General features: G+C 53.5%; 86 protein-coding genes and 1 pseudogene (1 of these 87 running past the window's edge). 37 read left to right on the forward strand and 50 right to left on the reverse strand.

What is annotated here, in order from left to right:
* Positions 1–67 carry the beginning of a phosphoglycerate dehydrogenase gene (gene serA / locus ACPUC8_RS13330; RefSeq protein WP_039331868.1) on the reverse strand. 1172 nt of this gene lie to the left of the window's left edge, so the window shows 67 of its 1239 coding nt (coding positions 1–67); the start codon lies at positions 65–67; its stop codon lies beyond the left edge, outside the window.
* Between the two features lie 279 nt (positions 68–346).
* Positions 347–1006, reverse strand: a complete 660-nt coding sequence (gene rpiA / locus ACPUC8_RS13335; RefSeq protein ID WP_039331870.1) for a ribose-5-phosphate isomerase RpiA — start codon at positions 1004–1006, stop codon at positions 347–349.
* A gap of 180 nt (positions 1007–1186) precedes the next feature.
* Between rpiA and ACPUC8_RS13340 the strand changes: the two genes are divergently transcribed.
* Positions 1187–2092, forward strand: a complete 906-nt coding sequence (locus ACPUC8_RS13340; RefSeq protein WP_039331873.1) for a LysR family transcriptional regulator ArgP — start codon at positions 1187–1189, stop codon at positions 2090–2092.
* Positions 2093–2171: 79 nt separating this feature from the next.
* Here ACPUC8_RS13340 and ACPUC8_RS13345 read toward each other — a convergent pair whose 3' ends face one another.
* A complete protein-coding gene (locus tag ACPUC8_RS13345) occupies positions 2172–2900 on the reverse strand; it encodes an oxidative stress defense protein (protein WP_039331875.1) in 729 nt (242 codons plus the stop codon).
* A 218-nt stretch (positions 2901–3118) separates the two neighbouring features.
* Between ACPUC8_RS13345 and ACPUC8_RS13350 the strand changes: the two genes are divergently transcribed.
* The gene (locus ACPUC8_RS13350; protein WP_494926484.1) at positions 3119–4417 is read left to right on the forward strand and encodes an MFS transporter; all 1299 of its coding nucleotides are present in this window, start codon (positions 3119–3121) and stop codon (positions 4415–4417) included.
* On the opposite strand, the gene ACPUC8_RS13355 is transcribed toward ACPUC8_RS13350, so the two are convergent.
* Entirely contained in the window at positions 4404–5102 is a 699-nt protein-coding gene (locus tag ACPUC8_RS13355) for an IclR family transcriptional regulator (protein ID WP_494926485.1), read from the reverse strand. The genes ACPUC8_RS13350 and ACPUC8_RS13355 overlap by 14 nt on opposite strands.
* 59 nt (positions 5103–5161) lie before the next feature.
* Between ACPUC8_RS13355 and ACPUC8_RS13360 the strand changes: the two genes are divergently transcribed.
* Complete coding sequence (locus ACPUC8_RS13360) at positions 5162–7438, forward strand: FAD-dependent oxidoreductase (RefSeq protein WP_494926530.1); 2277 nt, start codon at positions 5162–5164, stop codon at positions 7436–7438.
* Here ACPUC8_RS13360 and argO read toward each other — a convergent pair.
* From argO to tkt, 6 genes are all read right to left on the reverse strand, one after another.
* The gene (argO, locus tag ACPUC8_RS13365; RefSeq protein ID WP_058969147.1) at positions 7417–8040 is read right to left on the reverse strand and encodes an arginine exporter ArgO; all 624 of its coding nucleotides are present in this window, start codon (positions 8038–8040) and stop codon (positions 7417–7419) included. The genes ACPUC8_RS13360 and argO overlap by 22 nt on opposite strands.
* A gap of 194 nt (positions 8041–8234) precedes the next feature.
* Positions 8235–9107 carry a small-conductance mechanosensitive channel MscS gene (mscS, locus tag ACPUC8_RS13370; RefSeq protein WP_494926486.1) on the reverse strand — a complete coding sequence of 291 codons (873 nt, stop codon included), beginning with the start codon at positions 9105–9107 and terminating at the stop codon, positions 8235–8237.
* Between the two features lie 188 nt (positions 9108–9295).
* Positions 9296–10375, reverse strand: a complete 1080-nt coding sequence (gene fbaA, locus ACPUC8_RS13375; protein WP_034823221.1) for a class II fructose-bisphosphate aldolase — start codon at positions 10373–10375, stop codon at positions 9296–9298.
* Between the two features lie 101 nt (positions 10376–10476).
* Complete coding sequence (pgk, locus tag ACPUC8_RS13380; RefSeq protein ID WP_039331886.1) at positions 10477–11640, reverse strand: phosphoglycerate kinase; 1164 nt, start codon at positions 11638–11640, stop codon at positions 10477–10479.
* A 51-nt stretch (positions 11641–11691) separates the two neighbouring features.
* The gene (gene epd / locus ACPUC8_RS13385; protein ID WP_039331888.1) at positions 11692–12711 is read right to left on the reverse strand and encodes an erythrose-4-phosphate dehydrogenase; all 1020 of its coding nucleotides are present in this window, start codon (positions 12709–12711) and stop codon (positions 11692–11694) included.
* 351 nt (positions 12712–13062) lie between these two features.
* A complete protein-coding gene (gene tkt, locus ACPUC8_RS13390; protein WP_494926487.1) occupies positions 13063–15054 on the reverse strand; it encodes a transketolase in 1992 nt (663 codons plus the stop codon).
* Between the two features lie 273 nt (positions 15055–15327).
* On the opposite strand from tkt, the gene loiP reads away from it, so the two are divergent.
* Complete coding sequence (gene loiP / locus ACPUC8_RS13395; protein WP_039331892.1) at positions 15328–16083, forward strand: metalloprotease LoiP; 756 nt, start codon at positions 15328–15330, stop codon at positions 16081–16083.
* 45 nt (positions 16084–16128) lie between these two features.
* Here the strand turns inward: loiP and ACPUC8_RS13400 are convergent, their stop codons facing one another.
* Positions 16129–16545: a YidB family protein gene (locus ACPUC8_RS13400; protein ID WP_494926488.1), complete on the reverse strand. Its 417-nt coding sequence runs from the start codon at positions 16543–16545 to the stop codon at positions 16129–16131.
* Positions 16546–17489: 944 nt separating this feature from the next.
* Positions 17490–18410, reverse strand: a complete 921-nt coding sequence (speB, locus tag ACPUC8_RS13405; protein ID WP_034823229.1) for an agmatinase — start codon at positions 18408–18410, stop codon at positions 17490–17492.
* 880 nt (positions 18411–19290) lie between these two features.
* On the opposite strand from speB, the gene ACPUC8_RS13410 reads away from it, so the two are divergent.
* From ACPUC8_RS13410 to ACPUC8_RS13430, 5 genes are read left to right on the forward strand one after another with little or no spacing between them, the layout of a single operon-like run.
* Positions 19291–20067, forward strand: coding sequence for an ABC transporter permease (locus tag ACPUC8_RS13410; protein WP_494926489.1), 777 nt, complete (start codon positions 19291–19293; stop codon positions 20065–20067).
* A complete protein-coding gene (locus ACPUC8_RS13415) occupies positions 20064–20729 on the forward strand; it encodes an ABC transporter ATP-binding protein (RefSeq protein ID WP_494926490.1) in 666 nt (221 codons plus the stop codon). Before ACPUC8_RS13410 ends, ACPUC8_RS13415 begins: the two co-directional genes overlap by 4 nt.
* Positions 20730–20772: 43 nt before the next feature.
* Positions 20773–21711 (forward strand): glycosyltransferase, encoded by a 939-nt coding sequence (locus ACPUC8_RS13420; protein WP_494926491.1) that lies wholly within the window; start codon positions 20773–20775, stop codon positions 21709–21711.
* A gap of 1 nt (position 21712) precedes the next feature.
* Positions 21713–23353, forward strand: coding sequence for a capsular polysaccharide export protein, LipB/KpsS family (locus tag ACPUC8_RS13425; RefSeq protein WP_494926492.1), 1641 nt, complete (start codon positions 21713–21715; stop codon positions 23351–23353).
* A gap of 13 nt (positions 23354–23366) precedes the next feature.
* Positions 23367–24494 (forward strand): glycosyltransferase family 61 protein, encoded by a 1128-nt coding sequence (locus ACPUC8_RS13430; protein WP_494926493.1) that lies wholly within the window; start codon positions 23367–23369, stop codon positions 24492–24494.
* A gap of 61 nt (positions 24495–24555) precedes the next feature.
* On the opposite strand, the gene ACPUC8_RS13435 is transcribed toward ACPUC8_RS13430, so the two are convergent.
* The 13 genes from ACPUC8_RS13435 to speA form a co-directional block, all read right to left on the reverse strand.
* Positions 24556–25806: a capsule polysaccharide biogenesis protein gene (locus tag ACPUC8_RS13435; RefSeq protein ID WP_494926494.1), complete on the reverse strand. Its 1251-nt coding sequence runs from the start codon at positions 25804–25806 to the stop codon at positions 24556–24558.
* 45 nt (positions 25807–25851) lie between these two features.
* Entirely contained in the window at positions 25852–27879 is a 2028-nt protein-coding gene (locus ACPUC8_RS13440) for a capsule polysaccharide biogenesis protein (RefSeq protein ID WP_494926495.1), read from the reverse strand.
* A complete protein-coding gene (gene kdsB, locus ACPUC8_RS13445) occupies positions 27876–28616 on the reverse strand; it encodes a 3-deoxy-manno-octulosonate cytidylyltransferase (protein WP_494926496.1) in 741 nt (246 codons plus the stop codon). Before kdsB ends, ACPUC8_RS13440 begins: the two co-directional genes overlap by 4 nt.
* Before the next feature lie 9 nt (positions 28617–28625).
* Complete coding sequence (locus ACPUC8_RS13450) at positions 28626–30302, reverse strand: polysaccharide biosynthesis/export family protein (RefSeq protein ID WP_494926497.1); 1677 nt, start codon at positions 30300–30302, stop codon at positions 28626–28628.
* A gap of 11 nt (positions 30303–30313) precedes the next feature.
* Positions 30314–31462 carry a capsule biosynthesis protein gene (locus ACPUC8_RS13455; protein ID WP_494926498.1) on the reverse strand — a complete coding sequence of 383 codons (1149 nt, stop codon included), beginning with the start codon at positions 31460–31462 and terminating at the stop codon, positions 30314–30316.
* 91 nt (positions 31463–31553) lie between these two features.
* Positions 31554–32537 carry a KpsF/GutQ family sugar-phosphate isomerase gene (locus tag ACPUC8_RS13460; RefSeq protein ID WP_494926499.1) on the reverse strand — a complete coding sequence of 328 codons (984 nt, stop codon included), beginning with the start codon at positions 32535–32537 and terminating at the stop codon, positions 31554–31556.
* A 729-nt stretch (positions 32538–33266) separates the two neighbouring features.
* Positions 33267–34490, reverse strand: coding sequence for an HlyD family type I secretion periplasmic adaptor subunit (locus tag ACPUC8_RS13465; protein WP_494926531.1), 1224 nt, complete (start codon positions 34488–34490; stop codon positions 33267–33269).
* Positions 34490–36673, reverse strand: coding sequence for a type I secretion system permease/ATPase (locus ACPUC8_RS13470; RefSeq protein WP_494926500.1), 2184 nt, complete (start codon positions 36671–36673; stop codon positions 34490–34492). Before ACPUC8_RS13470 ends, ACPUC8_RS13465 begins: the two co-directional genes overlap by 1 nt.
* The gene (locus tag ACPUC8_RS13475; protein WP_494926501.1) at positions 36670–38124 is read right to left on the reverse strand and encodes a TolC family outer membrane protein; all 1455 of its coding nucleotides are present in this window, start codon (positions 38122–38124) and stop codon (positions 36670–36672) included. Before ACPUC8_RS13475 ends, ACPUC8_RS13470 begins: the two co-directional genes overlap by 4 nt.
* Positions 38125–38204: 80 nt before the next feature.
* Entirely contained in the window at positions 38205–56102 is a 17898-nt protein-coding gene (locus tag ACPUC8_RS13480) for an Ig-like domain-containing protein (protein WP_494926502.1), read from the reverse strand.
* A 91-nt stretch (positions 56103–56193) separates the two neighbouring features.
* Positions 56194–56373 (reverse strand): hypothetical protein, encoded by a 180-nt coding sequence (locus ACPUC8_RS13485; protein WP_494926503.1) that lies wholly within the window; start codon positions 56371–56373, stop codon positions 56194–56196.
* Positions 56374–56412: 39 nt separating this feature from the next.
* Entirely contained in the window at positions 56413–57108 is a 696-nt protein-coding gene (locus ACPUC8_RS13490; RefSeq protein WP_494926504.1) for an EAL domain-containing protein, read from the reverse strand.
* A gap of 716 nt (positions 57109–57824) precedes the next feature.
* Entirely contained in the window at positions 57825–59804 is a 1980-nt protein-coding gene (gene speA, locus ACPUC8_RS13495; protein ID WP_072214935.1) for a biosynthetic arginine decarboxylase, read from the reverse strand.
* Positions 59805–60433: 629 nt separating this feature from the next.
* Here speA and metK point away from each other — a divergent pair.
* From metK to ruvX, 8 genes are all read left to right on the forward strand, one after another.
* Complete coding sequence (gene metK, locus ACPUC8_RS13500; protein ID WP_039337079.1) at positions 60434–61585, forward strand: methionine adenosyltransferase; 1152 nt, start codon at positions 60434–60436, stop codon at positions 61583–61585.
* Positions 61586–61971: 386 nt separating this feature from the next.
* Positions 61972–63366: a sugar porter family MFS transporter gene (locus ACPUC8_RS13505; protein WP_039337080.1), complete on the forward strand. Its 1395-nt coding sequence runs from the start codon at positions 61972–61974 to the stop codon at positions 63364–63366.
* Positions 63367–63467: 101 nt separating this feature from the next.
* The gene (locus ACPUC8_RS13510; protein ID WP_058969097.1) at positions 63468–63980 is read left to right on the forward strand and encodes a SprT family zinc-dependent metalloprotease; all 513 of its coding nucleotides are present in this window, start codon (positions 63468–63470) and stop codon (positions 63978–63980) included.
* 77 nt (positions 63981–64057) lie between these two features.
* Positions 64058–64765 carry a deoxyribonuclease I gene (gene endA, locus ACPUC8_RS13515; protein ID WP_494926505.1) on the forward strand — a complete coding sequence of 236 codons (708 nt, stop codon included), beginning with the start codon at positions 64058–64060 and terminating at the stop codon, positions 64763–64765.
* A 75-nt stretch (positions 64766–64840) separates the two neighbouring features.
* On the forward strand, positions 64841–65572 hold the full coding sequence (gene rsmE / locus ACPUC8_RS13520; RefSeq protein WP_039327297.1) for a 16S rRNA (uracil(1498)-N(3))-methyltransferase: 732 nt from the start codon (positions 64841–64843) through the stop codon (positions 65570–65572).
* A gap of 162 nt (positions 65573–65734) precedes the next feature.
* On the forward strand, positions 65735–66679 hold the full coding sequence (gene gshB, locus ACPUC8_RS13525; protein WP_494926506.1) for a glutathione synthase: 945 nt from the start codon (positions 65735–65737) through the stop codon (positions 66677–66679).
* 82 nt (positions 66680–66761) lie between these two features.
* Positions 66762–67325, forward strand: coding sequence for a YqgE/AlgH family protein (locus ACPUC8_RS13530; protein ID WP_058969092.1), 564 nt, complete (start codon positions 66762–66764; stop codon positions 67323–67325).
* On the forward strand, positions 67325–67741 hold the full coding sequence (gene ruvX, locus ACPUC8_RS13535) for a Holliday junction resolvase RuvX (protein WP_494926507.1): 417 nt from the start codon (positions 67325–67327) through the stop codon (positions 67739–67741). Before ACPUC8_RS13530 ends, ruvX begins: the two co-directional genes overlap by 1 nt.
* 161 nt (positions 67742–67902) lie before the next feature.
* On the opposite strand, the gene ACPUC8_RS13540 is transcribed toward ruvX, so the two are convergent.
* Positions 67903–68895 (reverse strand): type IV pilus twitching motility protein PilT, encoded by a 993-nt coding sequence (locus tag ACPUC8_RS13540; protein WP_494926508.1) that lies wholly within the window; start codon positions 68893–68895, stop codon positions 67903–67905.
* Between the two features lie 16 nt (positions 68896–68911).
* On the opposite strand from ACPUC8_RS13540, the gene ACPUC8_RS13545 reads away from it, so the two are divergent.
* From ACPUC8_RS13545 to hemW, 4 genes are read left to right on the forward strand one after another with little or no spacing between them, the layout of a single operon-like run.
* Positions 68912–69619, forward strand: coding sequence for a YggS family pyridoxal phosphate-dependent enzyme (locus tag ACPUC8_RS13545; protein ID WP_039327282.1), 708 nt, complete (start codon positions 68912–68914; stop codon positions 69617–69619).
* Between the two features lie 12 nt (positions 69620–69631).
* Positions 69632–70186, forward strand: coding sequence for a YggT family protein (locus ACPUC8_RS13550; RefSeq protein ID WP_039327279.1), 555 nt, complete (start codon positions 69632–69634; stop codon positions 70184–70186).
* 20 nt (positions 70187–70206) lie between these two features.
* The gene (locus ACPUC8_RS13555; protein WP_494926509.1) at positions 70207–70800 is read left to right on the forward strand and encodes an XTP/dITP diphosphatase; all 594 of its coding nucleotides are present in this window, start codon (positions 70207–70209) and stop codon (positions 70798–70800) included.
* Complete coding sequence (hemW, locus tag ACPUC8_RS13560; RefSeq protein ID WP_494926510.1) at positions 70793–71935, forward strand: radical SAM family heme chaperone HemW; 1143 nt, start codon at positions 70793–70795, stop codon at positions 71933–71935. The genes ACPUC8_RS13555 and hemW overlap by 8 nt, the downstream gene beginning before the upstream one ends.
* A 37-nt stretch (positions 71936–71972) precedes the next feature.
* Here hemW and ACPUC8_RS13565 read toward each other — a convergent pair whose 3' ends face one another.
* The gene (locus tag ACPUC8_RS13565; protein ID WP_494926511.1) at positions 71973–72707 is read right to left on the reverse strand and encodes a GntR family transcriptional regulator; all 735 of its coding nucleotides are present in this window, start codon (positions 72705–72707) and stop codon (positions 71973–71975) included.
* Positions 72708–73121: 414 nt separating this feature from the next.
* Here ACPUC8_RS13565 and ACPUC8_RS13570 point away from each other — a divergent pair, with 414 nt between their 5' ends.
* From ACPUC8_RS13570 to ulaA, 3 genes are read left to right on the forward strand one after another with little or no spacing between them, the layout of a single operon-like run.
* Complete coding sequence (locus ACPUC8_RS13570) at positions 73122–73574, forward strand: PTS sugar transporter subunit IIA (protein ID WP_494926512.1); 453 nt, start codon at positions 73122–73124, stop codon at positions 73572–73574.
* Positions 73575–73605: 31 nt separating this feature from the next.
* Positions 73606–73875 carry a PTS sugar transporter subunit IIB gene (locus ACPUC8_RS13575; protein WP_039327264.1) on the forward strand — a complete coding sequence of 90 codons (270 nt, stop codon included), beginning with the start codon at positions 73606–73608 and terminating at the stop codon, positions 73873–73875.
* Between the two features lie 45 nt (positions 73876–73920).
* The gene (ulaA, locus tag ACPUC8_RS13580) at positions 73921–75297 is read left to right on the forward strand and encodes a PTS ascorbate transporter subunit IIC (RefSeq protein ID WP_283227189.1); all 1377 of its coding nucleotides are present in this window, start codon (positions 73921–73923) and stop codon (positions 75295–75297) included.
* A gap of 43 nt (positions 75298–75340) precedes the next feature.
* Here the strand turns inward: ulaA and ACPUC8_RS13585 are convergent, their stop codons facing one another.
* The 3 genes from ACPUC8_RS13585 to trmB all read right to left on the reverse strand — a co-directional run bounded on the left by ACPUC8_RS13585 (position 75341) and on the right by trmB (position 77300).
* Entirely contained in the window at positions 75341–76060 is a 720-nt protein-coding gene (locus ACPUC8_RS13585) for a YggN family protein (protein WP_494926513.1), read from the reverse strand.
* Between the two features lie 194 nt (positions 76061–76254).
* Positions 76255–76581, reverse strand: coding sequence for a YggL family protein (locus ACPUC8_RS13590; RefSeq protein ID WP_494926514.1), 327 nt, complete (start codon positions 76579–76581; stop codon positions 76255–76257).
* Positions 76581–77300: a tRNA (guanosine(46)-N7)-methyltransferase TrmB gene (gene trmB, locus ACPUC8_RS13595; protein ID WP_039327249.1), complete on the reverse strand. Its 720-nt coding sequence runs from the start codon at positions 77298–77300 to the stop codon at positions 76581–76583. Before trmB ends, ACPUC8_RS13590 begins: the two co-directional genes overlap by 1 nt.
* A gap of 154 nt (positions 77301–77454) precedes the next feature.
* Between trmB and mutY the strand changes: the two genes are divergently transcribed.
* From mutY to mltC, 3 genes are read left to right on the forward strand one after another with little or no spacing between them, the layout of a single operon-like run.
* Positions 77455–78540, forward strand: coding sequence for an A/G-specific adenine glycosylase (gene mutY / locus ACPUC8_RS13600; protein ID WP_494926515.1), 1086 nt, complete (start codon positions 77455–77457; stop codon positions 78538–78540).
* Entirely contained in the window at positions 78540–78812 is a 273-nt protein-coding gene (locus tag ACPUC8_RS13605) for an oxidative damage protection protein (RefSeq protein ID WP_034823278.1), read from the forward strand. The genes mutY and ACPUC8_RS13605 overlap by 1 nt, the downstream gene beginning before the upstream one ends.
* 54 nt (positions 78813–78866) lie before the next feature.
* Positions 78867–79946, forward strand: a complete 1080-nt coding sequence (gene mltC / locus ACPUC8_RS13610; RefSeq protein ID WP_039327242.1) for a membrane-bound lytic murein transglycosylase MltC — start codon at positions 78867–78869, stop codon at positions 79944–79946.
* A 121-nt stretch (positions 79947–80067) separates the two neighbouring features.
* On the opposite strand, the gene ACPUC8_RS13615 is transcribed toward mltC, so the two are convergent.
* Positions 80068–82215 carry an ornithine decarboxylase gene (locus tag ACPUC8_RS13615; protein WP_494926516.1) on the reverse strand — a complete coding sequence of 716 codons (2148 nt, stop codon included), beginning with the start codon at positions 82213–82215 and terminating at the stop codon, positions 80068–80070.
* 196 nt (positions 82216–82411) lie between these two features.
* On the opposite strand from ACPUC8_RS13615, the gene ACPUC8_RS13620 reads away from it, so the two are divergent.
* Both ACPUC8_RS13620 and acuI read left to right on the forward strand, forming a co-directional pair.
* A complete protein-coding gene (locus ACPUC8_RS13620) occupies positions 82412–82570 on the forward strand; it encodes a hypothetical protein (protein ID WP_167347651.1) in 159 nt (52 codons plus the stop codon).
* 173 nt (positions 82571–82743) lie between these two features.
* Positions 82744–83727: an acrylyl-CoA reductase (NADPH) gene (acuI, locus tag ACPUC8_RS13625; protein WP_494926517.1), complete on the forward strand. Its 984-nt coding sequence runs from the start codon at positions 82744–82746 to the stop codon at positions 83725–83727.
* Between the two features lie 568 nt (positions 83728–84295).
* On the opposite strand, the gene ACPUC8_RS13630 is transcribed toward acuI, so the two are convergent.
* The 5 genes from ACPUC8_RS13630 to ACPUC8_RS13650 are packed head-to-tail and all read right to left on the reverse strand — an operon-like array spanning position 84296 to position 90325.
* A complete protein-coding gene (locus tag ACPUC8_RS13630; protein WP_494926518.1) occupies positions 84296–85075 on the reverse strand; it encodes a heme ABC transporter ATP-binding protein in 780 nt (259 codons plus the stop codon).
* Positions 85068–86069, reverse strand: a complete 1002-nt coding sequence (locus ACPUC8_RS13635) for a FecCD family ABC transporter permease (RefSeq protein ID WP_039327226.1) — start codon at positions 86067–86069, stop codon at positions 85068–85070. The genes ACPUC8_RS13630 and ACPUC8_RS13635 overlap by 8 nt, the downstream gene beginning before the upstream one ends.
* The gene (locus ACPUC8_RS13640) at positions 86062–86886 is read right to left on the reverse strand and encodes a heme/hemin ABC transporter substrate-binding protein (protein ID WP_494926519.1); all 825 of its coding nucleotides are present in this window, start codon (positions 86884–86886) and stop codon (positions 86062–86064) included. Before ACPUC8_RS13640 ends, ACPUC8_RS13635 begins: the two co-directional genes overlap by 8 nt.
* The gene (locus ACPUC8_RS13645; protein ID WP_494926520.1) at positions 86883–87905 is read right to left on the reverse strand and encodes a hemin-degrading factor; all 1023 of its coding nucleotides are present in this window, start codon (positions 87903–87905) and stop codon (positions 86883–86885) included. The genes ACPUC8_RS13640 and ACPUC8_RS13645 overlap by 4 nt, the downstream gene beginning before the upstream one ends.
* 50 nt (positions 87906–87955) lie before the next feature.
* The gene (locus ACPUC8_RS13650) at positions 87956–90325 is read right to left on the reverse strand and encodes a TonB-dependent hemoglobin/transferrin/lactoferrin family receptor (protein WP_058969068.1); all 2370 of its coding nucleotides are present in this window, start codon (positions 90323–90325) and stop codon (positions 87956–87958) included.
* A gap of 230 nt (positions 90326–90555) precedes the next feature.
* On the opposite strand from ACPUC8_RS13650, the gene ACPUC8_RS13655 reads away from it, so the two are divergent.
* Positions 90556–90846, forward strand: coding sequence for an Rdx family protein (locus ACPUC8_RS13655; protein ID WP_058969066.1), 291 nt, complete (start codon positions 90556–90558; stop codon positions 90844–90846).
* 79 nt (positions 90847–90925) lie between these two features.
* On the opposite strand, the gene ACPUC8_RS13660 is transcribed toward ACPUC8_RS13655, so the two are convergent.
* The 10 genes and pseudogenes from ACPUC8_RS13660 to ACPUC8_RS13705 all read right to left on the reverse strand — a co-directional run bounded on the left by ACPUC8_RS13660 (position 90926) and on the right by ACPUC8_RS13705 (position 98961).
* Positions 90926–91804 carry a LysR family transcriptional regulator gene (locus ACPUC8_RS13660; RefSeq protein ID WP_494926521.1) on the reverse strand — a complete coding sequence of 293 codons (879 nt, stop codon included), beginning with the start codon at positions 91802–91804 and terminating at the stop codon, positions 90926–90928.
* Positions 91805–91874: 70 nt separating this feature from the next.
* Positions 91875–92597, reverse strand: a pseudogene (locus ACPUC8_RS13665) (DUF554 domain-containing protein).
* Between the two features lie 10 nt (positions 92598–92607).
* Positions 92608–93186 (reverse strand): UbiX family flavin prenyltransferase, encoded by a 579-nt coding sequence (locus tag ACPUC8_RS13670; RefSeq protein WP_494926522.1) that lies wholly within the window; start codon positions 93184–93186, stop codon positions 92608–92610.
* 11 nt (positions 93187–93197) lie between these two features.
* Positions 93198–94679, reverse strand: coding sequence for a UbiD family decarboxylase (locus ACPUC8_RS13675; protein ID WP_058969058.1), 1482 nt, complete (start codon positions 94677–94679; stop codon positions 93198–93200).
* Between the two features lie 207 nt (positions 94680–94886).
* The gene (locus ACPUC8_RS13680; protein ID WP_494926523.1) at positions 94887–95426 is read right to left on the reverse strand and encodes a PadR family transcriptional regulator; all 540 of its coding nucleotides are present in this window, start codon (positions 95424–95426) and stop codon (positions 94887–94889) included.
* A gap of 90 nt (positions 95427–95516) precedes the next feature.
* Complete coding sequence (locus ACPUC8_RS13685) at positions 95517–96299, reverse strand: siderophore-interacting protein (protein WP_494926524.1); 783 nt, start codon at positions 96297–96299, stop codon at positions 95517–95519.
* A 17-nt stretch (positions 96300–96316) separates the two neighbouring features.
* On the reverse strand, positions 96317–97042 hold the full coding sequence (locus ACPUC8_RS13690) for an SDR family NAD(P)-dependent oxidoreductase (protein ID WP_494926525.1): 726 nt from the start codon (positions 97040–97042) through the stop codon (positions 96317–96319).
* A 10-nt stretch (positions 97043–97052) separates the two neighbouring features.
* The gene (locus ACPUC8_RS13695) at positions 97053–97496 is read right to left on the reverse strand and encodes a GlcG/HbpS family heme-binding protein (protein WP_494926526.1); all 444 of its coding nucleotides are present in this window, start codon (positions 97494–97496) and stop codon (positions 97053–97055) included.
* Positions 97497–97701: 205 nt separating this feature from the next.
* Positions 97702–97887, reverse strand: coding sequence for a hypothetical protein (locus tag ACPUC8_RS13700; RefSeq protein WP_283227206.1), 186 nt, complete (start codon positions 97885–97887; stop codon positions 97702–97704).
* A gap of 207 nt (positions 97888–98094) precedes the next feature.
* Positions 98095–98961 (reverse strand): helix-turn-helix domain-containing protein, encoded by an 867-nt coding sequence (locus tag ACPUC8_RS13705; protein ID WP_039327187.1) that lies wholly within the window; start codon positions 98959–98961, stop codon positions 98095–98097.
* 395 nt (positions 98962–99356) lie between these two features.
* Here ACPUC8_RS13705 and yghX point away from each other — a divergent pair, with 395 nt between their 5' ends.
* On the forward strand, positions 99357–100247 hold the full coding sequence (yghX, locus tag ACPUC8_RS13710; RefSeq protein WP_494926527.1) for a YghX family hydrolase: 891 nt from the start codon (positions 99357–99359) through the stop codon (positions 100245–100247).
* Between the two features lie 337 nt (positions 100248–100584).
* Here the strand turns inward: yghX and ACPUC8_RS13715 are convergent, their stop codons facing one another.
* Entirely contained in the window at positions 100585–100953 is a 369-nt protein-coding gene (locus tag ACPUC8_RS13715; protein WP_039327183.1) for a winged helix-turn-helix transcriptional regulator, read from the reverse strand.
* 101 nt (positions 100954–101054) lie between these two features.
* Here ACPUC8_RS13715 and ACPUC8_RS13720 point away from each other — a divergent pair, with 101 nt between their 5' ends.
* A complete protein-coding gene (locus ACPUC8_RS13720; protein ID WP_494926528.1) occupies positions 101055–101909 on the forward strand; it encodes an SDR family oxidoreductase in 855 nt (284 codons plus the stop codon).
* A 444-nt stretch (positions 101910–102353) separates the two neighbouring features.
* Entirely contained in the window at positions 102354–104012 is a 1659-nt protein-coding gene (gene treF, locus ACPUC8_RS13725; protein WP_494926532.1) for an alpha,alpha-trehalase TreF, read from the forward strand.
* 67 nt (positions 104013–104079) lie between these two features.
* On the opposite strand, the gene ACPUC8_RS13730 is transcribed toward treF, so the two are convergent.
* Positions 104080–104901: an alpha/beta fold hydrolase gene (locus tag ACPUC8_RS13730; protein WP_039327176.1), complete on the reverse strand. Its 822-nt coding sequence runs from the start codon at positions 104899–104901 to the stop codon at positions 104080–104082.
* 216 nt (positions 104902–105117) lie between these two features.
* Here ACPUC8_RS13730 and ACPUC8_RS13735 point away from each other — a divergent pair, with 216 nt between their 5' ends.
* Positions 105118–106707 (forward strand): MFS transporter, encoded by a 1590-nt coding sequence (locus ACPUC8_RS13735; RefSeq protein ID WP_494926529.1) that lies wholly within the window; start codon positions 105118–105120, stop codon positions 106705–106707.
* Positions 106708–106797: 90 nt separating this feature from the next.
* Here the strand turns inward: ACPUC8_RS13735 and ACPUC8_RS13740 are convergent, their stop codons facing one another.
* Entirely contained in the window at positions 106798–107706 is a 909-nt protein-coding gene (locus ACPUC8_RS13740) for a LysR family transcriptional regulator (protein WP_039327171.1), read from the reverse strand.
* A gap of 129 nt (positions 107707–107835) precedes the next feature.
* On the opposite strand from ACPUC8_RS13740, the gene ACPUC8_RS13745 reads away from it, so the two are divergent.
* Together ACPUC8_RS13745 and ACPUC8_RS13750 are read left to right on the forward strand one after the other, a co-directional pair.
* Positions 107836–108396 (forward strand): antibiotic biosynthesis monooxygenase, encoded by a 561-nt coding sequence (locus ACPUC8_RS13745; protein WP_039327170.1) that lies wholly within the window; start codon positions 107836–107838, stop codon positions 108394–108396.
* 19 nt (positions 108397–108415) lie between these two features.
* The gene (locus tag ACPUC8_RS13750) at positions 108416–110284 is read left to right on the forward strand and encodes an amidohydrolase (protein ID WP_418903647.1); all 1869 of its coding nucleotides are present in this window, start codon (positions 108416–108418) and stop codon (positions 110282–110284) included.
* Between the two features lie 21 nt (positions 110285–110305).
* On the opposite strand, the gene ACPUC8_RS13755 is transcribed toward ACPUC8_RS13750, so the two are convergent.
* Positions 110306–111253, reverse strand: a complete 948-nt coding sequence (locus ACPUC8_RS13755; RefSeq protein WP_039327165.1) for a sensor domain-containing diguanylate cyclase — start codon at positions 111251–111253, stop codon at positions 110306–110308.
* Between the two features lie 326 nt (positions 111254–111579).
* Between ACPUC8_RS13755 and uxuA the strand changes: the two genes are divergently transcribed.
* Positions 111580–112644: a mannonate dehydratase gene (uxuA, locus tag ACPUC8_RS13760; protein ID WP_039327161.1), complete on the forward strand. Its 1065-nt coding sequence runs from the start codon at positions 111580–111582 to the stop codon at positions 112642–112644.
* The last annotated feature ends 106 nt before the right edge of the window (positions 112645–112750 follow it).

Consider the following 112750-nt stretch of genomic DNA (forward strand, 5'->3'; position numbering starts at 1 on the left):
CACTCTGGTGAACGCCTTCCACCAGCAGGAACTTAATCTTGTCTTTTTCCAGTGATACCTTTGCCATTTCCCGACCCTATTCTGAATTCAATGAGGACTACCATAAGCTAGCCTTCTGCCAAAATATCAAAAATTTCGTGCGCAGCAATACAAACGATTGCCTCACCACCAGCATGCGCCCACGCTCAGGCAGCACAATGCCGTACAAAATCGTGACATGCGTGTTCCGCGAAGTACGAACCCGCGATTGATGAATCTTTTGTGACATAAGTCACCAAATTTCACCCTGGCGAGAAAAGATGTTTTGCGAATGGAAATAACCGGCGCGAGCTGCGCGCCGGACAGATCAATTAGTGATGGTTTTCACGCCATCTGCGGTGCCGATCAGTGCAACATCGGCCCCACGCGCGGCAAACAGGCCAACCGTCACTACGCCAGGCAGCGCATTGATGGTTTTTTCCAATGCAATCGGGTCAAGAATACGCAGATTATGCACGTCGAGAATAATGTTGCCGTTATCAGTGACCACGTTTTGGCGATACTCTGGCAAGCCACCCAGCTTCACCAGTTCACGTGCCACAAACGAACGCGCCATCGGGATCACTTCCACCGGTAACGGGAAATGACCCAGCACATCGACTTCTTTGGAGGCATCTGCGATGCAGACGAATTTCTTCGCCACCGCCGCCACGATTTTCTCGCGGGTCAGCGCGGCACCGCCGCCTTTGATCATCTGCATTTGTGGATTGATTTCATCCGCACCATCGACATAAACCGACAGCTCATCCACCTCATTGAGGTCAAAGATATGGATGCCCAATGCTTTGAGTTTTTCGGTCGAGGCTTCCGAGCTGGAAACCGCGCCTTCAATTTGATCCTTCATGGTGCCGAGCGCATCAATGAAATGCGCCGCAGTAGAACCGGTGCCAACGCCCACAATTGTGCCTGGCTCAACGTACTGCAACGCTGCCCAACCTACTGCTTTTTTCAGTTCATCCTGGGTCATGATATGTTTAAAACCTGTGCGACATCGAAGTGCGCGTAGTATAAAACAAGGCGTCGTAAAATTGCGCGGCTGTTGATGCATCGATTTAATCCTTTGGAAGCCAGCCCGCAAAAAACCACCGCAGCACAATATTACCGTTTTGTGGCATAGTACTTTCCATCCTGAACGAGAGAGAAAAAAATGAAACGCCCGGATTATCGAACGCTTCAGGCGCTGGATGCTGTGATTCGCGAGCGCGGCTTTGAGCGCGCCGCCCAAAAACTCTGCATCACGCAGTCCGCGGTGTCTCAGCGCATTAAACAGTTAGAGAATTTATTTGGTCAGCCGCTGCTGGTGCGCACCGTGCCGCCGCGTCCGACAGAACAAGGGCAGAAACTGCTGGCGTTATTGCATCAGGTTGAGCTGCTGGAAGAGGAGTGGCTAGGTGATGATAACAGCGGCGGTACGCCATTGTTGCTGTCACTGGCGGTCAACGCCGACAGTCTGGCCACCTGGCTGCTGCCCGCGCTGAAAGATGTGCTGGCGGATTCGCCGGTGCGCCTGAACTTGCAGGTAGAAGACGAAACCCGCACTCAGGAACGTCTGCGTCGCGGTGAAGTGGTGGGTGCAGTGAGTATCCAGCCACAGCCGCTGCCAAGCTGCCTGGTGGATCAGTTAGGTGCGCTGGATTATCTGTTCTGTGCTTCGCCCGACTTCGCCGCACGTTACTTCCCCAATGGTGTGACGCGTTCTGCTTTGCTGAAAGCCCCAGCGGTGGCGTTTGACCACCTTGATGATATGCATCAGGCGTTTTTACAGCAGAACTTTGACCTGTCGCCCGGCAGCGTGCCGTGCCACATTGTTAACTCGTCAGAAGCCTTTGTGCAGTTGGCGCGTCAGGGTTCGGTGTGCTGTATGATTCCGCACCTGCAGATTGAACGCGAACTGGCACAAGGGGATTTGGTGGATTTGACGCCAGGTCTGTATCAGCGCCGTATGCTTTACTGGCACCGCTTCGCGCCGGAGAGCCGATTGATGCGCAGCGTGACCGACGCATTGATCGCGCATGGTCATCGCGTGTTGCGTCAGGATGATGTGACGGCGTAAAAAAGGTCGCCATAAATGGCGACCTTACACCGATCGTGCGTGGTTTCGTAGGGTGCGCATTGATGCGCACCGGGTCACATCAAGGCGTATTCGGCTTGATCTCGAACACCACATCAACCTGGTCATCGAAGTGAATGCTCTGCTGTTCGTAGGTTTGCTGCGCGGTGGTATCCGCTGGTGCCGCAGCGGCTTTATACATGCGCGCCATTGGCATCGGCTGATAGTTGGCCACGTGGTAGCGGATACTGTACACCGAACCTAACTTGGCGTTAAAGCCTTCGGCTAAAGCATTGGCTTGCTGCGTTGCATTGGCAATTGCTGCTTTACGTGCCTGCTCTTTGTAGTTATCCGCATTCGCCACGCCCAACTCGACGGAACGGATTTCGTTCAGGCCGGACTTCAACGCACCATCCAGCAACTCATTCAGTTTATCCAACTGACGCAGTGTCACCTGCACCTGACGTACCGCGCGATAGCCTTTCAGTACCGACTTACCCTCTTTGGTGTAGTCATACTCCGGTTGCGTGCTCAGGTTTGCCGCATCAATATCTTTCTTCTCGATACCGTTCTTTTGCAGGAAATCGAAATATTGCGCCACGCGGTCATCCGCTTGCTTTTTCGCATCGGCCGCGTCTTTCGACGAAACATTCACCACGATTGAGAGCGTCGCGATATCTGGACGGGCGTCTACGCTGGCCTGTCCTGAAGTCACAACATGTGGGCCATTCGGGACTTCACCCGCCTGTACCATGGCGGACAGAGCGCCCGTGCTCATTAAGGCGGCCAGCGCCAGTGCTTTCAGTTTCACGAAAGTCCTCCTTGAGGGTTCAATTTGCAGGTCGCCACTATGGCTAAACCTAAAACACATTACTATGCGTGATGGTCTGAGTTTGAAATCACCAAAAAGTTCGGATTAAGGGATGTTTTAACGTATCCGCGATCGCAAAACGATGCTGACAGATTCGATCAAAACATGCCTTGATGTTTCTATTAAAGAAACAATTCTAGCCTCTGGGGGAGTTGTAAATGACAGAACAGCCACTTAGCCAAACCGCTGTGGGCGTCCGCGCAGGGCGCACACGTTTCCTGATGCTCGGCCTGGTGTTTATCAACATCATCATCAACTACATGGATCGCACCAATCTTTCGGTGGCAGCCACGCAAATGGCTGGCGAACTGCGTTTCACGCCGATGGAGATGGGATTGATCTTCTCCGCATTTGGCTGGATCTACGCCGCGCTGCAAATTCCCGGCGGCTTTCTGATCGACCGACTCGGTGCCCGTCTGGTGTATGGCGTGGGGCTGTTTGCCTGGTCGTTGATCACCGCTTTACACGCGTTGGCCAGCAGTTTTGGTGCGCTGTTTGGCCTGCGGCTGGGTGTCGGTGCCTTTGAAGCCCCGGTCATGCCCGCCAACAACCGCGTGATCTCCAGCTGGTTCCCCGAGCAGGAACGTGCCAGCGCCATCGGTATTTATTCGTCGGCTCAGTTTGTCGGCCTCGCCTGTATGACCCCGCTGCTGTTTCATGTGCAGGATGCATGGGGCTGGCGTGGCCTGTTTTTGATCACCGGCATCGCCGGGATGATCTGGGCACTGGTGTGGTATCTGCTGTATCGCGAACCGCATGAACACAAAGGCGTGTCTGAGGCCGAACTGAAATATCTAACCAGCAACGGTGCCCTGCTGAAAAACCATCAACAGCCCAAGGCCCGCTGGCGCGACCTGGCGCAGATGTTCCGCAGCCGCAAACTGGTGGGGATCTACATCGGCCAGTTCACCATCTCCGCCACCTTTTGGTTCTTCCTGACCTGGTTCCCCACTTACCTGGTGGAATATCGCCATATGGGCTTTATCAAAAGCGGCTATGTCGCCTCGGTGCCCTACTTCGCGGCATTCTGTGGCGTGTTGCTGGCGGGATTTGCCTCCGACCGCATGATCCGACGCGGCGTGTCAGCCAGCGTGGCGCGCAAACTGCCGGTGATCCTCGGCCTGTTCCTGACGCTGTTTATCCTCGGCGCGAATTACACTGACGACGCCACGCTGACCATCCTGTTTATGTCGCTGGCATTCTTTGGCAACGGGCTGGCGACCATTACCTGGGTGTTTGTCACCGCGCTGGCGCCACGTCATTTGATTGGCCTCGCCGGTGGCGTATTCAACTTTACCGGCGCGCTCTCCGCGATTGTGGTGCCCATCGCGATTGGTGCGTTAATCGATGGCGACAACTTCGCCCCAGCACTCGGCTTTATTGCTGTGCTGGCAGCGATTGGCATCTGCAGTTATCTGTTTATCGTTGGGAAAATTGAGCATGTCAGCGCGCGCTGAGCAAGACTTTCGCCAGCGCCTGCAACTGCTTCAAGCGCTGCTGCAGGTGAGCGTCATCGGCCTGCCAGATTTTGGCAAAGGCGATGGCGGCACGGTTGTTGTTGATCGGTTGCGCCATACTCACTTCCCCGTCATCGCGATGCCAGATCAAATAACTCTCTTCACGTTTGCGCGCCAGCAGTGGCGCAATCTGCGCCCACTGTTCGTCGCTAAAACGCGGGCGCAGTGCCTCATCACTCTCGGCGGCCAGCAGCGACACACCAATCACCGACTGCCAGGCGGGCAGCATACGGAACCCAGCCAGTGCCTGGCTGGCATTGGTGCGCTCTCCCGGCTCGGAGTGCCAGATGTAGATCACCTGATCCTCCCACAGCACGCCCAGCGCCACTACGATATCGCGCGGGGCATGCACTTCCAGCTGCGGCAGTGCCTGGGCAAACAGCGAAGAACCCCGGATAGCCTGCGCCGCCAGCGCATGAATACCCGGACCGGGCAAGTAGCGCCGATGCTCATCCTGAATCGTCAGGCCAATCGACGCCATGGTCATCAGCAAACGGTTTACGCGTGTGCTGTTCATGCCCATTTGTCGCGCCAGTTCACGGCAGCCCACGGCTTTATCGCTGGAAACCAGATACTGCAGGCAGCGAATCCCATCAATCAGGCTTTGGTTGGGTTGAGAAGACATAGTTCACCCTGTGGCGCTCAAAACACCAATCTTAGCTCCAGCATGACAGGAAGCAAATGATGCAGAATTTCTCCTCGCAAAATGCGCGCCACTTCCCACAACAGCAGCTTCAGGCCGATTTACTGGTGGCGGGCGGCGGTCTGGCGGGCGTGTGCGCAGCACTGGCGGCGGCACGTGACGGGCTTCAGGTGGTACTGATTCAGGATCGTCCCGTGCTGGGCGGGAATGCCTCCAGCGAAGTGCGGTTGTGGGCCAACGGTGCCACCTCGCATATGGGCAACAACAATCGCTGGGCGCGTGAAGGCGGCATCATGGGCGAAATCATGGAAGAGAACCTGTGGCGCAACAAGGAGGGCAATCCGGTGCTGTTCGATATGGTGTTGCTGGATATCGTGCAGGCTCAGCCCGACTTAACGCTGCTGCTGAACACCGTGGTGAGCGATGTGGAGAAATCCGGCCGACGACTCAACGCGGTGCAGGCTTTCAACGCCATCAACCAGACACGCTATTACGTGCGGGCGAGTCAGTTTATCGATGCCAGCGGCGATGGGGTGCTGGGTTATCTGGCCGGTGCGGCGCACCGCATAGGTGCTGAAACCGTGGAGGAGTTTGGCGAGAAGATGGCGCCAGGTGAGCATTTCGGTCACAAACTCGGTCACTCGATTTACTTCTATACCAAACGCACCACGCAGCCGGTGCGCTTTGTGCCGCCCTCTTTCGCCCTGAAAGAGATCACGGCTATCCCCCGCTACAAACGTTTGACGTCTGACCTCAACGGCTGCGACCTGTGGTGGCTGGAATGGGGTGGACGGCTGGATACGGTGCACGAAAGTGAAACCATTAAATGGGAGCTGTGGAAAATCGTTTGGGGGGTGTGGGATTACATCAAAAACTCCGGTGAGTTCCCGGATGCAGACACGCTGACCATTGAATGGGTGGGCCTGATCCCCGGCAAGCGCGAGAGCCGCCGCTTCCTCGGTGATACTTTGCTGTGCCAGCAGGACATCATCGAACAGCGCGATCACTATGATGCGGTGGCGTACGGTGGCTGGTCGATTGACCTGCATCCGGCCGATGGCGTCTACAGCGAGCACGATGGCTGCCGCCAGTTTCATAGCAAAGGCACCTACACCATTCCGTTCCGCGCGCTTTACAGTCAGTCGCTGGATAACCTGCTGCTGACCGGCCGTTTGATCTCTGCCACCCATGTCGCCTTTGGCAGCGCACGGGTGATGTGCACCTGCGGCGTACTGGGCGAAGTGGTGGGACGTGCCGCCGCCATCTGCCACCAGCAACAGCTCACGCCGGCACAACTTGCGCAGCCGGAACGTGTGCCGCAGCTGCAACAGCAATTGCTGCGCCAGGGCGCATTTATCCCGCGACAGGTGTTAGAGAATCCGGTTAAAGACGCGCGCATTGACGTCAGCAGCACGCTGCAACTGAGCGCCCTGCCCGCCGATGCCGGCTGGCACGCCTTACAGTCTCGCTGCGCCCTGCTGCTGCCGTTAAAAGCAGGTGAACGTCTCCCTGCCCTGTCGCTCTCTTTGCGTGCGGCACAGGCGCAGAAATTGCAGATTTCGCTGCTCACCAGTGACAACCCGGCGAATACCTGCGGCGATCGTCTGCTCGCCAGCCAGACCATTACCGTGAATGAACAGGGCAACTATCGCCTGAGTTTTGATTATCGGGCTGATGTCGATCGCTACCTGTTTATCGCCTTTGAGGAGAATCCTGCGATTGAAGTGGCGCTGACGCGTCAACGCCTGCCGGGGGTGATGATGGTGTTTAACAGCCTCAACCCGCGCGTAGCCAAACGCACCCGCCAGATTAACGATGGCGATTACGGCGTGGATGAGTTTGATTTTTGGCTGCCGCGCCGAGCACCGCATCAGATCCTGTTGGCCTTCGCGCTGGAAACGCCGCTGAAACTCTGGCATCGCGACTATCTGCTCAACGGCAAACTGCGCCCTGAGCGGCACACCAACTGCTGGGTTCCGGCACTGGATGATGTGCAGCCGAACGTCACCTGGCGTTGGGATGAGCTGCAGCAAGCGCAGCAAATCACGCTAATGTTCGATAACGATTTCGATCATGCGATGGAGACGGTGCAGATGGGCCATGCGCAGGCGGTAACGCCGCACTGTACCACGCATTATCGGCTCTGGCTGGATGAGATGTTGTTAGATGAAGTAACGGATAACCATCACTCGCTTTGCCATCACCCGGTGCCGCCAGGCGTGAGTTTTCGGCAAATACGCTTAGAACTGATTGCCAGTGCGGGCGCGGTGCCCGCACTGTACGGCCTGCATCTGCATCAGAAAGCCGCGATGCCCTGACGCGCCAGTTGGATAGCGATAAACCACATCACGCCGCCCACCAGCAGGTTGATGATGCGCTGTGCGCGCACCGTGCGCAGCCGTGGCGACAGCCATGCGGCCAGCAATGCCAGACCAAAGAACCAGATAATCGAGGCGCTGACCGTGCCCAAAGCAAACCACTGCCGTGCTTCGGTTGAAGGCAACTGACTACCGAGGCTACCCAGCACCACAAAGGTATCGAGATAGACATGTGGGTTGAGCCAGGTCACCGCCAGCATGGTAGCAATAATCCGCCAGCGCCCCTGCTTCATCGCCGCCTCAGTTCCCAGGGTGACATCGCCCAGCCAGGCACTGCGTAGAGCGCCCCAGCCGTACCACAGCAGGAAGGCCACGCCTGCCCAGGTGATCAGCATCAGAAGAATCGGCGACTGACTCAGTAACGCGCTGCCGCCGAAGATGCCGCCGCAGATCAGCGCAATATCGCTGAGGGTACACAATCCTGCCGTCATTAAGTGGTAATGGCGTTTAATGCCCTGATTCATCACGAACGCGTTTTGCGGACCCAATGGCAGAATGAGTGCCGCCCCGAGGGCAAGCCCTTGTAAGTAAACAGATAACACAGCGATAGTCCTGAGTAACGAGATAATGCGATGCAGTATAGTGACGCGAGGATATTAGAGGAAATTGAAAGATTTAATTGGGCATTAGAGAAAGTAATAAGGTCGCCATAAATGGCGACCTTACATGGCACGAACGCTGTTTTTTGCAGGGTGCGCATTCATGCGCAATCCCTACAGCGATAAGCCCCGAGGCATTATTCGGTGCGTGCCGCCTGCTGTTCGCTTTTCACCTGATGCAGATGAACATCCATCTGCGGGTAAGGAATACCGATGCCGTTGGCATCCAGCGTGCGCTTGAAGTTCTTCATCAGATCCCAGTAAACGTTCTGCAGGTCACTGCTTTTGCTCCAGCAACGCACGACAAAGTTCAGTGAAGAGGCAGCCAGTTCGTTCAGACCGATCTGGATCCCCATATCTTGCAACACACGCTCATCCGCTTCTACTACTTCCCTGAACAGCGCAATCACCTGATCGACGTCCGCATCGTAGGCCACGCCGATGATGAACTCATTACGACGAATCGGTTCGCGTGAATAGTTGATGATATTACCGGCAATGATTTTACCGTTTGGCACCACAACGATTTTGCCGTCAGCACTTTTCATGGTGGTGGAGAAGATCTGCACGTTCTGGACTGTACCCATCACGCCGCCGAGATCGACAAACTCACCGGTTTTGAACGGACGGAAGGTCACCAGCAGCACGCCTGCCGCAAGATTCGACAGCGAACCTTGCAGTGCCAGACCCACGGCCAAACCGGCGGCACCCAACACGGCAATAACCGATGCAGTTTGCACCCCGACGCGCCCCAAGGCGGCAATTAAGGTAAAGGCGATGATGCCGTAACGCACCAGTGCAGAGAGAAAGTCAGCGACGGTGGCATCAATATGCCGCGCCTGCAGTACACGATTCACCGCGTTAGAGATAAGGCGCGCGATGAACATACCGATGATGATGGTGATGATCGCGGCAACGATATTCACCGCGTAGCTCAGAATCAGCGCCTGATTACGTACCAGCCAGCCGCCGGCACTGTTGATGCCGTCAACGACATTTAAGTCTTCCATTTGTTAGCCCTGTTGTTGAGTTTCCCGCAGGAAAATGCAAAAACGGCCAGAATTAATCCGGCACTCCCGTGTACAAGGGTAAACAAAAATGTGACGAAGCGCCAAAGATGGCCTGAATTTACTCACTATTCTGAATTAAACGCATAAAAAAAGGCCCTTTCGGGCCTTTTTTGTACTGTAAGGAAAAATTACAGTACGTCGACAGCGTTAAGCTCTTTGAAAGCCTGCTCCAGACGCACAACCATTGAAGCCTGTGCAGAACGCAGCCATACGCGTGGGTCGTAGTATTTCTTGTTCGGGCTATCCACGCCATTTGGGTTACCCAACTGACCTTGCAGATAGTCTTCGTTCTTTTTGTAGTACTGCAGAATACCGTCCCATGTTGCCCACTGGGTATCGGTATCGATGTTCATCTTGATGACGCCGTAACCAATAGACTCTTCGATTTCTGCCGCAGAAGAACCAGAACCACCGTGGAACACGAAGTCCAGCGCGTTGTGCGGCAGGTTGTGTTTCTTGGTCACGTATTCCTGAGAATCACGCAGGATGGTTGGAGTCAGTTTCACGTTACCTGGCTTGTACACGCCGTGAACGTTACCGAAAGAAGCCGCGATGGTGAAACGTGGGCTGATTTTGCTCAGCTCAGTGTACGCGTAATCAACGTCTTCTGGCTGGGTGTACAGGGCAGAAGCATCCATGTGGCTGTTGTCCACGCCGTCTTCTTCGCCACCGGTGCAACCCAGTTCGATTTCCAGGGTCATGTCGATTTTCGCCATGCGCGCCAGGTACTTAGAAGAGATCTCGATGTTCTCTTCCAGTGACTCTTCAGACAGGTCAATCATGTGAGAAGAGAACAGTGGCTTACCGGTTTTCTTGAAGTGCTCTTCACCGGCATCCAGCAGACCGTCGATCCACGGCAGCAGTTTCTTGGCGCAGTGGTCGGTGTGCAGAATCACTGGTACGCCGTACTGTTCAGCCATCAGATGCACATGGTGCGCACCGGCGATAGCGCCGAAGATTGCCGCGCCCTGTGGCTTGTCGGTTTTGAAACCTTTACCGGCGATGAAGGCAGCACCACCATTGGAGAACTGAACGATGACCGGCGCTTTAACTTTGGCCGCAGCTTCCAGTACCGCGTTGATGGAGTCCGTGCCGACGCAGTTAACTGCAGGCAGAGCGAATTTGTTTTCTTTCGCTACTTGGAAAACTTTCTGAACGTCATCACCAGTGACAACGCCGGGTTTTACGAAATCAAAAATTTTAGACATGGTTGTGTCCTGTTTCGTTACCGTTCATCCCATAAGGGACGTCGATTTTTTGCCCAGGATGGGCAAGCCTTCAGACGGCGCCGAAGCGCCGCCCCCAAAAATTACTGCTTAGCGCGCTCTTCCAGCATCGCTACTGCTGGCAGTTTTTTGCCTTCCACGAACTCGAGGAATGCGCCACCGCCGGTAGAGATGTAGGAGATCTTGTCTTCGATACCGAACAGATCAATCGCTGCCAGAGTATCGCCGCCACCCGCTACAGAGAACGCTTCGCTGTCTGCAATCGCGTTAGCGATGATTTCGGTGCCTTTACGGAAGTTCGGGAATTCGAACACGCCAACTGGACCGTTCCACAGGATGGTTTTTGCATCTTTCAGCAGTTTTGCCATCGCCAGTGCGGTTTCGTCACCGAAGTCCATAATCTCTTCGTTATCTGCAACTTCGGAAGCCTTTTTCACGGTTGCCGGTGCAGTTTCAGAGAATTCCGTTCCGACGCGAGAGTCGGTTGGAACCGGAATACCGTACTGATCGCGCAGGCCTTTTGCCGCTTCAACGAAATCTGGCTCGTACAGTGATTTACCGACGTTATTGTCGATAGCCACGAAGGTGTTAGCGATACCGCCACCGACGATCACGGTATCCGCGATTTTCACCAGAGACTGCAGCACGTCGAATTTGGTAGACACTTTAGAACCACCCACCACCGCCACCAGTGGACGCTGTGGGTTGCTCATGACTTTGCCCAGTGCTTCCAGCTCAGCTGACAGCAGCGGACCGGCACAGGCGATAGGCGCGAACTTGCCGACACCGTGGGTTGAAGCCTGCGCACGGTGCGCAGTACCGAAGGCATCCATGACGAAGACGTCGCACAAGGCGGCATATTTCTTCGACAGGGTCTCTTCGTCTTTCTTCTCGCCTTTGTTGAAGCGCACGTTTTCCAGCACAACCAACTCACCCGCGCCGACTTCAACGCCGTCGAGGTAGTCTTTGGCCAGGGTCACAGTCGTGCCGCTCAGTTTGTCTTTCAGGTAGTTAACAACAGGCAGGAGGGAGAACTCTTCATTGTATTCACCTTCGGTCGGACGACCCAGGTGAGAGGTAACCATCACTTTCGCGCCCTGTTTCAACGCCGCTTCGATGGTAGGCAGAGAAGCACGAATACGTGCATCTGACGTCACTTTCCCTTCTTTTACTGGCACGTTGAGATCGGCACGGATCAGAACACGTTTACCAGCAAGATCCAGATCGGTCATCTTAATTACAGACATGGTGAACCCTCTCGTTGATTCTCATAAGTTTTGCCAGACGCAGTCCGCGTCTTACCTGAAACCGCTTGCGGCCATTGCTAACGTGGTGTCGATCATGCGGTTAGCAAAGCCCCATTCGTTGTCACACCAGACCAAGGTCTTGATCAGGTGGTGACCACTGACCCGCGTTTGTGTGCCGTCCACAATGGCACTGTGCGGATCATGGTTAAAATCTACTGAGACTAACGGTAATTCCGTATAGTCAACTATACCACGAAACGCCCCTTCTGACGCGTTTTGCAGCAACGCATTGACCTCACAGGCCTTCACCGCTTCGCGTACTGAAACGCTCAAATCAATGGCTGTCACGTTGATGGTGGGCACACGGACAGCGATGGCTTCAAAACGATCGTTAAATTTCGGAAAAATACGGGTGATGCCAGCAGCAAGACGCGTATCCACCGGGATGATCGATTGGCTGGCCGCACGCGTACGACGCAGATCGCTGTGATAGGCGTCAATCACCTGTTGGTCGTGCATCGCCGAGTGAATCGTGGTCACAGTGCCCGACTCAATGCCGAAGGCGTCATCCAGCAACTTGATCACCGGAATAATGCAGTTGGTGGTACAGGATGCGTTGGAGACAATGCGGTCAGTTTGTTTAAGAGCCTGTTCGTTCACGCCGAACACCACGGTGGCATCCAGATCGTTACCGCCCGGATGCGAGAACAACACTTTCTTCGCGCCCGCTTGCAGATGGGCTTCACCGTCTGCGCGGCTGCCGTAGACGCCGGTGCAATCCAGCACGATATCGACGTTCAATTCCTGCCACGGCAGCGCATCAATCTCGGCCAGATGCAGAATGCGGATGGTGTCATCGCCGACGAACAGTTGATCGCGCTCCTGGCGCACATCAAAGGCAAAACGGCCATGGCTGGTATCGTACTTCAGCAAATGCGCCATGCCGGTGGCTTCCGCCAGTTCGTTGATGGCCACCACGGTAATCTCCGCGCGGCGACCGGTTTCATACAACGCACGCAGCACATTGCGTCCGATACGGCCAAAACCATTAATTGCGATGCGAATGGTCATCTCACTTCCTGCAACAACACCCAAAAAAACGTGCCAAATACCTTGAGCGTTTCGCTGCGTTTTGTACAGGGAATTATTGCCCGCTTAACGTTGCAAAATGATGCCACTGCATTACGACTGAAACGGTTCAGCCAGAATAAAGCATGCAAGGAATAACAGGAATGATTGCGATCAATTGCGCTGCTGATTATTGGATCTACGTCACAAATTTCGCGATAAAAAATTATTACTGCAGGAATAATTGAAGCGTTTCAGGTGGGAGATGGAAAGTCGGATAAAACAAAGGTGCGCATAAATGCGCACCTTACGGCTATCGGAATCTGTAGGGTCGCCATTTATGGCGACCACGGATTACAGAATCGATTTCGCGGTCTTCACTACGTTTTCTACGGTGAAGCCGAACTCTTTGAACAGCAACTCTGCCGGTGCAGACTCACCGAAGGTGGTCATACCCACGATAGCGCCGTTCAGGCCGGTGTATTTGAACCAGTAATCGGCGATACCGGCTTCAATGGCCACACGTGCAGCAACCGCTTTCGGCAGCACAGACTCACGGTAAGCCGCGTCTTGCTTGTCGAAGGCATCGGTAGACGGCATAGACACCACGCGCACTTTACGGCCTTCGCCGGTCAGTTGCTCGTAAGCGGCGACAGCCAGTTCCACTTCTGAACCGGTGGCGATCAGGATCAGCTCTGGCGTACCTTCGCTGTCTTTCAACACATAACCACCGCGTGCCACGTTAGCCAGCTGCTCAGCAGTACGATCCTGCTGCGCCAGGTTCTGACGTGAGAACACCAGGACTGATGGGCCGTCTACACGCTCAATCGCGTATTTCCACGCCACAGCAGATTCAACCTGGTCACATGGACGCCACAGGCTCATGTTTGGCGTCACACGCAGGCTGGCCATCTGCTCAACCGGCTGGTGGGTTGGACCATCTTCGCCCAGACCGATTGAGTCGTGGGTGTAGACCATGATCTGACGGATCTTCATCAATGCAGCCATACGAGCGGCGTTACGCGCGTATTCAACAAACATCAGGAAGGTTGCGGTGTACGGCAGGAAACCACCGTGCAGCGCCAGGCCGTTGGCGATAGCGGTCATACCGAATTCGCGCACGCCATAATGGATGTAGTTACCGGCAGCATCTTCATTGATCGGCTTAGAGCCAGACCACATGGTCAGGTTGCTGGGTGCCAGGTCAGCGGATCCACCCAGGTACTCTGGCAGGATCTTACCGAAGGCTTCGATAGCATTCTGAGAGGCTTTACGGCTGGCGATTTTAGCGGGGTTAGCCTGCAGCTGTTCGATGAACTTCTGCGACTCAGTTTCCCAGTTTGCTGGCAACTCGTTGTTAGTACGACGGGTGAACTCAGCAGCCAGTTCAGGATGTGCAGCAGCATACGCGGCAAACTTCTTATCCCATGCAGATTCTTTTGCCTGGCCAGCTTCTTTAGCATCCCACTGCGCGTAGATGTCTGAAGGAATTTCAAACGGCGCGTGGTTCCAACCCAGTTGCTTACGGGTCAGTGCGATTTCGTCATCACCCAGCGGTGCGCCGTGTGAATCGTGGGTGCCTGCTTTGTTTGGTGAACCGAAACCGATGATGGTTTTGCACATCAGCAGTGAAGGTTTGTCGGTAACCGCTTTCGCTTCTTCTACCGCTTTCTTAATCGCTTCAGCATCGTGACCGTCTACGCCACGCACCACGTGCCAGCCGTAGGATTCGAAACGCATCGCGGTGTCGTCGGTGAACCAGCCATCAACGTGACCGTCGATAGAGATGCCGTTGTCATCATAGAAAGCAACCAGTTTGCCCAGCTTCAGGGTACCGGCGATGGAGCACGCTTCGTGTGAGATGCCTTCCATCATGCAGCCGTCGCCCATGAACACATAGGTGTTGTGATCGACGATGTCATGGCCAGGACGGTTGAACTGTGCCGCCAGCGTGCGCTCTGCAATCGCGAAGCCCACAGCGTTAGCGATACCCTGGCCCAGTGGACCGGTAGTGGTTTCAACGCCGGCGGTGTAGCCGTATTCCGGGTGGCCTGGAGTTTTAGAGTGCAGCTGACGGAAGTTCTGCAGCTCGCTCATCGGCAGGTCGTAACCGGTGAGGTGCAGCAGGCTATAGATCAGCATGGAGCCGTGACCGTTAGACAGCACGAAGCGGTCACGATCTGCCCACAGCGGGTTAGTCGGATTGTGGTTCAGGAAATCACGCCACAGCACTTCAGCGATGTCCGCCATGCCCATAGGGGCACCCGGATGTCCCGATTTGGCTTTCTGTACTGCATCCATACTTAACGCGCGAATGGCGTTGGCAAGCTCTTTACGAGAGGGCATCTTCTACTCCAGGTCGGATTAATGCTCCGCCGCACTTAACTTATTGTAATTAATCAGTTATCAGGCGAAGCGAGAAAAAAGTCGCACATCAATGTACATGAAAATCGGGGCAAAAGTACATGCGTCGACGTGCTAAATAGCGGGTAAACGGTTGCAATTCGGGGCTTGTCTGCTAGCCAGTGAACAAGATGCAGGCTATAACCAAAGCGTTTGAACACCGATCTCAATTTCAGGTGTTTGTTTTCTCTACCTTGTTACGCAAAGGACCTCTAAATGAAAATCCGCGCCACCATACTTGCTGTGGGAATCGCTTCGCTGCTGAGCGGCTGCGAAGGGATGGACAACAACGCGCTGCTGCAATCGGGCGCGCAGGCTTATCAGGCTTACACCCTGAATGATTCACAGGTGAAGCAGTTGAGCGACCAGTCCTGTGCCCAGATGGACAAAGACAATCAGGTTGCCCCCGCTAACAGCGAATACCAGCAGCGCCTGAACAAAATCGCCGCCGCGCTGGGCGATAACATCAATGGTGTTCCGGCCAACTACAAAGTCTATCTGACCAAAGATGTGAACGCGTGGGCGATGGCGAACGGCTGTATCCGCGTCTACAGCGGCTTGATGGATATGATGACGGATAATGAAGTGGAAGGCGTGCTCGGCCATGAAATGGGCCACGTGGCGCTAGGCCATACACGCAAGGCGATGCAGGTCGCCTACGCCACCACGGCAGCGCGCACCGCCGCGGCATCGGTGGGTGGTGTGATTGGCCAGCTTTCGCAGTCACAGCTTGGAGACCTGAGTGAGAAATTGGTTAACGCGCAATTCTCGCAGACACAGGAATCGCAGGCCGATGACTACTCTTACGATCTGATGAAGAAACGCGGCATCAATCCGTTGGGCTTAGCCACCAGTTTCGAGAAGCTGGCGAAAATGCAGCAGGGCCAAACCAGCTCGATGTTTGATTCACACCCTGATTCCGCCGCACGCGCGCAGCACATCCGCGATCGCATTGCGGCCGACGGGAAATAGCGGTTTAGATGTTGCAGGGGCGGCTTTTCAGGTCGCCCCGATCCCTTACCGCTTAAACAACCCATCCACCATCGAACCCAAATCCATCTGGCCGTTATTCACGCTCTGCTCATCCAACTGACCTTGCGGCGACATCTTGTCTATCAGCTGAGGCAACAGCGCCGCCAGCTTACCCGACGCGCCATTCACATCGGTGCCCAACTTATCGGCTAGCGACTGCAACTCATTCTGGCCAAAGGCATTTTGAATCTCACCGCCACCAATCGGCTGATTGCCGCCTGTGCCAATCCAAGAACTCAGCACTTCACCCAGCCCGCCCTGTTGAAACTTCTGCAGCAGCACTTCAACCCCGCCCTGCTCCTGCACCCACGTCCAGATAGCCGCCAGTTGACCCAACTGATTGCCCTGCCCGTTACCGTTGCTGTTCCCCAGCGAACCGACTAATTCATCCAGAAAGCCCATGGTGACCTCCGAAGATTATGTAACTGTTTCCCCTGCGAAATAGCTGACTGTAACGTAGGGGCATGCCTTGGCGCGCCCATGCAGAACCGGAGCGCATGCGATTTTCACTTACCGCCCCAAAGTATAGCCATACACCGCCGATAACGATTTGACACTATTCAATTGTCGAAGTGTTGATGTACAGAACGTGATAATGGTTGGAACAAAGCAGTCCGGGCCATGTCATATTTAGCATGGTCTACAATGACCTTTTTCTAGCTAGCAGGCGACATCAGAGAGAGTCACAGGAGCATCACATACTATGCTGACCATTCTGATCATTATCGCCGTCGTCATCGCAATTGTGCTGCTGGGCGTGTATCTGGTGATACGCTCCGCTTCGCAGGACATAAATGACGATTATTAAGGAACCGGGGACGTCGAGGGCAAAGGAACGCCCCATCAGTTTTCCTCTCATCCTTCCCTTTCTTTAATCTTCTTCGCAGTGAAACGTAGCGGCGCGATTTATCGCGCAAGTCAGCAGCTTGACCCGCAGCAACCCAACACACATCACATATTCATTAAACATCCATAAACCCCGACCAGACGTTGTCGATAACCTTAAGTAGTTGAAGATTCGTTGGGAAAGAAAAAAGCAGAAACGTGACGATGGCGTGAAACAGCAGAAAGTGAGTGTGGCAAAGTCAGTTAGGGCAGAAAAGATTTTATCTTGCGTGGTTGGCTCTTAGAGAGCCCAGGAGCGTTGAATGCTGACAATACAGATTGTGACCGCTGTAGCGATTATGGCGAGTGCCGGACGCCATTTTTTACGTTCAACCATTAATGATGTAGACAACGATTACTGATCAAAGGCCAGCCAAATCCTGATGCTGATTTTGTTCCTGTAGGCGCGCACCTTGGCGCGCCCCAGGGCAGCTCTTAAGCCGCTTAATTCACTGCCCCACTTAACCTTTATTCGCCGCCTGCACATGCAGCATATCCAGCGCCAGCGTAGCCGCAGCCAGAGAAGTGAGGTCTGCGTGATCGTAACCTGGCGCCACTTCCACCAGATCCATCCCGACAATATTCATCCCCTGCAAACCACGAATCAGCTTAGTGGCTTTATCGCTGGTCAGGCCGCCAATTACTGGCGTACCAGTACCCGGCGCATGAGCCGGATCGAGGCAGTCGATATCAAAGGTCAGATACACCGGCAAATCACCCACGGTGCGCTTCACTTCAGCCAGAATATCGTCAACGCTGCGATCGTTAACCTGCGCCGCATCCAGCACGTTAAAGCCGAGGCTCTTATCAAACTCGGTACGAATACCGATCTGCACGGAGTGGTTAGGATCGATCAATCCTTCCTTCGGCGCAGTGAAGAACATGGTGCCGTGGTCAAACGTTGGGCCGTTGGAGTAGGTATCGGTATGCGCATCGAAGTGCACCAGCGCCATCTTACCAAAATGCTTGGCGTGCGCACGCAGCAGCGGCAGCGTGACGTAGTGGTCACCGCCGAAGGTCAGCATACGTTTACCGTTAGCCAGCAGCTTTTCAGCGTGCGCCTGCAGTTTGTCTGAGAGATCCTGAGAATCACCGAACGCATAAACCAGATCACCGCAGTCCACTACGTTCAAACGTTGACGCAGATCGAAATCCCACGGCCAGCGGCAGCCTTCCCACGCAAGGTTAGTGGAGATCTGACGAATCGCGCCCGGCCCTAAACGGCTGCCCGGACGGCCTGAAGTCGCCGCATCGAAAGGTACACCGGTAATCACCCATTCAGCATCGCTGTCGTAAGGCTGGAAGTTCACCGGGAAGCGCATGAAACCGAAGGCATTGGAAACCAGGGAGTTATCGTACTGATTGCCCAGGGTGTTATACATAACTTGTCCTCTTTAGATCCGTGAGTCGGTTAGTCAGTCAGGTTTTACCTTAAATCATTCATGCTGCAAAAAAGCGGCAAACAGATGAAACCCGATGTGCTTACTGTAGACAGTGATCGAGCTTAACGAGAGCAGTCAACGCATCTGGAACATGAATGCAGCCAGGTAAAACTCAAAAAAAAAACCCCCTCCGCGTCGTTAGGCCCGACGAGGAAGGGATTTGTTAAAAGTGATTATTGCGGAGATTTTAGGGTTCTGCAATCGAAGCGTTAATGACTGAACGGCTAATCATCACTTGATAAATTTCATCACTCACTGCTTTGTCGCTTCTCTCTTTAAGTAATCAACTTAGCTTCCCAAGTGCCTGGGTAATTCGCTTTTTATCATCATCTTCAATTGGACATTAGCTAAGTTGTTCACTTAAACAATATCAGCAAACAGTGTTCACATTTCAGATTCAAAAAAACCTTCAATTACATTGAGTTGGTCTCAGAACCTGTTACTGCTTACTTTAATAGCCCTTACATATCATTAACAGATTATTGATAGATCAAAACGTTTAGGAATATCTGGACATGCTCTGTAACGTTATCGCGAAAATTTAGGGAAAATTCTTACAGACTTGCAGGGAATCGCTGTTCATTCAGACAAATAATTTCAAACAGAAACCATCTGAATGCGCACACTGGCATCACTTCTCTCTCGTATGAGCCGGACCAAGTAACCTGCTTCTACGTGTAACTGGCTGAGACTTTCAGCACCCTCGTCTGAAACACCCTCCTCTCCCCTATTACATCCGTAATGCCCCAGCGCATTGGTTGCTGTTAAGCCAAGGGCGGTAGCATTCAAAAATTCCTCCTTAAAATTACGAGTTCCATAAATGGCCAGAAGTGGATTTGAAGTCCAGCAAGCAGCTGTAAAGGCGCTTTTCCTCCGTGAAATACGAACACGATTTGGTAAATATCGGCTGGGTTATTTTTGGGCGATATTGGAACCTGCTGCACATTTAATAGTAATGCTGTCAATATTTGGTTTTATTATGCATCGTACTATGCCTGACATTTCATTCCCTGTATTTTTAATAAATGGCATAATTCCATTTTTTATATTCAGCAACATAAGCACAAGATCTTTGGGTGCGATCGAAGCTAATCAAGGGTTATTTAACTATAGGCCCGTAAGACCGATAGATACTATAATAGCAAGAGCATTACTTGAAACCCTTATTTATGTAATGGTTTATGTTTCATTGATGTTTATTATTTGGCTATCCGGTGAGAATGTTGAATTAGTTAATATTGTGAAATTATTTTTCACTTGGTCTCTACTAGTCATATTCTCAATTGGTCTCGGAATGATTTTTATGGTCATAGGTAAAACTTTTCCAGAGACGGAGAAATTCCTGCCAATAATGTTAAAACCGTTGTATTTCGCATCATGTATAATGTATCCATTGCACTCAATACCGAAAGAATATTGGCCGTATTTAACTTGGAATCCAATCACTCACATAGTCGAACTAAGCAGGCAGTCAGTTATACCTAATTACATTAGCGATGGAACAAGCTTAATATACTTGGCGATTACCACCTTGGTCACATTATTCATTGGGTTAGCACTGTATAGACACCAAGAAGAGGCTATGCTTACCTCATGATTAAAATAGAAAATTTGACAAAGTCATTTAAAACCACAAAAGGTCGACATTATGTTTTTAAAGATCTTAATGTTGTTCTTCCTGAGGGTAAGAGTATTGCGCTCATTGGCCGAAATGGTGCGGGAAAATCAACTCTACTTAGAGTGATTGGCGGCATTGATAGGCCAGATAGCGGATCTATCAAAACTAATAAAAGTATCTCGTGGCCAGTAGGATTGTCAGGTGGCTTTCAGGGCAGTTTGAGTGGTCGCGAAAATGTCAAATTTGTAGCCCGGTTGTATGCATCTAAAGGTGAACTTAAGGAAAAAGTTGAGTTTGTAGAAAACTTTTCTGAACTCGGAAAGTATTTCGACATGCCAATTAAAACATATTCCTCAGGAATGAGAGCTCGATTGGGATTTGGATTAAGCATGGCATTTAAATTTGACTATTATTTAGTTGATGAAGTTACGGCAGTCGGCGATGCTCGATTCAAAAGTAAATGTGCAGAATTATTCAAGGGTCTGAATAATGCAGCAAATTACATAATGGTATCTCACAGTCTAAACTCACTAAGAGAATTCTGCGATTCAGCATTATATCTTGGTAAGGATAACAATATACATTACTTTGATGATGTCAACGATGGAATCAAAGCATATGAAGAAAACGGCTTTTCATAATAACTAATGCTATTGCACTTGACATCATAAAACCTGAGGAATTATGACCATTCTTGTTAACCATGTTATGTCATCAGCTGTACACAGTGGAATTTTCACGGACCTGCTAAATTATTACAGCGATTTCACTGATGATGATATTGAAATAGTAGTCACAATAAGTCCTATTGAAGGGGCTGATATTTATCATTACCACCGCCCACATTTGGAGGCGGCATTACGAGAAAACTCTGTTGTCACAGTTCATCACGATATTAATGACGTTGACGAGTGGCTGAACTACGAGAAATTTCATGACAGATATTCTGAAGCCAAACTTGTATTTTGTTTAAATACCAATCAACAGAACATCTTAATAGAAAAGGGAATTAAAAACACCGTTGTAATACCACATGGTTACAACAAAACAATATTTACTCAGCCAAAATTAAAAAAAATAGAGAATGAAAAGATAAATATTGGTGTAATATCTAAAAGATATGGTAGAAAAGTTAAAGGCGAAGCCTATCTTTATGAATTACTAAAGAGACTTGATCCGGAGAAGTTTAAATTTATTTTTGTAGGCGCTGACAGAAGTATATCCGCATTTAAAGCTTCTGAAATGGGGTTCGAAACTAAATGTTATGAACGACTGCCTTATTTTTGTTTTGGGGATCTTTATAAAAACTTACACTTCCTGCTAATGGCGAGCTTACATGAAGGTGGTCCGGCTAATATTCCCGAAGCTATCGCATCTGCCACCCCTATAATTTCTACGAAAGTAGGTATGGCTACAGATTATATTCATGAAAACAACAATGGTTTTTTCCTCAGTGGTAATTATAATCTCGATGCCTTGTTGCTTGAAAAACACACAACTAAGCATGGTTATAACATGTTAGCGAATGGTGCATGGAATAAAAGAAATGACGCACTGACTTGGCAGGAAGTCATGCAGCTAACATCTAAACATTATAAAAACCTAGTAAGAGTTGAATTCTAAAATGAAAAACTTAAGTTTCCTTTTTGCAGATAGCATTCACTTTACTCCTAAAAACTTTAAAAGTTTATTTGATTTTATCTCCAGACATAAAATCCATCATACGTTCGCCAAAGAAAATAACAAATGGGTGGCGTGCTATGGAAATTACGAAGAACAATTTGAGCACATTGAATTATATTTCAACATATTATCCTCAAAAAATGAAGATGAACTCTTAAACTTCAAAGTCAATGGATTGAATTTATTTGATATTGCTCGCGATGAAGCATTGACTTATTTTCTACCTATTGATGCCTTTCGCGACAAACTCGATGAAGACCTGACTAATAAAGAAATAATTAGATTAATGATGGACGTAGATTCTCGGGCATTAATTCTTAATATATCTTCTGCCTGGTACTGGGTTGACTATTGGAAAACCAAGCTGAAGTCCCTGAAGGTACATACCTACGCTTGTGTATTTTCAGGTGCTCAAATTTATTGTCGCTCATTATTAGAAACACTAAAAACACACCCTACAACACCTTTAGTGCTGGAGCACTTCCTTACTGGAAATGAATATTACATTGAAGAGAAGTATGAGCCAATAGCTAACAATTCAAATCTAAAAATCAACAGCTTTTATAAAAACATTAAAGTTGAAGGTGATGACTTTGAGTTAAACCGAATAAAAACAAAGGCTATAAATAAATTCCTTCTATCAAAAAATAAAAATGTCACTCAACCCATCGAATCAGAAGAAATAACAACCAACAATCGAGAGGTCATTACTATAATTGGGCAAGTTGCAAATGATTTCTCGATAATTTGCACTGCAAAGAAACATCTTTCCAGTATAAAATTTTACAAAGAATTAATAAGCTCACTGCTTACTGAAACTAATGTTCACATAATTTTCAAATCCCATCCGTGGGAAAGACACAAAAACAATCTTAAATCTTCATTAACGTTAGATAAGCTAACTGATTACGTTGATTCACTTCCGTCAGAGCAAGCTGAACGCATTTCGTTGGTTGAAGATTACAACCTTCAACAGATGATTAAGCAATCTAAACATGTTTTGACACTATGCTCACAAGCTGCAATTGAAACAGCATTCATGGGCCTAAAACCCATTCAATTTGGTGATGCTTTTTATGGCCAGAAAGGCTTCACTTATGATTATGAAGATATAACAGATTTTATTACAGACTTTAAAAATGAGACGCTATCTTCCTACTTATCAATTAAAGAGTATGACGCATTCGAACTATTCCTAATTAAACACCTTGAGAAGAACCTAGTTTCAATTCATAAATCAGGAATACTATCTTTAGAAAAAAAGTTTAATCCAGTGGCATTCATACCATTAGTCAAACCAAAGCCGGTTGTCAGTACCGTCAAAATTGAAAATACACAAGAAAACATACTCCTTACTTCCAATTCTCCAGAAAGAGAACCAGAACAGGCAGATGTACTCCCAGTGCAAATTAAAGATGTTGAAATAATTAAAAGCAATGTTTTAATAATAAATCATAATAAAACCAGAAATGGATTTATGAAAAAAACGAGAAAGCTTTTTAAAAATCCAAGTGCATTCCTTAATGATTCTCGTAAGAAGCCGTTAGTAACACTCGGTCGCATAATTTTCAAAATTAAATAGAGGCATCTTATAATTGAAAACGTATACGCCTATCGATATCCGTAAAGCACCTGACATGTTCACTTCGGGAATTAATAATCTACTTTTATCCCCAAAAAGGAAAATTCAATCTCAACATGCACCCGGTTTTGGATTTGATGATGGTGACTACAATTTCGAGGAGTTATCATCTATTTTCACAAAAGAATACTCAACACACGAAGTAATATTAAGTGAATTGAAAAATTGCCATATCGGTCCAAAACCCGAGGGTTTACAGCGCTATTGGCCAATATTGGTCAATGACAGATATCTTTGGAATTTTATAAACAATCAAGCAAAAGAATTACTACATCAACAGGATGTAATTCACCTTAAAGATGATTTAATTCTAAAGGAAGTGCAAGGTAGCCGTGTAAAAATATCCGGAAAATCCGTATGGCTTTATCTCTTTGATAATATAGATCACTTATATAGAGAATCATTAACAACAATCATAGCACTTAAAGAAATTTATGATGATATCTCAGATTTCACGTTCGTCATTCCTCATACCTCTCAAACCTATATAAACATCCTTGTTTTATTAGGTTTAAAAAGATCCCAAATTCTACAGGTTGGAAATACTTGGTTAGAATTTGAGAGCGTCATTATATCTAGTTTTCACAGTTTTGGTCATCTACACACTCCTAGCCACTATTATACAAAGCTTTGCTCAACTCTAAGTAACAAAGTCAGCAGATCATTATCTCTATCACCTGAAAAAATATTTGTCTCTAGACGAAATGCATCTTTAAGAAGACTAGACAATGAGTCAGTACTATATGATTATTTAGAAAGAAATAATTACTTTATTTGTGATCCTGGCGATTATTCACTAGAAGAGCAGATAGAGATCTTCTCAAAGGCAAGGATAATTGTTGGTTCTCATGGCATGGGAATAGCGAACAGTGCTTTCTCTAATAATCTTGAGCATTTGATTGAAATCATGCCCGTTTCATGGAATAGAGTTAGCTACTATAGAACCGCGCAGCTTAAGAATTGCCATTACGCATGCTATTGGGTAAAGGAAAATGAAATTGGGAAGATAGTGGTTAATAAGAATAAGTTTACTTCTTTCTTGGAAAATGAAATTGAAGAAATCACAAACCCAACAACTTAGCAAACAATAAAAATCATTAGGGCATAGGAACAAAGCCCTAATTTATTTTTTGATAAAAAAATCATTTCTCAGCAATCATCAAGTCCTCACCAAGTGCTTTGATTATATTTGTTTTCCTAATGAAAATTTCTTTTTCCCTTTTAATGTAATACACAGCATTAATCTGAGTATTCTCCAACAAATACCATCTGAACTGCTTAAACAACTTCATATCTGGCTTAGAGCCAGCCAGCCAGAACTGGTGCAAATGCCCTTGATACGTCAATCCTTTTATGTCGTAGAGGGCATTGCCCATCACTTTCAGGGGCTTGTTGTGAATCAGCGCTGAAATCCCCGCAGTACTGTTAATCGTGACCACCGCTTTGGCATGGGTCAGCAATTCAGGCATTGGGAGATCATGCACATAAATCACACGGTCGCTCACACCAAATTCTTTTCCTAAGCGTTTAATCAACGGCCCATACAAACGGTGTCCACGGTCCATCGGATGATGTTTGATCACCAGATGGCTATCTTTTGGCGCTTTACGCGCAAACGAAAACATCACGTCATTAATATAATCACGCACATCTTCATAGCGGCTATGATTACGAATCTGGCTGTCGTTATAAACCTGCAAGATCGCCAGGTAATAGCGCTGATCAAGTTCAGACTGCAAACGTGGCAACACCTTGCGTTGCATTACGCCATACAGCTGTTTGCGCCAGTAAGCACGGATCCAGCACTGTGCTTCATACCACGGTGAGAAAGACTTGTGATGACGGTACTTGTAGAACTCATGTCGGTGACGCCACCCTACGAGATAGTACCAAGTCGCATGGCCAATGCGTTTCGCCGCAGAGGGCTTGAGGTGTTCAACATCGCGAGCGGGAATTTCCGGCAACTGACGATAAAACTCCGGATCGCGTGGCAGTGAAGAGTGTGCGTTTACCCCGCCCTCTTCCACCGTAATGAAGTGCGGACGCAGGTAGCCTTCTTCAAATGCCAGGAAACGAATACCTTTTGCCTTCGCCCAACGGCTCGCGGCCTGATGCAATGGACGGCAATCCCCGAAACACAAAATGGTATCGAAGTCATAATTGGCATAGGTGTCACGCAGCCAACGAGGAAACTCTTTCGGGGTTTCCTGATACGTCAAATATTCACGCTGGCGACAGTAAAACCGATCGCCACCGTTGAATACGACATTCACGGCTTCACGCCCCAATGATTCCAGCCAAACAGCCACATCATTGAAGAACGGTCCCATCGGCCCCTGTAATAGCAGGTATTTTTTCCCAGACAGCAAAACGGTCAATGCATTACTGTGCATATTCAACCTTCATGGTTATTCATTATTGTCCGTAACCGGCTGTGCTCAGCCGAATTTGACCTTAATAAACATCATCAACTTGCGGTAATGGCGAATGATCCGCCCCGCTTTCTTTTTTGTAATAAACATCTGCCGGCGCGGAGTCTGGATCAGATATTCAGCCGCTTCTTCAGCCGCTATCGGTTCCAGGCGCAGGGGATGGATGTAACTTGGATAAACAATCAAAGCCTGATAAATCAGGTCTAATAACGAGAGTGAACGCCCACGGCGCTTGCAGCGATGTTCATCGGTGGTCACACCCCAGCCCGCATAAAAAGGCAGGCCGTAACAAAAGACTTTCTTGCCGTGCAGTAAGGCTTCAAAACCTGATAGCGAAGTCAGCGTGTGCAACTCATCGGCCACCTGAATGCACTGGATAACGTCTGCATCCAACGCCTGATAATCGGCTAATTGCTGCACCTGATCAGCCGGGATATGGCCTTTACGATTTCCCACCAGCACATCAGGATGTGGCTTATAAATCAGAAATGCGTCCGGGTTACGCTCACGCACGGTACGCAGCAATCCCAGGTTGGTATTTATGGAGACGGTGCCAGTAAGAATCGAAGCGTCATCTTCAACCTGGCCCGGCACCAAAATCACTGTCTTACCCTGTGCTGCGCGGGGTAGTTTGAAATCTGCGCCAAGGTTATATTTGCTGAGTTTGCTCTCAACCAGACGCTGCTGAAGTTTTTCAGCCCGCAACTGCTGCGCCAACGTCAGTTGGCTATGATTCAGCAACACTTCGAGATCGCTTGGGCGTGTCGCATCGTAATAAATACCGCGCTTATCCAGCACCAGCGAAAGCGGCGGTAATAGGTCAGATCCCAAACCGGAGGATCTTAAGAAGCCATCTTCCATCCGCCAAACTGGCAGCAGACGTTGATTCGCTTCGTCACGCCAGCGTTGTTCGCCCTTGACACCCCATACCACACATGCAGTTGCTTCAGAACAGCGGCGAGAAAAGCGCACTCTGTTTGCCGTGGTACGCAAGAACGGTTTGAGGATGGTGGATTTCCACAATGTTAAACCTGGTGCCCATAAGTAACCGCTTCGCTGCTGCTGGTGCCGACGCTGCAACTGCATCCATTGCAACACGGTGAACAGATCGGTAGCCGCGCCAGTTTGAGGGTCGATATAGCGGCAATAACGCAGGTATGCCGCGGCAAATAAATCAACTAATGACGCAGAGCCACGACGCTCAGCGAGCTGCGTAGATTGCGGATGGCGATCGTCAGTCAACCCCCAACCGGCATACCAAGGCTGACCGAAGCAGGTTACGGGTTTACCCGCGATAAGCGCCTCAAAACCGTATTGCGACGTCATCACATAGACGCGTGAAACGTGGCGTAACAGTGATTGAGGGCTGACATTATCGGCCATCAAATGCACACGATGCGTAGATTGCAACGACGCGAAATAACCGGCTTTCTTGCCTTGCAAGACATCAGGGTGAACTTTGACCCAGATGATCGCTTGAGGGTTTTCTTTAATGGCGGCATCTAACATCGCAGCGAAATCATCAGCACCCGCATTGCCGTATGTCACTGACATATCATTAAAAGTCTGGTCAACCACCAGTACCAGTTCGGGGTTCAGTGCTTCGCCCGCCATAAACGACGGCGCTTGGTTATATTTCGACAGGTCTTCAGTGACGATGGTTTGCATCGCCTCACGCGCCTGCTCAGCTAAAGCTGCATTTCCTGCTTTATCCTGAATCAGCTGCTCCAGCGCACTTGGCTGATTGGCATCGTAGTAAATACCAATGTCGTCAATCACGATGGAAAGAGGAGGCGCGCCGTTAACACCGAGATCCAATGAGCGAATAAACCCATCTTCCAGACGAATAACAGGTTTACCCGCGGCCTGAGCCAGCGCAACCGGTTTGGCTGCACTTGGTCGATGGCCCCACACCGCAACAGCATCTATCTCTTGCGGAATCGGGCGCAGTGCAGAAATCTTCTGGCACGGCTGTGCCAGAAAATTTTCCAGATGCGGAATGCGCCAGATACCCGAAGAGAAGATACCGATCATGTGGTTTCTATTAGCTCCTGTGCCATTAGCTTGCGCACTTTCTCCAGACAAGCTGGTGTATCAACACCCGGTCCGGTGGCGGCCACTTCAAAAGCGCGAATCGCAATTCCTGCGTTCATCAAACGCAACTGTTCCAGTGATTCAGCCTGTTCCGGCATGGCTTCCGGCAGTTGGCTGTAGTTCTGCAACACATCACGGCGATAGGCGTAAATACCTACGTGTTTCAGGTAGCGCGCTTTATCGGCATTACGCGGATAAGGAATCGGTGAACGGCTGAAGTAGAGCGCATCGCGGCGCGTGTTTACCACGACTTTTACTGTACTGGCTTCCAGCGCTTCTTCTGCCGAGATCGCATGGCACAGCGTCGCCACAGGCAGCGCTGCATCATCACGCATTCCTTGCACCAGATGCGCCACATCCTGCGGGCGAATCATCGGTTCATCACCTTGCAGGTTAATGTAGATATCGGCATCCACGTTCTGCATCACTTCCACCAAGCGGTCAGTGCCCGATTCATGATCGCTGCGCGTCATGATTGCTTTCCCGCCGAAGCTTTCGACTGCCTGCATTACGCGCTCGTCGTCGGTCGCGACCCACACTTCCGCCACATCCGCCACTTGCAGCGCACGTTCATAGACGTGCTGGATCATGGGCTTACCAACGATATCCAGTAACGGCTTACCTGGCAGACGCGAGGAGCCAAAACGGGCGGGGATAACAATCACTGCTTTGTTCATATCCATTCCTTAGATCGACAGAATCACTTTCGCACCCACCGCCAGCTGGTAGAGGATGGTGGAAATACCGCGCGTCACTTCAATGTTCTTTGATTCGTACTTCGGCAGTACCATTAGCTCATCGCCTGGATTGAGGGTATCGACATCCTCACCGTTCTCGGCAGCACCGTTCTGACGAATCACGACAATTTTCGAGTTACCCGATTTCTGCGTCAGACCGCCGCACTTCTCGATGTAATCTTTCGGGCTCATGCCTTTTTCCCAGCTGACCGCATTCGGGAACAGTACTTCGCCATGCACCATAACCAGCGAGGTTTTCTGCGGGATATTAATCACATCGCCATCTTCTAGCAGGATCGAATCGAGGTTTTGCTCGTTGAGGATCACTTCACCCTTCGGCACCACGGTACGTGCCTTCGCCACAAAGCGGCTGATCAGCTGCGCTTCCTGCATACGCAGGCTGGCTTCTTCTTTGGTAGAAGACTGAGCAGAGAGCGAGGCTTCTTCCAGTTTCTGCAGTGACAGATCCAGCATCTCTTTCTGACGCTGTGCCACTGAAGGGCGGTAAAGTTGGATCGCACTCATTTCCGACATGCTGTTGGTGCGAATCTTCGCCAGCACTGCACGCATGTTTGAGCCGTAAGGCAGTACCATCGCGTGTTCGCCGGAGTGTGCCCCTTCAACGCGAACCTGGATGGTGCCCGCATAGCGATCGGTGCTGACAATCAGCGTATCGCCATCCTGCAACATACGGCCCGGGGCAGAGCTGATCGGGTAATACTCGCTGCGCTTCTGCAAGCCTTGCTGACGAATAATGGTGATGTTGGTGGCACCTGGTTTGGCACGTGCCCAACTCAAGGCTTCAGTCACCGGAATGCTGCTGTCACGGAACTCGAAGTCATAACTGTTGAACACGTCACCCTGTACGCTAAAGGTGTGCTGGCGCGGCCCGACGACGATGGTGTCGCCATCAGCAAACTGCGAAAGCCCCAGCTTGCCGTTGAGCAAGAAGTCATACAGGTTGATGCTGGAGCGGACGCGGTTGCCACGCTTCACCACGATATCCACGTAGCTGCCGCGATCCGGATCGACACCGCCCGCTTTGATCAGGTAGTTGAGCAGAGAGTCCGAGGTCACACCGCCATATAAGCCAGGGCTGCGCACAAAGCCTGTCACGTAGACCTTCACCGGCTGAGCTTGCAGCAGTGAGGCATACACACTGACGTTAGCCTGATACACCTGTTTAACTTTGCTGGTAATCAGCGCATTTAGCTGACTATTGCTGACGCCTGCCACCTGCACCGGGCCAACATTGGGCAGGAAGATATTGCCTTTCGGATCAACCTGTAACGCGCCATCGAAAGTGAAAGCACCCCACAAACGCACCTGAATGCTGTCACCAGGATTAAGCACGTAGCCAGGGTTGAAGCCAACGGTTGCGCCACTGTCGGCGCTGGTGCCATTAAATAACTGGGCACCAAACATGCGACTCATTGTGAGAGGCGCAGCAGTACGAGGCGTGTTATCAAAACCATCGCTGCTTTGCACTTGGTTTTGTTGGCCAGTCAGGAACGAAGGCAACGGAGCCGCCCCCGTCAGATTGGGATCGGCATTAATATCCACTGCCGCGGTAGCTTGTGCAGCCTGCCAGGCTGCAATCAGTAATAAAGACTTCAATAATTTCATGACGAACTCAATTAATCCCGGTGATCTTCAATAACAGCCAGCAGCAGTTTCAGGGTGCCGAATAATAAGCAGCAAACCAGCAACCAACAGGCGATCAAATAAGGTGTATTTGGGAAAGTGGATTCCTGCGGCTGTTGCGGTGAACTGATCACAGACAACACTTTTAATTTGCGCGCCGCTTCCACGCGGGTTTTCTCAATAGAAGTCAGCGTCAGCTTATAAAGTTCAGTATCAAACGCTACTTTCGATTTAATCTCTTCAAAGTCCACTGCCATGCGGTTCAGTTTATGACCCTGAGGTGCAGTGATTTTGCCTTTTTCATCTTCGATCTGTGCTTGCAGCGACTTGATGGCGTTTTGCGCGCTCACCACTTGCGGAGCATCATCACGCAGATAGGTCAGCAAGTTTCGCAAATCTGCTTCCATCTGGATTTTCTGGCCCATCAGTGTGTTAACCAGAGTGCTAGCAGCCAAAGCTTGTGCTTCTGGATCCAGCACGTTGTTACTATTCTGATAAGACAGTAATTCGCCTTTGCTCGCATCCAGACGTATGCGCGCTTTTTCCATTTCAGCTTCAGCAAAAGAGAGTTGATCGCGAGCAATACGGTGCGACAGTTCGTTGATAAAGCGCTCGGACTCTTTCAATACCGCCTGGTTAAACTTCAGCGCAAATTCAGGGCTGAAGCCTTGAGTCTGGATATCCAGCAGGCCGGTTTTGTCGTCGTACGCGATGCTGATGCGGTCGCGGTAATACTGCAGGAAGCGCTCAGCCGTCTCTTCTTTCGCCAGATGATTGAGAAAATCCAGCCCGCTGTGGCTGAAGGCTTCATGGAAATCGAGTTGCTTATCCAGCACCCGCAGCATGTCCGGTGAGTTGATGTACTCTTTCAAATAGAGTGCATCTTCAGCCGAACTGGGATTGGACGCGCCTAACAGCAAGCCAAAGTTCAGGCTGCTGCTGGTGAGATCGTCCGAGCGTTTGATCGCCACTTTAGATTCGCTCATATAGCGCGGCTGGCTGAAGATCACGAGGTAGATCAGCAACAGCGCCATCGGCAGCAAAATGATAATTTTCGCCAGGTGTTTCTGGATTTCCGCCAGCGAAACAGCAGAAAAACGCGTACGCATCGTAGATGCGGCGGACTTCACTTTCATCAACATGGAACTATCATCAAATTTTTTATTTGGGTGCTCAGGCACATATTGAGGTACGACTTGCGGCTCACCGCGCGACACACCCAGTGATATTCGGTTAGTCGAAAATTCGCACTAGCCCGGTAATTTTATTTGTTTTATCAGTCACTAAAAGCGAAGAAACACGATGCTTTTGCATCTTTTCTTCGGCTTCAAAAATCATGGTCTCTTCCGGCAAAGTCAGAGGTTCGCGCGTCATCATTTGTTCGGCAGTGGCTGCGCCCAACGCATCCTCTTTCTCCATAAAACGGCGTAAATCGCCATCCGTGATGATGCCTGCCAGATTTCCTGTCGCATCTTCGACCACCACCATGCCCTGGCAGCCACTGGTGATGCGCTGAATGACAATTTTGAATGGCGCATCCGTTTTCACTGTTGGTACATCGCGTTGCATCACATCCACTACGCGCGTCAAAAGACGGCGTCCCAGCGAACCGCCGGGGTGATAGCGAGCGAAGTCATCAGGCATGAATTTACGTTGGTGAATCATGGCAATCGCCAGCGCGTCACCAATCGCCATCGTTAAGGTCGTGGATGTGGTAGGTGCAAGATTGTTCGGGCAGCTTTCACTCGTCATGTTGAGTTCCAGCACCGCATCCGCATTTTTAGCCAGCGTGGAGTCACCTTTATTAGTAATCGCCACAATGCGGTTGCCAAAATTCTTAAGCGAGGGCACTAACTTGAGGATTTCGTCGGTTTCGCCACTGGCAGAGATCAGGATGAGCAGGTCATAAGGGGTGATCATGCCGAGGTCGCCGTGGAAGGCTTCAGCAGGATGAATAAAGAAGCTGGGTGTGCCCGTTGAAGCCAGGGTGGCAGACATTTTGCGTCCAACATGGCCCGATTTGCCCATTCCAGATAGGATCACGTGACCTTTGCAGTTCATGATCAGGCGCAGAGCATTCTGGTATTGCTGGCTATCCAGTTGCTGCGCAAGGTTTTGCAGCGCGACTCCTTGTTCCGCTAACGTTTGACGCACGGATTCAATTAACTCGGGCTCAATAACGCCGCGTTGCTGCTCCTGAATTACCACCTGGGTCATGTCAGTTCCTTTGCATGGGTGTTGTAGCAAATGCTATCGCCACGCTTTCAAATCACTAAAAGCATCACGACGGGTTGTATTAACGTTTCTTTTCTATCGCAATCAGTAACCAGATGGTTTTATCACGCTGCGTGACAAGTCAAAGCGTGAGTAAAAGCGTCCGCTAAAGGGGTAGTGAAGTCTGCTCTTTTTATTATTTGGCACTACGGCGCTCACGGAAAAATCTGGAGTGAGCAAGGGATAGAAATTCGACACTCTATGTAACACACAGCAATAACCGGCACAAGAATTTTAAGCATATTCCTATAGAAACCTTAGCACTCAACCGATTAATTTTTAACCGTCGCACAGGTAAAGATCACGTTAACCCATAATTTTAATGAACAAAAAACCACTATTAAGCTAAACCTTCAGCACTTACCTCTCAAACGCGCCAAAATTTTCAAAACATTTCAAAAAGCTTCCAATAAATGAATCCCACTCTGCTCTATTCAAAAAAACCAAAAAAATGCGATGAGAATTTGCCTGGAAATCGCTAAGAAAATCTTCGAGCTTTAAATGAAAACAATGACAGCAGGGGGACGAAAAATTGCGCTCGGGCTACCTTTCAGTATCATTTTCATTACTGTTTAAAACATAAAATCCACTTACGCCTCACGCCCTCAACGCATAAAAAAAACCGCTGTTTGCATCACAAACAGCGGCTCAATGACGGTTAACGAACAGCGATTACCGCTCGCGCATCGCCTCTTTGGCTTTGTTAAACGGTTTGATCAGGTAATCCATAATGGTCTTCTCACCGGTTTTGATATCCACCGTAGAAACCATCCCCGGACTGATCGCGAAGCGTTTACCGGCTTTGTTCTGCACGTAGTCGTTATCAGTGCGGATATATACACGGTAGTAGTAGATTTCCGGTTTCACTTCATCCTGAATGGTATCCGGTGAAATGCTCTCCACCACGCCATTCAAACCGCCGTAAATGGCATAGTCATACGCCGAGATCTTCACCACCGCACGCTGGCCAGGATGGATAAAGGCGATATCACGCGGTGACAGACGCGCTTCGATTAGCAGGCGGTCATTCAACGGCACGATATTCATCAACTCACCGTTTGGCGGGATCACCCCACCCACGGTGGAGACTTTGATGTTTTTCACGATACCGTCCATCGGCGAACGGATAGTCGAGCGAGTTACCGTGTCCTCACGCCCTCTGATGGTCTGCGCCAGGCTGTCCGCTTCGGCACTGGCTTTCGCCAACTCCTCACGCGCCTGCACATAGTACTGCGAGCGCATATCGGTCAGCTTCAGCTCCAGATCCGACTTATCACGTTGCAAGCGCAGCACCTCGACGCTACTGGCTGCACCGGTTTTCGCCAGTCGCTGGGTGATGGCCAGTTCTTTATTGGCCAAGGCCAGCGACTGATTAAACTGCGCCGTGGCATCGGTGAGCTGGGCGCGGCGGGTTTTATACAAGCGGGTCTCTGAGGCGATCAGATCCGGGAACTTATTCAGCTCTGCGGGGAAGACGAGTTTCTGATCGTTAACTTCGGCATTCAGGCGCGCAGCGGCAGCCAGAGCAGCACGATAGCGCGCAGCACTTTCACCCACGTTGGATTCAGAACGCGTGGCATCAAGCCGGGCCACCACCTGCCCTGCTTTCACCTTATCGCCCTCATGCACATACAGTTCGGTAAGGATGCCGCCTTCCAACGATTGCAGCACCTGGTCACGCGAGCTGGGGATCACTTTGCCGGTGCCGGTTGAGACTTCATCCAGCACGCCAAACCACGCCCACACCAGTGACACCAGAATCAAGGCCGCGCTAATTGTGATCAGTCGCACCGCGCCGGTATAGTGAGTTTCTGATTTCAGTTCTCCCAACAGATCGTCAGAAGAGTCGACTTCCGCCGCCGTCACCAGCCGCAGTTTACCGGGAAGTTGCTTCATCATGGGCGCACCTCCGGTGGATTACCGCCCGCACGCGGTGGCGGCAGCGCGTTCTCTTTCGGGCTGTCCATCACCAGTTGTCCGTCTTTCAGTACCAGTACACGATCCACCAGCGCAAGGATGGCCGCTCGATGGGTTGCCACGATCAGGGTGCGACCATTCAGCCACGCGCCGAGCCGTTCAATAAACTCTTTCTCGGTATGATCGTCCAGCGCTGCAGTGGGTTCATCCAACAGGATGATATTGGGGTCGCGCAGCAGCATGCGCGCCAGCAGCAGCGACTGACGCTGACCGCCTGATAATCCCACGCCACCTTCCATCACCGGATGGTCCAGCCCCAGCGGCAGACGGCGGATAAAATCAGCCCCGCCGCTCACCGTCAGTGCACCGAAAATGGCATCGTCGGTAGCGTGAGCCGCGCCCATGGTGAGGTTTTCACGCAGCGTGCCGTGGAACAGACGTGCGTTTTGCGTCATCAGACCCACGTTACGCCGCACATCCGCCACATCAATATGCGGCAGGCTCAGGTTATCCAGGCGCAGTTCGCCCGCCACTAAATCCATACCGCCAATCATGGCTTGCAGCAGCGTCGATTTACCGGAACCGTTGCGCCCCAATACCGCAATGCGTTCACCTGGTTTTATCGTCAGGCTTTTGATACGCAGCGCTACCGTGAGGGAATCGGTGTAGTAACGGAACATCGCATCGTTGAACTGGTAATGACCAAACAGCACCGGGCAGTGAATGCGCGTTTCATCTTTGCTGTTTTCCACCGGCAAGTTCATCAGCGCATCCAGGCTGCCTTTGGCGGCTTTCACCTGCTGCCAACGTGCCAGCACGCCGCACAGCGTGGCCATCGGCGCGATCATACGAGAAGAGAGTAAGGAAGCCGCAACGATGGCACCGGTGGTAATATCCCCGTTAATCACCATCGGCGCGCCGACAACGATGACGCTGGCGTACACCAGCCCCTGCACCGTGACACCCCAGCTGATCAGAGAGTGCATCACTTTGCGCATCTCAACGCCGGACTGCGCGGTAATGCGTATGTAGCTGTTCCACTGTTGCAGGAAACGGTCTTCAGCCTGCATCAGCTTGATATCCTCCAGCCCCTGCACGCTCTCCACCAGCACCGCATTACGCAGCGTCGATTCTTTGAGGTTTTGCTGTGCCAGCTTCGCCAGTTTCTTCTGGCTGAAAATGCCGGGCAGTATCATCAAAATCACCGATATGGGTGCAATCCATGCCAGCTGCGGCGCGATAATCGCCATCACCAACATAAACAGCAGGAAGAACGGCATATCGACAATCGCGGAAACGGTAGTGGAGGTCACCATCTCACGGATTGATTCCAGCTCGCGCAACTGCGAGATGAACGTCCCAGTGGAGCGAGGTACCGCACTGTTACGCAAGCGCAACGCATGGCCAAACACGCGGTCAGAGACGCGCATATCGGCACGTTTACCCAGCAGGTCGGTAACGTGATCGCGCCCGACGCGCAGCACATAGGTAAACACCACCGAGATAATTACGCCGATATAGAGCACATACAGCGTGGGGTAAGATTGCGCGGGAATAACACGGTCATACACCTGCATCGAGAAAATAATGCCGACCAGCGCCATCAGGTTAATCAAAAACGAGCCGAGCATGACGTGCGCATAAGGGCGCATGTCGTGCAGCACCAAACGCCGTAGCCAGTCAGGTTTTACCGTGGCTAAGTAGCGATCGACGCGGCTGTCTTTTGCTGCGGTGACCGGACGCAGCGCCGCCGCAAAGCGGATCTCCGGTAACAGCGTCTCCAGCGCCACCGGAGCCGGTTGTTCGTCACCCGCGAAATGGACACGCACTTCGTCTTCACCATCAAAACTGGTGATGACTCCAACCTGACCATCAGTCAGCTCTATCGCCAGCGGCAAACGCCAACTGGTGATCTCCCATTTGTTCTCTTCATAGAGTTGCAACGATAAGCCCGCCTGACGCGCCAGATGCCGCAACGCTTTGTCACGCGTCTGTTTACCCTGCCACTCAGCCGCGGCCATGATCATGCCCGGTGAACAAGGCAAGCGGTAATGGGTGGCAATCAGGATGATCGCCGTTGCCCATCCATTTAACGGTACGTCCCCTCCGGTTGCATTACTGCTGTCACCGTTGGGTGCGTCGGGAATTTGTAGCTGTGTCATGGCTGGATCTCCACATTCTGGATCCGCTGATTATTCAACGCGAAGGCCGAGCGGATATGCCCGGTGCTGTATAAGCAGTCGAGTTGCAACGATCGTAACTGGCTGATGGTTTGCTGCAGGGTGAAGCGCGTCTGAAACACTTCCTGCTCGGCGTTGAGCACGTCCAGCAGCGGACGCGTGCCGAGTTGCAGATACTGGTCCTGATACAGTTGCTGAGTTTTCTCACCCAACGTCTGTTGCCGCCCCATGATTGCAAGGCTCTGCGACAGACTCAGCGCGGCACTTTGTGATTCACTCAGCTGCTGGCGCGCTTTTAAGCGGGCCGAGTTAACGGCTGCATTTGCCGCCTGTAAAGCGTTGGCAGCGGCGTCACGCGCAGCGGTGATCCCCCCGCCCTGATAAATCGGCATTTCCACTTTCACGAACGCCTGATACTGGGTGCGATCCAGGGTTTCACTGCCGGAATAGTGGTCATTAAGATAGTGCGTGACCTGCGGTTCCAGTGAGATGGTGGGCAAGTTTTGCGCGTTGGCGTTATCCAGCTTGGCTTGCGCCTGGTTGGCCTGCGCCCACGCGGACAACACGGTAGGGTTAAGTTTGTCATCGGATTTGCCCACCGCGCAGGCGCGCGTCAGGTTGACCGGGAAATCATCATTCACTTTTTTGACCAGCGGCCAGCCGAGATAGGTCGCCAGCGTGGCACGCCAGCGATCAAGGTTGGCTTGATACTGGATCAGCGTGGTGCGGGCCCCTTCGATACGCGCATCGGTTTGCGTGGCATCAGAGAGTGAGGCAGCGCCTTCATCGTTACGCTGACGCGCCAGATCGCCAATCTTAGTTAGCGCATCCAATTGCTGTTGAGCAATCTTGACCAACTGCTGATACCCCTGCACTTCCACCAGCGCAGAGGCAGTGTCATGCGCCACCGTATCAATACTCACCAGCACGTTGGCTTGTTCCATCGCGACACCCGCTTCAGCGGAACGCACCGAACTGCTGACTTTGCCGAAGTCGTACAGCATCTGCGACACCGACAAAACAAATGATGGGCTGAAGCCCTTTTCGGTATAGGCGTTGGTGTAGCCGTTGTTCATCCCCCCGCTTATCTGCGGATAGTATTTGGCTTTGGCCACATCGACCTGATTTGCCTGTTCCAGCATTTTGCCGACCGCTTCTGCGATATCGGGGTGCCATTGAATGGCACGCTGAACGGCCTGGTTAATGGTGAGGGAGTCCGGGACGTGAGCCAACGCGGGTTCAGCCACTTCACCGGTTAAAGAGGGCAAGTCCTGCTGCTGTTGCGCCAGGCCTGCTGAAGTTATTGTGCCTGCCGAAGTGAGCGCATCACTGGCAGCCATAAGTTGAGAACAATGAAATAAAGCGATGCCAGCACAGAAGACGCTGAGCTTAGAATAACGGCGCGTGGTAGTGCCTGATTGCATCAAATCCATCGATAATCCACCAGTCAAAAAAGAGAAAGGGGCGCATCCCTGCGCCCATACTGCTTCCCTGCTTCCTGTCACCGGTCTTATTAAACCGTGGTGTTTTGGTGCGGTTGTTGCAGCAACTCCTCTAGTGAAACGTTCACGCCTTCCAGCGTAACCAGTTGAGTGCTGCTGTACGCCGTACCTGTCCCATCACGGTCAATTGAGAGCACGGTGTTGCCATCTGAAGTATGATCCACTTTCACGAAATCATTAATATTACTTGTGGAATCATTCCAACCAATTAGCAAGTTACTGACGTCAATTTTGTCGCCTTGCGCAACATTAAAGTCGGTCCAGGTATCGTGACCGTTGCCGCCAGTAGAGTCTGCGCTCGCCAGTAAGTGATAGACGAGAGTGTCTGCACCCGCACCGGTAGTAATGGTGTCGTTATAGGCACCGCCGGTAATGGTGTCAGCCCCCGCCGTACCAGTGATGGTCGGGTGCAGGTCAATAGTGAACGACTGGGTGGTAATGGTGCCATCCGTTGCTGCCAGGGTATAACTGAATACCTCTTTATGCAGCAGGCTCTGCCCATCAACCCCTGCATTCAGCGTATAGGTGTAGCTACCGTTGGCTGCAATACTCAGCACACCATAGTCCCCCGCAATCGACGTAGTACCCACACTGTGAACCGTTGTGACATCACCGTGTTCATTAGTGATGCTCAAGGTTCCGGTATGCGTCGTCGAGTCACCGTAGATGCTGCCGCTGGCATCGTGCGTCGCGCTTGTCGAGGTGGTTTCCGCCAGCAAGCTGTTCACCGTCAACGACGTTGCCACACCGTTATGCAGCGTGACCGTCAATGACGCAGAGGTCACCGCACCACTGGCATCCCTCACCGAATAGGTGAAGGTATCCGCTGTTGGCAAGGTATCGATGTCCAGACCTGCTTTCAGCGTATAGGTGTAGTTACCGTGCGAATCGATGGTCAGCGTGCCGTAGGTGGTATTGATCACCGTGTTACCGGACGCGGCCACTGCACTACCAGACACCGTTGTGACCGCCGTACCGGTCGGAACCGTACCGGAGACTGAACTGGTATCGTTGGTCAGCAAGTTACCGGTGACGGTCGCTGCCACAGTCACTGCCAGCGTCGTGATATCCGACGTGGTGTAGATCGTGGTAGAAGGCAGCGCCGAGATACCGTTACTGGAACCCAGTACCACAGCATAGTTACCGGTGGTCAGGTTACTGTAGGTCACGTTACCGCCAGTCTGCGTGCCCAGTGACAGGAACGACTGGATGTAGTTGGCGTTAGAAGACTGGATTGACCAGGTGCCATCCGCATTCTGCTTATACAGATACAAGGTGTAGTTTGCAGTGACGGACAACAGGCTGGTCACCGAGCCATGTAACGTTACGGTTCGTGTATCCCCCGTTCCCACGCTGAAGGTGTAGGCGTTGTTGCTGGTCAAGACGCCGACGCCCAACAGGGTGCCAAGGTTGACACTCAGTAACGCGGTACTGGTATCACTCACGTTCGCATTCGTCACCGTACCGGTCGCGGTGGTGTAATCCACCTCGTTGGTATCGTTGGTGGCAACAATACGAATCGCCCCCGTCAGTGCAGCAGAAGGTGAGACGTTACCCGCGCGGTCAGTCTGGATAACCGAGAGGGAAGCGCCGGTGGTTTGCGCCGTGCTCAAGGTCACCGACCATGTGCCCGCCGATCCCACGGTTGCCGTACCCAGCGAGTTACCACTGGCATCACGCACGGTGACCGTATCCCCGACTTCACCACTACCGGTGACGGTCGTGCCCGCTGCGTTAATCGCCAGGTTGGTGACCGCAACCGGTGCCACGGTATCGATGTTGACCGTTGCCGTGGTGTTACCGGTACTGACGTTACCTGCTGCATCGGTGACGGTGGTGCTCAATGGATGCGCGCCATTCGCCAGCACTGCCGTGGTGTATGTCCATGCACCGCTACTACCCACCGTGACGGAACCGAGAATGGTGGCTCCATCATAGATGGTGACAACCGCCCCCACTTCCGCTGTACCACTCAATGTTGGCGTGGTGTCTTTGGTGTAGGCTCCATTTGCCAGCGATACCGGCGTGCTACCCGTGTCGTCGGTAATGGTCAGACTGCTCGCTGTTGGTGCCACCGTATCGATGGTCATGATAGTTGAGGCTGTTGGGCTGACGTTGCCCGCTGCATCGGTTTGCGTCACGTTGATGGTGTGGGTACCGTTGCTCAAGGTGGTAGAAATCAAGCTCCAGGTGCCGTTGCTACCGACAGTGGTACTGCCAAGCAGCACACTACCGTCGTAGACTTTGACAATCGCCCCGACCTCACCGCTACCACTCAACAGCGGCGTATTGTCGTTGGTCACCCCATTGTTCGGGATGGTCACCGCCGTACTGCCGTTGTTGTTAGCCGCCACCAGACTGGTCACCGCCGCAGGAGCGACACTATCGACAATCACCGTTGCAGAGGTGGTGCCGCTGACGTTGCCCGCCGGATCCGTCACGGTGACATTGATCGGGTGACTACCCTGCGTCAGTACCGCCGTGGTGAAGGTCCATGCGCCGTTGCTGCCTGCCGTGACAGTACCCAGCAACGTGCTACCGTCGTAGATCGACACGCGGCTGCCCGCTTCCGCCACACCGCTTAAGGTTGGTGTGGTGTCATTGGTGTAACCGCCACTTGGAACAGTGGTATTGGTGATGTCGTTGGTGATCACCAGGGTTGAGACGGCTGGTGCCACAGTATCCACGGTAATGGAGACCGTTGCCGACGCCGCACTGGTGTTACCCGCTGCATCAGTGACGGTGACGCTCAACGGATGCGTACCGTTGCTCAGTGTGGCGGTGGTGAAGGTCCAGGCCCCTGTATTGCTCGCCGTGACTGACCCCAATACGGTGGTGCCATCGTAGATGGTGACAATGGCGTTCGCTTCCGCCGTGCCGCTCAGGGTTGGCGTCGCATCATCGGTCACAGCGCCATTGGCCAGAGGCCCCTGACTCGCGCCAACGTCATCGTTGATCACCAGGTTAGTCACCGCCGCAGGTGCCACAGTATCGATAGTCATCACCGTCGATGCCGTTGGGCTGACGTTACCCGCCACATCGGTCTGCGTGACGTTAATGGTATGGGTGCCGTTGCTCAGCGTGGTGGAGATGAAGCTCCAGCTGCCGTTGCTGCCGACGGTGGTGGTACCCAGCAGGGTGCTGCCATCATAGATGCTGACTTTGGCCCCGACTTCGCCATTACCGGTTAACAGCGGCGTGCTGTCGTTAGTGACACCGTTGTTCGGTATCGTCACCGCCGTGCTGCCGTTGTTGTTTGCTGCCACCAGACTGGTGACGGCTGCCGGAGGTGTGGTGTCGATAACTACCGTGGCGTTGGTTCTGCCACTGACGTTACCGGCCGCATCCGTGACCGACACGCTGATCGGGTGTGAGCCCTGCGTCAATACTGAGGTGGTGAAGGTCCATGCTCCAGTGCCGCTGGCAATCGCAGTGCCCAAGACGGTGGTGCCGTCATAGATGGTCACGCGGCTGCCCGCTTCCGCCGTACCGCTCAGCGTTGGCGTAGTGTCGTTAGTCGAGCCGCCGCTTGCCACTGTGGTATTAGTCACATCGTTGGTAATCACCAGCGTTGAGACGTTCGGCGCGACGGTATCCACCGTGACCGTCACGGTTGTTGATGCCGGGCTGACGTTGCCTGCCGCATCTTTCACCGTCACGCTCAGAGGGTGGCTACCATTGGTCAGTACCGGACTGACGAAGCTCCATGCGCCGGTGCCGCTGGCGGTGGTGGATCCCAGTACCGTAGTGCCGTCATACACCGTGACAATCGCGTTCGCCTCAGCTGTACCAGAGAGTGTTGGCGTGTTGTCGTTGGTGGAACCGCCGTTAGGCACCGCTGTGCTGGTGATATCGTTGGTAACCACCAGGTTAGTCACAGCGTTAGGGACAACAGTATCCACAGTGAAGGTAATCGATGGCGTATTACTGACGTTACCCGCCGCATCTGTCGCCGTCGCCGTGATAGTGTGTGCGCCTTCCGCCAGGGTGGTGGAGGTCCAGCTCCACGCACCCGTGCTGCTGGCCGTGACAGAACCGATCTGCACACCGCCGTCGAAGATTCTGACGACGCTGTTTGCTTCAGTCGTACCGCTCAGCGCAGGCGTGTTGTCATTGGTACTGGTACCTGCGGCAATCGCCACCGACGAACTGCCGTTGTTATTAGCAGCTGCCAGGGTCAGCGTTGGCACCACGGTATCCACTGTCACCGTTGCGCTGGTGGTCGCACTGACGTTACCCGCTGCATCGGTTGAAGTGACGCTGATCGGGTGTGAACCCTGACTCAGTACGCCCGTGGTGTAGCTCCAGTTCCCCGTACTGCCGACAGTGATTGAAGTGAGCAGCGTACTGCCATCGTAGATTCTGACGATGCTGCCGACTTCCGCTGTACCGCTCAGGGTTGGCGTGCTGTCGTTGGTCGATCCACCATTCGGCACCGTGGTATTGGTGACGTCGTTGGTGATCACCAGCGTCGAGGCGTTCGGCGCAACGGTATCGACAATCACGGAAACCGTGGTCGATGCCGGGCTGACGTTACCCGCCGCATCTTTCACTGTCACACTCAACGGATGGGTACCGTTGCTCAATGCCGGGCTGACGAAGCTCCATGCGCCGGTGCCGCTGGCGGTGGTGGAACCCAGTACGGTTGTGCCATCGTAAACCGTCACAATCGCATTCGCCTCAGCCGTACCGCTCAGCGTTGGCGTGTTGTCGTTGGTCGAACCACCGTTTGGCACCGCAGTGTTGGTAACATCGTTGGTGACCACCAGGTTAGTGACTGCGACAGGGACACCGGTATCCACCGTGAAGGTGATAGAGGCATTCGGGCTGACGTTGCCCGCTGCATCTGTCGCTGTGACGTTGATGGTGTGGCTACCATCGGCCAAAGTCGTCGAGGTCAGACTCCAGGCACCGTTGCTGCCCGCAATAACAGAACCGAGCAAGGTACCGCCATCGTAGACCTTGACTACGCTGCCCGCTTCAGCGGTACCGCTGATGGCTGGCGTGTTGTCGTTGGTGTTGCTGCCTGCGGCAATCGCAATCGGCGTACTGCCGTTGTTGTTCGCCGCAGCCAGACTCGCGACCGCCGCCGGAGGCGTGGTATCGATCACTACGACAGAGCTGGTGGTACCACTGACGTTACCTGCGGCATCCGTCACCGTGACGTTCAGGGTATGGGAACCTTGCGCCAACGTGGTGGAGGTGAAGCTCCATGCTCCGGTAGCGCTGGCCGTAGTGGTGCCCAACAGCGTGCTGCCATCGTAGATGGAGACACGACCGTTAGCTTCCGCCACCCCGCTCAGGGTTGGGGTGGTGTCATTGGTCGAACCACCGTTTGGCACTGCGGTACTGGTGACATCGTTGGTGACCACCAGCGATGAAGTCGCCGGTGCCACGGTGTCCACTACCACTGTGAAGTTGGTCGCGGTGCTGGTGTTGCCTGCTGCATCACGCACGGTCACACTCAGCGGATGTGAACCTTCGCTCAATGCTGCTGTAGTGAAGGTCCATGCCCCATTGCTGCCCGCCACCACCGAGCCAAGCACAGTGGTGCCTTCGCTGATGACGACAATATTGCCTGCCGTAGCCGTGCCGCTCAGGGTTGGCGTGGTGTCATCGGTTGACTGACCACTGGTCAAGTTGCCCTGTACGGTACCCGCGTTGTCGTTGACCACCAGACCCGCTACCGGGTTCGGTGCGCCGGTCACCACGGTAAAGGTGATAGAGGCATTCGGGCTGATGTTGCCCGCCGCATCCGTCGCCGTCACGTTGATGGTGTGGCTGCCATCCGCAAGTTGGGTTGACGTGTAGCTCCACGCGCCGGTGCTACTGGCGGTGACAGAACCGAGCAAGACACCGCCGTCATAGATCCTGACAACGCTGCCCGCTTCCGCAGTACCGCTGAGAGCAGGTGTGTTGTCGTTGGTGCTGCTACCTGCAGCAATGGCGACTGGCGTGCTGCCGTTGTTGTTGGCGGCAGCCAAACCGGCCACTGCAGCTGGCGGCGTGGTATCAATAATGACGTTGGACGAGGTGGTTCCGCTGACGTTACCTGCCGCATCCGTTACGGTGACATTCAGCGTATGCGTGCCTTGTGTCAGCGCCGTTGAGGTGAAGGTCCATGCCCCCGTAGCACTGGCAATCGCCGTACCCAGCAGCGTGGTGCCATCGTATACAGAGACGCGTCCATTGGCTTCCGCCGTGCCGCTCAGGGTTGGCGTAGTGTCGTTGGTCGAGCCATTGTTTGGCACGGTGGTGCTGTTGGTATCATTGGTGACCACCAGCGTCGTGGCGTTCGGCGCAATGCTGTCTATGGTGAAGCTCACTGTCGATGAACGCGGCCCAACGTTACCTGCTGCATCCGTTACCGTGACGCTCAATGTATGCGCGCCCTGGCTGAGAGTTGGCGAGATAAAGCTCCACGCGCCGGTGCCGCTGGCGGTGGTTGAGCCGACGACAGTGTTGCCATCATAGATGGTGACAATACCATTAGCCTCTGTGGTACCTGTCAGCAACGGCGTGCTGTCGTTAGTGATCCCGTTATTGGCAATCGCTACCGGTGTGCTGCCGTTATTATTGGCAGCCGCCAGGTCACTGACCGCAACAGGCGCCACGGTATCGACGGTGATATTAATAGTATCGGATTCTGTACCCGCAAGATTGGTCACGTAGATAGCATGAGAGCCATCGGCCAGAGTAGGCGTGAAACTCCATTGTCCATCCGCTCCCACGGTCACGCTACCCAATACCGTACCCGTACCCGAACCATCGTGGATGGTAATCACATCACCAGCCGTTGCCGCCCCCGTTAACACTGGCGTGGTGTCTTTCGTACTCGCGCCATCGGTTAAGTTGACTGGCATACTGCCGCTGTCATCGGTGATAACCAGTGTACCGCTGGCGGTTGGCAAGCCCGCTTCAATATTCAGGGTGAAGGCCGGCGTACTGGCGGCACTGATATTGCCCGCCTGATCCGTCACCGTGAAGGTGAAGCTGTGGTCACCGTTCGACAAGCCAGTGGCTGGCGTGAAGGTCCAGGCTCCCGTTCCTGACGCCGTAGCAGTGCCCAACAGCGTGGTGCCGTCGTAAACAGATACCGTGGCGTTACCTTCGACAGTACCACTGAAGGTTGGAGTGTTGTCATCGGTGGTATCGCCGGAGGCCAGGGTTCCACCCACACCCACATCGTCAGTCACCACATAACTCGTTACCGTTGACGGCGTGGTGGTATCGATGGTGATGCTAACTGGCGTGGTCGGGTCACCCGTGGTTCCGGCGGCGTTGGTCACGGACACCGCATAAGTATGCGTCGTCTCAGATTGAACGCCGGTTTCGTAACGCCATACACCGTTGCTCGCTACTGTGGTCGTCGCCACCTGTACACCATCAATAATGATATTGATGGTAGTACCTGCCACGCCGGTACCGCGCAGCACTGGGGTGTTGTCGTTGGAGAAGCCGTTGTTAAACAACTCAACTGGCGTGGTATTGGCGTTGTTGTAGACCGCAAACGTCGTGACTTCCGCCGGCGTAGTGGTATCCACCGTCACTGTGGCTGTGGTGTTGGAACTGATGTTACCGGCCGGATCCGTGACGTTGATGGTCAGCGTGTGCGTGGCATTCGACAGCGTAGAGGTGGTGACACTCCAGTTACCCTCTGCATCTACCACCGCCGTACCCAGCACGGTGGTGCCCTCATAGACCGTTACGGTTGAACCCACTTCCGCCTGACCGCTGACAACAGGCGTGCTGTCGTTGGTGGTCCCACCATTAGCGATGGTGGTTGGGTTAGCGGTATCGTTGTTGTTTTGCAGCAGCAAATCGCTTACCGGCTGCGGCGGTGTAGCATCGATGCGCACCGTGGTCGCAGCGGAGGTGCTAACGTTGCCGGCCTCATCGGCGACGGTCACCGTCAGCGTGTGCGAGCCGTCAGTCAGTGTTGGTGAAGTAAAGGTCCAGGTGCCTGCGCCAGTGGATGTGGTAGAGCCAATCACCGTGGTGCCATCATAAATGGTCACCACACTGTTCGCTTCCGCGTTTCCACTGAGTGAAGGCGTGTTGTCGTTGGTTAATCCATTGTTGTTGACGACCACAGAGGTAATGTCGTTGGTCACCACCAGCGTTGGTATCGCTGGTGGAGTGGCATCCACAGTGAAGTTAACGGTATCCGCAGCCTGGCTGGTGTTGCCTGCTGCATCCGTCGCCGTCACTCTCAGCGTGTAGCTACCGTCATCCAGCGCTGGCACGCTGAAGCTCCACTGACCGTTGCTCCCTACCGCCGTGCTGCCCAACTCGGTTGCACCATCGTAGATTCTGATGATGCTACCCGCTTCACCACTGCCGCTCAGGAATGGTGTGCTGTCGTTGGTGGTCGCATTGCTGGCAATCGCCACCGGTGTTGTACCGTTGTCGTTGCTGGCTGTGATCGCACTCGGGGCTGCTGGCGGTGTGGCATCAATCACCGCACTGATGGTGCTGGTGCCGCTGACGTTGCCTGCGGTATCCGACGCCGTTACGCTGAAGGTATGGGAACCATCTGCCAAGCCTGTCGTCGGGGTAAAGCTCCATGTGCCACCGGCAATAACGGTGGTAGATCCCAGAACACCGCTGGCGTCGGAGATGGTGATAATACTGCCCACCTCACCATTGCCGCTCAGCACTGGAGTATTGTCGTTGGTCAGGCCACCGTTCGGGATGTTAACCGCGCCATCAATGTTATTAGTCAGCACCAGGTTGGTGACTGATGGCGGTGCCACCGTATCAATTGTCACTGTTACCGTACCGCTGACCGGGCTGGTGTTACCCGCCTCGTCACGCACGACTGCCGTCAGATTATGCGTGCCGTCAGTTAACGTTGGTGAGAAACTCCAACTGCCTGTACCATCCGCCGTTGCCGTACCCAGCACCGTGTTGCCATCAGAAATGATAATGGTGCTGTTCGCTTCCGCGGTACCGCGCAGTACTGGGGTGCTGTCATTGGTGGTGCCGTTGTTAGCGATAGGCACTTCTGTGCCGCTGTTGTTATTCGCCAGCGTCAGACCTGTCGCTGCATCCGGTGCCTCGCTGTCTACGGTGAAGGTCAGGGTTGGCGAATTAGCACTGGTATTCCCCGCCGCATCCGTCACCGTCACACTCAGGTTGTGCTCGCCCTGAGTGAGGGTATCGGTGGTGTAGGTCCAGTTGCCAGTGCTGCCCACCAGGACCGATCCGATTTCATCCGTGCCGTCATAAATTCTGACGATGGTGCCCGCTTCAGCACTACCGGTCAGTTCTGGCGTGGTGTCGTTGGTGGCACCGTCAGCCGCAATCGGTACCAGTGTGCTGCCTTCGTTGTTGTTAACCAACACATTGGTAGCTACATCCGGGGTCACCGTATCAACATTGATTGTGGTCACTGAAGAAGCCGGGCTGACGTTGCCCGCCGAATCCGTTACCGTAATCGTCAATGCATGGGCGCCATCATCCAGTGTATCGGTAGTGAAACTCCACACGCCTTGCGCATTCGTGGTGACACTGCCAATCGCGGTATCGCCATCGTAAATGATCACCAGGCTATTGGCCGTGGCAGTACCGCTCAACGCCGGTGTGTTGTCGTTGGTGTAGCCGTTGTTGGCTACCGGCTCGACAGGCGTCACATCATTATTGTTCACCACAAACTCAGGAGTTACCGGAACGGAAGTATCCACCGTCACCGTCACCACGTTACCGGCAGCACTGACGTTCCCTGCGGTATCGGTGGCGGTCGCACTCAGGCTATGGCTGCCATCGGTGAGCGGTTGCGTGGTGAAGTTCCAGTCACCGTTGGTGCCAGCCTGGGTAGAACCAATCAGCGTTGAGCCATCATAGATTTTGATGATGCTGCCCGCTTCCGCCGTGCCGCTCAGCGCTGGTGTGCTGTCATTGGTCACGCCAGTCAGCGTATTGCCACTGTCATCTTTCGCCACCAGATTAGTGATGGCGTCTGGCGCAATGGTATCCACGCTGAAAGTAATGCCCGCAGAAGCCGCACTGGTGTTACCTGCAGTGTCTGTCGCCGTGACCGTCAGAGTGTGACTGCCCTGGCCCAGCGCCGTGGTCGGTTCGAAACGCCAGATGCCGTTAGTGCCGACAATCGCCGTACCCAGAATAGTGCTGCCATCACGAATGGTGACAGTGGCACCGACCTCACCGGTCCCGCGAATAACAGGCGTTGAGTCATTGGTGGTGCTACCCGCAGTAAAGACGACCGCGGTACCGCCGTTGTTGTTGCTGAGGCTGGTCACTACTGGTGTGGCCGGTGGTGTGCTGTCCACGGTGAAGCCAATCGCCGCTGACGGTGCACTGACGTTGCCTGCAGCATCGGTGACGGTGGTGGTGATGCTATGAGCACCTTCGCCCAATGCCAGTGTTGGCGTGAAGCTCCAGGTACCGCCAGTACCCACGACAACCGTGCCCAGCACATTGCTGCCATCAAGGATGGTAACTGTGCTGCCTACTTCTGCCGTTCCGCTCAGCACTGGCGTGTTGTCGTTGGTGACGCTGCCAGCCGTGATCGGTACGGATGTGCCGCTGCTGTCGTTACTCAACTGCACCGCACCCGCAGTAGCAGGCGCCTGCGTGTCTACGGTAAAGGTGATGGCTGTGGAAGGTTGGCTGCTGTTGCCAGCCGCATCCGTCACTGTCGCCGTCAGGCTATGGGAACCTTGGCTCAGCGCTGGAGAAGGGAAGCTCCATGTACCGCCATCAGTGACCTGCACACTGCCCAGAATCGTATCACCATCACGCACGGTGACGATGCTGCCCGCTTCAGCAGTACCACTCAGCACTGGCGTCGTGTCATTGGTGGCACTACCGGACGTGATCGGTACAGCAGTTCCGCCGTTGTCATTGTTCAACACCACGGCATTCGCGGCATCTGGCGCAACAGTATCCACGCTGAATGCAAAGGCATCAGATTCAGGACCGGCGTTACCGGTTGAGTCAGTCACAATTGTGGTCAGGCTGTGTGGACCATCATCCAACGCGGTAGCCGGGGTAAAGCTCCAGTTACCATCGCTGCCGACAATCGCCGTACCGATTTCAATGCCGTTATCTTTCACGGTGACAATACTGCCCGCCTCAGCGGTACCGCTGAGGACAGGGGTCGAGTCGTTGGTGGCACTGCCTGCGGTAATAGGCACCGCCACACCCGTAGAGTCATTACTGAGTTGCAGATCGCCGACCTCACCTGGGGAGGTGCTATCGACAATGACAATCACTTCAGAGGTTGGCGCACTGCTGTTACCAGCAGGGTCAGTGACGACCGTGGTCAGGCTATGGCTGCCCTCGTCCAGTGGTGCGCTTGGTGTGAAGCTCCAGGTGCCATCGCTGCCAACCACCACTGAGCCCAATACCGTATTGCCTTCAGAAACCGTGACCGTACTGCCCGCTTCGGCCGTACCGCTCAAGGTTGGTGTGGTATCGCTGGTTGAACCGCCGGTAGCAATCGGTGTGCCATCATCCGTGGTGAACTGCAGACCGCCCGCCGATGCCGGAGCCTGCGTATCCACGGTGACAACGATCGGTGCAGAAGGGTCGCTGACGTTACCCACTGGGCTGGTGACGGTGGTGGTCAGGCTGTGCTCGCCCTGGCTCAGCGCTGGCGTTGTAAAGCTCCAGCTTCCATTGTCCCCTACCACTACGGTGCCCAGCACGGTGGTGCCATCCAACACGGTTACTGTGCTGCCCGCATCCGCAGTACCGGTTAATACCGGCGTGGTGTCATTAGTTGCACCATTGGTGATCGGCACTGGCGTACCGCTGTTGTCATTGTTCAATACCAGCCCACTTGCCGGATCCGGCTGGGTAGTATCCACATTAAAGGCAACAGGCGTTGATGCCGTACCGGTGTTACCCGCAGGGTCTGTCACCGTGGTGGTCAGACTATGCGAACCCGCCTCCAGCGGTGTGGTTGGGGTGAAACTCCAGCTACCATTGCTGCCAACAATAGCCGTGCCCAACACCGTGCCATTGTCAGAAACCGTCACGGTACTGCCAGGCTCTGCGCTGCCGGTTAATACTGGCGTGGTGTCATTGGTGGTGCCATTTGCCGCAATCGGCACAGCCGTGCCACTGCTGTCGTTGCTCAGTTGCAGGCCTGTGGCCGCAGCTGGCGGTGTAGTATCAACTGTAATCACAATCGGCGTGGACGGGCCGCTGGTGTTACCGGCTGGGCTGGTCGTCGTTGCCGTAATACTGTGGCTGCCTTCACCTAATGGATCGGTTGGCGTAAAGCTCCAGTTACCGCTATCGCCAACCACGACAGTGCCCAATACGGTGCCGCCGTCAGAGACCGTGATCGTGCTGCCCTCTGGCGCCGTTCCGCTCAGAACTGGGGTGGCGTCATTGGTTGCTGTACCCGAGCTAATCGGCACTGAAGTCGTGCCTTCATCATTACTCAAGGCCACATTACCCGGAACGGTTGGAATACTGGTATCAACAGTCACGGTGACAGGTGCTGAAGCGCCACCGGTATTACCCGCAGTATCCGTCACGGTGGTGGTCAGACTGTGGCTGCCATCGCCGAGCGGTGAGGATGGGGTAAAGCTCCAGTTACCATCGTTACCCACTGTGGTTGTGCCAATCACGTTGCCATTGTCAGAGACAGTGACTGTACTGCCTGGCTCTGCACGTCCTGTCAGCACTGGCGTGGTGTCATTGGTGGTGCCATTGGTGATAGGTACCGCAGTACCGCTGGAATCATTGCTCAGCTGTACGCCGGTTGCGACGGCTGGCGGTGTGGTATCCACTGTCACGGTCACAGGTGAACTGGCTGGTCCGGTGTTACCGGCAGGGTCAGTTACCGTGGTCGTCAGGCTGTGGCTGCCATCGTCCAGCGGCGTGTTTGGGGTATAGCTCCAGGTGCCATCGCTGCCAGTGGTGGTGCTGCCAATTACGGTGCCGCCATCAGATACGGTTACCGTGCTGCCCGGTTCGGCGGTGCCGTTCAGAGTTGGCGTGCTGTCATTGGTACTGCCGCCAGACGCGATAGGTGTGCCGCCATCGTTGCTGAGCTGAAGATTACCTGCCGCTGCTGGAGGCTGAGTATCCACGGTTACGGTGACCGGAGTAGAAGCCGGGCCGGTATTACCCGCAGGGTCAGTGACAGTGGTGGTGAGGCTGTGGTTGCCATCGCTCAACGGTGGTGTGGTGTAGCTCCAGGTGCCATCGTCATTCACTGTCGTGGTGCCAATTACGGTGGTGCCATCCGTAATCGTGACGGTGCCGCCCGGCTCACCGTTACCCTCCAGGGTTGGCGTCGTGGTGTTGGTGCTGCTGCCTGATGGGATGGGATCGCCATCACCATTGGTCAGACCCACGCCGGTTGGTGCTGCTGGCGCTACGGTATCGATAGTGACGTTAATGGTTGGGGTATCACTGATCACACCCGTAGTTGCATTAGTCGCCGTGGCGTGGAAGGCATAGGTGCCATCCGCCAGCGCGGTAGGCGTAAAGTTCCACTGCCCGTCGCTGCCCGCGGTAACGGTGCCAAGCACGGTCGTGCCGTTATAGATAGTGATCAGATCACCCGCGCCCGCCAGACCACTCAGCACTGGCGTGCTGTCATGCGTGCTGGAGTTATCCTCCAACTGCACAATGGTGCTGCCGCTGTCGTCCGCCACCACGATAAGTTCATTGGTGGTCGGCACGCCCGCATCAATGTTAACGGTAAAGGCTGGGGATGCCGGGCTGACGTTGCCAGCCGCATCAGTCACCGTGGTGGTGAGATTGTGCTGGCCATTGGTCAGTGGCGATGCCGGGGTGAAGCTCCAACTGCCATCGCTACCCACCGCCGCCGAACCGAGTAGCGCACTGCCATCGTAAACCTTAACGATGCTACCCGCTTCCGCGGTACCACTCAGGGTTGGGGTGCTGTCATCGGTGGTGGCACCAGAGGTCAGCGCGCCGGTGCTGGTACCCGCATTATCGGTGAGCACCAGGCCACTGGCGGCAGCCGGTGCGGTGGTATCCACGGTAAAGGTCACTGGCGTGGTGGCTGGGCTGCTGTTACCAGCAGCATCGGTTGCCGTGGCGGTCAGGCTATGACTGCCATCGCCCAAGGCTGGAGTGGTAAAGGTCCAGTTGCCGGTACTGCCCACGGTGACGGTGCCCAGTACAGTGTTACCATCACGAATGGTCACCACACTGCCCGCTTCAGCGCTGCCGGTCAGGACTGGCGAAGCATCATTGGTGATGCTGCCAGCGGTAATTGGCACGGATGTGCTGCCTGCATCATTACTCACCTGCAAGCCGCTCACCGCATCAGGGGCAACGGTATCCACGATGATATTAACGGTGATGGTATCAGTGATGTTACCTGCCGCGTCGGTGATGGTGCCATGTATGGCATGTGGACCATCACTCAACGTGCCTGTTCTGAATGACCATTGCCCATTAGCACCTGCGGTGGTGCTGCCCAGTACCTGATCGCCATCATACAGCGTGATGATATTTCCTGGGCTGGCCGAACCAATCAATACCGGTGTCGGGTCGTTGGTGCTGGCGCCATCAACCAATTGTTCGACAGTGTTGCCATTATCATCGATTACTTCCAGCGAATCGCTGGCAGTTGGCAGATCTGCTTCAATATCAATAACAAATGGTGGGCTGGTTGGTCCAACGTTGCCTGCCGCATCCGTTGCGGTGATAGTGAAACTGTGCGAACCGTTGCTCAGGGCTGCCGTTGTGAAGCTCCATGTGCCATCCGCTCCAACTGTGGTATTACCCAGCAGCGTGGTGCCATCATAGATACTCAGCAGCGCGTTAGGTTCACCGGTGCCACTCAGCGTTGGTGTATTGTCATCAGTAATAGCACCCGAGGTCAGTTCGCCCTGCGAATCACCCACGTTGTCGGTGACCACTAACCCACTCACCGCCGCCGGTGGTGTGGTATCAACAGTGACCGCAATCGGAGAAGATGCCGGTCCAGTGTTGCCTGCGGCATCGGTGACTGTGGTGGTCAGGCTGTGGTTGCCCTCTCCGAGTGCGGGAGAAGTAAAGCTCCAGCTACCGTTGCTGCCGACGGTCACGGTGCCCAGCACATTATCCCCATCGCGCACGGTAACGGTGCTGCCAGGTTCAGCCGTGCCGCTCAAGACAGGCGTGTTGTCACTGGTTGTGCCACCAGCCGCGATTGGCGTGACGGTGGTGCCATTGTTGTTGCTGAGTTGCAGATCGCCTGCTGCTGCTGGTGCAACAGTGTCGATGGTGATGTTGATGGTAACGGAATTAGTTGGATTACCAGTGCTGTCAGTCGCAACGGCATGGAACGCGTAAGTCCCGTCTGCCAGTGATGCAGGTGTAAAGCTCCACTGACCATCCGCACCTGCGGTGGTGCTGCCCAGCACGGTGGTGCCGTTGTAGATCGTGATGATATCGCCAGCCGCAGCCAAACCATTCAGAATCGGTGTTTTATCATGGGTGCTGGAGCCATCCGGCAGGATTTTCAGCGTGCTGCCACTATCGTCTGTTACCTGCAAGGTACTGGTGGTCGGTGGTACGCCGGCATTCACGGTCAGGCCAAAGCCGGTGGTGGCTGGGCTGACATTACCTGCTGCATCGGTGACGGTAACGCTTAATGTGTGTGAACCGTTGCTCAGGGTTGGGGTAGTAAAGCTCCAGTTGCCGCTGCTATCAACGGCCACGCTGCCGAGCAAGGTGCTGCCATCGTAAACTTTGACAATGCTGTTGGCTTCGGCATTACCGCTCAGGGTTGGCGTACTGTCGTCAGTGGTGGCACCCGCAGTCAATGGCCCGGTTGTCGCGCCAACATTGTCGCTGACGACGAGGTTACTGGCGCCCGCTGGTGCCTGGGTATCCACGGTGAAGGTAATCGGATCTGTCGCCGGGCTGGTATTGCCCGCAGGATCGGTCACCGTGGTGGTCAGGCTGTGGCTGCCTTCGCTCAGCGTTGGAGACGTAAAGTCCCATGTGCCGTTACTGCCCACCGTCGCCGTACCGAGCACGGTATCACCATCACGGATGGTGACCGTGCTACCCGGTTCAGCGGTACCGCTCAAGTGCGGCGTAGTGGTGTTGGTCGCACCGCCAGAAGCGATCGGCTGTACCGTACCGTTGTCGTTATCACTGAGTTGCAGGCCGCCTGCTGCATCTGGCGCAAGGGTATCGATGGTAATCGCGATGTTTGGCGTTTGCGTCACATTGCCATCGGCATCGGTGACAGAGGCGTGGAAGTTATAGGTGCCGTCCGCCAGTGCTGCGGGTGTGAAGCTCCACTGCCCATCGGCGTCTGCCACAACGCTACCAATCTCTGTGCTGCCGTTATACAGGGTGATCAATGCGCCCGCAGTGGCCAGGCCACTCAGCGTTGGCGTGCTGTCATGTGTGCTGTCCCCGTTGCTTAATTGCACCAGGGTATTGCCAGAGTCGTCGGTGATTTCCAGCGAGGTGGTGGCCGGAGGTAAGCCGGCGTCTACGGTGATTTCATAAGCGGAGCTGGCTGGACCGACGTTTCCTGCGGCATCGGTCTGCGTAACCGTCAGGCTGTGTGAACCATTACTCAGCGCCGGAGTGGTAAAGCTCCAGGTACCATCACTGCCCACCACGGCGGTGCCGATCAGGGTGTTGTTGTCGTAAACACTCACGACAGATCCTGCCTCACCTCGTCCGCTCAAGGTCGGCGTGCTGTCATCGGTGGTGCCGCCATTCAGAACGGTTGATGACGTACCATTGGCATCGCCGGTCATCGAGAGATCGGTTGCCGCAGTCGGGGCTTCGGTGTCGACAGTAAAGGTGATGGTGGTGGCCGCGCTGGTATTGCCTGCCGCATCGGTGGAAGTGATGCTGAGGGTGTGGCTACCCTGACTCAACTCAGGGCTGGTGAAACTCCAGCTACCGTTGCTGCCCACGGTGACGCTTCCGAGGATAGTATCGCCGTCGCGAATGGTAATAATACTGCCGACTTCACCCCTGCCACTCAGCAATGGCGTGGTGTCGTTAGTTGAGCCGCCGTTAGTGACAGGCAAGACTACGGAGCCGGCGTTGTTTGAGACAGTTAAATCACTCACCGCTTCTGGCGCGGTGGTGTCCACAGTGAAGTTGATCGGATCGCTTGCTGCGCTGGTATTGCCCGCAGCATCGGTCACTGTCACCGTCAGGCTGTGAGAACCGTCCGCCAGTGCCGGTGAAGTGAAGGTCCACTTGCCATCAGCGCCCACCACAGCGGAACCGAGCAGGGTTGAACCATCGTAAATACGCACTGTGGCACCTGCTTCTGCGCTGCCACTTAAGGTTGGGGTATTGTCATCGGTGACGGAGCCAGCGATGATGGCACCCTGATACGGCCCTACGTTGTCGCTGATAGCCAGGTCAGTAACCGCGCCCGGAGGAGTGGTATCGCCACCGCCAGTATTGCCACCACCGTTGTTACCACCACCATTGTTCCCGCCGCCATTGTTACCACCGCCGTTATTGCCACCGCCGGTGTTGCCCTCATTGACGGGTGCATTCCCACCGCCACCGCCGGAAGAACCAGCAAACATAGCACCCAAACCTGCCAGCGCAGCACCACCGATACCGAAGGCCGCGATAGTGCCGTCATTGGTGGTGTTCTCTGCTAACAGCCCTTCAGTGGTGTCAATGTTGACGTACTGGAAACCTTCAGTGCCGGGATCTTCAACCCACCACAGCGCACCTTTATCGTCCTGCAGGACCAAATCGCTATCGCCAGCTGTAGTGTAAAAGTTATGGATTACAACAACTTCACCAGATTTGGTGGTGACGACTAAATCATTACCATTGCGTGTGAAAGACTTAATATCTGATTGATTAAGGTGAAGTTTAACCACGCTTGGCGCAGTTAAATTGACTTGGCTGCCATTGACGACTGTGTCAACCGTCCCACCTTTAGGAGTGATAGAGATATTATTCATTTTATCGAAATCCCGCACAGTTATTAAATTCCATAAAAACGCCCGGTATCCGTAGATACCGGCTTCAATAGTGAATAACCCATGCGTTTATTCACTTTTTCTCTTGGTCGACCTCATACAAACTGATGATGAAATCGCGCTGAGCCTTGTTAAGCCTCCATCCAGAAAAGGGATCGGGTTTATTTCTCAACAGCACGACGGGAGAAATGTCTTTATTTTCGATTGGGCGAGCACAAATCAGATGGAATGCGACAAACCCTTTTTTAGACATTTTTGCTTCCCCGACGGAGTAGATTAAACCAGAGCCATTTCAGGATTTTTCAAGCAAATCAGACAAATAGACACCACTCCAGTGATACCCTTGCATGCCGTAAATCTTCTTGTGTGCCAGCAGGTCAATGTGCGACTGGTTTTCAACTCCCTCGACGATGACGCCATCGCATAATTCGTTTAGGTGGTTGAGCAGCGTGTCAAAGATGTGACCGTCGCCAAATTGCCAAAAAAAATCTTTGTCAATCTTGACGATTTCAAATATTCCGCTATCAAGCATGGTCAGGTTGGAATAACCCGGACCAAAGTCATCAAGCCATAAAGGGGCGGATGTCACCTTCGCGACACCTTTTAATATCAGGAGATCGGCGCTGTTAAATCGCGCGGTGAAAAATGCGGAGATCTCTAAACGCATCAGCGTAAGTTGAGCCAGTTTTTCTTGAATTTCAGTATCTTTGAAAATACTGGCTACGATATCTCGATCCACATTGACACTAATGACCTGCTGAAACCCCTTCTGGTATAGCTGAATAAGTTTTTCGATCTGGTGGAGGAATAACTGCCATTTTTCGTCAGCAGGAAGCCGACTGAAGAACCCTGCATCCCTGTGTGGGTTACGTTTATTATTAATATCTGCATCATCTGCAAAACGTGTTAACAACTCCCACGCAATTAGCTCGCCGGATATACTGTGAACGGGCTCCAGCAAGAAAATGTATTGTGGTTGAGCGCTCATTTCACCTCCCCCTCCGCAACTGGCTGATACGCCTGAAATGTCAGGTTTTCTCATGAAAGAAGTAAGGGAAACATCGATAAAACTTAACACGTTAACTGAAGCCTAACGTACAACTTACACTTTGAAAAATAGATTTCAGTGAACCAAAGATGAAACTTCAATAGATAAAAACTATCAATATCTCACGTAAATTTCTTTTAGTTTCACAAAACGATCAGATAATTCCTAGAAAAATTTAAGTTAAGGCCTTCCTTGACATATCAAGAAATAATTAATTCATTGATTTTAAACAATTTATAAGAAGTCAACGAAGTTGTTTTTTTATTTTTACCCTAAAATGCATTTTATTTCATTCAGAATGCATGATTCCAATAAGTGTCAGAAAATATAGTTACACAAGGGTACTATTAAGATCTTAATGTTTAAATTTTGATTATACATAGCAAAGAAAACATAACAGTTTTACAGGCTAATCCCTCAGAAATCAGTAGTTAAAGCAGGGTTATTGTGCGCCAAAGCGCAGCGGCATTTTTTCTTTATTAAAAAAATGAAGGAGATAGATAAACGCATTTGAAAGGCGTGTTTAATCGGGCAGGTTAAGATTTATTGAGGGTGATGCTTGTCACATTTTAAATAAAAGATCAGGGCAATAAGAAAATTAAATGAAGGAAAATAAAACGGGCCCTAAAAAGGGCCCGTTTCGAGAGGATTAAACCTTACTCATCTTCGAGGTAAGTGTAGCCATATAACCCACTTTCGAACTCTTCAAGGAACTGCGCACGCAGACCTTCTTCGATGTCCTTTTGCTGCGTCACCTGATCGCGGAACAGGGTCATCAGATCGTTCGGGTTCAGTTGTACATACTGCAGCATATCGGCCACCGTATCGCCTTCATCCGACAGCTGCACTTCTACGCTGCCGTCAGGGAAAGCAAACACATCGACCGCTTCGGTATCACCAAACAGGTTGTGCATGTTGCCGAGGATTTCCTGATATGCACCCACCATAAAGAAGCCAAGCATCGGTGGGTTATCGATGTCGTACTCTGGCATCGGCATGGTGGTAGCAATACCGTCGCCATCCACGTAGTGATCGATGGTGCCATCCGAGTCACAGGTAATATCGAGCAATACGGCACGACGCTGAGGAATCTTATTCAGTCCTTCCAGCGGCAGTACCGGGAACAGTTGGTCGATACCCCATGCATCCGGCATCGACTGGAACAGCGAGAAGTTGACGTAAATCTTATCCGCCATACGCTCCTGCAGCTCGTCGATGATCGGACGGTGGGCACGGTTGCTGGGGTCAAGATGCTGCTGGATATAGTGGCAGATGCTGAGATAGAGCTGCTCTGCCCAGGCACGCTGACCCAAATCGTAAGTACCGGAAGAGTAACCGGTATGGATATCAAACAAGTCCATCTGGCTGTCGTGCAGCCATTCACGCAGCGAGCGACGCACGTTTGGCTCATGCATCTCCTGCCAGGTATCCCACAGACTTTGAATCGGACGCGGCGAATCCACATCCGGCGCTACAGGCGTGCTGAATTCGTTGCGCTCTACACCAATGATGTTGGAAACCAGTACGGTGTGGTGCGCGGTAACAGCACGGCCCGATTCAGTGATTACCGTAGGATGCTCCAGACCATGCTCTTCACAGGCATCGCCAATTGCCCAAATGACGTTATTGGCGTATTCGTTCAGACCATAGTTGACCGAGCAATCAGACTGCGATCGGGTGCCTTCGTAATCGACACCTAAACCGCCGCCGACATCGAAACACTTGATGTTGACACCCAGCTTGGCTAACTCGACATAAAAGCGTGCCGATTCACGCACGCCGGTGGCGATATCGCGAATGTTCGACATCTGCGAACCAAGATGGAAATGCAGCAGTTGCAAACTATCGAGGCGGCCCGCTTTGCGCATAATGTCCACCAGCTGCAATACCTGCGAGGCGGCCAGACCAAATTTGGACTTTTCGCCACCGCTTGACTGCCATTTACCGGAACCCTGCGAAGCCAGACGAGCACGGATACCGAGGCGCGGGATTACGTTGAGGCGCTCGGCTTCCTCCAGTACCAGACGCACTTCAGTCATCTTCTCGATCACCAGGTAAACCTTGTGACCGAGCTTTTCACCAATCAGCGCCAGACGAATGTATTCACGGTCTTTATAGCCGTTACACACGATCACCGAACGGGTCTTACCGGCGTGCGCCAGCACGGCCATCAGCTCGGCTTTAGAACCGGCTTCCAGCCCCAGCGGCTCACCTGAGTTGACCAGGGATTCGATAACTCGTTTATGCTGGTTCACCTTGATCGGATAAACCAGGAAGTAGTCACCTTTATAGCCGTAAGATTCACGTGCGCGTTTAAAAGCGGCGTTAATCGAACGCAGGCGGTGCTGCAAAATCTGCGGGAAGCAGAACAACGCAGGCAAACGCTGGCCATCGGCTTCACGTTCTTTTACCAGCTTAGCCAAGTCAACGCGCACTTCCGGTTGGTCCGGATCGGGGCACACGCTGATGTGCCCCAGCTCGTTGACGTCATAATAGTTATTACCCCACCAGGCAATATTGTAGGTACGCAGCATTCTGCTCGCTTCCTGATCGTTCATCGCCACCTCCTGCATTGAGCGGAGTACACCCTGTTCGCCAGCTGACGAACCCTTGATATTCTTCATGTCGTCAGACATCACGAACCTCAATTTTCCGTTGAAAAATGAAACAGTTGCCGGGTTTTTCTGTGGTCATTCCGGGTAAACATTTCCCCATCCTACTGAACTCCGGGTATCGGGTAACCCAGTACGTTGCTGACTCTAAGTGTAAAACACTGCGCCGACGTCAGTAAAAAACCGGCCGTAAAGCCAGGAATTTTCAAGACGCATGTCGAGTGAAACACAGCAACGGGAATGTGGGAATAGCTTAGCCGGCGCTCGTGTCGGGATAATGACCACAACACACAAAACATCGACGAGAGAAAAGAACAGAACTGGATTGGGGAAGCAGCGGCGTTTTATACAGCCTGACAGGTAAAAATGCAAAATCTTTGTCTGGAATCTGTGGAAGGTGTCAGGAAATTATTCCACTGAGTCGCTTGTGTAAACGTGCGGTATCTGAAAAAGCACTGGAAAAGTGCTCACTGAGTAACCTAGAATAGCCGTCCAGATGGTTTTCCATCTAAACTGGTTAACATCCAGGCGGTGTCGATGACATACATCAACACTCCCTACTGCTCGCGGCTTTGCCTGAAGGGGCGTCGAGTCGGCCTGGTCCACTTACGCTATGCAGTCGAATTCAAACCATTTGTAAGGTAAAGAACAGAATGGCTAAACACCTATTTACATCTGAGTCCGTATCAGAAGGACATCCTGATAAAATTGCAGACCAAATTTCCGATGCGGTGCTGGACGCGATCCTCGAACAGGATCCGAAAGCACGCGTGGCCTGCGAAACTTACGTGAAGACCGGTATGGTGCTGGTTGGCGGTGAAATCACCACCAGCGCATGGGTTGATATCGAAGAAATCACCCGTAATACCGTACGTGAAATCGGTTATGTCCATTCCGATATGGGCTTTGATGCGAACTCTTGCGCCGTACTGAGCGCGATTGGTAAGCAGTCTCCTGACATCAACCAGGGTGTTGACCGTAGCGATCCGCTGGAGCAGGGTGCGGGCGACCAGGGCCTGATGTTTGGTTATGCGACCAACGAAACCGACGTGCTGATGCCCGCACCGGTAACCTATGCACACCGTCTGGTGCAGCGCCAGGCTGAAGTGCGTAAAAATGGCTCACTGCCATGGTTGCGCCCGGATGCGAAAAGCCAGATCACCTTCCAGTACGATGGCGGCAAAATTGTCGGTATCGATGCCGTGGTGCTGTCAACTCAGCACGCTGAAGAGGTGACCACCGCCGATCTGCGTGAAGCGGTAATGGAAGAGATCATTAAGCCGGTTCTGCCTGCTGAGTGGGTCAACGCCAGCACCAAGTACCACATCAACCCAACTGGCCGTTTTGTTATCGGTGGCCCAATGGGGGACTGCGGTCTGACCGGTCGTAAAATCATTGTTGATACCTACGGCGGTATGGCACGTCACGGTGGCGGTGCTTTCTCAGGTAAAGATCCATCGAAAGTTGACCGTTCAGCCGCTTACGCTGCGCGTTATGTCGCGAAAAATATCGTGGCTGCAGGCCTGGCCGATCGTTGCGAAATTCAGGTGTCTTACGCCATTGGCGTTGCTGAGCCGACCTCCATCATGGTGGAGACCTTCGGTACTGAGAAAGTCTCTACCGAACAGCTAACCCTGCTGGTGCGCGAGTTCTTCGACCTGCGTCCATACGGTCTGATCCAGATGATGGATCTGCTGAAGCCAATCTACAAAGAGACTGCCGCTTACGGTCACTTTGGTCGTGAACACTTCCCATGGGAGCAGACTGATAAAGCTGCTCAACTGCGCGAAGCGGCTGGCCTGTAATCAGCATATTCCCTCTCCCACCGGAGAGGTTGAAGAGATGCCCGTACATTGTGCGGGCTTTTTTTTTGCGTCCATTCACAACATTGTGTTAACGATTACATTTTGAAATTCTTTTATTTTCGGTTATTTAGAGAATGTTCAGCATAGTTATTACTATTAAAATGCGTTATTTTCAGCGTCGTCTGATAGCCGATATTTAGAGTGATGTCAGAAACTTAAAGGGTGCTATACCTTACTGGTTACGTAACTATTTCAGGCGGAAAATGCTGGATTGCAGGGTTACAGCGCGTGTAACCGATTACACTGATGTGATCGTTCTCACTTTTTTCCGTCGGCAGGTTTCATAACATTGATAAAAACAATGATAGATAAACTTCGGAGGCATTATGCCTGGTAATACTCATAAGAGCAGAACATCGAACAAGATGATGACCTTGTTTGTCTGCTTCTTAGCGGCTCTGGCCGGCCTGCTGTTTGGCCTGGATATCGGCGTTATCGCTGGTGCCCTGCCCTTCATCGCAAAAGATTTCAACGTCACCGCGCACCAGCAAGAGTGGATCGTAAGTTCCATGATGTTTGGTGCTGCTGTGGGCGCTGTGGGTAGCGGTTGGATGTCTTCCCATCTTGGCCGTAAAAAAAGCCTGATGGCCGGAGCCATCCTGTTCGTCATCGGTTCGCTGTGGTCTGCCATGGCAACGAATCCTGAGATGCTGATTGCAGCACGTGTGGTTCTCGGCCTGGCCGTGGGCGTCGCGTCTTACACCGCACCGCTGTACTTGTCTGAAATCGCGCCAGAAAAAATTCGTGGCAGCATGATTTCGCTGTACCAGTTGATGATCACCATCGGTATTCTGGCGGCCTATCTGTCTGATACCGCCTTCAGCGATGCAGGCGCATGGCGCTGGATGCTGGGCGTGATCACCATCCCGGCGATTCTGCTGCTGGTCGGAGTGTTCTTCCTGCCCAACAGCCCACGCTGGCTGGCGGCGAAAGGCGATTTCCGCAGCGCAGAACGCGTGTTAGCGCGTTTGCGTGACACCAGCGAGCAGGCTAAACGTGAGCTGGATGAAATTCGTGAAAGCCTGAAGATCAAACAGTCTGGCTGGCAGCTGTTCCAGAGCAACGGCAACTTCCGCCGTGCGGTGTTCCTCGGCGTATTGCTGCAGGTGATGCAGCAGTTCACCGGTATGAACGTCATCATGTACTACGCGCCAAAAATCTTTGAGATTGCTGGCTTCGCCAACACCACACAGCAAATGTGGGGCACGGTGATTGTGGGTCTGGTGAACGTGTTAGCCACCTTTATCGCCATCGGTCTGGTGGATCGCTGGGGTCGTAAACCGACGCTGGTGCTGGGCTTTATCGTCATGGCAGCAGGTATGGGCATCCTCGGCACCATGCTGCATATCGGCATCAACTCGGCTGCTGCACAGTACTTCGCGGTTGCGATGCTGCTGATGTTCATCGTTGGTTTTGCGATGTCTGCTGGCCCGCTGATCTGGGTACTGTGTTCTGAAATTCAGCCGCTGAAAGGTCGCGATTTTGGTATCACCGTGTCTACCGCGACCAACTGGATCGCGAACATGATTGTTGGTGCCACCTTCCTGACCATGCTGAACACCCTGGGCAATGCACCGACCTTCTGGGTGTATGCAGGTCTGAACGTGTTCTTTATCCTGCTGACCGTGGCGCTGATTCCAGAAACCAAAGGTGTGTCGCTGGAGCACATTGAGCGTAACCTGATGTCAGGTAAAAAACTGCGTGATATCGGCCAGAAATAAGGCTGATTGAGCTGAACAAGGGCTGCCAGATGGCGGCCCTTTTTTATGCGAAAAATCGCGCTCAGTTGATTCGGCGATAACAACCCCTTATCCTCCCCAACATGAAAACACCTCGCCTCCCCATCGCGCTCCAGCAAGCCGTGATGCGCTCACTGCGCCACTTTTTGCAGCTCGCCAATGAAAAGCTGGAACGTCACTATGACGAGCCAAAGCTGGTTTATCAGCAGCGCGGAACCGCGGCGGGTACCGCATGGCTGGAGAAATGGGAAATCCGCCTCAACCCGGTTTTATTGCTGGAAAATCAGCAGCCTTTTATCGATGAAGTGGTGCCACACGAACTGGCGCACCTGTTGGTGTGGAAAACCTTTGGTCGCGTGCCGCCGCACGGCAAAGAGTGGAAATGGATGATGGAGAGCGTGCTCGGTGTGCCGGCACGCCGCACACACAAGTTTGAAATCGCCTCAGTGCGCAGTAACACCTTCCCCTATCGCTGCGGCTGCCAGCAACATCAGCTCACGGTGCGTCGTCATAACCGCGTGCTGCGCGGTGAGAGCGAATATCGTTGCGTGCAGTGCGGTACACTACTGCAACCCGGTGAATTTACAGCACGTTAGTCCGCAAATCTGATATCCCCTCCCCTGCCATTCTGTTACCCTGCCGCCTTTTTCTGCACCAGGTTAATTTTTGGAATATGTCTCGCAAAACGCTGTTGTTACTCTCCTTATTAGTCGCGCCCATCAGTGCATTCAGCCTGAGTTTCTCCAACTACCATCAGAACAACTTCCAGCAGGCCAAAGTCGCCGCCGCACAGATTAATGCGGATGCGCCAGCGGATTTTTACTGCGGCTGTAAAATCAGCTGGCACGGCAAGAAAGGCGTGCCCGATCTCAGCAGCTGCGGCTACAACGTGCGCAAAAATGCCAACCGCGCCGAACGCATTGAGTGGGAACATGTGATGCCGGCGTGGGAGTTTGGCCATCAGCGCCAGTGCTGGCAAAACGGCGGGCGCAAAAACTGCAGTAAAGATGCCGATTACCGCCGCATCGAAAGCGATTTGCATAACCTGCAACCGGCGATTGGCGAAGTGAATGGCGATCGCAATAACTTCCAGTACAGCCAGTGGAACGGCGGCGACCCGCAATATGGTCAGTGCTCAATGAAGATCGATTTTAAACAGAAGCTGGCGCAGCCGCCGGAGCGCGCACGCGGCGCCATCGCCCGAACCTACTTCTATATGCGTGACCAGTATCAGCTGCGTTTATCACGCCAGCAAACCCAGCTGTTCACCGCCTGGAACAAGCAGTACCCAGTGACAAAGTGGGAGTGCGAGCGCGATAACCGCATTGCGCAGGTACAGGGAAATCACAACCCCTATGTACAACAGGCTTGCCAGCGCTAAAAGCGCTACCCTACACTAGCTTTTTTTCCGATTGCGCCGTGTCCAATGACACGGCATAACGCTGGCAGGAACCGCATGCGTATACCTCGCATTTATCATCCCGAATCTCTTGAAGTTAACAGCGAAGTCTTCCTCGATGAAGATGCCGCCAACCACGTCGGGCGCGTGCTGCGCATGACCGCCGGTCAACAAATTGAGCTGTTTGATGGCAGTAATCTGACTTTTCGCGCTGAAATCACCCAAGCGGATAAAAAGCGTGTAAAAGTAAACATCCTTGCCAGTCAGCCTGATGACCGTGAATCTCCACTACATTTACACCTCGGACAGGTGATGTCGCGCGGTGAGAAAATGGAATTCACTATCCAGAAATCGATCGAACTCGGTGTGAACGTGATTACACCCTTGTTTTCTGAGCGCTGCGGCGTAAAGCTGGATGCCGAACGGCTGGCGAAGAAGATTCAGCAATGGCAGAAAATCGCGATTGCCGCCTGTGAACAGTGCGGTCGTAATCGTGTGCCAGAAATTCGCGAGGCAATGACATTAGAGGCGTGGTGCGCCGAGGAAGACAGCGGTCTGAAGCTGAATCTGCATCCGCGTGCCAGCCACAGCATTAACACGCTGCCGCAACCTGTGGAGCGTGTTCGTCTGCTGATTGGGCCAGAAGGCGGCTTGTCCGCAGATGAAATTGCCATGACCGCACAGCAAGGTTTCACCGATATCCTGCTCGGTCCGCGCGTGCTGCGCACCGAAACTACGGCACTCACCGCCATTACGGCACTTCAGGTGAGGTTTGGCGACCTTGGTTAAGCGATAATTTAATTGGCTGCCCTAAATAATCCATGTTGCGGGAAGGCGGCAAACGAAAGAATCCCTGGGAGCATACACCAGTATGTGACTTGGGTGAGTGAAGGCAGCCAACGCACCTGCGGCTTGAAGTATGACGGGCAGTCCCCCTTTTAGGAGAGAATAATGATTAAGCTTGGCATCGTTATGGACCCAATTTCGTCCATCAACATTAAAAAAGACACCAGCTTCGCCATGTTGCTGGAAGCACAGCGCCGTGGTTACGAAATTCATTACATGGAGATGGGCGATCTCTCCCTGCGTGGCGGTGTGACCTATGCCCGCACGCGTCTGCTGAGCGTCGAGCAGAGCTATGACAAGTGGTACGAGTTTGGCAGCGAGCAGGTGATCCCGCTGGCTGACCTGAACGTGGTACTGATGCGTAAAGATCCGCCGTTCGACACCGAATTCATCTATGCGACCTACTTACTGGAACGTGCGGAAGAGCAAGGTACGCTGATCGTCAACAAACCGCAGAGCCTGCGTGACTGTAACGAGAAGCTCTATACCGCTTGGTTTGCCGATCTGACGCCTGATACGCTGGTGACGCGCAATAAAGAGCAACTGCGTGCATTCTGGCAGGAGCACGGTGATGTGATCCTCAAGCCATTAGATGGCATGGGCGGCGCATCAATCTTCCGCGTGAAGCAGGACGATCCTAACTTTGGTGTGATCACCGAAACCCTGACCAACCACGGGCAGAACTTCTGCATGGCGCAGAACTATCTGCCTGCCATTAAAGACGGCGATAAGCGTGTATTGGTGGTGGATGGCGAACCGGTGCCATATTGCCTGGCGCGTATTCCACAGGGCGGCGAAACCCGTGGTAACCTTGCTGCGGGTGGCCGTGGTGAAGCGCGCCCATTAAGTGACAGCGACTGGGAAATTGCCCGTCGTGTCGGCCCCACCTTGAAAGCCAAAGGGCTGATTTTTGTCGGACTGGACATCATTGGTGATAAACTCACCGAAGTTAACGTTACCAGCCCAACCTGCGTGCGTGAAATCGAAGCGGCTTTCCCCATTTCGATCACGGGCATGCTGATGGATGCCATCGAGAAACGTTTGGGCTGATGTCAACGGCGTGTAAGCGCCGTGAGAACCCAAAACCGACGTGGCTGCGGCTACGCCGGTTATTTTTGGTATACGAGTGATAATGAATTTACAGCACCATTTTTTGATTGCGATGCCGTCGCTGCAGGATCCGCTCTTCAAACGCTCGGTGGTGTATATCTGCGAGCACAATGAGGACGGTGCCATGGGCTTGATCGTGAATAAGCCGATGGAAAATCTGACTGTCGAAGGCATCCTGAAGAAGCTCAAAATCAGCGCGACCGATCGCGATCCTGCCATCAAACTGGACAAGCCGGTATTTTCCGGTGGTCCGCTGGCGGAAGATCGTGGCTTTATCCTGCACTCTGCCCAGAAAGTTTACTCCTCCAGCATCCGTATTTCCGATAACACCGTGATCACCACATCGCGTGATGTGCTGGAAGCAATAGGAACTTCATCGCAGCCAGACAACGTGCTGGTGGCGTTGGGATACTGTGCCTGGGAGAAGGATCAACTGGAAAACGAGCTGCTGGAAAATGCCTGGCTGACCACGCCTGCTAACAGCAACATTCTGTTCCAGACGCCGATTGCCGAACGCTGGCGTGAAGCCGCGCGCAGCATGGGTGTGGATATCCACAATATGACCAGCGATGCAGGACACGCCTGATGGCCAGTGAAACTCTGCTGGGATTTGATTTTGGCACCAAAAGCATCGGCGTTGCCGTGGGCCAGCAGCTAACCGGCACCGCACGCGCGTTGACGGCGCTGAAAGCGCAGGATGGCACACCAGACTGGAATCAGATTGAGAAACTGCTGAAAGAGTGGCAGCCAGATTATGTGGTGGTGGGTTTACCGCTGAATATGGATGGCACCGAACAGCCGTTGACGGTGCGCGCACGTAAGTTCGCGAACCGTTTGCATGGCCGTTTCGGTGTGCGCGTTGAACTGCAGGACGAGCGACTGAGCACCGTTGAAGCCCGCGCCGACCTGTTTGAACGTGGCGGTTTTCGTGCCCTGCAAAAAGGTCAGGTTGATTCACAATCAGCAGTGATTATTCTGGAAGATTGGTTCGATACGCACTGAGCCAAAACTCGGTACGCATTAATGGACTCAGTGCGCATAAATGCGCACCCTACAATGCATTGGCGCGTTTTACGTAGGGTGCGCATTCATGCGCACCTGCATACATATGCAAATTAATGCTTAACTGAGCGGCATTACGCCATTCATGGCGACCATCCCATCTAAATTAGTCCCGACTGCCGCCGTTCCTGTTCGCTTTGCGCAAAAGTCTGCATACCCGATTGCGCGCCGGTTTGCAGCACGCCGGGTAGCTGATGCATCTTCCCTTCACGAATCAAATTCACCACCGCAGGCGTCGCCACCAGCACCTCAAACAGCCCTATTCGCCCGCCCTCGATGGTTGGCACCAGTCGCTGCGCCAGCACCGCTTTCAGGCTCCCCGCCAGTTGGGTACGCACCAGATTCTTCTCTTCGGCAGGAAACACATCCACAAGACGATCCACCGCCTGTGCCGCTCCACGCGTATGTAAGGTTGCCAACACCAAGTGTCCAGTTTCGGCTGCGGTCAACGCCAGACGAATCGTCTCACTGTCGCGCAACTCCCCCAACAGAATCACATCTGGGTCTTCTCGCAAAGCCGCTTTCAACGCCTGTTGAAACGAGGCGGTGTGCGTGCCGACTTCCCGTTGCTGAATCAGTGAGCGTTGGCTGTGATGCACAAACTCAATCGGATCTTCCAGCGTAATGATATGGCGCGCTTGTTCGCGGTTAAGGGCATCCACCATCGCCGCAAGCGTGGTGGATTTGCCACTCCCGGTGGCACCGGTAATTAAAATCAGCCCTTCTTCCAACTGCAGCAATTGCTGCACCACGTCAGGAAGCTGCAGGCTGGTGATATCGGGCGCTCGGCTGGCAATCAATCGCAGAGCCAGCGATAAGCCCTGCCGCTGCATAAACATATTGGCACGCAGCCTGACGCCGCTTTGTAGGGTGATGGCGAAATCGACGTGTCCGTTCTCTTCCAACTCTTCTTGTTGCACACCACTCATCCACTGCTCAATAAACGCGTCCAGCCAGTCAGCAGCCAGTTCGCCCTGCTGAGGAATCGGCTCCAGCTGGCCTTGCCGTCGCCAGTGTGGCAAAAGTCCGCTGCAAAGGTGCAGATCGGCGGCGTTATGCTTTACACTAAGGGCCACTACTTCATCCAAATCCATTTAACTTCTCCTGACTATGACTTCCATTGAGCACAACTTACAGCAAGTGCGTGAGCGCATCGCCGCCGCTGCCGCACGTTGCGGTCGCGCGCCAGAAGAAATTACCCTGCTTGCAGTGAGTAAAACTAAACCTGCGAGCGCCGTCGCAGATGCTATCGCTGCCGGGCAGCTCGCCTTCGGTGAAAATTACGTGCAGGAGGGGGTTGAAAAAGTGGCTGAGCTGGCCGCACATCCTGATCTGCAATGGCACTTTATCGGGCCGCTACAATCCAATAAGAGTCGCCTGGTGGCGGAAAACTTTGCCTGGTGCCACACCGTTGACCGCCTGCGTATTGCACAGCGTCTTAACGACCAGCGTCCGGCAGCACTGCCACCGCTTAACGTGTTAATTCAGGTAAATATCAGTGACGAGAACAGCAAATCTGGCATCATGCTGGAGGCCGTTTCAGAGCTGGCTCAGCAGATCGCGGCACTGCCGCATTTGCGCTTGCGGGGATTGATGGCAATTCCGGCACCAGAATCAGACTATGATCGTCAGTTGGCCGTCTGCCAGCAGATGGCGAGCGCGTTTCACGCCCTCAAACAGGATTACCCTGACGTCGATACGCTTTCTCTGGGAATGAGCGACGACATGGATGCGGCAATCGCCGCTGGCAGCACCATGGTGCGCATTGGCACCGCCGTTTTTGGCGCGCGGGATTATGCGCGACCTTCACAACAATAATTGAGGAACCTCATGTTAACAATGACGTTTTTAGTCAAAACGCTGATCGACCTGTACGTGATGGTACTGCTGCTGCGTATCTGGATGCAGTGGTCACGCTGTGACTTCTATAACCCGCTGTCACAGTTTGTGGTGAAGATTACTCAGCCAATCATTAAGCCGCTGCGCCGCGTGTTACCGGCGCTGGGCCCGATTGATACCGCCTCACTGGTGTTGGCGTTTGTCCTGACTACGCTTAAATATCCGGTGCTGCTGCTGATTCAGGTCGGGGTGTTCTCCGTTGACCCGACCAACCTGCTGGTGGGCTTGTTGTCATTAGTAAAATCTGCCGGTTATCTGGTGTTCTGGGTCATCATCATCCGTTCACTGATGAGCTGGATCAGCCAGGGTCGCGGCCCGATTGATTACGTGTTGATTCAGTTGACTGAGCCGCTGATGGCACCGATTCGCCGCATTCTGCCTGCCATGGGCGGCATCGATTTCTCTGCCATGATTGTAATTCTGGTGCTCTACGCGCTGAATTTCCTCGGCATGGACCTGTTCCCAGGCCTTTGGTACCTGCTGTAATTCGTTAATCTGGAACTGTTATGCAAAAAGTTGTACTCGCCACCGGTAATCCGGGCAAAGTTCGTGAACTGGCCGATTTGTTAGCGGCTTTTGGCCTGGATATCGTGGCGCAAACCGAGTTGGGCGTGGAGTCAGCGGAAGAAACCGGCCTGACCTTCATTGAAAATGCCATCCTCAAAGCACGCCATGCGGCGCAGATTACTGGCCTGCCTGCGATTGCCGATGACTCCGGTCTGGCGGTGGATGCACTCGGCGGTGCGCCGGGCATCTACTCTGCACGCTACGCCGGCCTCGACGCCAGCGATCAGCAGAACCTGGAAAAGCTGCTGGTCGCGCTGGAAAATGTGCCAGATGGCCAACGTCAGGCGCAGTTTCATTGCGTGCTGGTATATGTGCGCCACGCGGCGGATCCGACGCCATTGGTGTTCCACGGTAGCTGGGCGGGCGAAATCACCCGTGCCGCGGCCGGCGAAGGCGGCTTCGGCTATGACCCGATTTTCTACGTGCCGGAACTGGGCAAAACCGCCGGTGAGCTGGCGAAAGATGAGAAGCGTGCCGTTTCTCATCGTGGCAAAGCATTGACGCTGTTGTTGGAAGCGATGCGCAATGCCTGAGTTACCTCCGTTAAGCCTCTACATCCACATTCCGTGGTGTGTGCAGAAGTGTCCATACTGTGATTTCAACTCTCACGCGTTAAAAGGCGAGGTGCCGCACATCGAGTATGTGCAGCACCTGCTCAACGATCTCGAACAGGATTTGCCGCTCACCGCCGGACGTGAAGTGCGCACCATCTTTATTGGTGGCGGTACACCGAGCCTGCTGAGCAGCAATGCGATGCAGATGCTAATGGATGGCGTGCGTGCGCGCCTGCCGTTAGCAGCCGATGCAGAAATCACCATGGAAGCCAATCCGGGCACCGTTGAAGCGGACCGTTTCAGCGGCTACCAGAAAGCCGGCATCAACCGTATTTCGATTGGCGTGCAAAGTTTTAGCCCACAGAAGCTGGAGCGTCTGGGTCGTATTCACGGACCCGAAGAAGCGGTCCGCGCGGCGCACCTGGCGGCCGGGCTGGGCCTGCGCAGTTTCAACCTCGACCTGATGCACGGCTTGCCGGATCAGTCTCTGGAAGAGGCGCTGGACGATTTGCGTCAGGCGATTGCGCTCAATCCGCCACATCTGTCGTGGTATCAGCTGACCATTGAGCCCAACACGCTGTTTGGCTCGCGTCCGCCGAAACTGCCCGATGACGATGCGCTGTGGGACATCTTTGAGCAAGGTCATCAGTTGCTGAGCGCCGCGGGCTATCAGCAGTATGAAACCTCAGCCTACGCCAAACCGGGCTATCGCTGCGAACACAATCTCAACTATTGGCGCTTCGGTGACTACCTCGGCATTGGCTGTGGCGCTCATGGCAAGCTCACCCAGCCGGACGGTCGGATTGTGCGCACGGTGAAAACCCGGCATCCACGCGGATTTATGAAGGGTAACTACCTCGATAAGCAGCACGACGTCGAGAACGAAGATAAAGCGTTTGAATTCTTCATGAACCGATTCCGCTTGCTGGAAGCGGCACCGCGCGCAGATTTCCGCCGCTACACCGGGCTGGATGAGCAGGAGATTCGACCACAGATAGACCAGGCGATTGTCGCCGGCTACGTGGATGAAACCGCAGAACACTGGCAAATCACGGAGAAAGGGAAACTGTTCCTGAACTCTCTGTTAGAGCTGTTCCTGCCTGAAGAGAAGTAATGATATGCGGATGGCCCAGTGAATACTGGGTTATCCGTTATGGCCTTTCGGTATTTTGTCTGAGCTGCAGCAACTGCGTATTAATAATGGCGATGTTCACCTCACAAGGTGCGCCATCATCAAGATAGACCGTTTCATAAATCTCTAACGCCGCACCATTCTGATTGAAATTCAGCAATCTAATCTGCTCTTCATCCGTCACATTGATGGCATTTAAGTGCTGTTCCCTGCGCTGCACCTTCTTACCGGTGATCTGCTCAATGTAGGAGTATTTGGATATTTCCAGCTTGCTGAATTCCATGCTGCTAAACATGCTGACCGGAAAGTGGTTATATTCCAGCGCGACCGGAATGTCGTCGAAGCTCATCAGACGCACCACTTTATAAATTTGATCGTTCGGCTTGATGCGCAACGCCTGAGCCATGTCAGCGGTAGGGACTTGCATGATGCTGACGGTGATAACTTTTCGAACCCCTTTGTACCCTTTCTTTTGCGCCTGAAAATCAAAGGGGGACAATGCGTGAAATCGGCCAACGTGATCGCTTTTTCCGGTCGAGCCGACGAACAGCCCCGAGCCCTTCACCCGATAAATGCGCTGCTGCTCAATGAGAATGCGTGTGGCTTCGCGTACCGTCGCCCGCGTGATACCGATGTTTTTGGCAATCGCAATTTCGGTGTCCAGTTTGTCACCCGGCAGCAGCCCGTCATCTTTGATTTTTTGCAGGAGGTAATCGAGCACCTCTTTTTGCTTCTCGGTAATGCCATCGGCCATCAACATGCTTCCCAATAAGTGTGCGAGTGCAAAGTTGCGCTCGGTGACTCAACACGTATGCCTGAATTTATTTTCATTGCGCCACCTCCACCGCTTATGGATGTGATCCAGTTAACGCTTTTGCATTCAATAGCAACATGTCCAGCCAGATTTCAATATTACATATTGTATCTGTACAGGTCGAGGAGCATTATCAAGATGACTAGACATCTTTAACTAATGAGTTTTTTACTCGCTTAACTAATAACAATAATTATTAGTAAGTTAAGGCAAAAAATCTTCTCATCAGCACAGAGAAGCTAAGACTGACGATTAAAAACACCACCAATACCAGGGAATTTCATTCAAACATGACTGTACATCTCATCATGGAAATGATGACAGCTTCAGTCACATTGACTTCAGGAGATCACCATGGCGCATCTCGCTAAATGGCTGAATGAAGAAAAAATTCAGTACCTCGATAACATCTCAAACTGGCAGGAGGCGATTGAGGTGGCAGGACGTCCTTTGCTGCAGGAAGGGGCGATTACGCAGGATTACATTGACACCATCATCCAGCAGAAGCTGGAAATTGGACCCTATTTTGTGATTGCGCCGCGCATCGCCATGCCGCATGCCCGACCCGAGCAAGGGGCTAAAAAGCTGGCGTTATCCGTGCTCAAACTGGCGCAGGGGGTCTCTTTTGATGCGGATGAAAACGACCCGGTAGACATCCTGTTTATGTTCTCCGCACCGGACAGCAACAGCCATATCGAAATGATTTCTCAGCTGGCTGAAGTCCTTTCCGATGAGGAAAAAATGGCACAGATCTTCAGCAGCACCAATCAAGCTGAACTCAGCACCCATTTGTTATCAGACAATTAATCATTCCGTTTAAAAATTAACGAGGTCAACGATGAAAATAATGGCAGTTTGTGGCTCCGGCCTGGGAAGCAGCTTCATGATGGAAATGAACATCAAGAAAGTGCTGAAAATGATTGATGTCACCGCTGACGTCGAACATTCCGATTTGGGTTCTGTGACGCCTGATGTAGCAGACGTGTTTGTGATGGCAAAAGACATTGCCTATAGCGCCAATCTTCCAGAAGACAAAGTGATCATCATTAACAACATCATTGATCTGAAAGAGATTGAGCAAAAAGTTCGTAGTTACTTCAATAAATAACACTCTCAACCTACTGAAAATAAAACATTTACCGCTGAGGTTATTATGTTTATACAAAACCTTTTACTGGTAGTTGTCGACGTGCTGAAAGTCCCCTCCATTCTGGTTGGTTTGGTGGCGATGTTTGGACTGATTGCACAAAGAAAACCGTTCCCGGACATCATCAAGGGCACGGTAAAAACTATCCTGGGTTTTCTGGTGTTGGCAGGTGGCGCAACGGTGTTGGTGGGTTCGTTAACCCCACTCGGCGATATCTTCAAACACGCTTTTGATGTACAGGGAATCATTCCAAATAATGAGGCGATGGTTTCCATTGCTTTAGAGAAGTACGGCGCACCCACCACGCTGATTATGGCGTTTGGTATGGTGGCCAATATCATTGTGGCGCGCTTCACCCGTCTGAAATACATCTATCTTTCAGGCCACGTGACGTTCTATATGGCCTGTATGATTGCCATTATTTTGTCGGTGGCGGGTTTCGAAGGTGTGCAGCTGATTTATACCGGCTCGCTCACTCTCGGCATGCTGATGGCGATCTTCCCGGCTATCGCGCAACCTCATATGCGTAAAATCATCGGCCACGACCAGGTTGCGTTAGCACATACCGGAACCGTGGGCTACGTGCTGTCAGGTTGGATTGGTTCATTAGTGGGTAAAGGTTCGAAATCCACTGAAGAGATGAACATGCCAAAAAACCTCAGTTTTTTGCGTGACAGCACCATCTCCATCTCACTCACCATGATGATTATTTACTTTATTCTGTCGGTGTCTGCTGGCCGGGAATATGTAGAGAGTCAGTTTAGCCATGGCCAGAACTATCTGGTGTACTCGTTCGTGCAGGCGATTACCTTTGCAGCTGGTGTGTTTATTATCCTGCAGGGTGTGCGCTTAATTCTGGCGGAAATCGTCCCGGCCTTCACCGGCTTCTCGGAAAAGCTGGTGCCGAATGCACGCCCGGCTCTGGATTGCCCAATCGTCTTCCCGTATGCACCTAATGCGGTACTGGTGGGCTTTATCTCCAGCTTCGTTGGTGGCTTGGTCGGGCTGTTCTTCCTCGGACAACTGCACTGGGTGCTGATTTTGCCAGGTGTGGTGCCGCACTTCTTCTGTGGTGCGACGGCGGGGGTGTTTGGTAATGCGACCGGTGGGAAACGCGGTGCGATGCTGGGTGCTTTTGCGCACGGTATCCTCATCACCTTCCTGCCAGTGGCACTGTTACCCGTGCTGGGTGCGATTGGGCTGACCAATACCACCTTCTCCGACACCGATTTTGGCGTCACCGGCATCATCCTCGGCAATATGGCACGCTACCTGGATAAAGGGATGATCATGATGATCATCACCGGCTGCTTCGCCTTGTTGGTTATCTACAACTATGTCGCCAGCAATAAAGCGACAGCAGAAGAAGCCAAAAGCGAGTAATGATTGAGACGTAGCGGCGCGATTGATCGCGTCGCTACGTTTATTAACCTTTAACGCTCTGCGTCAGTGCTTTGCGTTGGCCTTCCAGATCCGTCACCCGGTTACACACCTCGTGCCCGAAGTTCTGGAAATCTTGTTCCTGATTCTTCCACTCAGCCTGAACCGCCTGCTGTAAGCCACCCAAATTGCCCATAATCGCCTGCAATGGATTGCTACCGCTCGCCGCCTGGCTGCTGCCCATCTCGTTCAGGCTATCCTGCATAATCCCGCCGAGCGTACTTTGCACCAGCTTTTCGCCGTCTGCGCGCACTTGATCAATCGCCTGATGGTGGAAGGTCAAACCATCGGGACGATGCTCGATAATACGGTTCATCTGCTGTTTCAGCTGACCATCCAGAGTGGTGAGGCGATTACGCACGTTGCTGTTCGCCCCGAGTTTTTCCACAATCACTTTATCCAGTGCAATACGGCTGCGCTCCAGACGTGTAGAGGCACCGTTATCAACCCAAGGTAAATCACGGCGCAATGCGTTCTGGTAATCAATGGCTTTCTGGCGTGTCGCATTATCGACATTGGCTTTCTGACCGTTAAAGGTCACATCACCCTGCGGAGAGATTTCGAGGTTACCGTTGGTGCCCACCACCTGCACGCTCTGCGGTTTGATAATCACATCATCCTGGGGATTAACGCTGCACTGATAATCAGCCTGCGCCTGCGTCGCTGCGGCCAGCAGCAGTGCGGTAAGAAGAGCCTTACGAACCATGAAATCTTCCTTAAATAAAAGCCGCCCACGCCTTTGCTGTGAAAGCAGGTCAGGCGTAGGCGGCGCAGCGAATTGGGTGACGGCCAGCGCACAGTAACCGGAGCGTACATGAGTACGTGAGGGTTACGAGCACTGCCCGGTGCCCAATACGCAAGTGAGCTAGCCTGAAGCGAGATCTCAGACTAATAAATTACTTAGTCCCACCAAACGTCAAAGAGTTCAGTCACCTGGACATCTGACAGGTCGCGCTTCTCCAGCCACTTACGCACTAACTCGCGGTGCTCATCGGTGCATTTACCGGTTTCCTGCAGGCAAACCAGACCTTCCCACACCAGATAACCGCTGCCATCATAAGCCAGGCCATTAGGATCAATCACTTCAGTGATGAACTGATCCAGAGTGGCATCAATCTGCTCTTCAGTGGTGCCTTCGGCAAAACGCCAGGCAACCGAGAAGCCTAACTCCTGAAACTCATCAATATGCAGTTTTTTACGTAAACGACGGCTACGCTGTACGGCCATTATTTCACCCTCTCAAACATCAGATCCCATACGCCGTGGCCCAATCGCTGCCCGCGCTGCTCAAATTTGGTTAACGGACGCGTTTCAGGACGCGGCACGTAATCGTGACTTTCTGACAGGTTTTTATACCCGTCCACGCTGCTCATGATTTCCAGCATGTGCGTCGCATAATCTTCCCAGTCCGTTGCCATGTGGAAGACGCCGCCCAGCTTTAGCTTGCGCATCACCAGCTCAGCAAAAGGTACCTGCACAATGCGACGTTTATTGTGGCGCGCTTTATGCCATGGGTCCGGGAAGAACAGCTGCACCATACGCAGCGAGTTATCCGGGATCATCTGCTGCAGCACTTCGACAGCGTCGTGGCACATCACACGCAGATTCTCCACGCCCGCCTCTTTGGCCGAGGCCAGACACGCACCGACACCCGGCGCATGCACTTCCAGGCCGAGGAAGTTCTGATGGGGATTGTTCTGCGCCATGGTCACCAGCGAGGCGCCCATGCCAAAACCAATCTCCAGCACAACCGGGGCTTCGCGGCCAAACAGCGCCACCATATCCAGCGGCTCTTGCTGAAACTCGACGCCCATCTCCGGCCAGTAATTATCAAGAGCCAGCTGCTGTCCCTTAGTTAAGCGCCCCTGGCGACGCACAAAACTGCGGATACGGCGTAATGGCCGCCCGTTCTCATCAAATTCTGGGGTGATGACGTCATTTATCATGTTGAAGCCTGCTGGTTAGCCTATTCTGGGAAACGGGCATTATGCAAAGTTAGATAGCAGAAGCAAGCCTTTGCAATCTTCCGGTTTACACCCTGATGTCTCTGTGCTGGAATTCCTGCCTGATTGTAGAGTAAACACGGAAAATTTCCTTCTAATGATGCAAGCGCCGCTGTTCGCGCAACAGGTGCTGGAGTGGTATCACCGCTTTGGCCGTAAAACTCTGCCATGGCAGCAAGAGAAGACACCTTATAAGGTGTGGCTCTCTGAAGTGATGCTGCAGCAGACGCAAGTTGCCACCGTTATCCCATACTTTGAACGCTTTATGGCGCGTTTCCCGACGATCGCCGATCTGGCTGCGGCACCGCTGGATGAAGTGCTGCACCTATGGACCGGTCTCGGCTACTACGCCCGTGCGCGCAATTTGCATAAAGCGGCGAAACAGGTGGTCGATAAGCACGGTGGCGAATTCCCGCGCAATTTTGATGATGTCGCCGCACTGCCTGGCGTGGGGAGATCTACCGCTGGAGCCGTACTGTCACTGTCGTTGGGCCTGCATTTCCCGATTCTGGATGGCAACGTCAAACGCGTGCTGGCTCGCTGCTATGCCGTGGGCGGTTGGCCGGGGAAGAAAGACGTAGAGAAACGTTTGTGGCAGATCAGTGAAGAGGTTACGCCCGCTGAAGGGGTCAGTCAGTTCAACCAGGCGATGATGGATCTTGGCGCGTTAGTATGCACTCGCTCACGCCCTAAGTGTGAAATTTGCCCATTGAGCAATGGCTGTGTGGCTTACGCCAACAGCAGCTGGACTGAGTATCCGGGCAAGAAACCCAAAGTGACCATTCCAGAACGCAGTGGCTGGTTCTTGATGATTCAGCATGGTGACGAGGTATTCCTCGAACAGCGCCCACCAGTGGGCCTGTGGGGCGGCTTGTTCTGCTTCCCACAGTTCACCAGTGAGCAAGCGCTAACTGACTGGCTCGCCGAGCGCGGTATTCATGCCAAACCCCAGCAATTAACGACATTTCGTCACACCTTTAGCCATTTCCACTTAGATATTGTGCCTATGTGGCTGGCGTGGCCTTCTGCCGGGTCGCTGATGGATGAAGCGAGCGGTCTCTGGTATAACTTAGCGCAACCACCGTCAGTGGGATTGGCAGCGCCGGTTGAGCGCTTACTGCATGAACTGCGCCATCCCCAGCAGTTATCACTGCGTTCAAGCATGATCGAAGAGGAAGAGTAATGAGCCGCACCATTTTTTGTACGTTTCTGCAACGCGACGCTGAAGGTCAGGACTTTCAGCTCTATCCTGGTGAGATTGGCAAGCGCATCTATAACGAGATTTCTAAAGAAGCCTGGCAGCAGTGGATGTCCAAGCAGACCATGTTGATCAACGAGAAGAAGCTCAACATGATGAACCCGGAAGATCGCAAAGTGCTGGAGAAGGAGATGATCAATTTCCTGTTCGAAGGCAAAGATGTGCACATCGAAGGTTTCACCCCGCCGGAAAAATAACCGTTCAGGGCCTCCCTTTGAGGCCCTCTTTTTCGAATCAGGCACGCATTTACAATGAATAAAAAACTGATAGCCCTGTTGGTGATTGCACCACTTTTGGTTTCCTGCTCCGGACAAAAACAATCGCAGTATCATGAAGAGTGGGTTAAGGACACCAACGGTTTCGACATTCTGATGGGGCAGTTTGCCGCCAACATTGAAAATATTTGGGGAATCAATGAGGTTCTGATCGCCGGACCAAAGGATTACGTCAAATACAGCGACAGCTATTACACCCGCAGTCACATCAACTTCGACAGCGGTAGCATCACCATTGAGACCATCGCCGGTACCGATCCAATGGCCAGCTTGCGCCAGGCGATCATTACCACGCTATTAATCGGTGACGATCCGGGTAATGTTGATCTCTACTCCGATGCCAACGATATCCAGATCAGTAAAGAGCCGCTGCTTTACGGTCAGGTGCTGGATAACACCGGTCAACCGATTCGCTGGCAGGGTCGCGCCGCCAGCTTTGCGGATTACCTGATTCAGAACAAGCTGCAAAAACGCACCTCCGGCCTGCATGTGATCTGGTCTGTCACCATTCCAATGGTGCCGAACCACCTCGACAAACGTGCGCACAAATACCTGCCGCTGGTACGTAAAGCGGCTGAAGAGTATGGCGTTGATGCATCCTTGATTCTGGCGATTATGCAGACCGAATCGAGCTTCAACCCCTATGCGGTGAGCAACTCTGATGCTCTGGGCTTAATGCAGGTCGTTCAGCATACGGCCGGGGTGGATGTGTTCCGTATGAAAGGGAAATGGGGCAAACCAAGCCGCAGCTATCTGCTGGACCCAGCCAATAACATTGATGCCGGTACCGCGTATCTGTCGCTGCTGCAGAAGAGTTATTTAGGTGGAATTCAGGATCCGCTGTCACGTCGTTATGCGGTGATTACCGCTTACAACGGCGGTGCGGGAAGCGTACTGCGCGTCTTCTCCAGCGATAAAGATCGCGCCTTCTCAACCATCAACGGCATGTCGCCGAGCCAGGTTTATCAGACGCTGACCACCAACCATCCGTCAGCTGAATCTCGCCGTTATCTGTATAAAGTGAGCCAGGCGCAGCGCAGTTATCATCGGTATTGACGGAGTGGGTGGTCGCGGGAGAAGGGGCAGATCCAGCACTTAGGTAATATGTGCACTACCTAAAAAGTCCCCTCTCCCGCTTGCGGGAGAGGGTTAGGGTGAGGGTAATAAACCGCACCGTTTACACCATCATATTCGCCACCAGATGCTTACGACCGCTCTCATCTTCCTCGGTGTAAACCCCTTGCAGCTCCGGTGAGAAGCCAGGCAACAGATTTATCCCCTCTTCCAGCGCGAGGAAGTAGCGTTGTACCGCACCGCCCCACACTTCACCCGGCACCACACAGAGCACGCCTGGTGGATATGGCAAGGCACCTTCGGCTGCAATGCGGCCTTCTGCTTTGGCAATCGGCACCAGCTCAACTTCACCACGAATATAGGCCTGATGCGCATCCTGCGGGTTCACCTCCACTTTCGGGAAGCACGCCTCACGGAACATCGCCTTCTGCAGATCTTTCACATCGTAGCTAACATAAAGATCGTGCATTTCCTGGCACAGGCGGCGCAGCGTGTAGCCTTTGTAGCGCTCAATATTCTTGCGATAAACACTCGGCAGCACTTCCGCCAGCAGCGCATCCTCTTTCACGTGGTTTTCAAACTGCTCCAGCATCGCCACCAGGTGCGCCATCTTCTCGGTGTTCTCCGCTGGGGTCAGCAGGAACAGGATGGAGTTGAGGTCGCACTTCTCTGGCACAATGCCGTTTTCACGCAGATAGTTCGCCAGGATGGTCGCCGGAATACCAAAGCTGGTGTACTCACCGCTGGCGGCATCAATGCCTGGCGTGGTCAGCAGCAGCTTGCAGGGATCGACTAAATATTGCCCCTCGTCGTAACCCGCGAATCCGTGCCATTTAGCGCCCGGTTCAAAGCTAAAGTAAGCAGGATCGGCAGCAATCGCGTCGGTTTCGGCGGATTGCCACAGCTTGCCGTGCACTTTCTCTGGCACGAACGGTTGGATCATCTCGCAGCGTTCCAGAATCGCTTTACGTGCATCAATGCCATGGGTGACGCAGTCATGCCACATGCTGCGCCCCGCATCGCCCTGGTGCATTTTGGCGTTGATATCCAGAGCAGCAAACAGCGGATAGAACGGGCTGGTTGAGGCGTGCAGCATAAAGGCATTGTTCAAACGCTTATGAGGACAGAAGCGTTTCTGCCCGCGGATGTGGTTGTCTTTTTTGTGGATTTGCGAAGTCTGGGAGAAACCCGCCAGCTGCTTATGCACCGACTGCGTAACAAAAATGCCGGGATCGTTTTCGTTGAGTTCCAGCGTCAGCGGCGAGCAGCCTGCCATCAACGGAATAAACTGCTCGTAGCCCAGCCACGCGGAGTCAAACAGGATGTAATCACACAGGTGGCCGATGCGGTCCACCACCTGACGCGCGTTATACACGGTGCCGTCGTAGGTGCCGAGTTGGATGATTGCCAAACGGAACGGACGCTGATCTTTGGCACGATGCGGCGCCACTTTTTGTACCTGCTCACGCAGATAAGCCTCATCGAAACAGTGCGCATCAATGCCACCAATAAAGCCAAACGGGTTGCGGGCCGCTTCCAGATACACTGGCGTGGCTCCCGCCTGAATCAGCGCGCCGTGGTGGTTAGATTTGTGGTTGTTACGGTCGAACAACACCAGGTCGCCCCGGGTCAGCATGGCGTTGGTCACCACTTTATTGGCGCTGGAGGTGCCATTCAGCACGAAGTAGGTTTTGTCGGCGTTAAAGACTTTGGCGGCAAACTTCTGCGCATCTTTGGCTGATCCTTCATGGATCAGCAAATCACCTAATTTGACGTCGGCGTTGCACATATCGGAACGGAAGACGTTCTCGCCATAGAATTCATAGAACTGACGGCCCGCCGGATGTTTGCGGAAAAACGCACCGCCCTGATGGCCAGGGCAAGCAAAGGTGCTGTTCTGCATATCGACATAGCGGGTGAGCGTATCGAAGAATGGCGGCAGCAGGTCAGATTCATAGGCTTGCGCGGCGTCTTCAAGCGCCTCCCACTCTTCCTCAGCGCCATTGATTTCGCCGGTCACGCCCGGCAGCTTTAGCACTTCTTCATCGAACGCGTTAGCCACAAACACCGGCAAATTAAAGCCGGTCTGGCGCAACAGCGTTAACACGCCGCTGCGCGTATCCGCCAGTGAGACGACAACCGCCGCCACATCCGTAAAATCAGTATTGTCCAGCGTCACCACATCACGTGCGGTGTTCAGGCTGAGGCTTGGTGCTACCGCTACGCTGGCAGCGATTTTCAATGGATTCATAACACAAATCCCCGTAATGAAGGATGAGTGAGTGCCAGTGGCACAGCAATGAGGAAATTTCCCCGGCGAATAACGTCACTTCGGGCGGTTCAACCACCACAACCGATAGACATCAGTAAAGTCAGATCGCGTCTGTCTTTAGTCATGTCCAAAAGCATAGCGCGTTAAGCTGGCCTCACCGCATGGTGAGCGAGAAATGCGAACAACAGATGACGGAGAAACGCGGGTGGCGAATGCGCAGTGTTACGAGCATGGCAGCGTCCTCAGTGGTCAGGCGGAAGGTAATGAACTGGGGCGCAATGATGGCATCTTTTTTTTACTGGAACAACCCGTGCAAAGAGATTTCTACGCATAATCAACAATATATAACCATTTGATTAATAATGCATTATCAGATCAAGCCATGATAAAAACGCTTAAATATCTTTGTGTTATGAAAATTTATGCAAGGTATTACCAGAAGCCTGTTGTTCCCTTATTTGAGAGGCGTAAGATGCCAGTAACTTTCCTCAACCAGCCGGAGGCTGCATGTTCAAGGCATTGGTCATTGAAAATGATGAACAGGGATACCGCACATCCCTGCAGGATCTCTCAGAAAAACAGTTGCCCGACCAGGATGTCACTCTCGAAGTCAGCTACTCTACGCTCAACTACAAAGACGCACTTGCCATCTGCAATAAAGGGCCGATTGTGCGGCAGTTTCCGATGGTGCCCGGTATCGATTTTGTCGGTCGCGTGATCAACAGCCGCCACCCTGAGTGGCAGCCGGATGATGTCGCCCTGCTCACTGGCTGGGGCGTGGGTGAGAAGTACTGGGGCGGTCTGGCGCAGAAGGCCAGTGTTTCCGGGGACTGGCTGGTAAAAGTCCCGGCGGCACTGAGTCCGCTGCAAACCATGGCGATTGGCACAGCCGGTTTCACCGCCATGCTGTGTGTGCTGGCACTGGAAAAACAGGGCATCACGCCGCAGCACGGTCCCGTTTTGGTGACGGGTGCCAGCGGTGGCGTGGGCAGTTTTAGCGTCAGCCTGCTGTCGCGCTTGGGCTATGAGGTCGTCGCCTCCAGCGGCCGCGCCAGCGACAGTGATTACCTGATCAATACCTTGGGAGCGACCTCGATTATCGATCGCGGCGAACTGAGCGCGCCGGGTAAACCACTGGCGAAAGAGCGTTGGGCTGCGGCGATTGATAGCGTTGGCAGCCATACGCTGGCCAATGTGCTGGCAGGCATCAAACGCGATGGCGTGGTCGCTGTCTGCGGCATGGCGCAAGGTCTGGATCTGCCCACCAGCGTGGCGCCATTTATTCTGCGCGGTGTGGTGTTGGCCGGTGTCGATAGCGTGATGTGTGCCAAGCCGTTGCGCCAGCAGGCGTGGCAGCGACTGGCAGAGCTGGTGGATGGCGCACTGCTGAAGCAGTTAACCAAAGTGATCCCGTTGAGTGAAGCGCGTGAAGGTGCCGAAGCGCTGCTGGCAGGTGAAGTACGCGGCCGATTGATTGTGGATTGTCGCTAACGATTTGGTCGCCATAAATGGCGTAATGCTTGTCATTTAAGAACTCAGGCTGCTTATTGATAAGTGGCCTGACTGTTCAGTGCGGGCTCTGCCGCCACTACTGCCCCCTCAGGGCCGTCCTCGCGCCGCTAAAGCGGTGCCTTCGACTTCCACGTCGTGCCGGACGGACCGTTCGCGGATGACCATCCATGGTCGGCCGCGAACTGCCCTACGCCTCCCCGCGTGGGGCTCCTGGCCCAACGTAAAAGTCTCAGCGCTGCGGATAACCCTGAGGGGGCAGCAGAGGCGTCAGAGCTTCAGACAATGTGCCCTTTTTGACAACCCGCACTGAAGCTAATGAGCCGGCTGGGGCCGCACCGGGGCTGGCATCCGCAGCGCTGAACGGAATGAGTCTGCCAGGAGAGCCCGCAGGACGCGGGCGAAAGGTGGCGCTGGAACATGGATGTTACATCGGCACCGGTCCGTTAAGGCAGACGAGTGAAGTGAAGGCACCGCGTAGCGGCGCGAGGACCGCCAGCCCCGGTGCGGCTCCAGACGGCGTTACTGTCAGTCGCTTAACTGACAAGCATTACGCCCGCAGCTGAATCTGCGGCCTTCCCTGCTCTTGTGGCATCACCACGTGCAGGTCCGCCTGATACCAGCGCGTCAGCGTGCTTTCTGTCATCACCTCTTGCGGCGCGCCCTGCGCCACCAGCTTGCCCTGATGCAGCAACAAAATACGATCGGACCACAGCGAAGCCAGATTGAGATCGTGCAGCACGGTACAGACGCTGAAGCGCCCGTTGCGCGTCAATTTATGCAGCAGACGCAAACTGTACTGCTGCCAAAACAGATCCAGTGCCGAGGTCGGCTCATCCAGAAACAGCCAGCCGCGCGGGCCATCATCGTGCCACAACTGCGCCAGTACCCGCGCCAGTTGCACCCGCTGCTGCTCCCCACCCGAAAGCGAGCGATAATCACGCTTTGCCAGCTCAAGGCTGCCGGTAATCTGCATCACTTCCTCAATCACCGCTTTGGATTTACTGGCAGGCCAGGGCGCACGCCCCATCGCCACCACCTCTTCGGCAGGCAGCGGGAAAGTCACACTGTTTTGCTGACGCATTACCGCGCGACGTTGCGCCAGTGGCTCACGCGGCCACTCATTCAACGGACGATCGCCCAGCCAACATTCACCCGCATCAGGCGTCAGAAACCCGGTCAGCAGACGCAGTAAGGTGGATTTGCCCGCGCCGTTGGGGCCAATCAGGGCGATCATCTCGCCTGGCGCGAAGGTGACGGAGACATCATCAATCAGTGCACGCGCACCATGGCTAAAACGCAGGCCGCGAGCCTGCATTGAATCACTCATTCATCCCCCTTTGCTGGCGCAGAATCAGCCAGAGAAACCACGGCCCCCCCAGTAAACTGGTGAGTAAACCCACCGGCATCTCTGCGGGGATCACCACTGTGCGTGCCAGCGTATCCGCCAGTAACAGCAAAATCGCACCCGCTAACGCGGAGCCCGGCAACATCCAGCGATGATCGCTACCGACACAGAAACGCATCACGTGCGGCACCACTAACCCGACAAAGCCGATAATTCCGCTTACAGATACCGCCGTGCCCACCAGCAGTGCGCTCAGCACCAGCAGCTCGCGCTGGGTGCGCTTCACATCAATCCCCATGTAGTGCGCATCTTCCTCGCCCAGTTGCAGCAGGTTAAGACGGCGCGCACGGGTCTGAATGGCAACCAGCCCAGGAAGGATCAGTACCGCACACACCGCCAGACTCGGCCATTGCGCGGCGCTCAAACTGCCCATGCCCCACAGCGCCAGCTGGCGAAGCTGTTGATCATTACTGAGCCAGGAAAGCACCCCAACTGCCGCACCGCACAGGGCATTAATCGCGATACCAATCAGCAGTAAACGTGACAGATTTCCCAACGCCAGGCGGCTAAAACTAAAGATCAGCAGCGTGACAATCAGGCTGCCAATAAATGCCGCAATCGAGGGTAACCACAGCGCCAGCAGCGGTGGTAAGCTCAGTGGCACCACAATCGACACCGCCACCGCCAGCCCGGCACCACTGCTGATACCCAGCAAACCAGGATCGGCCAGCGGGTTGCGGAACAAGCCCTGCATCACCGCACCGGATACCGCCAGCGCCATACCGAGCAGCACCGCCAGCAGCACGCGCGGCAGACGAATATTGAGCCAGATCTGCCACGCCATATCGCTGAGCGGTGCATGAAACAAGGTGCGCATCGAGAGCGGCATCGCGCCGAAATTGGCGGCCATCAGCATGCAAACCACCATGCTGATGCCCATCAATAGCAGCCAGCGCATCACGGCGGCATTAGTCATGTTTTACCGCTTCAGCGGCTTTGCGCAGCTTAACGATAGTCTCTGGCGTATCCAGACCAAAGCTCAGCAGTGCCATCTCGTCCACCACCAGCAGCGCATGATGCTGACCCGCAGGCGTCAACGCCAGGCCCGGCAGCGACCAGATTTTATCCTCGCCACCCAGCGTGCGCAGGCCATCTTCACCCACCACCACCAGATCGGGTGCCGCTGCCACTACCCCTTCCTGCGACAGTTGCTGATAATGCGGGATAGCGGCCATGGCGTTGACCAGACCGGCACTGCGAATGGCGGCATCTGCGCCGGTTTGATTTCCTGCCGCCTGGGTACGCATGCCGCCATGCGCCATCACAAACAGCACTTTCACCGGCAACGGCTGCTGTGGAATCTGCGCACGCTGCTTATTCACTTTTTCAATCAGCGCTTTAGCTTCATCTTCACGATGCAACGCTTTGCCGATGGTGGCGATTTTTTCCGGGATCGCATCAAGGCTGGTTTTGCCGGTGACATCCACCACTTTCACGCCCGCGCTCTCAACCTGCTGCAATACCAGCGACGGTTTCGCCAGCTCACTGGTCAGCACCAGCGTGGGTTTCAGCGCCAGAATGCCTTCGGCGTTGAGTTGGCGGATATAGCCAATATCCGGCAGCTTATTGGCCTGCGCCGGATGCTGGCTGGTGCTGTCGCGTGCCACCAGATCAGCCTGCCCATCGAGCGCATAAATGATTTGCGTGACGTCCCCGCCAATCGAAATCACCCGCTCGGCGGCCCATGTCGGCAGTGCCAGCGCGCCCAGCAGTAACAGCGTCAAACGTTTCATGCCGTTGCTCCTAATGCCGTGACCTGCTCACGCCAGCGCGCCTGCTCAGGTGTGCCTTCGCTACGCTGACCATACAGCTGTGCGATCTGCGTGCCGTCAGCAGCGAAGAGTTCGAGGCTGGTGACGAAGCCATCACCGCTTGGTTTGCGCGTGACCCAGCTTTCGGCAATGTGATCCGCCATCAGATGCAGGGTGAAAGTTGGGTTGAAGATGTTGACCCAGTTGTCCATCGGCATCAGCTTCTCCACCGCACCGGTGAAGATCTGCGTGCAACCGCGATTGCCGATAAAGATCATGATTTCGTTACCATCCTGCTGCGCCTGATCCAGCAACTGGGCCAGTGAATCATTACTCACCTGGCGCGCCAGATCGTCAGGCACCGCGTGGAACGCCTGCTGGCGAGAAATATTGTGACGCTTCAGTAAGCCAAAGAACTGATGCACATCGGTAATGGCGCGCCATTCAGCTTCCACTTTTCCGGCATCAATAGCGTGGCTATATTCCGGCGCAGCCGCAGGTTGCGGATCAAGTGGCGCAGCCGCTTCGACGCTGAATTCGGCGATCAACGCATCCCATGCCGCCATGTTGGTGTTATCCGTGGTGTAGATTTTCAGCACCGCATCGGCGTGGCGGTCAAAGATCTGAATGCTTTGACGCTCACCGCGCGCGGTCTGCTCACGAAGGAAGAAAGCGCTGTGCCATTGTGCCGGGAACAGACGTTGATCCAGCGCGCGCGGGTTAAGAATCAGCCCGGCATGTTCGCCGAGATGCAGGTTTTCATATTTCCCTACCTGCTCATGCACCGCATATTCGTTGCGGGTGATGCTTTTGGTTTCGCCAACAGCTTCCAGCGCTTTCAGCAACGCCGGGAAATCCGCTTTTAACGCTTGTGCATCCTGGCCGACGCGCGCTTCACACAGCTGCGCTTCGCCAATGCCCATTAATGCCGCCAGATCGCGGGCATACTTTTTCGGATGTTCGCCTTTCAGTGCGAGGTAGTGATCGTAACGTGGGTTCATTGCTCTTGCTCCATGAAAAGGCCCTGCGCGAACGCAGGGCGAAAAAGTGATTAGAAGTCGACGTTCACACCGAGCTGGAAGGTGCGGCCTGGCTGAGTTGCCAGCGCGATATCATTACGATCTTGCGCAGTATCGCTGGTCATTTCGCGGCTGCTCAGGTAATCCCAATATTTGCGATCTGTCAGGTTGTACACGCCACCGCTCAGCTTGACGTTCTTCATCACCTGCCAGTACGCCGTCAGATCAACCATGCCGTAGCCTGGCACACGTTCGTAATCGGTGGTGGAATCCGTCAGTGCAGTTCCGGTGTTGGTATAGCTCTGGCGATTGGTCGCGGTGGCTTTTTTACCTTTCACGAAGGTCGCGGTAACTGCTGCACCGTATTCATTCTGTGGTGCATCCCAACCCAGACCCAGTACCGCTTTCATTGGTGGTACGCTTTCCAGATCGACATAGCGGTCGCCGAGGTAGCTGGACTTCGATTTACCTTCGTTATAGCTAAAGGCGAAGCGCGCGCTCAGGCCCTGCACTTCCTCGAACCAGGTACCGAAGTTCACTTTTCCACTCAGCTCTGCACCATAGATATAGGCTTTATCGCGGTTCTCTGCCTGATAAGTGGTGTAGATGTTGCTCGGAACGTTGGTGAATTTCTCCGGGTTGCTCGAACGCATGTAACGGTTGTATGCAATGAAGTTTTTATAGGCGTTATAGTAAACCGCCGTGTTCATTACCACGCCTTCAGTCGGCTGCCCTTTCAGGCCCCATTCGAAGTTGTTACTGGTTTCAGTTTTCAGATCCGGATTACCGATCAGCGCGTACTGCTGGCTGCCCGCGTAGCTGGAACCAAGGTTCCATGAACCATACAGCTGGCTGGCGTTCGGGAACTGCGCGCCACGCTTGTATTGCAGGTAGGTCATCAGGTTTGGCGTCAGCTCGTACTGGAATGCCAGTGACGGCAATACCTGAGTATCACTGTTGCCCGAGCCGTACAGCGTTTCCACTTCTGATTCGGTCAGTACGGTACTGCCGGTGGTCAGGCTGCTGAGGTTCTGCGGTTTGGTATTCTGGTACGCAACGCGCACGCCAGGGATCACCGACAGATTGTGGCTATCCAGATCAAAGTTGATCTTATCCTGCACGAAACCGCCCAGCGTGTAGCTGCGGCTGTCCGCTTCTGGCTGCATGATCACACTGAAAGTACTTGGCGTTGGCGATTGACGGAATGGACGTTCGGTATCTTCCAGACGACCATTCAGGCCCGCACTGATTTCATGGCGGCCCAGGGTTTTCGCCAGACGCGTTTCGAAGCCATAGCTGTCGGTATTGTAGTCCGAATAAACCGTTTCATAGGCTGACGCGCTGGAAGGCATGTAAGTGTTGTCATGCGCTTCGGTGTGCTGCCAATAGATACGCGTATTCAGGCTGTCGATGAAATCGTTATACGGTGTGTATTCGTCCGCCAGGCTCAAGCCAAAGCGACGGGTATCGCTCTGCTGCTGCGCGGTGCCATAAACGGTATTGCCGGAGGTATCCCAGCTGTCGTAATGGGTGTGATTGGTTTTGTGGTAGAAGTCTGCGGTACCGGTAATTTTGTGCGCGTCATTTGGCTCCCACACCACGCTGCCCAGCAGTGCGTCAGAGTGCCAGTTGGCGGGATAAGCGCCACGGCTGGCATCGTTATTCTGCGTTTCCTGACCATCGCGGCGGCTGTAAACAAAGATGCCGCGCAGCTCCTGATCGCCCGCTGCCGCTGTGATGCCGTTATGCCAGCTACGGTTGGAAGAGTCGAAATCACTCTGATAACCAAAGTAGGTTTCTTTGCCTGGGCGCAGGTAGTCATCTGGTGTCTTGTTACGGAATGACACTGCGCCGCCGATAGCGGTATTCGCCTGGTCAACGGAGGTGGCGCCTTTATCGATATCCACGCGACCAAACATGTAAGGATCGATGTAGTCACGGCCAATGCCAAAGGTATCTAAACCGGCGCGGCTGACATAGCTACGTCCTGTGGCATCCGGCAGCGAAACCCCATCGACGTTGATATCGACACGGTTGCTCTCCAGACCACGGATGTTATAGCCAGTGTAACCCGCGCGGTCGAAGCCGCTTTTACCCGCTGAAGATCCGCCGCTCGCACCGGTTGCGGTGACGCCCGGTTCGTAACGCATGATAGTACCGAAATCGTTGCCACCATCGCGCTGCATATCAGCGGCGGTAATGGTGCTTTTGCTTCCGGCCTGTTTTTCCAGTTTCGGCGCAGTTACCGTCATAACGGGTTCAGCAGCCGTGGTTTTATCAGAAGATAGGGCAAGTGTCGTGTTGTCGCTGGCGGCATAGCTGCAAGCGGCGTGTATAGCGGAAGACAAAATGGCAACTTTAAACAGACGTTGCTGGGTCATTCCCTGAAAGAGTGAAGACATGCGCGAAATACCTGGTTAATTGTTAGTATTCGCTCACTGGATTGCCGCCAAAAAAACGCGATATGCGTTAAAAAACCGTAAAATGTGTGGACTTATTTTATGTAATAAATAATTTCGTCAGGAATGTAATGCAATTGGTAATCATTATCAATAAACTTTACACTAAGATGTATCTTAGACCGCACAATTTGTTAACTTGTTTATAATCAATAATTAAGAAGAGGCATGTTATGTCGCAAAAACCGGCTGTGACCATTTACTACTGCACTCAGTGCAACTGGCTGCTGCGATCGGCGTGGATGGCGCAGGAGTTGTTACATACTTTTGCTGAAGACTTAAGCGCAGTGACGTTAAAACCGGGTACTGGTGGTGTGTTTGAAATCAGTATCGATGGTCAGGTGATTTGGGAGCGTAAGCAGGAAGGCGGATTCCCGGATGCGGCGGCGCTGAAGCAGCGCGTGCGCGATTTCTGCTGGCCCGACCGCGAGCTGGGACATGTGGATAAGAAGAAGCCTGGCTAATCGAGGTGCGCATAAATGCGCACACTACATTCCGCAGCACACATTTGTAGGTGTCGCCATTAATGGCGACCGCAGCTAATTAACCCTCGGCCTCATGTTTCTGCGGCCATAACAGACGATCCTGCGCAGTACTCAGCGTCACAATCGCAGGATGATAGATAGCGAATGATTCCGCCAGCGGGCATACCATGTATTTACCTTGCTGGCTGGGCACAAACTCTGAGCGTGGCATAAACGCCGCTCCTTCAAAACCCTGCTCCATCATCTCCAGCACTAGCCGAGGTTCCGACACCTTGATGCTGATATTGACCTGACTGAGGCTGCTGAACAGCTTATTACGCAGCATCTCATAAGTGCCTTCACCGCCAATGCGGTGCAAGAGAATCAGTGGGATACCGCTGAGATCGGCGAAATTGAGGGTTTTTCCCGCCAGCATAGCGCTGTAATGTGCTGAAACCACGGTAATGGTATCGATGGGTTGCAACTCGCGTACAAACCAGGGTTGACGGTCTTGAGGTATCTGCATCAGAGCGATATCCACACTGTGATCGATCAGCATTGCTTCCAGATGACTGGAATCAGACACCACGACGTTGATGTCCCAGTCGGGGCGGTTTTGGTAATAATCCATCAGGATCGGCGTGAAGTAGCGCAGATAAAGGTAGGAGATACCGATGGTAACGCGGCGCTGTTTACGTGTGGCGATGGTCACTGTCTGTCGCTGCAAACTGTTGACCTGGCTGAGAATATCGCAGGCACGACGATAGAGAAAACTGCCCGCCTCAGTCAGCACCATGGCGCGCGATGTGCGGGTGAATAAGGGAGAACCGATCTCCTCTTCCAGCTCCTGCAAACGTTTTCCCAACGGCGGTTGTGCGATATTCAATAGCTTCGCGGCTTTACTGATCGAGCCCTGTTCCGCTATCGTGCAAAAATAGTGCAATCGTTTCAGATCCATGGTGCCTCCACGCCTTATTCGCGCTTATTTTAACATGGCCAAAATCGATCCAACCGCGCTGAACGCAAGCTTAGTGGATATAGCTGCTCCACAAATGACTCACCGGCATCACCAGCACCAACGCCGGTAACATGTTGGCCACCGGGAAGGATTTAATCCCCGCGATACGAAAACCCGCTGCCAGCATCACAAACCCGCCAGCCGCCGTGAAGTCGCTCATCATCGGTGCCGTGGTGTGTGGCATAATCAGCACCGCGGCGGAAGCCAGCACCAGTTGTACCAGCAACTGTGGCACAGCAATAACCGCCACCGCATACCCCAGCAGCGTGGCAAAAATCGCCGCCGTGAAGATATCCATGATCGATTTCACCAGCAGGATGTTGGCATCGTGCGTCATGCCTTCGGTCATGGCACCAATAATGCCGGTACCACTGGCACAGAACAGCACCATGATCGCCACATACTTCTCGGTGAACGCTTCACCGCTCAGGCCGCCTTCGGCAGGCTGGCTTTAAAAGCGACTCACCAGCCCTTTCGCCAGATTTCCCAAACGGCCAATCTTCTCCTCCAGATAAACCAGTTCACCGATGGCGGCTCCGAGGATCAGCGCCAGGATCACCGCAGGCATACTGTGGATCTTACCGATCAGCACAATTCCGAGGCCCATCGACGACAGGCCGAAGGTCATTGGCAACGCGACGCGCAGCCTTTCAGGCACTTTGGTGCCGAGAAAAGCGCCCACCAGCCCGCCAATCAGCACGGCACTGCCGTTGACAAAGGGTCCCACTACCATAATTTTCTCCTTACTTATCGTTGTTATTTTCACCCCAGCGTTTGAGATTGCCCACGTCGAGATCGAACAGATCAAGGGCGCGCGCCACACTGTGATGCACCATCTCATCCACCGACTGCGGCTGCTGATAGAAGGCGGGAACCGGAGGGTAGATAATGCCGCCCATCTCGGTCACCGCTTGCATATTGCGGATGTGTGCCAGATTGAGCGGCGTTTCACGCACCATCAGTACCAACCGACGCCGTTCTTTGAGAATCACATCAGCTGCACGCGTCAGTAGATTACTGGTCAGCCCATGAGCAATCGAGGCCAACGAGTTCATTGAGCAGGGCGCAATCAACATCCCGAGAGTCTTGAAAGATCCGCTGGAGATAGAAGCCCCCAGGTTGCTGATGCTGTGAACCTCATCGGCTAAATCCACCACATCCTGCCGTTGCCAGTGGGTTTCCATTGAGCGTGTCACTTCTGCCCCCTTGGTCACCACCAGATGCACCTCGACATCTTGGTCGCGCAGCAGATGCAACGCCTTCATGCCGTACTGAAACCCTGACGCGCCGCTGATGCCGACGATAATCCGCCTTCTGCTCACTGCCACCTCACTTACTCAAAATCGGGTAGAAAACGTTTCACATCGACTTCTTTGAACTTCGAACGTTCGAAATGCGCTTTCATATGCCACGGCACGGTGCAGTCAAAGATGGTTTTGCAGGTCACGCCCTGCTGGCTGATGCTGGCACTGTATTCCGGCACCTGGGAAGGATCGAGCGGATGGCAGCGCACACCGGGAATGGTGAGGGTATCGACATCGCCTTGATAGCGAGTTTGCATTGCCCACAGAATGTCGTCGGTGTCGAACACATCCACATCGTCATCCACCAGGATCACATGCTTGAGTTCAGAGAAAGCGGCAAAAGCGATCAGGGCTGCCTGACGCTGACGCCCTTCATCCACCGCCGATGACTTTTTGAACTGGATCACCGCCAACAGCTTGCCACCGCCGGAAGTGTGCGCATTGACGTTCAACACCCTGCCAGGCATTGCACGATCCAGCATATCGAGAATGCTGGCTTCAGTTGGAATACCCGCCATGCTGACGTGTTCACCACTGGGGCCCAGCGTGGTTTGCAGGATCGGGTGTTTACGGTGGGTCACGGCTTTCACTTTGATCACTGGTAACTCGGCTTTGGCTTCGCCGGTATAGCCCGGAAATTCCGGCATCGCTTTGCCGGTATTGGTGTTCTGATCCTCCCGTACACGCACGTTTGGCAGCAGCTCACCTTCAATCACGATCTCCGCATGAGCAATGGCTTTTTCGTTGATGCTAACGCAAGGGGCCAGTTGAACCGGATAACCGCGCAGCGCACCGGCAATACTGAGTTCGTTGAAGCCAAGAGGCGTGGTGGGCGGTTCAAAGCAGGCGGCGATCTCAATTGCGGGATCGACACCGATACTGATGGAGATTGGCAATGGCTTACCGGCCTGCTCGGCTTTTTCACGGAAAGCATCAATGTGGCGGCCAGGCGTTAACCACATTGAGAGTTCGTCACGGCTTTGAATGCACAGGCGATGAATGGTGATATCGGATTCATGGGTGTCAGGATCGGAGGCGTAGCACATGCCCATGGTGAAATACGGACCAGCATCCTCTTCGGTGTTGGTCGGTGCAGGTAACAAAGTACGCAGATCAAAGCCAGGATCTTCGGCGTAGTGCACCACTTCCTGACAAGCCGGTTTGGTGCTGGTCACCACTGGCGCGATGGCATGATGAACCGAATCTTTCAGCAGGAAGCCGAGTTTTTCTGGCGGGCAGTTAAGCAGATGGCCGACACGCTCACGCGTTGACATCAATCCGGTTACCACCCGCACATCCGGGAAGCCTTTCACCTTATTGAACATCATCGCCGGGCCTTTGCGCGTAGGACGTTCGCAAGTGCCACCCGCCCCGACATAGCGATAAACACCCGAAAGCTCAGCGTGGGGATCGACTTCAGTATCAGTGCTGACAAACTCACCTTTGATGCCGGTCAGTAAGGCAATCGCCGAGCGCAGATCGTGTACGGCTGGGGTTTTGGTTTCAGACATATTTCTCTCCATAAACGCGTTAACTGCAATGGAGAAAAAGTAGCGCTAAATAAAAATGGGGGGAACTACCGTTTATATTTATCAGCTAAACCTTTTTGGTATGGCTGTAATAATTCATGTTGAGTTGTTTTATTTTTATTAATTTAAAACAGAAAAATTAACATAAGAGAGAATAAAAAAAGCGCGATAAATCGCGCTGTTATGCTGTTAACTATTGGCGATTTTTTCGGTGGCTTCGTTCAACGCATTAATCACCACCTCAAGCGCTTCAGGCGAAATATCTTCCTGCGCCAGACGATGATTCAAGGTATGTCGGATATTATGAATGGCCTGTTCCATTTCCGGAATACTGCGATTATTCACCAGAATGGCTAACGAAGTCAGGCGCTCAATAATAGTCGCAACATTGTCGCCATTCTCGGCTAATAATGCCAGACCACCTTCGTTAAGCGCATAGGCTTTACGAGACGCATGGGCATCCACGACGCGGATCGCATCCATCTCTTCCAGAAGCGTTAAGTTGGGATAGATAATGCCTGGGCTTGGCGAGTACTCCCCTTTCGACAGCTCTTCAACCGACTTGATCAGCTCATAGCCATGTGCCGATCCGTTCGCCAGGAAGTGCAACATCAATAAACGGATATCACTGGCGTCCAGCATCCTTTCTCGTCGCTTTTTACGCGCACCTGCACAGATTGCACGCTGTGCATTTTCGGACTGCCATGGAAAATCCCGCTGATGTTTCATTGCCTTCCCTGAGGTCAATTAAGGGAGGTTGATAGTAGTCTGCCGCCTGGCAAAATTCAACACAGGCGGCAGCGGGCGCGGTGAAGTCAGTTATTTCTGATGCCAGTAAGCCACTGCACGCACGAAGTCGGTATGAGCACCACGACGCTGCGTGAAGTAGTCGCTAAGCAGCTTCACCGCCTCACCTTCACCGGTCAGCCAGATAAAATACTCTTCTGCTGGCAGCGAGATCTTATCCAGTTGCGCAATCAACGGGCCCAAATTATCCACCTGCATCGTACCGCTGCCTAACCAGGTCACCTGCACGTTTGGCAAGTCTCCCAGGTAATCACGTCCGGTGTTTTCATCGGCAAACGCCAGCAGATGAATCTGCTGCGCCTGCATTTCAGCATAACGGCGCTTGAACGCGGGCAGACCGGTTTCATCGCAGACATAAATCTGGCAGGCGTAATCGACCGGTACCACGCAGGAACCCCGAGGACCCCCCATGGCGATTTGGTCACCCGGTTTCGCATCATTGGCCCAACTGCTGGCCACGCCGCCATCATGGATGTAGAAGTCGAGCGTCAGCGTATCAACGCCGTTAAAGGCCAGCGGGGTGTAATCACGCGCGGCAGGACGCACCCCGCCCGGCCAGACAATGCCTTCCTCGGTCATCTGCGGCAGAGCCAGCGCACTGCCCGCGTTTTCCGGGAAAAACACCTTGATGTGATCGTCATACGATGGCGAGTTAAAGCCCGCCAGATCGCTGCCGGTAAATTCGATACGCCAGAAAACGCCGGCGATTAAGGTTTTACTCGCCACGGTGATATGACGAAAACGCAATTCATTGCGTACGCGCTGCGGCGCACGATCGTTAGTGGTGTTTCGCAAGTGTCATCTCCTGTGGATCAGCTCAGCATAATGCCGCCGTCCACCGCAATTTGTTGTCCAGTGATAAAGTCGTTTTGGATGAGAAAGAGGTATGCGCTGGCGAGTTCATCAATTTCTGCCGTGCGCTTCAGCGGGATAATCTCAGCAAAGTGCTGACGCGTTTGCTCAACCTGCTCTTCATCCTGATGTCGCCAGAATGGCGTGACTGTCCAGGTCGGTGCAACACAGTTTACACGCGCTTTCGGTGCCAGTTCCGCTGCCAAACCTTGTGCCAGCGAAACGATGCCCTGATTGCCGACATAGCTGGCACAGGCATTCTGCGCCCGCCCACCCGTGCCCGCCGTAAAGGTTATCGATCCCCCCTCGCGGATCTTCTCGGCCGCCAGTTTGCCAATCAATACATTCGTCAGAAATTTGGAGTGAATGACTTTCTCAATCAGCGACATGTCAGCATTGAGAAAACCGCCCCCCATCGCATCACCCACCATTGAAACCAGGTGGTCGAAGGGCTTGATCTGCCCAAAGGCCTCACGCAACGCCGCGTGGTCATGCGCATCCACTGCCAGGATCGACACGTTCTCGCCCTGTTCAAGCAACAGCGACTGCGCTTGTTGCAAACGCTCTTCATTCCGACCAACCAGCATAAGTTCGGCGCCAAGTGCTGCTGCTTGCTGTGCCACCTTTAACCCAATGCCAGAGCTGCCGCCAAATACCACCAGATGCTTATTCTGCAAACTTGCCATTGTTGTGTCCTTACAATACCGCCAGCGCTTCGGCAGCCATTTCCGCAACCTGTGAGTCATTGGCACCATGCGCCCCACTCACGCCTACTGCACCCACGACTTCGCCGTTCAGCCAGAGTGGAATGCCGCCTTCCAGCGGTGTCACACCGGGCGTGGCCAGAAAACTGGGGCTGCCTGCATTAATAAACGTCTCAAACTCCTTCGATGGCGCGCGCAGTAGTGCTGCTGTACGCGCCTTACCCAGTGCAACGGTGGGACTGATGCCTATAGCCTTGTCGCTGCGATCCAGACTCACGATTTCGCCCGCACGATCCACCACTGCCACACTGATATGCCAGCCATACTCCGCGGCAGCCTCAAAGGCGGCATTAATCACCACTCGCGCCGCTGCCAATGAAATTGAGTGGTATGAGTTTGCCAGCGCGCTGCTGGCTGATGCTGATTGTTTATCCATAATTTTGCCCCGTACCGGACGTCAGAAGTCCGCGCATGAATCAAATGTTATCGAAAATCATTCTCATCTGACAGGCGTTAGAATAGTTATGATATATCTTCAGCGCAATGCCGAAAAATGCTATTGAGGTTTAGGCGTGAGAAATCGCGCCGCGACGTGAACGTGCGGCGTGGGATCGAAGTGGAGAGCTTAAATCGGGCAGAAATCAGGCTTGATGGTTGGTGCAGTTAACGAAACTGTTATCTTCCTGAGTGTGCTGCGGCAGTGGGTTATCGCCCACAATTTCGTGCTGCTGGCAGTGTGATTGATGCGGATGCAGCCCGCCTGGCGGTGAGAATGGCTCAGCCATCTGTGCACTTGCCAGCGAGGAAAACGCCACAAGCGCTGTCATGAGAAACAACGGTAGAAGTCGCATAATTTTTTCTTTTTCACTTTGAGGTTCGGAGCGAACCGGGAATGCAGGTGATTATCCAGCCTGATGTGAGGCGGCTGGAGTTTTACGCGGCCAATCAGGTTTCAATGGAGGATTTTACGCCAGTTACGGCAATGATTTTATAAAATCGTGCGGTTAATCACAGTAAACCGCACGATTTATGCATTAACAGATCGAGACTGGAATGTAGAACGTGCCTTGCAGCAGATCGGGCGTACTGTATTTCAGATCCAGCTTGAGTAGATCTTTGCCTGCACGACGGGCCACACCCAATGCAGGCAGATGGTTGTAGTAAATCTCTGCCGTAAAGGCGTTGATCTCTTCCGGCGTACCGTGCCAGTCAATCTCCGCATACAACCCGCTTTCCCCGGTCCAGTTCTGCACGTTGCGCGGCAGTACATCGGCATACTGACTTTCCAGCGCCTGGAACAGACTGATGTGCTGCTGATCGGCAGAATTGACGCCTGGGCTGAACTGGAAGCCTAACCAACCCCGGCTGACGTGCTTACCGGCAAAGGAGACAAAATCGCGCGTATGTTGCGCCACCACTTGGTTGTGATGGTCGATGTATTCGCCAAAGCGGCACTCCCACTCGATCACTTCACCACACAGCTGCAGCTCAGGCTTCTCGGCCAGACGTGCATTGACCCATGAACGCTGGGTGGAGATGCGGCTGTGGAAATCCTTCATCAGCATTTCTGGAATGCGACGATAGGCGCCAGGCGTCATGGAGAAGTGGCTTTTGAACACCCGGGTGAAATTTTGTTGGTTATCAAAGCCAAAGCGCACGGCAATATCAATGAGCGGCATACTGGTCAATTTCAGCGCCATCGCTGACATGGTCAGGCGACGTTTACGCGTATAGGACGCCAGTGTCTGGCCGGTCATCTCTTTGAACATGCGCTGCATGTGCCATTTGGAGTAACCAGATTTCAGGGTAATCAGATCGATATTAAGCTCATCGGTCAGATTTGCCTCTATCCAGTCCACCAGATCGTTGATGTACTGTTTTTTTAGATTCAGGCTGAGCATGATTTTTTTGATCGAGTGATAAAGGTGAAGGATTTGCGCGATTCGTCACATAAATATAACAAAAACGTATTACTAACGTAAGGAAGAGTAAAGGTAACGCAGCGGGAAAAGCATTAATTGCTTAGGTGACTAATGTTTAATGGTCAAATTGGGCGCGTTTAAAATGTGAAATGCCCGCCAAAAATTAGGGTTTTGCCTCAGGTCGCCTCGTAATGAACGCATTGTTGTGCAACAGGAAACCATGACCTATGCATCTGCGGTACGCTCGCCACCATACGAAACAGTAATGCTTTCGCGTTATGCCTTAACCCTTTGCGGCAAGGAATTTGCAAGTGTTTACCCGCTGTGCTTTTTTAAAGCAGCAAAGCAAACGGTTAATCAGCGAAGGAGAGGTTATGACCCGTCTTACCGCACAGGATTTTCCCCAGGAACTGCTTGAGTTGTACGACTACTACGCGCACGGCAAGATCAGCAAACGCGAGTTCATCACGCTTGCCGCCAAATTCACCATTGCCGGTATGACCGGTGTCACGTTACTCAGCGCCATGAGCCCCAACTATGCGCTGGCGCAGCAGGTGGAGTTCACCGACCCCACCATCAAACCCGAATACATTCATTACCCCTCACCGCAGGGGCATGGAGAAGTGCGTGGCTATCTGGTGCGCCCCGCCAACGCCACCGGCAAAGTGGGTGCCGTGGTGGTGGTGCACGAAAATCGCGGGTTGAACCCTTATATTGAGGATGTCGCACGCCGCGTGGCAAAAGCCGGTTATATCGCGCTGGCACCGGATGGCCTGAGTTCAGTGGGCGGCTACCCCGGCAATGACGAAGAAGGCCGCACCCTGCAGGCGAAAGTCGATCCCACTAAGCTGATGAATGATTTTTTTGCCGCTGTCGATTTTCTGATGCATCACGAAGAAGGCACCGGCAAAGTCGGCATCACCGGGTTCTGTTACGGTGGCGGTGTCGCCAACGCGGCGGCCGTAGCATTCCCCGAACTGGCCTGTGCCGTGCCCTTTTATGGCCGCCAGCCCAAAGCCGAGGATGTGCCGCGCATTAATGCCCCGCTGCTTTTGCACTACGCGGCTTTAGATAAGGGCATCAATGAGGGTTGGCCAGCGTACGAAGCGGCGCTAAAGGCTAACCATAAAACTTATGAAGCCTATGTTTATCCGGGTGTGAATCACGGCTTTCATAATGACTCGACCCCGCGCTATGACAAAGCCGCAGCCGAGCTGGCGTGGAGCCGGACGTTGGGTTGGTTTGAGAAGTATTTGCACGGGTGACGTATGTGTAGCGGCTTGATATATCAAGTATTCGTTAAGCAGAGATGTTGCTGATCAAAATGCGATAAATCGCGCCGCTATACTTAATGCTTATTAGTTAAACGACTGATGATAACGCCGTCTGGAGCCCCACGCGGGGAGGCGTGGGGCAGTTCGCGGCCGACCATGGATGGTCATCCGCGAACGGTCCGTCCGGCACGACGTGGAAGTCGAAGGCACCGCTTCAGCGGCGCGAGGACGGCCCAGAGGGGGCAGTAGTGGCGGCAGAGCCCGCACTGAAAAGACAGGCCACTTATCAATATGCAGCCTGAGTTCTTAAATGACCAACATTACGCCGCTACTCCGCGTTTTCTTTCACAATTCGATGTACATTGCTCTCCAGCCAGTCGGCAAGGCCAATCACATGGCCCTCGACCTCATGACCCAGCGGCGTCAGACGATATTCCACGTGTGGGGGCACCACCTCATAAGCCATGCGCTCAATAAATCCGTCCTCTTCCATATAACGCAGCGTTTGCGCCAGCATGCGTTCACTCACGCCACCAATCTTGCGGCGCAACTCACTAAAACGCAGCGTTTCTTCGCGCAGCGCTAATAATACCAATACGCTCCAACGGCTGGTAATGCGCTTAAGTACATCACGCGATGGGCAGTTGACGTTCAGTAACTCGCCGCGAATAAATTTTTTACTCAGCTTTTCAGACATTTAATCAGCCTTCTTCAAACTAACAAATCTGTAAGTACTTACTAAAAGTTAGTTTATCCCCTACGCTGTTTTCATACCAGCTCAAACTGAAGGAGAACATCATGATTGCGATTACCGGTGCCACTGGCCAGCTTGGCCGTTTAGTGATTAACGAGTTACTGAAAAAAGTCCCTGCCAGCGAAGTGATTGCGGCGGTGCGTTCCCCTGAGAAAGCCGCAGACCTGAAGGCATTAGGCGTGACACTGCGTACCGCGGATTACAGCAAGCCAGAAACATTGCTGAGTGCTTTTAGCGGCGTGGACAAAGTGCTGCTGATCTCCTCTAGCGAAATCGGTCAGCGTGAAGCGCAGCACAAAGCCGTGATTGATGCAGCGAAAGCGGCGGGCGTGAAGTTCATCGCTTACACCAGCCTGCTGCATGCCGATACATCACCACTTGGCTTAGGCGTTGAGCATCGCGCGACCGAAGCCCTGCTGAAAGCATCCGGTGTGCCGTTCGCCCTGCTGCGTAACGGCTGGTACACCGAAAACTACGCCGCCAGCATTGCGCCTGCTTTGGCCCATCACGCCTTTATTGGGTCTGTGGGCGAAGGTCGTATCGCTTCTGCATCACGCGAAGATTATGCCGCTGCAGCAGCAGAGGTGATCAGCCGTGACGATCAGGCAGGCAAAGTATACGAACTGGCTGGCGACGACAGCTACACGCTGGCTGAATTCAGCGCTGAGATTGCTAAACAATCTGGTGAGCAAGTGGATTACATCAACCTGCCGCCTGCCGAGTTTGAAGCGGCGCTGAAAGGTGCAGGTTTGCCTGAGGGTTTGGCTAAACTGCTGGCGGATTCCGATGCCGGTGCGGCTAAAGGCGGATTGTTTGACGACAGCCGTACGCTGAGCAAGCTGATTGGCCGCCCGACCACGCCCTTTGCGGATGTGATTAAGGCCACGTTGGCGAAGTGAGGTGCAGGTTTGATGCCCTCACCCTGACCCTCTCCCACAGGGAGAGGGGATTGATCGAGAGAGTTATCAGGCCGGCATTCTACTTAAACATCGCAACTAACTGTCCCCTCTCCCGCTTGTGGGAGAGGGCTAGGGTGAGGGCATCAGACAGCCCCCCTCCCCCGCCTCGTATGCCATCAATTGATCAATCAAAATGGCGATTTTAAACCCTGTGATGGCGATTTTCTTATTTACAGATAATTCTGCACGCTAATTTAAACCTTCATTTAAAACACCGCTTTCATTTCCTGAAATATAGTCCGTTGTAATCCCTGAAAATTCACCGAAAAACCCGATCCATCGACAAGATTTATTACGTTCATAGATATTTTGCATTGTTGTCACGCCTTGTCAGCAAGATATAATTTGGTCTTTACGCAACCGGGACTTTATCAGGAGGCCGCTATTAATACATTCAACCAGCAACGCAACGCTTTCGAGGATCGACGCGATGATGCTGAACTGGAGTATCAATACGATCCCCACGAATTTACCCGTGAAGGAATGCAGGATTCAGAACCGGAGCCAGAGCTGATTGAAGGTCTGCCCGCGCCGGATGCGCTGACGCCTGCCGATCGCTATATGGAGTTGTTCGAGCATGTACAAATGTCGCGTATATTTCCGGATGGCAAAACCTTCCCCGACTGCGCGCCAAAATTCGATCCGCTGGATATATTAATCCGCTATCGCCGCCGTAAACGCACGGCAGAATTTGATCTCGAAAAATTTGTGCATGACCATTTTTATTTACCGCAGGTGAATGAGAGTTTCTATGTTTCGAATCCGGACAAAACGCTGACGGAACATATCGATGAACTCTGGCCGGTGTTAACCAAAATGCCGCAGCAGCATTTACCGCACTCTTCATTACTGCCTCTGCCTAAGCCTTACGTGGTGCCAGGCGGACGCTTTGGTGAGACCTATTATTGGGACTCCTATTTCAGCATGCTCGGCCTCGCTGATGCCGGGCGTGACGATCTGCTGCGCGACATGGCCGATAACTTCGCGTGGCTGATTGATAACTACGGCCATGTGCCAAACGGTAACCGTACCTATTACCTCAGCCGCTCACAGCCGCCGGTGTTTGCTCTGATGGTTGAGCTGTTCGAGGAAGACGGGATTCGTGGGGCAAAACGCTATCTCGACCAGTTGATGAAGGAGTATCAATTCTGGATGGATGGCGCAGGTGAGCTGATGCCGCACCAGGCTTATCGCCATGTGGTGCGCATGCCCGACGGTTCGCTGCTGAATCGCTACTGGGATGACCGCGACACGCCACGTGATGAGTCGTGGATGGAGGATGTGGAAACCGCCAGCAAATCCAGCCGTCCGGCTAATGAGGTGTACCGCGATTTGCGAGCGGGAGCCGCCTCGGGCTGGGATTATTCGTCTCGCTGGCTGCGCGATCCGCATCGTCTGGCGAGCATTCGCACCACTCAGTTTATTCCGGTCGATCTCAATTCGTTCCTGTATAAGCTGGAGTTGATGATCTCCACGCTGTCGCATGCCAAAGGCGAAGAGTTAACCGCGCTGGCGTGGCAGAAGAAAGCCGATACGCGCAAACAAGCTATCCATCGTTATCTGTGGGACGGCACGGCAGGCGTATACCGTGATTACAACTGGCGCGATGAACGCTTTGGTGCCTTTACGGCTGCTGCGGTTGTTCCGTTGTTTCTTGGGCTGGCGACGCCGGAGCAGGCGCATCTGCAAGCCGTGGCGTTACGCCAGTTGCTGTTGACCCAGGGTGGCCTGGTGACGTCGATGGTAGAAAGCGGTGAACAGTGGGATAAACCCAACGGCTGGGCGCCGTTACAGTGGATGGCAGTTGTCGGATTGAACCATTACGGTGAAGAGACGCTGGCGACAGAGATTGCCGTTAACTGGCTCACCACGGTGAAAAATTTCTATTCACTGCATCATAAGCTGGTGGAGAAATACGACATCAGCGGCGATCGTGCCCGTCCGGGTGGCGGCGGTGAATATCCGCTGCAGGATGGGTTCGGCTGGACCAACGGCGTGACGCGTCGGTTGATGTCGATGTATGGGCATTTGCTGGCGGATTAAAAAAAGTGCGCATAAATGCGCACCTTACGTATCCGTTCTGTAAGGTCGCCATTGATGGCGACCTTTTTCATGCACGCTGCAAAAACGCCAGCAAATCGTCGTTCAGCTGATCCTGATGCGTCACCGCAAAACCGTGCGGGCCATTCTCGTAAACCTTCAACTCTGAACCCTTAATCATCTCATGCACCAGCTTCCCGGTGGCTTCAAACGGCACGATCTGGTCGTTACTGCCGTGGATCACCAGGGTAGGCACATCCACTTTGGCGATATCTGCACGGAAATCAGTCTCAGAGAAGGCGGTGACACAATCCAGAGTGCCTTTCAGTGAAGCCAACAACGCAATATTCAGCGTCTGCGTCATGACGCCATCCGAGATAGTTTGACCGGCATTGGCACCGTAGAACGGAGTGGCAAAGTCTTTGATAAACTGCGCACGGTCTTTCAACAAGCCAGCTTTAATGCCGTCAAAGACCGCTTTTTCCACCCCTTCAGGATGATCATCTGTCTTACCAAAGATCGGTGTCACCGCACCAAGCAGCACCAGCCCTTTCACTTTTGCCGTGCCGTAACGCCCGATATAGCGTGAAACATCCCCGCCGCCCATTGAAAAGCCCACCAGCGTGACGTCGTCTAACTGCAGATGTTCGATCAGTGCATGGATGTCATCAGCGAAAGTATCGTAATCGTAACCTTCCCAAGGCTGCTCTGAGCGACCAAAGCCGCGACGGTCAAAGGCAATGGCACGATAGCCACGTTCAGCCAGGAAATTCAGCTGGCTGTCCCACATATCGGCATCCAGCGGCCAACCGTGGCTGAACAATACGGGCTGACCTTTGCCCCAGTCTTTGTAGTAGAGGTTAACGCCGTCTTTTGCTTTGAATGTGCTCATGTTTTTGCTCCGTTAAGTGAGTGATGTTGTGTCTGCCAATCAAGCTACATCGAACTATCGGGAAAACCTAAAGCAGAGATTTTGACAACTTGTTCAAAGATTTTTGCCCTGTCCCGCTGTTAAAAAAGCCTGGACAAGTTGGCCGATTTTTTCCGCTATCAAGCAGACCTCGGGCTTCGTAAGGTGCAGCTATCGCACACTGACAGGAACATGATGATGAGCCAGCAACCTTCAACAGCACCGCGCGGCGGTGCCTTCTCTCCCTTCGGATACGGGCTATTCGCCCTAATCTGGACCGCCTCGGTACTGGGTAACACCGGCAGCTTTATTCGCGACGTTGCCAGCGCCTGGCTGGTGACCGGATTATCCGATAACCCCACCGCCGTGGCGTTGATGCAAACGGCGGCCACCCTGCCGGTATTTTTACTGGCGCTGCCTGCGGGCGTGCTGTCCGATATTGTTGACCGCCGCCGCCTGCTGATTGTGGTGCAGCTGCTGATGGCCAGCGTCAGCGGGACCTTGCTGCTGCTCTCCCACAACAACTGGCTCACCGTGGAGTGGCTGATCGGCCTGACCTTCGTTGGCGGCATCGGCGCGGCGCTGTTTGGCCCTGCATGGCAGGCGATTGTGCCGGAACTGGTACCACGCCATGAGCTGAAAAACGCTGTGGCGCTTAACTCGTTGGGCATCAATATTGCCCGCGCGATCGGCCCCGCGACCGGCGGTTTACTGCTGGCAAGTTTAGGCGCAATGGCGGCCTACGGCGCCGACGTGGCGAGTTATTTTTTCGTTATAGCCGCTCTGCTGTATTGGAAACGTCCGGCGAAAGCGAAAACCGAACTGAATGAGCATTTCTTTGGTGCCTTCCGCGCAGGCCTGCGCTATGTGAAAGCCAGCCGTGAGCTGCACCGCGTTCTGCTACGCGCAGCACTGTACTTCGCCTTTGCCAGTGCTATCTGGGCGCTGCTGCCGTTAGTGGCACGCACCATGCTGCACGGTACCGCCGGATTTTATGGATTGCTGTTGGGTGCGGTCGGTGGCGGTGCGATTGCCGGTGCGCTGTTGCTGCCACGTTTGCGTAGCACGCTGAGCAACGATGGCCTAATGCTGCTCTCTGCGGTGTTGAGTGCGCTGGTGATGCTGGCGCTGGCCATGAGCCCGCCGCAGTGGCTGGCACTGCTGTTGATGCTGGTGTTGGGCGTGGGCTGGATTATCGCGCTCACCACCCTGAACGGTGTGGCACAGGCGGTATTGCCCGACTGGGTGCGCGGCCGTGGCTTGGCAGTCTATCTGATGGTGTTCAACGGCACGCTGGCGGGCGGGAGTCTGGCCTGGGGCCTGATTGCTCAGCAGCTGGGTCTCGCAACGACCTTGCTGATTGCCGGTGCAGGTCTGGTGATCAGTGGCCTGTTACTTAAACGTCTGGCACTGCCCGCTGGAGAAGCAGATCTGCAACCGGCACAGCACTGGGCCGATCCGGTGGTGCATGAAGAGGTGGATGTGCGTCATGGTCCCGTATTGATCCAGATTCGCTACCGCGTACCACAGGAAGACCGCGCAGCGTTCAAACGCGCTATCCACAAGCTGGCGCAGTCTCGTCGTCGCGATGGTGCCTATTCGTGGGGATTGATGGAGCAAACCGATGACCCGACAGCCTTGTTAGAGTGGTTTATGGTCGAGTCATGGCAGGAGCATATGCGTCAGCACCAGCGTGTGTCTCACGCTGATGCCGAACTACAGCAAGCGGTACTGCAATTCCATCAGGGTGATGATGCCCCGCAGGTCAGCCATCATATTGCGATTTAACGTTGCGATCGCGCGGCGATAACGTCACGGTCGCCATAAATGGCGCCCCTACATCGTAGGGTGCGCATTTATGCGCATCAAGAAACGCCATCACGCCGGAGAATAGATCTCCTGCAGGCCCGGCAGCGCGAGTAAATGCTCGCGCCACCAAATAGCCGCATTACCCGAAGCGCTCTCATTCCACGCCAGATACGCCATATCACGACGGCACTCGCTATCCAGCTGACGCGCCACCAGCGCTCCACTCTCCAGATGCGGTTTTGCCAAATACAGCGGCAAATAGCCGCAGCCTAAACCATCCAGCTGCGCCTGCAATTTCGCGGGGAAGTCATGCACGCTCAAGGTTTTCTGCTCATCCAGCACGCGCAAATCAATCCCTGCACCGTGACGTGAGGAGTCATGAACGGTAACCGCTCGATACTGGCGGATTTGCTCACGCAGCAGCGGTTCCGGCGCGGAGGCGAGTGGATGTTCCGGTGCCACGGCGAAAACATACTCCAGCCAGCCCAACGGTTGGCAGACAATCTCTTTGCGCGTGGCGGGCTCTTGCACCGCGCCAAAGACAATGTCCGCATCGCCGTAGTTGAGCGCTTCCCAGCAGCCGGAAAGCACATCCTGACGGAACTGCAGTTGGGTATGCGGATGCTCCTGATAGAACTGATCGATCAGCGGCGTGAGAATACGAAAAGGCAGTGAAGCATCGACGCTGATCACCAACTGACTTTCCCAGCCACTTTCTACATAACGCGCCTGCTGTTCTAACTCATTCACCGCACGCAGCAGAGTGCGGCCCTTTTCCAGCATCAGCCGCCCCGTCGGGGTAAATGTGGCACGATGGCCAGAGCGATCGAGCAGCGTGATTTTGAGATCGCTCTCCATCTTCTGCACGGTATAGCTCAACGCAGACGCGGTTTTAAACAGACGTGCAGCTGCCGCAGCAAAGGTGCCATGGCGATCCAGCGCATCCAAAATCAGCAATGCCTCAAGATTTAAACGCATTCCCTACCCTCCCCAAAAATTGTTGAACAACAACCCAAAATCTATCCGTTATCAATAAACGCTCTCATTTCGTATTTTTTTACTCAACGACGCAAGCACTTTCACCAGCAGTAACTTAAGGAACAACCTATGAATTATTCACAGCAGGCCAACCATGTGACGCTGGTGATTACCCACAGCATCCTGCCTGAAAAGCAAGCCAGCTATGAGCAGTGGCTCGACACCATCATGCCGCAGGCCGCGAGCTTTCAGGGGCACCTGGGTGTGAATGTGCTGCGTCCGGTACACGGCGATAACGCCTACACCGTGCTGATTCGTTTTACCGGGCTGGATGAGCTGTACGCCTGGCTGAAATCAGACCAGCGCAAAAGCCTGATCAAAGATCTGCCAACTATGCTGGCGCAGCCGGAACATATTGAGGTACGTCCCGGCGCAGCGTTCTGGTTTACCCCGACGCAAAAAGGCCAGGTCAAACCCGCGAAATGGAAACAATACTTACTGACGCTGGGGGTGATTTTTCCGTCTACCAATCTGGTGCCGTGGTTCTGGAACCAGGTTTTGCCTGCCGCCCACGGCACGCTGTGGGGCCACTTGCTGAATGATGCCAGCGTGGTGGCACTGGTGGTGTTCTTATGGATGCCTGTCGTAACACGAGTTTTAAAACAGTGGCTAATTGGCCGCAACGCGTAATCTAACTGGAGAAGAGATGATGACAACGGCCTCACTGATTTTTACCAACGGCAAATTCCACACCGTGGATCGTGCTAACCCGTTTGCCAGCGCAGTGGCGATCAAAGACGGCAAGTTCCTGGCCGTGGGCAGCGAAGCGGAAGTGATGCGCTTTGCAGGCAGCGATACTCAGATTATTGATGCCAAAGGCAGTACCGGCATTCCGGGCCTCAACGATTCACACCTGCACCTGATTCGTGGCGGCCTGAACTACAACCTTGAGCTGCGCTGGGAAGGTGTTCCTTCGTTAGCGGATGCATTGCGCATGTTGCGTGAACAGGCACTGCGTACCCCTTCACCACAATGGGTGCGCGTCGTCGGCGGTTGGAGCGAGTTCCAGTTTGCTGAACGCCGTATGCCGACGCTGGATGAGATCAACGCCGCAGCGCCAGATACGCCAGTCTTCATCCTGCACCTGTATGACCGCGCCTTACTTAACCGCGCCGCACTGCGCGTGGTGGGTTACACCAAAGACACACCTAACCCTCCGGGCGGTGAGATCCAGCGCGACAGCAATGGCAATCCGACCGGGATGCTGATTGCGCGCCCCAACGCCATGCTGCTGTATGCGACGCTGGCGAAAGGCCCGAAACTGCCGCTGGAACAGCAGGTCAACTCTACACGCCAGTTTATGCGTGAGCTGAACCGCCTCGGCCTGACCAGTGCCATCGATGCGGGCGGCGGCTTCCAGAATTATCCCGATGATTACGATGTGATTTCAGAGCTGCATGCCAAAAAGCAGCTTACGGTGCGTATCGCCTATAACCTTTTCACGCAGAACCCCGGCCACGAGCTGGAAGATTTTGAGAAGTGGACCGATATGCTGAAACCGGGCCAGGGCACCGACTTCCTGCGCCACAACGGCGCGGGCGAAATGCTGGTGTTCTCGGCGGCCGATTTCGAAGACTTCCTTGAACCGCGCCCTGATTTGGCACCAGGCATGGAAGATGAGCTGGAGCGCGTGGTGCGCCATCTGGTCGAGCATCGCTGGCCGTTCCGCCTGCATGCCACCTATAACGAATCGATCAGTCGTATGTTGGATGTGTTCGAGAAAGTAAACCGCGACATTCCGTTTAACGGCCTGCACTGGTTCTTTGACCATGCCGAAACCATTACCGAAGCCAACATCGAACGCGTTAAGGCGCTGGGCGGCGGCCTGGCGGTACAGCATCGCATGGCGTTCCAGGGTGAATACTTTGTTGATCGCTATGGCAAAGAGGCGGCTAAACAGACTCCACCGGTGGCACGTATGCTGGATGCCGATGTCCCGGTCGGTTTAGGGACCGATGCCACACGCGTGGCCAGTTATAACCCGTGGACCGCGCTGTACTGGCTGGTTTCTGGGCGCACCGTGGGCGGGATGCAGTTGTATGATGACAATGCCCGTATTGACCGCGAAACCGCGCTGATGCTGTGGACCAAAGGTAGCGCCTGGTTCTCCAGCGAGCAGAATGCCAAAGGCGAGATTAAAGTCGGACAGTTAGCGGATTTGGTGCTGCTGTCGAAAGATTTCTTCAGCGTGCCGGAAGAGGAGATTAAAGGTATCGAGTCGGTGTTGACGCTGGTCGATGGCGAAATCGTGTATGCCGCTGGCGGCTTCTCTCCGCTGTCGCCACCGCCGGTGCCGGTCTTGCCTGAGTGGTCACCGGTCGTCACCGTGCCGGGCCACTACCGCAGCGCCCCACCGCAAGCTAATGGCCGCGCCGCGATGATGCCTAAAGTACACCAGTGCAGCGGCCCCTGTGGCGTGCACAGCCACTCACACGATGTGGCGCGTCAGTCTTCAGTGCCGGTGTCGGATAACAACGCGTTCTGGGGTGCGCTGGGCTGTTCTTGCTTTGCGTTTTGAGTGAGACGCGGGGTGATGCCGTCACCCCGCCAACCCAAACCCCTGTTTGCCATTCTTCTTAATCTGGTACATCGCTTCATCGGCGCGTGTCAGCGCCTCATCAAAACTATAATGTGGCTGCACCGCCGCCACGCCAATTGACGCGCCAATCTGCGCATGACCGTTATCCACATCAAACGGCGTCAGCGCCGCATCCAGCACCGCCTGCATCATGATGCGTACTTTCGGGAAGTCGATCAGGAACGGCATCAACAGCACAAACTCATCACCGCCCAATCGCCCCACCACCACATTTGGCGGTACCTGCTCGCTGATGCGCTGGCTGAGCTGAATCAATACCTCATCGCCACTGCGATGGCCCAGCGTGTCATTAACGTGCTTGAAGTTATCGAGATCGATAAAGGCCACACACAGCGGCCCCTGCGCTTTCATTTTGCTGAAATGCGTGTGCAAGGCATGGCGGTTGGTCAGGCCCGTCAGCGGATCGTGGTTAGCCAAAGAAGAGAGCTGTGCTTCGTAGTTCTTCTCTTTGGTCATATCGATGTGCGTACCGGTGACTTTAAGTGGATTGCCCTCTTCGTCCCATTCACTGACGCGCCCGCGATCCAGCACCCAGGTAATTTTGTCATTCTTACCCAGCATGCGATGCAGCGCTTCATAGTAAGGTGCGCGCCCTTCTATATGATCGTAAAAGGCTTTCAACACCTCATCCGCATCGTCGGGGTGCAGGCGTTCACGCCAGACCTCAAATTGCGCTTTGGTCTCTTTGGGTTGGAAGCCCAGCATGGAGCCCCAGCGACGATTAAAAATCACCAGCTTGCCGCTGGGAATATCCAGCTGCCACAAACATAAACCGGTTCCATCCAGCGCCGCACTCAGCTTATTACGCGCGTCATGCGCTATGCGCTTTAAGCGCGCATTATGCTTTTTCAGGTTCTGAATCTGCTGACGCAGCGCTTCTTCGGACATGATGGATGACGGAGAGGAAATAAAAGCTATTTTGCCTGCCAGGAAGTTTCTGTAAATAAAACAAATGAAAAGCCGATTAGCAGCGGCAAATTGCGCCGACCTCAGAGGTTACGGCGAAATAATCCCTATAAATCAGTGAACAAAACTTTCTTTATGGTGAGATGGCAGTCGAACTGCACATCATCCAAGGAAAAACGGCTTATCGAGGGAGAAATGATGATCTGTGACGCGGATCAAGCGATATTCGGTGCACGGTGCTGTCATCATGTTTACTAGAATGGTAGTTTAACAGTTATCGCAGCAACACGATAACGGTGGATGAGATTATGCAACTGACAATGCGTTGGTTTGGTCCGAAAGAAGACAAAGTTTCGCTGGAATATATTCGCCAGGTGCCGGGCGTACGCGGCGTGGTGGGCGCACTCTATGATGTGCCCGTCGGGGAAACCTGGCCGAAGGACAAGATTAAAGCGCTGGTTGATCAGGTGCATGGTGCAGGTCTGACCGTCGAAGTGATCGAAAGCGTTAACATTCACGATGACATCAAGATCGGCCTGCCAAGCCGCGATCAGTACATCGAGAACTATAAGCAGAGCATCCGTAACCTCGCTGAAGTGGGCGTGAAAGTCATCTGCTACAACTTCATGCCGGTGTTTGACTGGATGAAGACCGACATGAACTATGTGTTGCCGGATGGCTCACTCACCATGGCGTTCGAGAAGAAAGGCATCGATAAAAGCCTCGACGAAGTGGTGCAAGAAGTGTTGGGCAACTCCAACGGTTTCGCCCTGCCAGGCTGGGAGCCTGAGCGTCTGGCGAAAGTGCAGGATCTGTTTGCGCAATATAAAGATGTTGATGACGCGAAGCTGCGTGAAAACCTGGCTTACTTCCTCAAAGCAGTTATACCGGTGTGTGAGGAAGTGGGCGTGAAGATGGCGATCCATCCTGACGATCCACCGTATTCGATCTTCGGTCTGCCGCGCATTGTGAAAAACCGCGAAGATCTGGATTGGATCTGTAACGTGGTGGATTCCGAGGCCAACGGTATTACGCTGTGTACCGGTTCGATTGCGGAAGATCCGCAGAACGATGTGTATGGCATCCTGGCGGAGTTCTCCCGCCGCAAACGCATTCCGTTTGCCCATGTGCGTAACATCAAGATTATTCAGGATAAAGATTTCTACGAGTGCGCGCATCCAACTGAATACGGCTCGCTGGATATGTATAAAGTGCTGCAGTCGATGTATGACAATGGCTTTGATGGCTACATCCGTTCAGATCACGGCCGCTTTATCTGGGGCGAGACGGGCCGTCCGGGTTATGGCCTGTATGACCGTGCGCTGGGTACCACCTATCTGATGGGATTGTGGGAAGCGTTGGGTAAGCGCTGATAGCAGCCAGGTGCGCATAAAGGTACAACCGGGCACATGGGTAACAGATCAGACCGGGCACATAGGTAACACTTTTGTGCTCAGTCGATTCGAATAATACTTTTTT

This window comes from Pantoea sp. CFCC18177 (genome assembly GCF_059412425.1).

Bases quoted from the DNA above. Each gene is read 5' to 3' on its own strand.
- rpiA (WP_039331870.1), bottom strand. From the start codon at position 1,006: ATGACCCAGGATGAACTGAAAAAAGCAGTAGGTTGGGCAGCGTTGCAG.
- ACPUC8_RS13340 (WP_039331873.1), top strand. From the start codon at position 1,187: ATGAAACGCCCGGATTATCGAACGCTTCAGGCGCTGGATGCTGTGATT.
- ACPUC8_RS13350 (WP_494926484.1), top strand. From the start codon at position 3,119: ATGACAGAACAGCCACTTAGCCAAACCGCTGTGGGCGTCCGCGCAGGG.
- ACPUC8_RS13355 (WP_494926485.1), bottom strand. From the start codon at position 5,102: ATGTCTTCTCAACCCAACCAAAGCCTGATTGATGGGATTCGCTGCCTG.
- ACPUC8_RS13360 (WP_494926530.1), top strand. From the start codon at position 5,162: ATGCAGAATTTCTCCTCGCAAAATGCGCGCCACTTCCCACAACAGCAG.
- mscS (WP_494926486.1), bottom strand. From the start codon at position 9,107: ATGGAAGACTTAAATGTCGTTGACGGCATCAACAGTGCCGGCGGCTGG.
- fbaA (WP_034823221.1), bottom strand. From the start codon at position 10,375: ATGTCTAAAATTTTTGATTTCGTAAAACCCGGCGTTGTCACTGGTGAT.
- pgk (WP_039331886.1), bottom strand. From the start codon at position 11,640: ATGTCTGTAATTAAGATGACCGATCTGGATCTTGCTGGTAAACGTGTT.
- epd (WP_039331888.1), bottom strand. From the start codon at position 12,711: ATGACCATTCGCATCGCAATTAATGGTTTTGGCCGTATCGGACGCAAT.
- tkt (WP_494926487.1), bottom strand. From the start codon at position 15,054: ATGCCCTCTCGTAAAGAGCTTGCCAACGCCATTCGCGCGTTAAGTATG.
- loiP (WP_039331892.1), top strand. From the start codon at position 15,328: ATGAAAATCCGCGCCACCATACTTGCTGTGGGAATCGCTTCGCTGCTG.
- ACPUC8_RS13400 (WP_494926488.1), bottom strand. From the start codon at position 16,545: ATGGGCTTTCTGGATGAATTAGTCGGTTCGCTGGGGAACAGCAACGGT.
- speB (WP_034823229.1), bottom strand. From the start codon at position 18,410: ATGTATAACACCCTGGGCAATCAGTACGATAACTCCCTGGTTTCCAAT.
- ACPUC8_RS13410 (WP_494926489.1), top strand. From the start codon at position 19,291: ATGGCCAGAAGTGGATTTGAAGTCCAGCAAGCAGCTGTAAAGGCGCTT.
- ACPUC8_RS13415 (WP_494926490.1), top strand. From the start codon at position 20,064: ATGATTAAAATAGAAAATTTGACAAAGTCATTTAAAACCACAAAAGGT.
- ACPUC8_RS13420 (WP_494926491.1), top strand. From the start codon at position 20,773: ATGACCATTCTTGTTAACCATGTTATGTCATCAGCTGTACACAGTGGA.
- ACPUC8_RS13425 (WP_494926492.1), top strand. From the start codon at position 21,713: ATGAAAAACTTAAGTTTCCTTTTTGCAGATAGCATTCACTTTACTCCT.
- ACPUC8_RS13435 (WP_494926494.1), bottom strand. From the start codon at position 25,806: ATGCACAGTAATGCATTGACCGTTTTGCTGTCTGGGAAAAAATACCTG.
- ACPUC8_RS13440 (WP_494926495.1), bottom strand. From the start codon at position 27,879: ATGATCGGTATCTTCTCTTCGGGTATCTGGCGCATTCCGCATCTGGAA.
- kdsB (WP_494926496.1), bottom strand. From the start codon at position 28,616: ATGAACAAAGCAGTGATTGTTATCCCCGCCCGTTTTGGCTCCTCGCGT.
- ACPUC8_RS13450 (WP_494926497.1), bottom strand. From the start codon at position 30,302: ATGAAATTATTGAAGTCTTTATTACTGATTGCAGCCTGGCAGGCTGCA.
- ACPUC8_RS13455 (WP_494926498.1), bottom strand. From the start codon at position 31,462: ATGTTGATGAAAGTGAAGTCCGCCGCATCTACGATGCGTACGCGTTTT.
- ACPUC8_RS13460 (WP_494926499.1), bottom strand. From the start codon at position 32,537: ATGACCCAGGTGGTAATTCAGGAGCAGCAACGCGGCGTTATTGAGCCC.
- ACPUC8_RS13465 (WP_494926531.1), bottom strand. From the start codon at position 34,490: ATGAAGCAACTTCCCGGTAAACTGCGGCTGGTGACGGCGGCGGAAGTC.
- ACPUC8_RS13470 (WP_494926500.1), bottom strand. From the start codon at position 36,673: ATGACACAGCTACAAATTCCCGACGCACCCAACGGTGACAGCAGTAAT.
- ACPUC8_RS13475 (WP_494926501.1), bottom strand. From the start codon at position 38,124: ATGGATTTGATGCAATCAGGCACTACCACGCGCCGTTATTCTAAGCTC.
- ACPUC8_RS13480 (WP_494926502.1), bottom strand. From the start codon at position 56,102: ATGAATAATATCTCTATCACTCCTAAAGGTGGGACGGTTGACACAGTC.
- ACPUC8_RS13485 (WP_494926503.1), bottom strand. From the start codon at position 56,373: ATGTCTAAAAAAGGGTTTGTCGCATTCCATCTGATTTGTGCTCGCCCA.
- ACPUC8_RS13490 (WP_494926504.1), bottom strand. From the start codon at position 57,108: ATGAGCGCTCAACCACAATACATTTTCTTGCTGGAGCCCGTTCACAGT.
- speA (WP_072214935.1), bottom strand. From the start codon at position 59,804: ATGTCTGACGACATGAAGAATATCAAGGGTTCGTCAGCTGGCGAACAG.
- metK (WP_039337079.1), top strand. From the start codon at position 60,434: ATGGCTAAACACCTATTTACATCTGAGTCCGTATCAGAAGGACATCCT.
- ACPUC8_RS13505 (WP_039337080.1), top strand. From the start codon at position 61,972: ATGCCTGGTAATACTCATAAGAGCAGAACATCGAACAAGATGATGACC.
- ACPUC8_RS13510 (WP_058969097.1), top strand. From the start codon at position 63,468: ATGAAAACACCTCGCCTCCCCATCGCGCTCCAGCAAGCCGTGATGCGC.
- endA (WP_494926505.1), top strand. From the start codon at position 64,058: ATGTCTCGCAAAACGCTGTTGTTACTCTCCTTATTAGTCGCGCCCATC.
- rsmE (WP_039327297.1), top strand. From the start codon at position 64,841: ATGCGTATACCTCGCATTTATCATCCCGAATCTCTTGAAGTTAACAGC.
- gshB (WP_494926506.1), top strand. From the start codon at position 65,735: ATGATTAAGCTTGGCATCGTTATGGACCCAATTTCGTCCATCAACATT.
- ACPUC8_RS13530 (WP_058969092.1), top strand. From the start codon at position 66,762: ATGAATTTACAGCACCATTTTTTGATTGCGATGCCGTCGCTGCAGGAT.
- ruvX (WP_494926507.1), top strand. From the start codon at position 67,325: ATGGCCAGTGAAACTCTGCTGGGATTTGATTTTGGCACCAAAAGCATC.
- ACPUC8_RS13540 (WP_494926508.1), bottom strand. From the start codon at position 68,895: ATGGATTTGGATGAAGTAGTGGCCCTTAGTGTAAAGCATAACGCCGCC.
- ACPUC8_RS13545 (WP_039327282.1), top strand. From the start codon at position 68,912: ATGACTTCCATTGAGCACAACTTACAGCAAGTGCGTGAGCGCATCGCC.
- ACPUC8_RS13550 (WP_039327279.1), top strand. From the start codon at position 69,632: ATGTTAACAATGACGTTTTTAGTCAAAACGCTGATCGACCTGTACGTG.
- ACPUC8_RS13555 (WP_494926509.1), top strand. From the start codon at position 70,207: ATGCAAAAAGTTGTACTCGCCACCGGTAATCCGGGCAAAGTTCGTGAA.
- hemW (WP_494926510.1), top strand. From the start codon at position 70,793: ATGCCTGAGTTACCTCCGTTAAGCCTCTACATCCACATTCCGTGGTGT.
- ACPUC8_RS13565 (WP_494926511.1), bottom strand. From the start codon at position 72,707: ATGGCCGATGGCATTACCGAGAAGCAAAAAGAGGTGCTCGATTACCTC.
- ACPUC8_RS13570 (WP_494926512.1), top strand. From the start codon at position 73,122: ATGGCGCATCTCGCTAAATGGCTGAATGAAGAAAAAATTCAGTACCTC.
- ACPUC8_RS13575 (WP_039327264.1), top strand. From the start codon at position 73,606: ATGAAAATAATGGCAGTTTGTGGCTCCGGCCTGGGAAGCAGCTTCATG.
- ulaA (WP_283227189.1), top strand. From the start codon at position 73,921: ATGTTTATACAAAACCTTTTACTGGTAGTTGTCGACGTGCTGAAAGTC.
- ACPUC8_RS13585 (WP_494926513.1), bottom strand. From the start codon at position 76,060: ATGGTTCGTAAGGCTCTTCTTACCGCACTGCTGCTGGCCGCAGCGACG.
- ACPUC8_RS13590 (WP_494926514.1), bottom strand. From the start codon at position 76,581: ATGGCCGTACAGCGTAGCCGTCGTTTACGTAAAAAACTGCATATTGAT.
- trmB (WP_039327249.1), bottom strand. From the start codon at position 77,300: ATGATAAATGACGTCATCACCCCAGAATTTGATGAGAACGGGCGGCCA.
- mutY (WP_494926515.1), top strand. From the start codon at position 77,455: ATGATGCAAGCGCCGCTGTTCGCGCAACAGGTGCTGGAGTGGTATCAC.
- ACPUC8_RS13605 (WP_034823278.1), top strand. From the start codon at position 78,540: ATGAGCCGCACCATTTTTTGTACGTTTCTGCAACGCGACGCTGAAGGT.
- mltC (WP_039327242.1), top strand. From the start codon at position 78,867: ATGAATAAAAAACTGATAGCCCTGTTGGTGATTGCACCACTTTTGGTT.
- ACPUC8_RS13615 (WP_494926516.1), bottom strand. From the start codon at position 82,215: ATGAATCCATTGAAAATCGCTGCCAGCGTAGCGGTAGCACCAAGCCTC.
- ACPUC8_RS13620 (WP_167347651.1), top strand. From the start codon at position 82,412: ATGCGAACAACAGATGACGGAGAAACGCGGGTGGCGAATGCGCAGTGT.
- acuI (WP_494926517.1), top strand. From the start codon at position 82,744: ATGTTCAAGGCATTGGTCATTGAAAATGATGAACAGGGATACCGCACA.
- ACPUC8_RS13630 (WP_494926518.1), bottom strand. From the start codon at position 85,075: ATGAGTGATTCAATGCAGGCTCGCGGCCTGCGTTTTAGCCATGGTGCG.
- ACPUC8_RS13635 (WP_039327226.1), bottom strand. From the start codon at position 86,069: ATGACTAATGCCGCCGTGATGCGCTGGCTGCTATTGATGGGCATCAGC.
- ACPUC8_RS13640 (WP_494926519.1), bottom strand. From the start codon at position 86,886: ATGAAACGTTTGACGCTGTTACTGCTGGGCGCGCTGGCACTGCCGACA.
- ACPUC8_RS13645 (WP_494926520.1), bottom strand. From the start codon at position 87,905: ATGAACCCACGTTACGATCACTACCTCGCACTGAAAGGCGAACATCCG.
- ACPUC8_RS13650 (WP_058969068.1), bottom strand. From the start codon at position 90,325: ATGTCTTCACTCTTTCAGGGAATGACCCAGCAACGTCTGTTTAAAGTT.
- ACPUC8_RS13655 (WP_058969066.1), top strand. From the start codon at position 90,556: ATGTCGCAAAAACCGGCTGTGACCATTTACTACTGCACTCAGTGCAAC.
- ACPUC8_RS13660 (WP_494926521.1), bottom strand. From the start codon at position 91,804: ATGGATCTGAAACGATTGCACTATTTTTGCACGATAGCGGAACAGGGC.
- ACPUC8_RS13675 (WP_058969058.1), bottom strand. From the start codon at position 94,679: ATGTCTGAAACCAAAACCCCAGCCGTACACGATCTGCGCTCGGCGATT.
- ACPUC8_RS13680 (WP_494926523.1), bottom strand. From the start codon at position 95,426: ATGAAACATCAGCGGGATTTTCCATGGCAGTCCGAAAATGCACAGCGT.
- ACPUC8_RS13690 (WP_494926525.1), bottom strand. From the start codon at position 97,042: ATGGCAAGTTTGCAGAATAAGCATCTGGTGGTATTTGGCGGCAGCTCT.
- ACPUC8_RS13695 (WP_494926526.1), bottom strand. From the start codon at position 97,496: ATGGATAAACAATCAGCATCAGCCAGCAGCGCGCTGGCAAACTCATAC.
- ACPUC8_RS13700 (WP_283227206.1), bottom strand. From the start codon at position 97,887: ATGACAGCGCTTGTGGCGTTTTCCTCGCTGGCAAGTGCACAGATGGCT.
- ACPUC8_RS13705 (WP_039327187.1), bottom strand. From the start codon at position 98,961: ATGCTCAGCCTGAATCTAAAAAAACAGTACATCAACGATCTGGTGGAC.
- yghX (WP_494926527.1), top strand. From the start codon at position 99,357: ATGACCCGTCTTACCGCACAGGATTTTCCCCAGGAACTGCTTGAGTTG.
- ACPUC8_RS13715 (WP_039327183.1), bottom strand. From the start codon at position 100,953: ATGTCTGAAAAGCTGAGTAAAAAATTTATTCGCGGCGAGTTACTGAAC.
- ACPUC8_RS13720 (WP_494926528.1), top strand. From the start codon at position 101,055: ATGATTGCGATTACCGGTGCCACTGGCCAGCTTGGCCGTTTAGTGATT.
- ACPUC8_RS13730 (WP_039327176.1), bottom strand. From the start codon at position 104,901: ATGAGCACATTCAAAGCAAAAGACGGCGTTAACCTCTACTACAAAGAC.
- ACPUC8_RS13735 (WP_494926529.1), top strand. From the start codon at position 105,118: ATGAGCCAGCAACCTTCAACAGCACCGCGCGGCGGTGCCTTCTCTCCC.
- ACPUC8_RS13740 (WP_039327171.1), bottom strand. From the start codon at position 107,706: ATGCGTTTAAATCTTGAGGCATTGCTGATTTTGGATGCGCTGGATCGC.
- ACPUC8_RS13745 (WP_039327170.1), top strand. From the start codon at position 107,836: ATGAATTATTCACAGCAGGCCAACCATGTGACGCTGGTGATTACCCAC.
- ACPUC8_RS13750 (WP_418903647.1), top strand. From the start codon at position 108,416: ATGACAACGGCCTCACTGATTTTTACCAACGGCAAATTCCACACCGTG.
- ACPUC8_RS13755 (WP_039327165.1), bottom strand. From the start codon at position 111,253: ATGTCCGAAGAAGCGCTGCGTCAGCAGATTCAGAACCTGAAAAAGCAT.
- uxuA (WP_039327161.1), top strand. From the start codon at position 111,580: ATGCAACTGACAATGCGTTGGTTTGGTCCGAAAGAAGACAAAGTTTCG.